The sequence below is a fragment of the Cellulomonas marina genome, from assembly GCF_900111925.1.
GTDB lineage: Bacteria > Actinomycetota > Actinomycetes > Actinomycetales > Cellulomonadaceae > Cellulomonas > Cellulomonas marina.
Genome location: NZ_FOKA01000001.1, coordinates 459,715 through 566,039, shown reverse-complemented (window position 1 = coordinate 566,039; position 106,325 = coordinate 459,715). Strand labels below are relative to the sequence as shown.

Here is a 106,325-nt window from a genome sequence, read left to right as displayed (position 1 = left end):
GCACCAGCACAGGCAGGCGATTTGGCATCGACTACTTGACACACTGTTGAGTTCTCAAGGAACAGACGCACACCACCTCGACCACGTCACCGCGATCTCGCCTGGGGCTCGTTCTCGCCGCATCCGGACCGAAGTCCCGACGCGTCCAGCGGGCCGGACGCAAGGCGCCCGACTCAACGTGCTGGGTGTGGCCACCTCAGCGGGACCGGCCACCGGGTTGAACCCTGGTGTCCTTTCCTCCCTGGCGGGCGACGTCGTAGAACCTTACGCGGATGTTGCGGGGCGTGCAAACCCGTGTGCATCCCGGGCGTGTCGCGCGGCCGCGACCACGGTCACCAGGACCCTGACCTGCAGCGACGCCGCTCCGACGGCGGTCCGCGACGTACGCCCGTCGCGCACCCGTCGACCGGGGCGGGCCGGTGCGCCGCGCGAGGCCGACGCCCCGGCCGGCGGCAGCGCCGCCCGGGGCCGGCGACCTCACGGACGCGGCGACCTCACGGACGCGGCGACCCTGCCGGGCCGGCGTCGACCACGGCGAGGGTGCGCTTGCCCCGGCGCAGCAGCGCCCAGCGCCCGGCCAGGAGGTCGGGCTCCTGCAGGGTCGCATCTGCGTCGGTGATGCGCGCGTTGTTGAGGGAGGCCCCGCCCTCGCCGATCGCGCGGCGGGCGGCGGCCTTGCTCGCGACGACGCCCGTGGCCGCGAGGAGGTCGACGAGCGGGTCACCCGGCCGGCCCGGAGCGGTGGGCAGCCCCGCGACCGCGGCAGCGAGGACGTCGGGATCGAGGTCGGCCAGCGCGCCGCGACCGAAGAGCGCCTCGCTGGCGTCGACGACCGCCTGCGCCACCGCCGCACCGTGCACGAGCGCGGTGACGTCCCACGCGAGGGCACGCTGCGCCGCCCGGGCGGCCGGCCGGGCGCGCACGTCCTCTTCGAGCGCCTCGATCTCATCGCGACTGCGGAAGGTGAACACCTTCAGGTAGCGCACCACGTCGGCGTCGTCCGCCTGGAGCCAGAACTGGTAGAAGGCGTACGGCGTCGTCATCGTCGGGTCCAGCCAGACCGTGCCGGACTCCGTCTTGCCGAACTTCGTGCCGTCCGCCTTGGTGATGAGCGGCGTGGTGAGGGCGTGCACCGCTGCGCCCTCCGAGCGGCGCACCAGCTCCACGCCCGAGAGCAGGTTGCCCCACTGGTCGCTCCCCCCGGTCTGCAGCGTGACGCCGTGCCGGCGGTGCAGCTCGAGGAAGTCCATGCCCTGCAGGATCTGGTAGCTGAACTCGGTGAAGCTGATGCCCTGCTCGCTCTGCAGGCGGCGCGCGACCGTGTCCTTCGCGAGCATCGTGCCGAGCCGGTAGTGCCGACCGACGTCGCGCAGGAAGGCGATCGCGGACAGGTCCTGCGTCCAGTCGAGGTTGTTGACCATCGTCGCGGCGCCCTCGCCCTCGAACCGCAGCAGCGGCTCGATCTGGCGACGGATGCGGGCGACCCAGCCCGCGACGAGCTCGGGTGCGTTGAGCGTCCGCTCCCCCGTCATCTTGGGGTCGCCGATGAGGCCGGTGGCCCCGCCGACGAGCGCGAAGGGGCGGTGCCCGGCGTCCTGGAGGCGGCGCACCGTGAGGATCTGGACGAGGTTGCCGATGTGCAGGCTCGGCGCCGTCGGGTCGAAGCCGCAGTAGAACGAGACGGGTCCGGCCGCCAGCGCCTCGCGCAGGGCGTCGGTGTCCGTCGTCTGGGCGACGAGGCCGCGCCAGGCGAGCTCGTCGAGCACGGAGGGCTGCGCCTCCGCGCGTGCGGGCACGGCGTCCGGCAGGTGGCCGGGCAGATCGGCGGGCAGGTCGGCGGGCAGGTCGGCGGGCAGGGCGTCGCGCACGGCGGACGCCGCGCCGGCGTCGTCGGGCAGGGCGTCGGGAAGGGCGGGGTGGACGGGCTGGGTCATGTCGGGGCCTTCCCCGCCGCGCGGGTCGCGGGCGAGAGGGTCGGGGCGGGCGGACGCGTCAGGCCGACGCCGTCGCCCCGTCGGGGGCGTCTGCCGGCGCCGGCGAGCGATACGCCGGGCGGTACGGGGACACCGTTGGCTCGTTCTGCAGCCAGAACCGCCACGGGAAGCGCCCGGCGTCGCCGCCGGTGCCGGACACGCCGACCCGGGGGCCGGTGGCGTGCTGGGCATGGGTGGTCCCCGGGCGGTGGACGACGACCGCCCCCTCGGGCTCCGTGACGTCCGCACCGTTGTCCTGCAGGTCCAGGCCCAGGCAGACCGCGAGACGCGCCGGCCCGCGGGCGAGCTGCCGCCGGGAGTCGACCACGCCGACGCGTTCGCGGCGCTCCCACGCCAGGTCTTCGCCGTCGACGACCTCCCCTGCGCGCAGGAGGACCGCGGCGGGCGACCCCGTGGGCTGCGCGACGACGTTGACGCAGTGGTGCAGGCCGAGGTGCCGGTAGACGTAGAGCCGGCCCGGCTCGGCGAACATGACGCCGTTGCGCGCGGTGCGGCCCCGGAAGGCGTGCGACCCCGGGTCCTCGGAGCCCGCGTACGCCTCGACCTCCGTCACGCGGACCGTGACGTCGCCCTCGGGGCTGCGGCGCGTGACGTAGGCACCCAGCAGGTCCCGGGCGACGACGAGCACGTCCCGCGCGTACCAGACGCGCGCAGGGGTCGTGACCGTCGCGCCGGGGGGCAGCGCGGAGGCCACCGACCAGGGCCGCACGACCGGACCGGTGCGCGCGCCGGTGCGCGAGCGTGGGGGCTGGTCGTGCGGCACACCCGCGGGCGGCGTGCCCGTGCCCGGCTGCGTGTCCACGTGCCCATCCTGCCCCACGCCGCGCGCCTCTCCCGGACGCGTGCTCACGGGAGCACCAGCCCGTCGCGGTCCACGCGCACGTCCGCGCGGGCACGCGTGTCCTCGCGGACGAAGTGCTGGGCCTCGTCGGCCATCCACGCCTCCCACTGCGGCCGCGTGTCGGCGCCGTCGCGGGCCAGCCCGCGCTCGAGGCGGAGCGCGGCCGGTGCCTCGACCCACACCCGCAGGGTCGCGACCGGGTCGGCCGCACGCCGCGCCGACCCGCACCCCTCGAGGACCAGCACGTCAGGCACGGGGACGTCGACGTGGTCGGCGAAGGCGCCGGCGGGCCAGTCCCAGCGGCGGTACCGTCCGGGTCGCCGGGCGGCCAGCGGCCCCAGCACCTCGGCCTGCAGCCGCGGCCACAGGCTGCCCTCCAGCCCGCTCCACCCCTCGTAGAGGTCGTCCAGGTGCACGACGCCGACCGCGAGCCCCGCGGCCGTCAGCCGCTCGCGGACCCGGGCGGCGAGGGTCGTCTTGCCCGAGCCGGCCGGCCCGTCGACGCACAGCAGCCGGACGGCACCCAGGCGCGCGGGTCCTGCCGCCACGCGCTCGGCGACGAGGGGCGCGGCCGGCACCGAGCGCCCACCGGCCGGGGTACTGCCCGGGGTGCTTCCCGGGGTGCCGTCCGGCACGGCGGCCGACGACGCGCCGGGTCGGACGCCCGTCCCCGCGTCCGACGTCATGCCCGGTCGCGCAGCGCCGCCGCCCGGGCGCGCGCGGCCTCCAGCTGCTCGGCGACCCGGACGGGCGCCGTCCCGCCGACCGCGTCGCGCGAGGCCACGGAACCGGCGACGGTCAGCACCTCGCGGACCTCGGGGCGCAGGTGCGGGCTGATCGCCGCGAGCTCGTCGTCGGTGAGCTCGTGCAGCTCGACCGGCGGCGTGTGCGCCTCGCACGCCCGCACGCAGGCCCCCGCGACCTCGTGCGCCTCGCGGAACGGCACGTGCTGCCGGACGAGCCACTCGGCGACGTCGGTCGCGAGGGAGAACCCCCGGGGCGCGAGCTCGGCCATGCGCGCGGTGTCGAACGTGAGCGTCGCGACCATCCCGGCGAACGCGGGCAGCAGCACCCTGAGCTGGTCCACCTGGTCGAAGACGGGCTCCTTGTCCTCCTGCAGGTCGCGGTTGTACGCGAGGGGCAGCCCCTTGAGCGTCGTGAGCAGCCCGGTGAGGTCGCCGACGACCCGACCGGCCTTGCCGCGCGCGAGCTCGGCCACGTCCGGGTTCTTCTTCTGCGGCATGATGCTCGACCCGGTCGAGTACGCGTCGTGCAGCCGCACGAAGCCGAACTCGACGGTCGACCACAGGACGACCTCCTCGGCCAGCCGCGAGAGGTCCACGGCGGTCATCGCGGCGACGAAGGCGAACTCCGCCACCACGTCGCGGGACGCCGTGCCGTCGATGGAGTTCTCGACGGGCCCGGCGAAGCCCAGCTCGGCGGCCACGGCGGCCGGGTCCAGCCCGAGCGAGGACCCGGCGAGCGCCCCCGACCCGTACGGGGAGCGAGCGGCACGCGCGTCCCAGTCGGCCCAGCGCTCGACGTCGCGCAGCAGCGGCCACGCGTGCGCGAGCAGGTGGTGCGCGAGCAGGACGGGCTGGGCGTGCTGGAGGTGCGTGCGGCCGGGCAGCACCGCCTCGCCGGCCCGCGCCGCCTGCTCGACGAGGGCGTCGACGACGTCGAGCACCAGACCCGAGAGCACCCGCGACTGCTCGCGCAGGTACATGCGCACGAGCGTGGCGATCTGGTCGTTGCGCGAGCGGCCGGCGCGCAGGCGGCCGCCGAGCTCCGCACCGGCCCGCTCGACGAGACCCCGCTCGAGCGCGGTGTGCACGTCCTCGTCGTCCGGCGTCGGACCGAAGGCGCCCGACGCCACGTCCGCGCGCAGCCGCTCGAGCGCGGCCACCATGTCGCGGACCTCGTCGTCGGACAGCAGGCCGGCCGCGTGCAGGACGTGCGCGTGCGCCACCGAGCCCGTGATGTCGTGGTCGGCCAGCCGCCAGTCGAAGTGCGTCGAGCGCGACAGGTCCGCCAGCGCGGCCGCGGGTCCGGCGCTGAACCGACCGCCCCACAGCGCGGCGGACGACGCGGCGGCGGCGCCGGCCGGCGCGCCCGGCGACAGGGGCGTCTCAGGCACCCTCGACCGTCCCGATGCCGCCGGCCTGCCCCAGGTCGGGGGCGTTGCCGAACTTCACGTCGCGCGCGGCGGCGAGCTTGCTCGACAGCCCGTAGATCTCGATGAAGCCCTTGGCGGCGGACTGGTCGAAGGAGTCGCCCGTGTCGTACGTCGCGAGGTTGAAGTCGTAGAGGCTGGCCTCCGACCGGCGCCCCGTGACGGTCGCGCGGCCACCGTGCAGCATCAGGCGCACCTCGCCCGAGACGTAGCGCTGCGTGTCGGCGATGAAGACGTCGAGGGAGCGCTTGAGCGGGCTGAACCACTGGCCGTCGTACACGAGCTCGGTCCAGCGCTGCTCGACGCCGCGCTTGAACCGCGCCTGCTCCCGCTCGACGGTGACGTTCTCGAGCTCCTGGTGCGCGGCGATGAGGGCGATCGCACCCGGGGCCTCGTACACCTCGCGGCTCTTGATGCCGACGAGGCGGTCCTCGACGATGTCGATGCGGCCGACGCCCTGCGCCCCGGCCCGGCGGTTCATCTCCTGGATCGCCTGCAGCGGCGTCACGGCCACGCCGTCGATGGCGACGGGCACGCCGGCCTCGAAGGTGAGGACGAGCTCGTCGGCAACCGGCGGGAACGTCGGGTCGTCCGTGTAGGAGTAGACGTCCTTCGTCGGGCCGTTCCAGATGTCCTCGAGGTAGCCCGTCTCGACCGCGCGGCCCCAGACGTTCTGGTCGATGGAGAACGGGTTGTGCTTCGTCGTCGCGATGGGCAGGTTCTTGCGCTCCGCGAACTCGATGGCCTTGTCCCGCGTCAGCGCCAGGTCGCGGACGGGCGCGAGGCACGTGAGGTCGGGGGCCAGCGACGTGATGCCGACCTCGAACCGCACCTGGTCGTTGCCCTTGCCGGTGCAGCCGTGCGCCACGGTCGTCGCGCCGAACTGCCGCGCCGCCCGGACGAGGTGCTTGACGATGACCGGCCGCGACAGCGCGGAGACCAGCGGGTACCGGTCGAGGTACAGGCCGTTGGCCTGCAGCGCCGGCATGCAGTACTCCTCGGCGAACTCGTCGCGGGCGTCGGCGACGTACGCCTCCACGGCGCCGCAGTCCAGCGCGCGGCGCCGGATGACCTCGAGGTCCTCCCCGCCCTGGCCGACGTCCACGGCGACGGCGACGACCTCGGCGCCCGTCGCCTCGGCGATCCAGCCGATGCCCACGGAGGTGTCCAGGCCGCCGGAGTAGGCGAGCACGACGCGGTCGGTCATGGTGGTGGTCTCTCTCGTTCTCTCGTGCCCCTGCAGGTGGGTCCTGCCGGTGCGTGTGCGTGGTGCGGGGGTGGTGAATGAAGGGGTGCGTGGGGGGTGCGGGCGGTGCCGCGTCAGGACGACGCGAGCGCCAGGAAGCGGGCCGCGAGCGCGGGCCCGCCGGGCTCGGCCGGGTCGTCCGTCTCGCGGGCGACGACGAGCACCGTGTCGTCGCCCGCGATCGTGCCCAGCACCGCCGGCAGGACGGAGTGGTCGATCGCGGAGGCGAGGAACTGCGCGGCCCCGGGCGGGGTCCGCAGCACGACGAGGTTGCCGGACGACTCCGCGGTGACCAGCAGCTCGGCGCACAGGCGGGCCAGCCGGGCCGCGAGGACCTCCGGGGAGCCCGGTCCGCCGGCGGCCCCGGCCGGACCGCCGCGGTCCTGCCACGCGCCGCCCTCGGGCGGCAGGGCGTAGGCCAGCGCCCCGGCGGGGGTGCGGGTCTTGACGGCCCGCAGCTCGACGAGGTCGCGGGACAGGGTGGCCTGCGTGACCACGACGCCCTCGGCGGCCAGCCGCTCGGCGAGCTCGGTCTGGCTGTGCACCGTCCCGCGCGTGAGCAGCGTGGTGATGAGCGCGTGCCGGGCCGCCTTCGTCCCCGGGGCCGCGAGGGTGCCGCCGGCGGCCGGCGGGGCGCTCACGCCCGCTCCAGCAGCCAGGTCAGCAGCGCCTTCTGGGCGTGCAGCCGGTTCTCGGCCTCGTCCCACACCACCGACTGCGGCCCGTCGAGCACCTCGGCGGTGATCTCCTTGCCGCGGTAGGCCGGCAGGCAGTGCAGGACGAGCGCCCCGGGCGCGGCGAGCGCGAGGACGTCCGCGTCGACCCGGAACGGCACGAAGGGGGTCTCGCGGTCGCCCGCCTCGTCCTCCTGGCCCATGGAGACCCAGGTGTCGGTGGCCACCGCGTCGGCGCCGGCGACGGCCTCGGCCACGGCGTGCACGACGCGCACCGACCCGCCCGTCGTCGCCGCGACCTCCTGGGCCCGGGCGACCACTGCGGCGTCGGGCCGGTAGAGCGCCGGCGTGCCGATCCGGACGTGCAGCCCGGCCGTCGCACCGCCCAGCAGGTACGAGTGCGCCATGTTGTTCGAGCCGTCGCCGACGTAGGCGAGCGTCGTGCCCGCCAGGCCCGCGGTGCCCCCGCGGTGCTGCGCGAGCGTGAGCAGGTCGGCGAGCACCTGGCAGGGGTGGAAGTCGTCCGTGAGCGCGTTGACCACGGGGACGCCGGCGTGCGCCGCCATCTCGTCCAGCCGCGCCTGCGCGTGCGTGCGCCACACCACCGCCGCGACCTGCCGGCCGAGCACCCGCGCGGTGTCCGCGACCGACTCGCGCTGCCCGATCCGCGCGAGCGTGCCGTCGACCGTCAGCGGGAACCCGCCGAGCTCGGCGATGCCGGTGAGGAAGGAGACCTGCGTGCGCAGGGTGGGCTTGTCGAAGATGACCGCGACCGCCCGCGGCCCGGCCAGCGGCGTCCGCGCCTGCCGGTCGTCCCGGAACGCGAGGGCCAGGTCGAGGACCTCGCGCTGCTCGGCGGGCGACAGGTCGTCGTCGCGCAGGAGGTGGCGGGTCATGCCGGGTCCCCCACGTCGGCGCCGAGGTCGGCCGGCAGGCCCGCCAGGAAGGCCAGGAGGTCCCCGGCCTGGTCGCGCGTCAGCACGTACGGGGGGGCGAGCCGCAGGACCTCGGGCGTGCAGGGGTTGACGATGAGCCCGGCCTCCAGCGCCCGCGCGGCGACGAGGGCCGCGACCGGCCGCGTCAGCACGACCCCCAGGAGCAGGCCCTCCCCGCGGACGCCGGCGACGAGCGGGTGGCCCAGGCCCTGCACCTCCGCCCGCAGCCAGGCGCCGAGGTCCGTGACGTGCGCCAGGAGCCCGTCGCGCTCGACGACGCCCATGACCGCCAGGGCGGCCGCGGCCGCGACGGGGTTCCCGCCGAAGGTCGTCCCGTGCTGGCCGCGGCCGAGCAGCGTGGCCGCGTGCTCCCCCAGCGCGACGAGCGCCCCGACGGGGAAGCCGCCGCCGAGCCCCTTGGCGAGCGTGACGACGTCGGGGACGACCCCGCCGCCGAGGTGCGGGTGCTGGTGCGCGAACCAGCGGCCGGTGCGGCCCATGCCCGACTGCACCTCGTCGAGCACGAGCAGCGCGCCGTGCTCCGCGGTGAGGCGGCGGGCGGCGGCGAGCCAGCCGGCGGGCAGCGGGCGCACGCCCGCCTCCCCCTGCACGGGCTCGACGACGAGGCCCGCGACCTGCGCGCCGCCCGTGGCGAAGGCCGCCTCGAGCGCGTCGAGGTCGCCGAAGGGCAGGAACTCCACGCCGCCGGGCAGCGGCTCGAACGGCTCGCGGTACGCGGCCTTGTGCGTCAGCGCGAGCGCGCCCATCGTCCGGCCGTGGAACGCGCCCTCGAGCGCGAGGACGCGCGGGCGCTCCGGGCCGCCGTGCCGGCGCAGCAGCTTGAACGCCGCCTCGTTGGCCTCCGCGCCGGAGTTCGTGAGGAACACGCGCGAGCCGGCGGGCGCGCCGAGCAGGCCCAGCAGGCGTTCGGCGAGCGTGATCTGCGTCGGCGTGCCGAAGAAGTTCGACACGTGCCCGAGCGTGCCCAGCTGCGCGCTGATCGCGGCCGTGAGGGTCGGGTGGGCGTGGCCGAGGCTGTTGACGGCGATGCCGCCGAGCAGGTCGAGGTAGCGCCGGCCGTCGGCGTCCCAGACGTACGGGCCCTCGCCGCGGACGAGGACGCGCTGCGGCGGGCCGAAGGTGTCCATGACCGCGTGCGTGTAGCGGTCCGTCCACCCGGCGACGTCGACGTCGCCGGCGGTGGTGGTCGTCATGCCGGTGGTGAGCGCGGCGGGGGTCACGGGTGGTCCTCTCCGACGACGGGGACGGGCGTGGTGCGGGGCAGCGGGGCCGGCTCCTCGTCGGGCAGGACCATGGTGCCGACGCCGTCGGAGGTGAAGACCTCCACGAGGATGGAGTGCGGCTGGCGGCCGTCGATGACGTGGGCGCGGCCGACGCCGCCCCGGACCGCCCGCAGGCACGCCTCCATCTTGGGCTTCATGCCGCTGTCGAGGCCGGGCAGCATCTCGGCCAGCTCCGTGGCGCGCAGGCGCCGGACCAGCGAGGAGCGGTCGGGCCACGCCGCGTAGAGCCCCTCCACGTCCGTCAGCACGACGAGCTTGCGCGCCCCGAGGGCGACCGCGAGCGCGGCCGCCGCGGTGTCCGCGTTGACGTTGAGCACCTGGGTCGGGTCCTCGAGGTCCGGCGCGACCGTCGAGACCACGGGGATCCGGCCGGCGTCGAGCAGGTCGAGGACCGCGCCGGGGTTCACCTGCACGACGTCCCCGACGAGGCCGACGTCCACGCGCTCGCCGTCGACGACGACGGTGCGCCGCCGCGCCTGCAGCAGCCCCCCGTCCTCGCCGGACAGGCCCACGGCGTGCGGCCCGTGCGCGTTGAGCAGCCCGACGAGCTCGCGCGAGACCTGGCCGGTGAGGACCATGCGCACGACGTCCATGGCCTCGGGCGTCGTGACGCGCAGCCCGGCGCGGAACTCGCTGGCGATGCCGAGCCGGTCGAGCATCGCGTTGATCTGCGGCCCGCCGCCGTGCACGACCACCGGCCGCAGGCCGACCTGCCGCAGGAAGACCATGTCCTGCGCGAAGGCGCGCTTGAGCTCGTCGTCGACCATGGCGTTGCCGCCGTACTTGACGACGACGAGGGCGCCCGCGAACTGCTGCAGCCACGGCAGCGCCTCGACGAGGACCTCGGCCTTCTGGTCCGCGCGCAGGTCCGTGCGCGTGTTGAAGACGAAGTCGGGGTCGAGCGCCGGGGCGGCGTCCGCGGTGCCGGGCTCGTCGTGCGTCGTCGTGCCGTCCGTCGTGGTGCCGCTCATGTGGAGTACGCGCTGTTCTCGTGGACGTAGTCGTGGGTGAGGTCGTTCGTCCAGACCGTCGCCGCATGGGTGCCGGCGTGCAGGTCCACCTCGACGCGCACCTCGCGCGCGGCGGCGAGGTCGACGAGCTCGCGCGGGTCGCCGACGCCGCCCGCCCGGCACACCTGCACGCCGTTGATCCGCACGTCGAGGGCGGCGGGGTCGAACGGCGCGACGATCTCCGGGACTGTCCCCACGGCGGCCAGCACGCGGCCCCAGTTCGGGTCGTTGCCGAACACCGCGGCCTTGAACAGGTTCGACCGCGTCACCGCGCGGGCCACGGACACGGCGGCCTCGTCGTCGGAGGCGTTGACGACCGTCACGGCGATGTCGTGGGACGCGCCCTCCGCGTCGGCGACGAGCATGCGCGCGAGGTCGGCGCAGACCCTGCGGACGGCGACGGCGAGCTCGTCGTCGCGCGGGGCCTGGCCGCTCGCGCCCGAGGCGAGCAGCAGGACCGTGTCGTTGGTGGACATGCAGCCGTCCGAGTCCACGCGGTCGAAGGTCGTGCGCGTCGCCGCGCGCAGGACGGCGTCCGCCTGCGCCGCGGTCAGCACCGCGTCGGTGGTGAGCACGACGAGCATCGTCGCCAGCCCCGGCGCGAGCATGCCCGCGCCCTTGGCCATGCCCCCGACCGACCAGCCGTCGGGGGTCGTCACGTGCGTCTGCTTCGCGACGGTGTCCGTCGTCATGATGGCCGCCGCCGCCGCGTCGCCGCCGTCGACCGCGAGCGCCGTGGCGGCGTCCCCGATGCCCGGCAGGAGCAGGTCCATCGGCAGCCGCTCGCCGATGAGGCCCGTGGAGCACACGAGGACGTCGGCCGCGCCCACGCCGAGCAGGTCGGCCACGTGCTCGGCGGTGCGGTGGGTGTCCGCGAAGCCCTCGGGCCCCGTGCACGCGTTGGCACCGCCCGAGTTGAGGACGACCGCCGACGCGACGCCGTCGGACACGGCCTGCCGGGACCACAGCACCGGCGCGGCCTGCACACGGTTGGAGGTGAACACGCCGGCCGCCACCTGCAGCGGGCCGTCGTTGACGACGAGCGCCACGTCCGGCCGCCCGGAGGCCTTGAGCCCGGCGGTCACGCCCGCCGCGCGGAACCCGGCCGGGACGGTGACGCTCACGGCGCGACCCCCTCGAGCGGCAGACCGAGGGTCTCGGGCAGCCCGAGGGCGAGGTTGAGGGACTGCACGGCGCCTCCTGCGGTGCCCTTGACGAGGTTGTCGATGGCGGTGACGGTGACGACCCGGCCGGCGCGCTCGTCGACCGCGACGCCGACGAGGGCGGTGCTGGCCCCCGCCACGGCGGCGGTGCTCGGCCAGGTCCCCTCGGGGAGCAGGTGGACGAACGGCTCGTCGGCGTAGGCGCTCTCCCAGGCCTCCCGCACCGCGGCCGGGCTCGTGCCGGGCACGAGGCGGGCGGTGGCGGTGGCGAGGATGCCGCGGGACATCGGCACGAGCGTGGGCGTGAAGGAGATGCTCACGCGCGCGGCGCCGGCGCTGCGCAGGTTCTGCGCGATCTCCGGGATGTGCCGGTGCGTGCCGCCCACGGCGTAGGGCGCCGCGGCGCCGAGCGCCTCGGACGCGAGCAGGTGCGTCTTGGGCGAGCGCCCGGCGCCGGAGTACCCGTTGGCGAGGACCGCGACGAGGTCCTCCGGCTCGACGACGCCCGCGGCGATGCCCGGCTGCAGGCCGAGCGTGACGGCGGTGACGTTGCAGCCCGGGACCGCGATACGGGTGGCACCGGCGAGGGCGGCGCGCTGCGCGGCGGCCACCCGCTCGCCCGGGTGCAGCAGCTCGGGCAGCCCGTACGGCCAGGTGCCCGCGTGCTCGCCGCCGTAGTAGGCGGCCCACTCCGCGGCGTCGACGAGGCGGTGGTCGGCGCCGAGGTCGACGACGACGGGGTCGGCGCCCGTGGCCGCCAGCGCGGCGGCGACGGCACCGGACGCGCCGTGCGGCAGCGCGAGCACGACGACGTCGTGCCCCGCTAGGTGCTCGACCTCGGTCGGCAGCAGCCGGACCTCCGCCAGCCGGCGCAGGTGCGGCTGGTGCTCGCCGAGCGTCGTGCCGGCACTGGCGTTCGCCGTGAGGGCGCCGATGCGGGCCTCGGGGTGGTTCAGCAGCAGACGCAGCGTCTCGCCGCCGGCGTAGCCGCTGGCGCCGGCGACGGCCACGGAGAAGGACATGTGCATGACCATACACAGGAGCGAGTGACGATACGAAAACGGGACGCGGCGCGTCGCTCCCTGTGCGAGGGTGAGGCGCATGCGCGCCGTCGTCGCCACCGCCGCGGGCGGTCCCGAGGTCCTCGAGCTCCGCGAGCTGCCCGACCCCTCCCCCGACGCGGGTGAGGTGGTCGTCGCCGTCCGGGCGGCCGGCGTGAACTTCATCGACACCTACCGCCGCAGCGGCACGTACGCGATGGACTTCCCACACGTCGTCGGGAGCGAGGGTGCGGGCGAGGTCGTCGCCGTGGGCGCGGACGTCGACGGCGTGGTCGTCGGGGACCGGGTGGCGTGGGCGTCGTCGCCGGGGTCCTACGCCGAGCTGCAGCGCGTCCCCGCCCGGGAGCTGCTGCCCGTGCCCGACGGCGTCGACGACCGGGTGGCGGCGGCGCTGCCGCTGCAGGGGATGACGGCGCACTACCTCGTGCGCAGCACGGTGCAGCTCGGTCCGGGGGACGAGGTCCTCGTGCACGCGGCGGCCGGCGGCGTGGGGCTGCTCCTCACCCAGCTCGCGACGGCGGCCGGCGCGCGCGTCGTCGCCACGGTCGGGTCGGCGGAGAAGGAGGCGCTGGCACGCGGTGCCGGCGCCGCCGAGGTCATCCGCTACCGCGAGCTCGACGACCTCGGCCGAGACCTGCCCGCAGCGGTCCGCGAGCTCACGGGCGGGCGGGGCGTGCGCGCCGTCTACGACGGCGTCGGCCGCGACACGTTCGACGCGTCCCTGGCCAGCCTGCGCCCGCGGGGCGTGCTCGTGCTGTTCGGCGCGTCGTCGGGACCCGTCCCGCCCGTGGACCCGCAGCGCCTCAACACCGGCGGGTCCCTGTTCCTCACCCGCCCGACGCTCGGCTCCTACACCGCCACGCGGGAGGAGCTGACCTGGCGCGCGGGCGAGCTGTTCGACGCCGTCGTCGCCGGTCACCTCGACGTCCGCATCGGGGCCACCTACCCGCTCGACGAGGCCGCCGAGGCCCACCGCGCGCTGGAGGGCCGTGCCACGACCGGCAAGGTCCTCGTGCTCCCCTGAGGGACGGTCCGCCCCCCGCACCCGCACCGCCGCGAGAGGACCACCGTGCCCGAGCCGCTCCCCCTGCCCGCCCACCCGCCCCTGCTCGACCTGCGCCCCGTCGTCGAGGCCGACCTGCCCGCACTGGCCCGGCTCAACGACGGCGCCGTCCCGGCGGTCAACGGCATCGGGACCGACGGGCTCGCGCGCCTCGTCGCGATGTCGGCCCTCGCGCTGACCGCCGGTCCGGCCGACGACCCCGCCGCGCTCCTGCTGGCCCTCGCGCCCGGCGCGGACTACGCCTCCGAGAACTACCGCTGGTTCTCCCGGCACCGGCCGGGGTCCCTGTACGTCGACCGCGTGGTCGTCGCGGACGCGGTGCGCGGCTCGGGCCTCGGCTCCGCGCTGCACGCCGTCGTCCTGGCCGAGGCCGTGCGGCGCGGGCTGGGCGAGGTCACGTGCGAGGTCAACCTCGAGCCGCCGAACCCCGGGTCCCTGCGGTTCCACACGCGGCTCGGCTTCGTGCCCGTCGGCGAGCAGGACACCGACGGCGGCGCCAAGCGCGTGGTCATGCTCGCCCGGGGCGTCCAGGGCTGACCGCCTCCCTCGACGACTCCCGCCCCGACGACGACGGCCCGGCCCACCGCGAGGTGGACCGGGCCGTCGGTCGTCCGGCCACCCGCGCAGACGTCGGCGTGACGTCAGCGCGGGTGCCGAGGTGACGTCAGCGCGACGTCACCACCAGCCGCACCGGCGCCGACTGCGACGGCGCCGAGGTCGACGTCCCGGCGTACCGGGCGACGAGCTCGTACGTCCCGGGCGCGAGCCGCGCCGGGAGCGCGAGGGTGGCGGACCCGTTGGTGCCGATCGACGCGGAGCCCAGCACGGTGCCGCCCGACACGAGCTCGACCGTGCCGGTGAGCTTCTTCGTCGCACCCTTGACCGTTGCGCTGACCTTCACCGTGCCGACCTTGGCCTGCGCCACGGTCGTCCTCGTGACCGACAGCGTGGTGGTCGTCGCCGCGCGGGCGGCGGTGACCGTCAGGGGCAGCGTGACGACGGTGCCGGACGGCGCCGCCGTGAGCGTCAGCGTGCGCGTCCCGGCGGTCGTCGCCCGGGGCACCGCCACCGTGACCGTGGCAGTGCCGCCGGAGACGGTCGCCGTGCCGATCGCGGTGCCGTCCAGCCGGACGGCGAGCGACGTGTTGTGCGGCGCGCCGAGGCTGGTCAGGTCGAGCCCGGTGACCGGCACGGTGAACGACGTGCCGGCCTCGACCGACGCGGGCAGCGACGGCACGCCGACGGCCCGCTCTGCGAAGCTCGGCGCGAGGCCGGGGCGGCCCTGCAGGTAGGACACCCAGGCGTCCCGGTCGATGAGCCCCGAGTCGGCCGTCCCGGTCCCCTGGGTGAAGACGCGGAAGTTGTCCCCGCCCTGCGCCAGGAAGCTGAACGTGCCGATGCGGTAGGCGGCGGCCGGGTCGAGCGGCTTGCCGTCGACCGTGACCGACGTGATGCGGTCGCCCGCCGGGCGGCCCTCGTCGTACGTGTAGGTCACGTTGTCGGAGAGGCCGAGCTGCAGGTACGGCCGCGTCGGGATGGTCCCGTCGGCGTTGGTCTGCCACTGCTGCTCGAGCATCGTCGTGACCTGGGCGCCCGTGAGCGTGGTCGTCCAGAGGTTGTTGACGAAGGGCAGGACCGCGTTGGCCTCGGCGTAGGTGATGGTGCCGTCGGGCGCGAAGAGGAGCTCGTTGCGCAGGCCGCCGGGGTTGACGACGCCGATCTGCGCCCCGCCCCGCTCGGGCGCCGCGAGGCTCTCCTTCAGCGACTGGGCGACGAGGTCGCCCAGCGTGGACTCCTTGCTGCGGTCGTCGCGGGTGCCGCCGGCGTAGCCGCCGGTGCCGTAGGCGCCGCCGGCGAAGGCCGTCGTGATGTCCGCCGTGACGGACCCGACCTTCTGGTTGCCCACCGCGGTGGCGTTGGCGAGCGCCGCGTCGACGATCGTCTTCACGGCGGCGACCTTCGGGTACGCCTTCACGAGGTCCGCGTCGGCCGTCGTCGTGCGGGCCACGTTCGTCGCCGTGGAGCCCGTGACCTCGCCGGAGGCGCGGTCGTAGGTCAGGACGACCTTGCCGAGGAACTCGCCGTAGGAGCCCGTCTGCAGGACCGGGCGCGTGGCACCGGGCTCACCCGGCACCGGCGCCTGCCACGCGTACTGCTTGTGCGTGTGACCCGTGAAGATCACGTCGACCGACGCCGAGGTGCCGGTGACGATGTCCGCGAACGCGCCGCCCGCGGCGACCTCCTGCTCGAGGGTCGCGCCATCCGGCGTGCCGGCCCCCGCGCCCTCGTGGTACTCGGCGACGAGGACGTCGGCCTCGCCGTTGGCCGGGTCGCCGTCGGTGAGCCGGGCCGCGACGCGGTTGACGGCCTCGACCGGATCGCCGAAGTCGATCGTCGCCACGCCACCGGGCGAGACGAGGGTCGGGGTCTCCTGCGTGATCGCCCCGATGACGGCGACGTCGACACCACCCATGTCGAGCAGCTCGTACTCGGGCAGCGCCGGGGTCGTCGTGCCCTTCGCGTACACGTTGGCGCCCAGGTACGGGAACGCCGCGGTCTCGTCCACCCGCCCGACGAGGTCCGCGAGGCCCTGGTCGAACTCGTGGTTGCCGACGGCCGAGGCCGCGAGGCCCAGCGCGTTCAGCACCTCGAGGGTCGGCGTGTCCTGCGCGACGGCGGACGCGAACAGCGACGCGCCGATGTTGTCGCCCGCCGACAGGAGGGCCGTCGGGCCCGTCGCCTTCGCGCGCTGCTCCTCGACCGTGCCCGCGACCTTCACCGTGTTGGCGTCGATGCGGCCGTGGAAGTCGTTGAGGTTGAGCAGCGTGAGCTGGACCGGCGGGGTCGTCGCCCGCAGCCCGACGAGCACCGGGTCGTGGTCGGAGGACCGGTACACGTCCGGCGCGTAGAACGTCGTGCCGTGGTACCCGTAGCGGCTGTACTCGAGCGCCAGGGCCTCCTCGGCGTTGATCTCCCACACGTCGGCACCGGTCGCCCGGGCACCTGCCGCCTCGTTGAGCAGCACGTGGTCCAGGGAGCCCGACAGGCCGGAGAAGGAGTACGACCACTGGTCGTCCGCCAGCGTGGAGGCCGCGTCGACGTAGCCCGCGGCGTAGAGGACCTGGAGCGGGTCCTCCTGCGTGTAGGCGTTGAAGTCGCCGACGAGCGCGACGGCCTCACCGGCCCAGGTCTTCCCGACCCAGTCCCGCAGGGCGGTGGCCTGCGCAACGCGGGACGCGTTGGACGCGCCCTGGCCGTCGCCGGCGTCGGCGTCGCCCGGGAGCGGGCCCGCCGAGCCCTTGGACTTGAAGTGGTTGACGACGACGACGAACGGCTCGCCGCCGCCGACCGGCGCGAACTCCTGCGCGATCGGCTCACGGGCGTTGACGAACGCGTCGGGAGTCGCCGTGCTGGTGTCGAGGGCGCGCGAGCGCCCGACCGTCGTCACGGCCGCCGGACGGTAGATGAGCGCGCTGGTGATGACGTCCTGCGTCGACGCGGCCGGCAGGTCCGTCGACGAGGGCACGAACGCCCACGTACCGGCACCGGCGGCGGCGTTGAGCGCCGCGGTCAGGGTCGCCAGGGCCTCGTCCGTCGCCTCGCCCAGCGCCGCGGAGTTCTCGATCTCGAGGAGCCCGACGACGTCCGCGTCCAGCGCGTTGATCGCCGCGACGATCTTGGCCTGCTGGCGCGCGAGATCCTCGCCGTCCCAGGCACCGCGCTGCGCGCAGCCGCCGTTGACCGTGACCCCGTCCTTCTGGAAGCCGGACGTGGAGGGCGTGCAGGTGGTCGTCTGCGTGCCCAGCGTCGTGAAGTAGTTGAGGACGTTGAACGACGCGACGGTCAGGTCGCCGCCCACGGCCTCGGGAGCCTTCGTGCGGGTGTTCGCGAACGTCACCGGGGCCTGCCCGCCCGCGACCACGGGGGCCGCCGGGTTGAGCTTCCATGCGCTGTTGCGATAGTCCACGACGACCGGCGCGGTGAACGTCACCCCGGCGCCGACGCGGATCGGGTTCTGCAGCGAGATGTAGGGAGGCGTCAGCGCCGCGTTGGCGGCCGTGAGGAAGTTCGTCGACGCCCCGTCGTCAAGCACCACCGCGCGGGCGGCGTTGTCCGCGGCCACCGCGGCGGCCTCCGCCGAGCCGGCGTCCGCGATGTCCGTGGGCTGGATCAGGGGCCTCGTGCCGGAGGCCAGGCCGACCTCGCCGTACTGGTTCGTCGAGTACGTGTTCGTGATGGTGAACGCCGACGTCGGCTGGTACAGCATCGACTCGAGGACCTCGCGGGCCTCGGCCGACGCGGGCCACGGCGAGTCCACCGGCGTCACCGGCGCGAGGGCGTCGGCGCGCACGGCGACGTCCGCCGCCGCGCCCACGACGACCTGGGTCAGCCCGTTGAACTCCGCGACCTGCCCGGTGACGTCGACGGACGCCCCGACGGCCGGCACGGTGAGCCCGGGCGCGTACACGAACACCGCGTCGGACGCGGTGCGTGTCCCGGACCCGCCGGTTCCTGCGGTCTGCACGACGAACCCGTTCAGCCCGCCGGTGGGGTAGGACGCGGTGACGACGCCCGTGGTGGTGACGCTCTGCCCGACGAGCGGGCTCGCCGTCCCGGTGCCCTGGATCTGCGCGATCGTCGCCGCGACGGGAGCGGGCGTCGGCTCGGGCTCGGGGTCCGGCTCGGGCTCGGGGTCGGGGGTGACGGCCGAGCGCTGGGGCGTGGGCGCGCCGGCGACGAAGTCCGCGGCGTTGTCGGCGGTGTTGACGTGTGCGCGCCGCGCGATCGACGTGCTGTTCGACGGGGCCGGCGCCGGCCTCGTGCCCGCGAAGCCCGTGGCGGTGCCGAAGCCGACCAGGTCGACGACCGACGGCTCGGCGGCGCACGTGGTGACACAGGTGAGGAGCGTCGTGGAGCTGACGAGGGCCACCTTGCCAGCGGTTCCGCTCATCCCGATCGTCCCGGCGACGTCGCCCTCGACCGGCACCGTTCCGCCGGCACCCTTCGCCTGCGCGACGAGGTAGCTGCCCCCGGGAGCGATGCTGCCCGTCAGCGCGGTGTGCGCCCAGCTGCTGCCCGTCGCGGAGGCGTACTGGACGCTCCAACCGGACAGGTCCACCGGGGACGTGCCCGGGTTGTACAGCTCGATGAAGTCGTTCTGGAGCGTGGCGCCGCTGTTGCCGCCGCCGCCGTAGACCTCGTCGATCACCACCGGTGCGGTGGGGCTGACCGCCGCGGTGGCGGCCGGCACACCGACCGCCACCGTCCCCGCCATCACCAGGCCGAGGGCGAGACCGCCCCCGACCGCTCGTCTTGACGCTCTGCGCACGTCCACTCTTCTCGTCGACTCTCTGGGGCGCCTGCGGGCGCCGCGGGTCACCCTCACCCGGGTGTTACCGGTCAGTCAACGGTCCGGACGTTGCGATCACGTGAACTTCCTGGCGGCCCCTCAGGCCCGTAGCGTGCCGCCGAACCGGCGACCCACCTCGGCGACGACCGCGTCGCGCACGCCCGCCGTGTCGGCCGCGGTGAGCGTCCGGTCCGCCGCCCGCAGCCGGAGCGCGAACGCGAGGGACCGCGTCCCCGTCGGCACCTGGTCCCCGGTGTAGACGTCGAACAGGCGCACGTCCTCGAGCACGTCACCGGCGGGACCCGCGGCGGCTCCCGCCCGTACGGCGTCCGTCACCTCGGCGGCGGGCACCGCGGCGTCGACGACGAGCGCGACGTCCTCCTTGGCGACGGGGTACGTCGCCACGGGTGCCGCCTGCACGGGCTCGGCCGGGAGACGCGCCACGAGCGCGTCGAGGTCCAGCTCGAACGCCACCGCCCGCGCGGGAAGGCCGAGCGCCGCGACGACCTGCGGGTGCAGCTCGCCGACGTGGCCCACGACCGCGCCGTCCGCCGTCTCCACCCGCGCGCAGCGCCCCGGGTGCCACGGCGCCCGGGTGTCGGCGACGAGCCGCACGGGCACCCCGAGGGTCCCGGCGACGGTCTGCACCGCCGCGACGGCGTCCGTGTGGTCGACGCGGCGACCGGGCCCCCACGGACCGGTCCGCTCGCGCGCACCCGCGAGCACCCCGGCCACCTGGCGGGGCTGGTCGGGCACGGCGGCCCGGACCGCGGCGAGCACCTCGTCGGAGGGGCGCGTCCCGCCCGGGGGGGTCGGTGCGGGGGCCGCCGCCGGCTGCGGGTGCGTGGCGAGGCCGATCTCGAACGCCGCCAGGTCCGTCGTCCCGCGGCCGACGTTGCGCCGCGCGGTGTCGAGCAGCGTGACGAGGACGGACGTGCGCAGGTAGGGCTGCTGCTCGGCGATCGGGTTGACCAGGCGCAGGCCCAGCCGACGCGGGTCCTCGTCGTCCAGGCCGAGCTCGTCGAGCTGCGCCGCCCCGACGAACGGGTAGGAGAGCACCTCGACGAGGCCCTCGCCGACGAGCGCGTCCGCGACCGCCCGGCGTGCGCGCTGGCCCGGGGTCAGGCCGCGCCCGCCCGTGGCCCGCGGCAGCACGGACGGCACCGCGTCGTAGCCGCGCAGGCGGGCGACCTCCTCCACGAGGTCGACGTCGGCCGTGAGGTCGGGGCGCCAGGTCGGCACCTGCACCTCGACCGTCCCACCTGTCGTCCCGTCGGTCGTGCCGTCGGTCGTGCCCGACGCGTCGTCGGGCAGCACGCAGCCGATCGCGCGCAGCGTCGTGACGACCTCGTCCCGCGTGTACGGCACCCCGACGAGCCGTCCCGGCAGACCGAGGTCGAGCCGGACGGGCGCCGGCGGCGTGGTCCGGTCGACGTCGGCGAGGTCCGCGTCCGGGGTCCCGCCGCCGTGCTCGACGAGCAGCGCCACCACCCGCGCGACCGCCACCCGCGGCAACCGCGGGTCCACGCCGCGCTCGAAGCGCTTGGCCGCCTCGCTGCTGAGCCGGTGCCGGCGCGCGGTCCGCGCGACGGAGACCGGGTCGAAGTGCGCGGCCTCGACGAGCAGGTCCCGCGTGCTCGGCCCGACCTCGCTCTCCCCGCCGCCCATGACGCCGGCCAGGCCGAGGACGCGCGACGCCCGCGCGCCGCCGGGGCTGTCGGTGACGAGGAGGTCCTCCGGGTCCAGCGCACGGTCGACACCGTCGAGCGTCGTCAGGCGCTCCCCCGCCGCGGCCCGCCGCACGACCACCGGCTCCGCGACGCGGGCCAGGTCGTAGGCGTGCAGGGGCTGCCCGAGGTCGAGCATGACGTAGTTCGTCACGTCGACGGCCAGGTTGATCGGCCGCATGCCGGCCTGGGTCAGACGCGCCTGCATCCACGCCGGCGAGGGGGCGGTCGCGTCGACCCCCCGGACGACCTGGGCGACGAACCGGTCGCAGCCCGGCACGCCGTGCACGGGCGCGACGTCGTCGAGCTCGACGGCCGGCCCGGCTCCCGTCGGCGTGTCGTCGCCCACCGCCTCGTCGTCCGCCTGGTCGCCCGCCGGCAGCCCGCGGTCGGTGAAGGCCGCCCCCGTCGACAGGGCGTACTCCCGGGCGATCCCGCGCATCGAGAAGCAGTAGCCGCGGTCGGGCGTCACGTTGACCTCGAGCACCTCCTCGCCGAGGCCGAGGAGCCGCAGCGCGTCCGTGCCGGGCGCCGTCTGCGCGTCGTCGAACCCGAGGCGCGACAGCACGATGATGCCGTCGTGGTCCTCACCGAGGCCGAGCTCGCGTGCGGAGCAGATCATCCCGTCGCTCACGTGGCCGTACGTCTTGCGGCTCGCGATGGGGAACGGTCCGGGCAGCACCGCGCCGGGCAGCGCGACGACCACGCGGTCGCCGACGTCGAAGTTGTGCGCGCCGCACACGATGCCGCGTGGGCCGACGCCGCCGTCCTCGCGGACCTCGCCGTGCTCTGGGCCGACGTCGACGCGGCACCAGTTGATGGTCTTGCCGTTCTTCTGCGGCTCGGGCGTGCGCTCGACGACCTGCCCGACGACGAGGGGCCCGGTCACGCCCGAGGTGTGCACCGCCTCCTCCTCGAGCCCGACGCGCACCAGGTCGGCCGCCAGCGCCTCGGCGGTCAGGCCCTCGGGCAGCGCGACGTGCTCACCCAGCCACGACAGCGGGACGCGCGGCATCAGAGCACCCCCCGCAGCCCGAGCGAGAAGCGGACGTCGCCCTCGACCATGTCGTGCATGTCCGCGATGCCGTGGCGCAGCATGAGCGTGCGCTCGATGCCCATCCCGAACGCGAAGCCGGAGTACTCCCCCGGGTCGATCCCGGCTGACCGCAGCACGTCCGGGTTGACCATCCCGCACCCTCCCCACTCGATCCAGCCCGGCCCGCCCTTCTTCTGCGGGAACCACAGGTCCATCTCCGCCGACGGCTCCGTGAACGGGAAGTACGACGGGCGCAGGCGCGTGCGCGCCTCCGGCCCGAACATCGCGCGCGCGAAGTGGTCGAGGGTGCCCTTGAGGTGCGCCATCGTCAGCCCCCGGTCCACCGCCAGGCCCTCGACCTGGTGGAAGACCGGCGTGTGCGTCGCGTCGAGGGCGTCCGTGCGGAACACCTTGCCCGGGCAGGCGATGTAGACCGGCAGCTCCCGGTCGAGCAGCGTGCGCGCCTGCACCGGCGACGTGTGGGTCCGCAGCACCAGGCCCGATCCCGAGGTGGCCTCCGCGGCGGCGCCGGAGCCCGCGGCCCCCGCGCGCTCCGCGCCCGCGACGAAGAAGGTGTCCTGCATCTGGCGCGCAGGGTGGTCGGGGCCGAAGTTGAGGGCGTCGAAGTTGAACCACTCCGCCTCGACCTCGGGGCCCTCCGCGATCTCCCAGCCCATGGCGACGAACACGTCCGCGACGCGCTGCTGCAGCACCTCCAGCGGGTGGCGGGCCCCGGGCGCGCGGCGGTCGGCCGGCAGCGTCATGTCGACGCGCTCCTCGACGAGCACGCGCGCGTCGCGCTCGGCCTCGAGCGCCGCCTCCCGCTCCGCCAGCGCCCGGCCGAGGCGCCCGCGTGCACCGCCGAGCAGCTTGCCCGCCGCGGCCTTGTCCGGGCCGGGCAGCGTCCCGATGGCCCGGTTGGCGAGGGCCAGGGGGCTGCGCTCCCCGAGGTGGGCGGTCCGCGCGGCGCGCAGGGCCTCCAGGTCGCCGGCCGTCGCGACCGCGGCCAGCGCCGCGTCGACGGCCGCCGCGACGCCGGCCTCGTCGAGCGGCGAGAGCGCGGCGGCGTCGCCGGCCGGTGCGTCGGGACGGTCGGCCACCGGCGCGGCGACGGGTGCGGAGGCCGGTTCGGAGGCCGGTGCGGAGGCCGGCACGGCGGCCGGCACGGCGGCGGGATCGGTGTCGGGCATGGGGCCTCTCCGGACGACGGGCGGCCGACGCCCCCGGCGCCGGCCCGGACGGCGCGCACGCAGGCGGCCGCGACCAGCGCAGGAGTCTAGTCGTGCGGGCCGCCCGGCCCCTCGTCGCCGGCGACGGGGAAGGACGCGACGTCCTCGTAGAGCGGGCCCCCGCTGCGCCCCTCGCCCGGGCGCGAGCGGACGAGGAGGACCGTGTCCACGGTCCACGCCGGCCCGGCGTACACGGCGAGCGCACGCACCACGTCGGTCGTCGGGTCCGCATCGGCCCGCGCCCGGCCACGGCGCGGGCCACCGGCGGGCCCTCCGAGTGCACCACCGGACCCACCGCCGTGCCCACCTCGGCTCCCGGAGGGGCCACCGCGACCCGTGGGCCTCGGTCCCGGCCGCACCCGACCCACCGTGAGATGCGGACGGTGCCGCTCGCGCGCGTCGGACCAGGTGCCCAGCCCCTCGCCGAGCTCGACGGCCTCCGCGGACAGGGCCGCCTGGGTCTCGACGTCCCCGCCCACCCCCACCCACACCGTCCGGTGCGCGAACACCCCGGCGCCCCGCAGGTGCAGCGACCACGGCGCCCGGCGTGCGACGAGCTCCGCGAGGCCGTCGGCCAGCGCGGGGACCGTGCCCTCGGGCACCTCGCCGTAGAACGCGGCGGTCAGGTGCCAGTTCTCCCGCACGGTCCAGCGCAGCGAGGCCGAGGGGCCGGCGCCGCCGCGCAGGCCCGACAACGCCAGCTCGAGGTGGTCGAGCACCTCGGCGGGCGGCCGGACGGCGACGAACAGACGCATGCGCCCACTGTGCCAGCCCGTCGGCGGGGACGGCTCAGCGCTGGGCGCGCACGCTGGCGTGCAGGCACAGCGCGGCCGCCGTCGCGAGGTTGAGCGACTCCGCGCGGCCCCGCAGGTCCACCCGTACGACGGCGTCGGCCAGCTCGGCCAGGTCCGCGAGCCGTTCGTCCCCGTCGGCCCCGTCGGCCCGGTCGGCCCCGGCGGGTCGCAGCCCCCACGCCTCGTTGCCGAACACCCACGCGGTCGGGCGCCGCAGGTCCGGCCCGGCCGGGGCCTCCCGCTCCCGCATCGCTCCGTCCCCGGCCTCGCCCGCGCGGGCGACGGCGGCCTCGTCGAGCAGGGTGTCGACGTCGTGCGTCCCGCGGCCGTCGGCGGCCAGCACCGCCAGCCCGGCCGCCCGCAGCGCCGCAACGGCCACGTCCGGCGCGACCCCGGTGACCACGGGGAGGTGGAACAGCGAACCGGCGGTCGAGCGGACGACCTTGGGGTTGTGCACGTCCACGCTCGCGGAGGTCAGCACGACGGCGTCGGCCCCGAGCGCGTCCGCGGTGCGCAGCACGGTCCCGGCGTTGCCGGGGTCGCGGACGTGGGCCAGCACGGCGATGAGTCGCGGCCGTGCGGCCAGCACGTCCTCCAGCCGGTGGTCCAGGAGGTCGGCGACCGCGACCACGCCCTGCGCGTCGGGGCTCATCGCGGCCAGCACCTCCTCGGTGCCCAGCCGCACGGCCAGCCCGCGCGCGGCCGCCGCGGCGACGACCTCGCGGTAGCGCCCGGCCGCGGCGGGCGTGAGGTACAGCTCGCGGACGACGACCGCCGGCACCGCCACGGCCTCGCGCACCGCCTGCGGCCCCTCGACGAGGAACCGGCCCGCCCGCACACGCGCCGGACGCCCGGCCAGGGCCCGGACCGACCGCACCCGCTCGGCGCGGGGGTTGGTCAGCTCGGGCCCGGACCGGGCGTCCGGAGGGGTGCCGGCGGGGCCGACGGAGGTGCTGCGGGAGGTCACGCAGCCGCGCGGGGCGCGTTCACGTCCGCGGGCAGCGCACCCTTGGCGAGCTCGACGAGCGCCGTGAAGGCCGCGGCGTCGGTGACGGCGAGGTCCGCCAGGACGCGACGGTCCACCTCGACACCCGCGAGCTTGAGGCCCTGGATGAGGCGGTTGTACGTCATGCCCTGCTCGCGGGCCGCCGCGTTGATGCGCTGGATCCACAGCTTGCGGAAGTCGCCCTTGCGCGCCTTGCGGTCGCGGTACGCGTAGACGAGGGAGTGGGTGACCTGCTCCTTCGCCTTGCGGTACAGGCGCGAGCGCTGGCCGCGGTAGCCGCTGGCGAGCTCGAGGGTCGTACGGCGCTTCTTCTGGGCGTTGACCGCCCGCTTCACGCGTGCCACGTGATGCTCCTTGCTGGTCTAGGGCCGGCTGGTGCGTCCGGGGCCGTCAGGCCCGCGGGCTCACTTGCCGAGCAGCTTCTTGATCTTGGTGGAGTCGGCGGGGGAGACGACGACGTCGCCGGCGATGCGGCGGGTCCGGCGGCTCGACTTGTGCTCGAGCAGGTGGCGGCCGTTGGCCTGCTCGCGCATGACCTTGCCCGTCCCCGTCACGCGGAAGCGCTTCTTGGCACCGGAGTGCGTCTTGTTCTTCGGCATGGCTGCCGTTCTCCTTGTCGTCAGGCATCGCGCGCCGGGGCGTGCGACTCGTTCGGGCGGGACGGCCGTGCGGCCCTCCCGCGGATCAGCCGGCGTCGGACGTCGTGCTGCGGGGCTGGGACGGACGGGGTCCGGGCACCGGGGCCGCACCGCGCGGACCGGGCCGGGGCGCCGGACGCGGCGTGGGGGCCGCGCCGTCGCTCGTGCGGGGGGTGGCGGCCGGGGCCGCGGGACGCGGCGCGGGAGCCGCCGAGGGGCGCGGGGCCGCGGAGGGCCGGGGCGCCGACGTCCCGTCCGCCGCGGGCCGCGGCGCGGAGGCCGGACGCGGCGACGAGGCGGGGCGGGGCGTGGACGACGGCCGCGGGGCGGACCCGCCGGACGCCGGGCGCGGGGCCGAGCCCGGCCGCGGGGCCGACGGCGACGAGGACGCCGGCCGCGGGGCGGACGGCGACACCGCGGCCGGACGCGGGGCCGACGAGGCCGGGCGCGGCGCGGCGGTCGCCGGGCGCGGGGCCGACGCCGGGCGCGGGGCGGCCGGCCGCTCCGAGGCCGCCGCGGGCGCGGGCGCCGCGGCGGGGACGGAGACCGGGGCCGACGCAGCCGCGGGGGCGGCGGCCGGCACGGGCGCCGCGGCGGGCGCCTCGGTCGCACCGGTCGACGCGTCGACCGTCACGTCCTCGTCCGCCTCGTCCTGCGGCAGCGGCGGGCGCTCCGACCGGCGCGGACGCTCGGCCTGCTCGGCCCGGCGCTGCTCGGCCTTCTTCTTCGTCGGGCCGAGCACCATGATCATGTTGCGGCCGTCCTGCTTCGGCATGCTCTCGATGAAGCCGAGCTCCGACACGTCGTCGGCCAGGCGCTGCAGGAGGCGTACGCCGGCGTCCGGGCGCGACTGCTCGCGGCCGCGGAACATGATCATGACCTTGACCTTGTCCCCGGCGGACAGGAAGCGCTCGACGTGGCCCTTCTTCGTGCCGTAGTCGTGCGGGTCGATCTTGAGCCGGAAACGGATCTCCTTCAGGACCGTGTTGGCCTGGTTCCGTCGCGCCTCACGGGCCTTCATGTCGGCCTCGTACTTGAACTTCCCGTAGTCCATGATCTTGCACACGGGCGGGCGGGCCGTCGGCGCGACCTCGACGAGGTCGAGGTCCGCGTCCTGGGCCAGGCGCAGCGCGTCCTCCACGCGGACGATGCCGACCTGCTCGCCGTTCGGGCCGACCAGGCGGACCTCGGCGACGCGGATCCGATCGTTGATGCGAGGCTCGCTGATGGGGGTGCTCCTCAAGTCGTGGTGGGCGACCGCCAGGACGAGGAAAGGGCCCCCGTCCTGAGCGCAGACGAGGACCCCACAGCACCGGCCGCCGGGGCCGGCGACGCCGGCACGGCGGGCGCACGGCACCCCGGGGAGCGCCGTGCTGGACCGGACCTGGTCCCTGTCGGCGACCCGGAGGCCGCCCGTCGGAGCGCAGGTGGGAGAGGGATCTCCGCTTGCACGCCTGCCCGCTCCCCCGGACCCGTCACCGAGGGCGGTGCCGGACGAGCGCACGGACAGGTCAGTCGATGGACCAGCGTAGCAGACGCGTCCCCGAACCCCTCGGGACGGAGGTGCGCACCGGGAGGGTGCGACGATCGTCGCATGCACAGCGAGCCCGGCCAGCCCGACGGCGACCCCGTCGAGCCCATCGACCCCGTCCTGCCCGTCCCGTCCGCCGATCCGACGGCCGCGGCCGACCCGAGCGCCGGGACCGGCGGGGTCGACCCCTCCGTGTCGGCGACGCGCGACATCGCCGACGTCGCGGCGGTCGAGGTCATCACGACCGCCGCCGTCCACCTCATGAGCGCGGCCGCGGTCAAGTGCGGGCTCGCGGAGGACGGTCCGCAGGGGCGGGGGGCGGACTACCTCGACCTCGACGAGGCCCGCAAGCTCATCACCGCGCTCGCCGCGCTGGTCACCGCGGCCGCGCCCGACATCGGCAACCAGCACGCCCGGTCCCTGCGCGACGGGCTGCGGTCCCTGCAGCTCGCCTTCCGGGAGGCCTCGGCCTTCCCGGACGCCCCGGGCGAGGGCCCCGGGGAGCGGTTCACGGGCTCCGTGGTCTGACGCGTTCCTCCTAGCCGCGGCAACGGTCGCGGAGGACTGGCGGAGGACCTGGCGGCGCCGGGAGCCCGGCGGCGCTCAGGCCGCCGCGCGGACCCGCAGCTCGAGGGAGTCGACCCGTCCGGCGACGAGCTCGTCGGCCGCGAGGGCGGCGTTCACGCGCGCCAGCGTCGCGTCGAGGCCGGCGCGATCGAGGCCCGGGGCGAGCGCCAGGTGCACCGCGACCTCGGCGCGGGCGCCCGGCGCCGTCGCGACGGCCACGACGGCCGGCAGCCCGGCGAGCGCGGTGCGCACCGCCGTGTCCACCTCGGGCGCGACGACCCCGGCGACGACCGCCGGCGCCCAGGACCGTCCCTGGGCCAGCGCCCAGACGGCCGGCCGCGGCACGACCGCGGCCACGGGACCGGCGGGGTCGACGACGAGCACCTCCCAGCCCTCGTGCACCGCCGACAGCGCGGCCTTCGGGCCGTGCGTGGGGACGGGGCGAGCGCTCGCGCGCCAGGCCGTCATGGCCGCCGTGCCGGAGAAGACGGGCAGGGCCGTCCGCCCGTCGGGCACGCGGAGGGCGACCACGCCCGCGGACGCCTCCTTGTCGACGGCCAGCTCGACGGCCGCCCCCCCGACGTCGTGTCCGACGGCCCCCGCCACCTCCACCTGCGCCAGGACGGGCACGAGCACGCGGGCGCCGGCCAGGGCGGCGACGACCGCGGCGAGATCACCGTGCTCGGCGGCCGCGTGGGCGGCGAGCGCCGCCGCCAGCGCCGGGTCGGGCGACCCGTCGTCGCCGGCGAAGGGGCTCGTCGGCGGCAGCGCCCGCCCGCCGCTCACGGGCGGCCGGCGACGTCGAGCGCCTCGGGCAGCGTGAAGGCCCCGGCGTACAGCGCCTTGCCGACGATCGCGCCCTCGAGCCCCTCGTCGACGAGCCCGCGCAGCGCGACGAGGTCGTCGAGCGAGGAGATGCCGCCCGACGCCACCACGGGCGCGTCCGTGCGGGCGCACACCTGCCGCAGCAGGTCGACGTTGGGCCCGCGCAGCGTGCCGTCCTTCGTCACGTCGGTCACGACGTACCGGGCGCACCCGGCGTCCTCCAGGCGCGCGAGGACCTCCCACAGGTCGCCGCCCTCCTGCGTCCAGCCACGAGCGGCCAGCGTGGTGCCCCGCACGTCGAGCCCCACGGCGACCTGCGCCCGGTGCCGCGCGATGACGTCGGCGGTCCAGGCGGGGTCCTCGAGCGCCGCCGTGCCGAGGTTGACGCGGGTCGCGCCCGTCGCCAGCGCGCGCTCGAGGGACGCGTCGTCGCGGATGCCCCCGGACAGCTCGACGCGCACGCCGCGCCGGACCAGCTCCGCGGTCACCTCGGCGAGCTGCGCCGCGTTCGAGCCGCGGCCGAAGGCGGCGTCGAGGTCGACCAGGTGCACCCACTCCGCCCCGCCGGCCTGCCAGTCGAGCGCGGCCGCGAGGGGGTCGCCGTAGGAGGTCTCGGACCCCGCCTCGCCCTGGACGAGGCGCACCGCCTGCCCGTCGGCGACGTCGACGGCGGGCAGCAGCTCGAGACGGGTCATGCGGGTGGTCCTCCGGGGCTCGTGCCCGCGCGGTCGCGAGGGCGAGATGGTCGGGCTGGGGTGGTCGGGCTGGGTGGGCCGAGGGTGCACGGCGGGCGGGCACCGCGGGGCGCCGGTGTCAGCGCAGGCCGTCGACCCAGCGCTCGAGCAGCGCGGCACCCGCGTCGCCCGACTTCTCGGGGTGGAACTGCGTGGCGGACAGCGGTCCGTTCTCGACGGCGGCGACGAAGGGCTCGCCGTGCTCGGACCACGTGACCAGCGGCGGCGCCAGCGGCGTGTCGCGCGGCTCGTCGTGCAGGGGAAAGCGGCGCGCGGCGTAGGAGTGCACGAAGTAGAAGCGCTGGTCCTCGAGGCCGGCGAAGAGCGTCGACCCCTCGGGCGCCCGGACCTCCGCCCAGCCCATGTGCGGGACGACGGGCGCCTCGAGCCGCTCGACGACGCCGGGCCACTCCCCCAGGCCCGGCGTGCGGACGCCGTGCTCGACCCCCTCGTCGAACATGACCTGCATGCCGACGCAGATGCCGAGGACGGGCCGGCCGCCCGCGAGGCGGCGGTCGACGACCTGGTCCCCGCCGACCTGCCGCAGCCCGGCCATGACCGCCGCGAACGCGCCGACCCCGGGGACGACGAGCCCGTCGGCCTCCTGGGCCGCGGCCTTGTCCGCGGTCAGCTCGACCTCGGCACCCACGCGCTCCAGCGCGCGGACCGCCGAGCGGACGTTGCCGAAGCCGTAGTCCAGGACGACGACGGAAGGGGCTGCGCTCACGCCCCCAGGCTACCCGCGGGGCCGGCGCCGGCCGGCACGGGCGAGGACCGCCATGGCCTTGAACCGCGACATCCCGACGCTGCTCACGACGCCGTCGAAGCCCGAGACGTCGGCCTCGGCGACGAGCAGGTCCTCGAGCTGCGAGGGTGCGTAGGCCAGCAGGAGGCCGGGCTCCTCGACGTCCTTCTGCACGGCGCCGCCCACCCACTGCTGGGCGCTGATCTGCGAGGCGCGGCGCTCGAACAGCACCACCGGGGCCGTGCGCAGCAGCTGGGAGATCGCGGCGGCACCGGCGCCGCCGGCGGTCGGGTCGCGCAGCACGGCGAGCGCGCCCTCCGGCGTGGGCACCACGTCGGCGTCGACCTGCGCCAGCGCGCACGCCGCCGCCAGCGGCGCGGCCGCGGCGACCTGCGTGAGCACCAGCGCACGGGTCGGCCGCGGCTGCGCCGACGCCAGCGTCAGGGGCTCCTCGTCGGCGGGGGCGTCGTCATCACCGGGAGCGTCCGCGTCGCCGGAGGCGTGCCCGTCGTCCGGGCTGCCGGCGTCCGCGGCGAACTGGGCCTCGAGGGCAGCCAGCACGTCGTCGTCGGGGCGGTCCTCGTCGGGACGGCCCTCGTCGGGGGCCGTGCCGGGGGCGCTCACAGCGCGCCCTTCGTCGACGGGACGCCCTCGACGCGCGGGTCGAGGGCGACCGCGGCGCGCAGGGCCCGCGCCAGCGCCTTGAACTGCGCCTCGACGACGTGGTGCGGGTCGCGGCCGGCCAGGACGCGCACGTGGACGGTGAAGGCGGCGTGGTGGGCGATCGACTCGAGCACGTGCCGGGTGAGCGAGCCCGTGAAGTGCCCGCCGATGAGGTGCAGCTCCTGGCCGGCGGGCTCGCCCGAGTGGACGAGGTACGGCCGTCCCGAGACGTCGACCACGGCGTGCGCGAGGGCCTCGTCGAGCGGGACCGTGGCGTCCCCGTAGCGGGAGATGCCCACCTTGTCCCCCAGGGCGATCCGCAGCGCCTGGCCGAGGGTGATCGCGACGTCCTCCACGGTGTGGTGGGCGTCGATGTGGGTGTCCCCCGTCGCACGGACGGTGAGGTCGATGAGCGAGTGCTTGCCGAGCGCCGTGAGCATGTGGTCGTAGAACGGTATGGACGTGGCGATGTCGGTGCGCCCCCGCCCGTCCAGGTCCAGCTCGACGACGACGCTCGACTCGCTCGTCGTCCGCTCGACGCGGGCCGTGCGCCCGCCGGTCGTGCCGCTCACAGGCCGCCCACCTCGCTCAGGGCGGCCCGGAAGGCCGCCGTCTCCTGCGGCGTGCCGACCGACACCCGCAGCCACCCCTCGGGCCCGGTCTCCCGGACGAGGACGCCCCGGTCCAGCAGCCCCTGCCAGACCGCGTGGCGGTCCGGGAACGTACCGAACAGGACGAAGTTCGCGTCGGAGTCCGCGGCGCGCAGCCCGCGGGCGCGCAGCCAGGCGACGAGGTCGTCGCGCTCCTGCCGCAGGCTGCCCACCTGCGCCATGAGGGCGGGCGCGTGCCGCAGCGCCGCGCGGGCCGTCGCCTGCGTCACCGCGGACAGGTGGTACGGCAGGCGCACGACGCGCAGCGCGTCGACGAGCGCGGTGCTCGCGGCCAGGTAGCCCACCCGGGCGCCCGCCAGGCCGAACGCCTTGGACATCGTGCGGCTCACGGCCAGGTGCGGGTGCTCGGCCAGGAGCGCCAGCGCCGACGGGGTGCCGCGCCGGCGGAACTCCCCGTAGGCCTCGTCGACGACGACGACGCAGCCGCCCGGCACGTCCGCCGCCGCCCCGAGCACCGCCTCCAGCGTGGCGGGCGGCAGGGCGGTGCCCGTCGGGTTGTTCGGGCTGGCCAGCAGCACCACGGACGGCGCGACCTCGGCGACGAGGTCGCACGCGGCCGCGGCGTCGACGGAGAAGTCCTCCGCGCGGCGCCCGACCTGCCACGCCGTACCCGTGTCACGCGCGTACTCGGGGTACATGGAGTACGTCGGCGCGAAGGACAGCGCCGTGCGGCCCGGCCCGCCGAAGGCCTGCAGCAGGTGCAGCATCACCTCGTTGGACCCGTTCGCGGCCCACACCTGCTCCGGCGCGACGCGCACGCCGGACTCGACGGCGAGGTAGTCGGCCAGGTCCGCGCGCAGCCCGAGCGCCTCCCGGTCCGGGTAGCGGTTGAGGCCGCGGGCCGCCTCCGCCACGGCGGCCGCGATGTCGGCGACCACCTCGTCGGAGGGGGCGTAGGGGTTCTCGTTGACGTTGAGCAGCACCGGGACGTCCAGCTGCGGTGCGCCGTACGGCTCGAGGCCGGCGAGCTCCGGCCGCAGCGGGAGCGTCGCCCGCTGCGGGCGGGCGGGGGCGTCGGTCACGGGGGCGAGTCTAGGGCGGGGCGTTAGAACCGGGCGCGCACGGCCTCGCCGTGGGCGGGCAGCCCCTCGGCGTCCGCCAGCGCCACGACGCGGTCCGCGACCGCGGCCAGCGCGTCGTGGTCGTACTCGACCACCTGCACCGCGCGCAGGAAGGAGTGCACGCCGAGGCCCGACGAGAAGTGCGCGCAGCCGCCGGTGGGCAGCACGTGGTTGGAGCCCGCCATGTAGTCCCCGAGCGACACCGGCGACCACGCCCCGACGAACACCGCGCCCGCGCTGGTGACGCGGTCGGCGACGGCGGAGGCGTCGGCGGTCTGGATCTCCAGGTGCTCGGCGCCGTAGGCGTTGACGACCTCCAGGCCGGCGTCGAGGTCGTCGACGAGCACGATCGCGCTCTGCGGCCCCGACAGCGCCACCTGCACCCGCGCCGCGTTGCGCGTGCCCTCGACGCGGTCCGCGAGCCGCGCCTCGACAGCGCCGGCCAGCTCCACGCTGGTCGTCACGAGGACGGCGGCGGCCAGCGGGTCGTGCTCGGCCTGCGAGACGAGGTCGGCGGCGACGTGGGTGGCGTCGGCGGTGCCGTCCGCGAGGATCGCGATCTCGGTGGGGCCGGCCTCGGAGTCGATGCCCACCACGCCGCGGACGAGGCGCTTGGCGGCGGCGACGTAGACGTTGCCGGGACCCGTGATGACGTCGACGGGCTCGCACAGGACCTCGCCGTCGACGTCGTCGGAGCCGGCGGCGCCGTACGCGAGCAGGGCGACGGCCTGCGCCCCGCCGGCCGCGTAGACCTCGTCGACGCCGAGCAGCGCGCAGGTGGCGAGCACGACCGGGTCCGGCAGGCCGTCGCGGTCCTTCTGCGGGGGCGACACGACGGCCAGCGACCCGACGCCCGCCTCCTGCGCGGCGACCACGTTCATGACGACGGACGAGGGGTACACGGCCAGGCCGCCGGGCACGTAGAGCCCCACGCGGCGGACCGGCAGCCAGCGCTGGCGCACCTGCGCCCCGGGCGCCACGTCGACCCTGAGGTCCGCCGGCCGCTGGGCGGCGTGGACCCGCCGGACGCGCGCGATGGTCTCCTCCAGCGCGGCACGCACCGCCGGGTCGAGCGCCTCCGACGCCGCGGCGAAGGCCTCGGCCGGCACCCGCAGGTGCGTCGGCCGGACGCCGTCGAAGCGCGCTGCGAGGTCGCGCAGCGCCGCGGCCCCCCGCTCCCGTACGTCCGCGACCAGCGGGGCGACCTGCTGGGCCGCCTGCTCGACGTCCACCTTCGCCCGCGGGAGCGTCTCGAGCAGGGCTCGACGGGACAGGGTGCGGCCGCGCAGGTCGATCCGGGAGATCACGGCCCCAGGGTACTGACCGGGGCAGGACCGGAGCGCGATCGGGGCCGGTCCCGCCCGGGCCCGGCCTCAGGCGCCCGACGCGGCCCGGTACAGCGGCAGCAGCGCCGTGAAGCGCTCGTCCCACGTGAGGCCCCCTCCGGTGCCGCCCGGGCCGTCCTCGGTCGCCTGGTGCGCGGGTGCGTCCACCGTGGCGTCGGCGAGCGAGCCGGCGAGCACGTCGAGGTACGCGTGCCACCCGGCGCCGTACCCGACGGCGGACACCGACGGCAGCCGGTGGTGGGTGAGCACGAGGCGGGCGCCACTCGGGTCGGCGGTCACGCGCAGCTCGACCTGGGAGAGGTCCTCCCCGGGCCACGTCCAGCCCACGAGGAGGTGCTCCGGCGCGCGGCACGTGCGGATCTCCCCCGCCGCGTGGTCGTCGGGGTCCGGGCCGAGCACGACGTGGTACCGCCCGCCCTCGCGCAGGTCCCCGGTCACCGGGCCGAGCCAGCGCGCGAGGCGGGCCGGCGTCGTCAGCGCCTCCCACAGTCCCCCGGGTCGGTGGCGTGGGTGCGCTCGAAGCGGACGTCCGTCCGGTCCCCGTCGGGGCGCAGCACCCCGAGCGGGCCGTCGTCGGTGGTGGTCATGGCGGTCCTCCCCCTGCCCGGCGCGCGCGGCGTCCTCGGGCGATCTCGGTGGCGAGCGCGTCCAGCCGCGGCGCCCAGTGCCCGCGCACCCGCTCGACCCAGGCCCCGACCTCGTCGAGCGCCTCGGCCCGCACCGCGTAGAGGCGGACGGGTCCCGCCGCCGTGGCGCTGACCAGGCCGGCCTCGCGCAGGACGCGCAGGTGCCGGGAGGTGGCGGGCTGGGAGATGCCGAACTCGGCCCCGACCGCGGCCGCCAGGTCGCCCGCCGGCCGCTCGCCGGAGGCGAGCAGCTCCAGCAGGCGACGGCGGACGGGGTCGCCGAGCGCGTCCAGCGGGTGCACGTCCCCAGCCTGCCCGCCCCTTTCCTATAACGCAAGGGTTATACGACGCGCGGCCGTGCCCCTGCCGAGGGCGTCAGCGGGCGAGGCAGCTCGGACCCAGGAGGGCCTTGAGGTCGCCGTACAGGGACGGGTCGCGGGCGACGCGGTAGGTGTCGTCGAGGCGCATGACCGTCGCCCGGCCCGGCTGCGTGAGGCGGACGTGGACCTCGGTGACGCCCGGGTGCGTGGACAGCACCTCGCGCAGGCGCTCGACGACGGGCTGCGTGCACCGGGCGACGGGCATCGAGACCACCACCGGCGAGTCGGGGGTGGCCGAGACGTCGGGCAGCGTCACCTCCATGGCCTGCAGCTGCATGGTGTCGTCGCGCCGGCGGACGCGTCCGCGCACCACGACGACCGCGTCCTCGGCCAAGACGGTCGAGTAGGCGAGGTACGTCTCCCCGAAGAACATGATCTCGACGGCGCCCTCGAGGTCCTCGAGCGTCACGGCCGCCCACGGGTTGCCCTGCTTGGACATCTTGCGCTGCAGCGACGTGATGAGCCCGGCGACGACGACCGTCGACCCGTCGGGACGCTGCTCGTCGGCCATGAGCGAGGCGACCGAGACGTCCGCCGCCGAGGCCAGCACGTGCTCCAGCCCGGAGAGCGGGTGGTCGGACACGTACAGGCCGAGCATCTCCCGCTCGAAGGCGAGACGCTGCTTCTTGTCCCAGTCGGGCACGTCGGGCACGGTGACGGAGAAGCCGCCCGCGTCGTCGTCGCCGCCGAAGACGTCGGCGAACAGGTCGAACTGCCCCTCCGCCTCCTTGCGCTTGACCACGATGACGGAGTCGACCGCCTGCTCGTGCACGAGCAGCAGCGCGCGCCGGCTGTGCCCGAGCGAGTCGAAGGCCCCGGCCTTGATGAGCGACTCGATCGTGCGCTTGTTGCACACGACGGCGGGCACCTTGTCGAGGAAGTCCGTGAACGAGGTGTAGGCGCCCTTGGCCTCCCGCGTCGCGACGACCGCGTCGACGACGTTCGCGCCGACGTTGCGCACCGCGGTCAGCCCGAACCGGATGTCGTGCCCGACGGCCGTGAACAGCGCCGAGGAGTCGTTGACGTCCGGCGGCAGGACGGTGATGCCCATGCGACGGCACTCGCCGAGGTACAGCGCCGACTTGTCCTTGTCGTCGCGGACGCTGGTCAGCAGCGCCGCCATGTACTCGGTCGGGTAGTTCGCCTTGAGGTAGGCCGTCCAGTAGGAGACGACGCCGTACGCGGCCGAGTGCGCCTTGTTGAACGCGTACCCGGCGAAGGGGACGAGCACGTCCCACACCGCCTGGATGGCGCCGTCGGAGTAGCCCCGCTCGCGCATGCCCGCCTGGAAGGGCACGAACTCCTTGTCGAGGATCTCCTTCTTCTTCTTGCCCATCGCGCGCCGCAGCAGGTCGGCCTGGCCCAGGCTGTAGCCCGCCAGGACCTGGGCGGCCTTCTGCACCTGCTCCTGGTAGACGATCAGGCCGTGGGTGATCCCCACGACCTCCTCGAGCGGCTCGGCGAGCTCGGGGTGGATCGGCTCGACCTCCTGCAGGCCGTTCTTGCGCAGGGCGTAGTTCGTGTGGGAGTTCATGCCCATCGGTCCCGGGCGGTACAGGGCGATGACCGCGGAGATGTCCTCGAAGTTGTCGGGGCGCATCTGGCGCAGCAGGGCACGCATGGGCCCGCCGTCGAGCTGGAACACCCCCAGGGTGTCCCCGCGCTGCAGCAGCTCGTACGTCGGCCCGTCCTCGAGCCCGATGGTCTCGAGGTCCAGCGGCGGCTTGCCGTTGGCGACGATGTTGTCCAGCGCGTCGTCGAGGATCGTCAGGTTGCGCAGGCCGAGGAAGTCCATCTTGATCAGGCCCAGCGCCTCGGACCCCGGCTGGTCGAACTGCGTGATGATCGCGCCGTCCTGCGGGCGCTTCATGATGGGCAGGATGTCCAGCAGCGGCTCGCTCGACATGATGACGCCGGCGGCGTGCACGCCCCACTGGCGCTTGAGGTTCTCCAGGCCGCGGGCGGTCTCCACGACGCGGGCCACGTCCGGGTCCGTGGCGACGAGCTGGCGGAACTCCTCGGCCTCGGCGTACCGCTCGTGCCCCGTGTCGAAGATCCCCGACAGCGGGATGTCCTTGCCCATGACGGCCGGGGGCATGGCCTTCGTCAGCCGCTCGCCCATCGCGAAGGGGAAGCCCAGCACCCGGGATGCGTCCTTGAGGGCCTGCTTGGCCTTGATGGATCCGTAGGTGACGATCTGGGCGACGCGGTCCTCGCCGTACTTGTCCGTCACGTAGCGGATGACCTCGCCGCGCCGGCGCTCGTCGAAGTCGACGTCGACGTCGGGCCAGGACACGCGCTCGGGATTGAGGAAGCGCTCGAAGATGAGCCCGTGGCGCAGCGGGTCGAGCTCCGTGATGCCCATGGCGTACGAGGCCATGGAGCCGGCGGCCGAGCCACGGCCCGGGCCGACGCGGATGCCCTGCGCCTTGGCCCAGTTGATGAAGTCCGCGACGACGAGGAAGTAGCCGGAGAAGCCGAGGCTGGTGATGACGCCCGTCTCGTACTCCGCCTGGCGGCGCACGTCGTCGGGCACGGCCCCCGCGTACCGGCGCTGCAGGCCCCGCTCGACCTCCTTGACGAACCAGGAGTCCTCGCCCTCCCCCTCGGGCGTGGGGAACCGCGGCATGAAGTTGGCCTCGGTGTTGAACGAGATGTCGCACTGCTCGGCGATGAGCAGCGTGTTGTCGCACGCCTCCGGCACCTCGGACCACACCCGCCGCATCTCCGCGGCGGACTTCAGGTAGAACTGGTCCGCGTCGAACTTGAAGCGGTCGGGGTCGGCCAGCGTCGAGCCGGACTGCACGCACAGCAGCACCTCGTGGGCGTGGCTGTCCTCGTGCTTCGTGTAGTGCAGGTCGTTCGTCGCCACGACGGGGGCGCCGATCGCCTCGGCCAGGCGGCGCAGGTCCTTGACCACCCGGCGCTCGATCTCCAGCCCGTGGTCCATGAGCTCGACGTACAGGTTCTCCTTGCCGAAGAGGTCCTGCAGCTCCCCCGCGGCCCGCACGGCCTCGTCCCACTGGCCCAGGCGCAGGCGGGTCTGCACCTCGCCCGAGGGGCAGCCCGTCGTCGCGATCAGGCCGTCGGCGTAGGTGCTCAGCAGCTCGCGGTCCATGCGCGGCCACTTGCCCATCTGGCCCTCGAGCGAGGCCAGGGAGGACATGCGGAAGAGGTTGTGCATGCCGGCGGTGGTGCGCGCCAGCAGCGTCATGTGCGTGTACGCGCCACGCGCCGACACGTCGTCCGACGCCTGGTGCTGCTCGCCCCAGCGCACGCGCGTCTGGTCGAAGCGGCTGGTCCCCGGGGTCACGTACGCCTCGACGCCGATGATCGGCTTGATGCCGTAGGCCTTGCTCTTCTTCCAGAAGTCGAAGGCCCCGAACAGGTAGCCGTGGTCGGTGATGGCGACGGCCCGCTGTCCCAGCCGCTGCGCCTCCGCGAACAGGTCGTCGACCCGCGCCGCGCCGTCCAGCATGGAGAACTCGGTGTGGACGTGGAGGTGGACGAAGTCGTCGGTCGAGCTCCCCGCGGACACCATGGCGGTCATCCTAGGCGGCGCCCCCGACACCCCCGGCGGGCCCCGCGACACCCCGGCGGGCGTGTCGCGCCGGCCCGGCGCGTCGTCGGCACGTCGCTCAGCGCCAGCCGGCCGCGAGCACCTCGAGGGCGTGCTCGAGGTCGTCGGGGTACGTGCTCTCCAGCTCGAGCCACGTCCCGGTCCCGGGGTGCTCGAACCCGAGGCGGACCGCGTGCAGCCACTGCCGGGCCAGGCCCGTCCGGGCCGCGAGGGCCGGGTCCGCGCCGTACGTCGTGTCCCCGACGAGCGGGTGCCGCAGCGCCGCGAGGTGCACGCGGATCTGGTGCGTGCGGCCCGTCTCGAGGTGCACCTCGAGGAGGGAGGCGGCCGGCAGCATCTCGAGCAGGGCGTAGTGCGTCACCGACGGCTTGCCGTCGGCCACGACCGCGAACCGCCAGTCCGCGCTCGGGTGCCTGCCGATGGGCGCGTCGATGGTGCCGCTCGTCGGCTCCGGGTGGCCCTGGGCGAGCGCGTGGTACACCTTCTCGACCGTGCGCTCCTTGAAGGCGCGCTTGAGGGCGGTGTAGGCGTGCTCGCTCTTGGCGACGACCATGAGGCCCGAGGTGCCCGCGTCGAGCCGGTGCACCACGCCCTGGCGCTCCGCCGCACCGGACGTGGCGATGCGGTAGCCCGCGGCCGCCAGCGCCCCGACGACCGTCGGCCCGGTCCAGCCCGGGGACGGGTGCGCGGCCACGCCGACGGGCTTGTCCACGACCACGAGGTCGTCGTCGTCGTGGACCACGCGCATGCCCGGCACCGGTGTCTCGACCACCGCGGCCGCCACCGGTGCCACCGGCGGCAGCTCCACCTCCAGCCAGGCGCCGCCCGGCAACCGGTCCGACTTGCCGACCGCGCGCCCGTCGACGAGCACGGAGCCCGCCTCCGCGAGCTCCGCCGCCCGCGTCCGTGACAGGCCCAGCAGGCGCGAGAGGGCGGCGTCGACCCGCTCGCCCGCGAGCCCGTCCGGGACGGGCAGGGCGCGGACCTCGCCGCCGGCGCCGCTCACGCCCCGGCCCGCCGGCCGTCCAGCCCCGTGCCCCGCACCGCGAGCAGCACGACGAGCACCGCGGCGGCGACGATCGCGATGTCGGCGACGTTGCCGACGAAGAAGTCGCCGTAGGCGAGGAAGTCCACGACGTGCCCGCGCGCGAAGCCCGGCGGACGGAAGAGCCGGTCCCCGAGGTTGCCCAGCGCGCCCCCGAGCAGCAGACCCAGGGCGACGGCCCACGCGCCCGAGCCGATCCGGCGCGCCGCCCGCGCCACGACGAGCACCACGACCACCGCCACGAGGGTCAGCACCCACGTCAGCCCCGTCGCGATGGACAGCGCCGCACCCGGGTTGAAGACGAGCTGCAGCCCCAGCAGGTCGCCCAGCACGGGCCGCCGCTGCGAGGTCGACAGGGCGTCCAGCGCCCACGCCTTCGACAGCTGGTCGGCCGCGAGGACCGCGGCGGCCAGGACGACGAGGCCGGCGAGCAGCCGCCGCCGCCGGGCCGGGGGCACCGTCGCCGCGTCGGCCGTGGCGCCGTCCGCGTCGACCGGGTCCGTGGCGCCCCCGTCCACCCCCGCGGACGGGGTGGTGGCGCGGGCGTCGTCGGCGGCGTCGGGAGCGTCGGGCACCGCAGGAGTCTAGGTGAGACGCACGACGACCCCGCCGCGGTCCTCGCCGGGACCGGGACGGGGCCGTCCGGTGCTCGTGCGCGCGACCTGTGCGGACGCGCGCCGCGCTCAGGTCAGCGGCGCTCCTCGCGCTGCTTGTCCTCGACGCAGAGCGTCGCGCGCGGGAACGCCTCGAGGCGTGCCTTGCCGATCGCACGGCCGCACTGCTCGCACGTGCCGTAGGTGCCCCTGGCCATCCGGCCGAGGGCGTGCTGGGTCTGGGCGAGCAGGTCGCGCGTGTTGTTGACCAGGGTCAGCTCGTGCTCGCGCTCCAGGGCGCTCGAACCGGAGTCGGCCTGGTCGTCGCCCGCGCCGTCGCCGGAGTTGCGCAGCAGCTCCGACAGCCCCTGGTCGGCGGCGGCGAGCTCCTCGGTGAGGCGCTCGACGTCGGACGTCAGCCCGGCGGCGACGGCGCGCAGCTCCTCGGGGGTCCACGGCTCCTCGCCGTCACGGACCAGCAGCTCCCCCGCCAGCCGGTCGAGGTCCAGCTCCAGGTCCGTCACGGTCGCGCTGCTCAGCGCGTTGTCGGGCATCCACGTCCCCTTGTCGTCGAAGTCCCGTGACCGTACTGCCGCGGTGCCGGACGCACAACACGGCACGCCCGCGGTGCGGGCGTGCCGTGCTGGTGGCCGTGCTGGTGGTGCTGCGCGCGCGGCAGGAGCCGCGACGGACGCGGTCCGTCAGATGCCGGCGTTCTCGCTGACGCCCTGGCCGCCGCGGGGCGGCAGCGCGCTGGCCCGGTTGTCGAGGTCCCCGAGCAGGTTCTCGAGGTAGCTCTTCAGGCGCGTGCGGTAGTCCCGCTCGAACACCCGCAGCTCGTCGATCTTGCGCTCGAGGAGCGAGCGCTCCTGCTCGAGCTGGCCGAGCGTGCGCTGCGACGTCTCCTCGGCCTCGCGGACGATGCGCGTGGCCTGGGCCTTCGCGTCGCCGACGAGCCGCTCGGACTCCTCCTGGCCGTTGCGCACGTACTCGTCGTGCAGCTTCTGGGCCAGCGCGAGCATGCCGGTGGCCGACTCCGTGTCGTTGCGGCCGCCGGCGGCCTGCACCGGGGCGGGCACGGAGGCGGGCACGGAGGCGGGCACGGACGCGGTCGCCGTGGCACCGGTCGCCGGGGCGACGGCGGGGACCGCCGGGGCCGTCTGGGGCACGGGCGCCGAGACGGGCGCGGGCTCGGGCTCCGGCTCGGGCGCCGCCTCGGCGGCGGGCTCCGGGGCCGGCGCCGCGACGGGGGCCGGTGCCGAGGACGCCACGCCGTCGTGGTCCTCGCCGGCGGCCGCGAGGCGCGCCTTCAGCGACTCGTTCTCGGCCTGCAGCTCCCGCAGGGTCGAGACGACCTCGTCCAGGAAGTCGTCGACCTCGTCCTGGTCGTACCCCTCACGGAACTTGGTCGCCTGGAACTTCTTGTTCAGGACGTCGTCTGCGGTCAGCAGTGCCATCGTCGTCACCTCTGTCGGTCGAACGGTCTGACCGGCGGCTATGGATTCCACCGACCGCCTCGGGCCACGGTAGCGGAGTTTGTCCCGGCCGGACGCCACAGGGGCGTCCCGCCGGCCGTGGACGGGCGCTCCGGACGTGCCGGACCACCCGGGCGGGGACCGGCACGTCCCCACCGCCGTCTGCTGCTGGTGGCGCCCGGCCCTGGACGGGCCGGCACCACCCCTACGAGAACGCGAGGCCGCGCAGGACCCCCATGAGGACCACGCAGGCGATGAACAGCACCGTGAAGGCGAGGTCGAGGCGGATGCCCCCGAACCCGATCGGCGGCAGGACCCGCCGCAGCGCACGCAGCGGCGGGTCCGTCACGGAGTACGTCAGCTCCGCCACGACCAGGGCGAACCCCGAGGGCCGCCACTGCCGCGCGAGCATCTGGACCCAGTCCAGCACGAGCCGGACCAGCAGCAGGAGGAAGTAGACGAGGACGACCAGGTAGAGCAGGCCGAAGAGGAGGCGCACGGTCAGCTCTGGTTGAAGAACCCGGTCCGCGGCGCGGGGTCGGCGGCCGCGGCCACCTCGCCGGCGATCTCGACCGTGGCGGGGCTGAGCAGGAAGACCTTGCTGGTCACGCGCTCGATCGCGCCGTGCAGGCCGAAGATGAGGCCCGCGGAGAAGTCGACGAGGCGCTTGGCGTCCGCGTCGTCCATGTCGGTGAGGTTCATGATGACGGGGGTGCCGCCGCGGAACGCCTCGCCGATGGTGCGGGCGTCGTTGTAGGAGCGCGGGTGGATCGTCGTGATCCGCCGCAGCTCGTGGGAGGGCGCCTCGGGCGTGGCGACGGCCGCCACCGGCGTCGCACGCCGCAGCGGGGTGACCTGGGCCTCGTGCTCGTGAGCCACGTCCGTCTCCGTCTCGTCGGTGGTGGTGCCGTCGTAGCCGTCCGCCTCGGCGCGGTCGTCCGCCAGCCCCAGGTACAGCATCGTCTTGCGCAGCGTTCCGGCCATGGCCAGCCTCTCCTGTCGAGTCCCCGCGTCGTCTCCGCGTCGTGCACCGCACGGCCGGCGCGCGGCTGCTGCCCCGCACGTCCTGCCGGGCCCGACGCTAGCAACGGGCGGCCGCACCGCCCCGGACGACACGCCCGGGCGTCACACGAGCCCGACGACCCCGGCGCTGCGCCCGGTCGCGCCGCCGCCGGCCCGGCGGTACGAGAACTGGTCGGCGTCGGCGAAGGTGTCGACCCCGACGTCCACCACGGACGTGACCCCGAGGCCCGCCAGGACGCCCCGCACGCCCGCGGGCAGGTCGAGCGCCGGCGTGCCCCACGCGGTGGTGGCGGCGGCCGCGGGCACGAGGTCGGCGACCTCCTCGCGCAGGGTGGCCGGCACCTCGTAGGAGCGCCCCGCGACGGCCGGCCCGAGGGCGGCCCGCACCCGGTCGGCCCGGGCGCCGCGCGCCGTCATGGCACCGAGCGCTGCCGCCAGCACCCCGGCCACGAGCCCGCGGCGCCCGACGTGCACCGCCGCGGCGACCCCCGCCGCCGCGTCCGCCAGCAGGACCGGTACGCAGTCCGCCACGAGCACCGCCCCGGCCGTCCCCGGGTGCGCGACGAGGAGCGCGTCGGCCTCCCCGAGGTCGTCCGGCCCGTCCCCCTGCCCGTGGTCCTGGCCGGGGCCCTGCTCGTGGTCCTGCCCGTCGCCGTCCGCGCCGGCGCCCGTCGCGGCGCCGGCGGGCGGCACGACGAGCACCGCCGTGCCGTGCACCTGCCGGGCCCACGAGACGGGCAGCCCCAGCACGCCCTCGAGCCGCCGCCGGTTCTCGCGCACGGCCGCGGGGTCGTCGCCCACGTGCAGGCCGAGGTCGAGGGCGTCCCACGGGGGACGGCTCACGCCACCATGACGCGTCGTGAACGCGGCGACGACGCCCGGCCCGAGGTCGACCCGCCGCAGCGGGACCGGCGCACCCGTCCCGTCCGGCCGGCGCGACGTGAGGGGTGCCACCGGCTACTTGAGGAAGTCCGGCACGTCCAGGTCGTCGCCGCGCTGGCGGCGCGGCTCGTCCGTGAACGTGCGCGGCACCTCGAGGGCGCCCGTCACCGGCACCGGCTCGCGCTCGGGCGAGAGGAAGCCGGGGACGTCCGACGGCGCGGGGCTCACCGGGACGGGCCGCGTGGTGGGCGCACCCGTCGGGGCGGCGAGCGGCGCGGCCGTGCGCGCGATGTCCTCGCGGTCCTCCAGCACCGGGCGCGGCGGCACCGGCGGCGGCGACGGCAGGGCCCGCGCGGCCGACGACCCGCTGACCTGCCCGAGCGCGCGGGCGTCGCCGCGGACCGAGGGGCTGCCGCTGTCGAAGCCGGCGGCGATGACGGTCACGCGCACCTCGTCGCCGAGGGAGTCGTCGATGACCGCGCCGAAGATGATGTTGGCCTCGGGGTGCGCCGCCTCGTGCACGAGACGCGCGGCCTCGTTGATCTCGAAGAGGCCGAGGTCGGAGCCGCCCTGGATGGACAGCAGCACGCCGTGGGCGCCGTCGATGCTCGCCTCGAGCAGCGGGGAGCTGATCGCCATCTCCGCGGCCTGCACCGCGCGGTCGTCGCCCCGGGCGAAGCCGATGCCCATGAGCGCCGAGCCAGCGTCCTGCATGACCGACTTCACGTCGGCGAAGTCGAGGTTGATCAGACCCGGCGTGGTGATGAGGTCCGTGATGCCCTGGACGCCGGACAGCAGCACCTGGTCGGCGGAGTGGAAGGCGTCGAGCACCGAGACCGAGCGGTCGGAGATCGACAGCAGGCGGTCGTTGGGGATGACGATGAGCGTGTCGACCTCGGCGCGCAGGGCGTCGATGCCCGTGTCGGCCTGCACGCCCCGGCGGCGCCCCTCGAACGTGAACGGCCGCGTGACGACACCGATGGTGAGGGCGCCGAGCGAGCGGGCGATCCGGGCGACGACGGGGGCGCCGCCCGTGCCGGTGCCGCCGCCCTCCCCCGCGGTGACGAAGACCATGTCCGCCCCGCGCAGGACGTCCTCGATCTCCTCCATGTGGTCCTCGGCGGCCTTGCGCCCCACCTCGGGGTCGGCACCGGCGCCGAGACCGCGGGTCAGCTCGCGACCGACGTCGAGCTTGACGTCCGCGTCGGACATGAGCAGGGCCTGGGCGTCGGTGTTGATCGCGATGAACTCGACCCCCTTGAGGCCGACCTCGATCATGCGGTTGACGGCGTTGACGCCGCCGCCGCCGATGCCGACGACCTTGATGACCGCCAGGTAGTTCTGCGGAGCTGCCACGGGGGGTGCCTCTCGTCCGGGTCCGGTGAACCCTCACCTTCAGGTGGAGGGTTAGAGTTATGTCAGGTGCGCTGCTGCCCGTGACGCTAGGTGCGGCCCCCGCCGGGTTCAACGACCGCCGCGCGCGTGTCGGCGATCGGTCGCGCGTCAGCGCGTGATGGGCATCGTGGGCGCCGACACGTCGTAGACGGTCACGCCCGCCGCGTCCGCCGACGCCCGCAGCGTGGCGAGCACCGCCGCCTTCAGCGCCGTGCCGTCCGCGCTCCCCCACTCCACCGCGACGCCGTCCCGCAGGCCCAGGCGGACGGTGTCCTCCGTCCCGGCGCTGACGTCGGCGACCTGGGCCAGCAGGTCCGCGGGCAGCCCCTCGAGGACGCGCAGGACCGCGGCCAGGACGCGCGGCCGGCCCACGGGGACGTCGACGACCGGCAGGCCGTCGGGCACGTCGTCCACGCGCCCGACCTGGACCCCGTCGGTGTCGAGCAGGACGAACCCGCCGTCGGCCTCGGGCACGGCGGCCGCCGGCTGCCGCGCCACGAGCTCCACGGCCAGGCCGTGCGGCCACAGCCGCAGCACGCGCACCTCGCGCACGCCGGGCACGTCGAGGAGCTCGTCGCGCAGCGCGACCGTGTCGAGCCGCGGGAGGGGGACCCCGCTGCGCGCGGCGACGACGGCGTCCACCTGGTCGACGGCCACGACCGTGCTCGCGCCCGTGACCCGCACCCGGGCCGGGTCGAGCGCGAGCACGGGCGACCAGAGCAGCACCCATGCCACCGCCGCCAGCGCGACGACGCCGCCGACCAGCGCGGCGACCTTCCGCCGCGCGAGGGTGCGGCGCAGCCGGACCCGTTCGGCGAACCTCGCGGCGGACCGCGGGGAGACGACGGGCGGTTGGCGCGGGCCGCGCGCCGGGGGCGGCGGGACCACCACCTGCGGCGCCGGGGGCTGCGGCCGGACCGTGGCCGGCCCGCCCGGCCGCTCTCCCGCCGGAGCCCGGGTCGCGGCGGACGCGGGCGACGGGGCCGGGGGCGCCTCGGGCCGGGCGGCTGCCGGCGCCGGCGGCCGGACCGGCGGGGCGGGCAGGATCGGCGGGCCGGTCGCGACCGGCGGGGCGGGCGGGACCGGCGGGGCGGGAGCACGAGGGGCCGTCCGCACGGGCACCGGCCGCGGGCGTGGCGGCCGGGCCGGGCTCACGCCGTCCCCCGCCCGTGCGTCGTGCCCCCGTCGGCGGCAGCGGTGCCCTCGGCGAGCGCCGCGAGCACGACGGGAGCGAGCTCGGTGACGTCCCCCGCACCGACGGTCAGCAGCAGGTCTCCCGGCCGCGCGGCGGCGGCCACGGCGAACGCGGCGGCGGTCCGGTCGGCGACGAAGGCGGCGCGTCCGGGCGTCGGCACCGCGTCGGCGACGAGGGCACCGGTCACCGTCGGGTCGGGCGCCTCGCGGGCCGCGTAGACGTCGGTGACCACGACGACGTCGGCCAGGTCGAAGGCCTGCCCGAACTCCTCCGCGAAGGTCCGCGTGCGGGAGAACAGGTGCGGCTGGAAGAGCGCGAGGACGCGCCCGTCCCCCGCCTCGGCGCGGGCCGCCCGCAGGAGCGCCGCGACCTCGGTGGGGTGGTGGGCGTAGTCGTCGACGACGCGCACGCCGCCGGCGCTGCCGCGGTCCTCGAAGCGGCGGCCCGTCCCGCGGAAGGACCCGAGACCGGCCGCCGCCGCCTCCGGGGCGACGCCGACGCGGCGCAGCGCGCACCACGCGGCGGCCGCGTCCAGCGCGTTGTGGACCCCGGGCACCGCCAGGAGGAGCTCCACCACCGTGCCGTCGCGCCGGTCGGTGAGCCGCACCGGCCAGCGGCGTGCGCCGTCGACCGTGCGTGCCGCGCCGGGCTGCACGGCGACGTCCGGCTCCCCGGTGGCTGCGCCGTCGGTGGCCGCGCCGTCGGTGGCCGCGCCGCCCTCGTCGATGCCGTACGTGGCGACCTCGGCGCCGCGGGTCGCGAGGGCTTCGCGCGTGCGGGCGACGAGCGCGGCGGACCCCGGGTCGTCGGCGCACGCGACGAGCAGCCCGCCGTCGCGGACCCTGCCCGCGAACGCGACGAAGGCGTCCTCGAACGCCTCCCGCGTCCCGTAGTGGTCGAGGTGGTCCGGCTCGACGTTGGTGACGACCGCGACGAGGGGGGCGTAGGCGAGGAAGGACCCGTCGGACTCGTCCGCCTCTGCGACGAACACCGGTCCGGCGCCCTCGCGGCTGCCGCCGAGGGGGCCGTCGGCCGCCAGCACCGTGCCCCCGATGGCGAACGACGGGTCCGCACCGGCGGCCACCAGCGCGGCGGCGACCATCGCCGACGTCGTGGTCTTGCCGTGCGCGCCGGCGACGGCCACGGCGTCCCGGTCCGCCATGAGGGCGGCCAGGGCCTCCGACCGGTGCAGGACGCGCCGGCCGAGCGCCCGCGCCCGCGCGAGCTCCGGGTGGTCGGCGCGCACGGCGGAGGTGACGACGAGCGTGTCCGCGTCGTCGGCGTGCGCGGCCGCGTGCCCGACGTGCACGGCGACCCCGGCGTCCCGCAGGACTGCCAGGGCGGGCCCCTCCTTCGCGTCGCAGCCCGAGGTCGGCACCCCGCGCGCGGCGAGCAGGCCCGCGACCGCCGACATGCCGACCCCGCCGACGCCGACGAGGTGCGTGCGGCCCAGCGCGCGCAGGTCGACGGGCGCCCCGCCGACCCCGCTCACGACCGGCCCCCGGCGGCCCGGACGGGCGGCAGGTGCCGCTCGACGAGGTCCGCCACGCGCGCGGCGGCGTCCGGGACGCCCACGCCGACCGCCGCGGCGCCCATGCGGGTGCGCGCCGCGACGGCGTCGGGCCCGTCGAGCAGGGGCAGCAGGTGCGCGCGCAGCCATGCCGCGTCGAGGCTCTCGTCGGGCACGAGCAGGCCCCCCCCGGCCGCGACCACCGGGGCCGCGTTGAGGCGCTGCTCGCCGTTGCCGACGGGCAGCGGCACGTAGACCGCCGGGATCCCGAGGGCGGCCAGCTCGCAGACGGTCCCGGCGCCGGCGCGCCCGAGCACGAGATCCGCGCAGGCGAGCGCGAGCTCCATCGCGTCGAGGTACTCGCGCACGACGTACCGCTCCGACCCGGGCAGGCCGGACACCGCCGCCAGGACGGGCGCGGACTTGCCGGCCCCGGTGAGGTGCACCACCTGCGCACCGGTCGCCAGGAGATCGGCGGCGGCCCCGGCGACAGCGGCGTTCACGCTCTGCGCGCCGAGGGACCCGCCGGTGACGAGCAGGGTGGGGCGGGCCGGGTCGAGCCCCAGCGCCGCGGCGGCGCGGGCGCGCGTGCCCGCCGCGTCGGCGGACCGGTCCGCCAGGAGCCGCGCGACCGCCGTCCGCAGCGGGAGCCCCGTGACGACCGCCCCCGGCAGCGCCGTGCCGGGGAAGGTCGTGGCGACCGCGGCGGCGCCCCGGGCGCCCACGCGGTTGGCCAGGCCGGGCCGGGCGTTCTGCTCGTGCACGACGACGGGCAGGCGCAGGCGCCGGGCGGCGAGGTAGGCCGGCGTCGCGACGTACCCGCCGAAGCCGACGACGACCTCGGCGCGGCTCCCGCGGGCGGCGTCCTCCGCCGCGCGCACCGCCGCGACCAGCCGCGCGGGCAGGCGCAGCAGGTCGACGGAGGGCCGGCGCGGCAGCGGCACGCGCGGCACGGGGACGAGCGGCAGCCCGTGCGCCGGCACGAGCCGCGCCTCGAGGCCCGCCGTCGTGCCGAGGACCGTCAGCACCACGCCCGGGTCGCGGCGGCGCAGCTCCTCGGCGACCGCCAGGAGCGGGTTGACGTGGCCGGCGGTCCCGCCGCCCGCCAGGAGGACGGACCGTGCGCGTGCCGCCGCGGGGGCCTCAGCCACGGACCCGGCCCACGACCGCGAGGCTGCGGCGCACGACGGAGGGACGGGCTGCCAGGGCCTCGGCGGCCCCGGGCTCGGTCCGCGCGAAGGCCAGCACGACCCCGATCGCCGCCATCGTCATGATGAGGGCGGAGCCGCCCGCCGACACGAGCGGCAGCGGCACGCCGATGACCGGCGCCAGTCCGACGACCACCGCGATGTTGACCAGGGCCTGCCCGACGATCCAGGCCATGACCGCGCCCGTCACCACCTGGGCGAACGGGTCGGGGTGCCGCCGCACGACGCGCAGCATGGCGACCGCCATCAGGCCGATGAGCACGAGGACGAGCACCGTCCCGACGAGCCCGAGCTCCTCGCCGAGGATCGCGAAGATGAAGTCGTTGTGCGCCTCGGGCAGGTAGGACCACTTCTCCCGGCTGCTGCCGAGGCCCACCCCGAGCAGCCCGCCCGTCGCGAGCCCGTAGCCGCCGTGCAGCGTCTGGTAGCAGGCGCCCGAGGTGTCGCAGGTGTCCGAGAGCCAGCTCGTGATCCGCTCGACGCGGTTGGCCGACGTCAGCGCCAGGGCCGCGGCGAGCCCGGCGCCGGCCAGCCCCGCGACCGCGAAGAACCGCAGCGGCAGCCCGGCGACGAAGAGCGCCCCTGCGACCAGCAGCAGCATGACGAGCGCCGTGCCCAGGTCGTGCCCGACGAGCACGACCCCGACCGCGACGGCGACGACGGGCACCACCGGCACGGCGGCGTGCCGCCAGTCCCCCAGCAGGTGCTGCTTGCGGGCGAGCACCGCGCCGAGCCACAGCGCGAGCGCGAGCTTGATGGCCTCCGACGGCTGCGCCGAGAAGCCGCCGACGCACACCCAGTTGAGGTTGCCGCCGGCCCCGCAGCCCAGCCCGGGGACGAAGACGAGGAGCTGGAAGACGACCGCGCCGGCGAGCGCCGGCCAGGCCAGGCGGCGCAGCAGCCGCACGGGCGCACGGGACAGGAGCACCAGCACCGGCAGGCCGAGCAGCGCGTACTGCAGCTGGGAGAGGAACCCGGCGTAGGGCGACCGCCCCGCGTCGACCGACTCGACGCTCGAGCTCGACAGCACCATGACGAGGCCGATGACGAGCAGCAGCCCGGCGGCCCCGGCCAGGAGGTAGGACGAGGCGACGGGGCTGTTCCAGTGCCCGATCAGCCCGCGGGCCCGCACGAGCGCGGGGGCACCCGACCCGGGGGGCAGCGCGGTCGCGCCGCGCTGCGGCCGGGCGTCGGTCGGGGCGCTCACCGGGACCCGGTCGGGCCGCTCGTGGGCACCCCGTCGGGGCCGTCGCCGTGCCCGTCGCCGTGCCCGTCGCCGTGCTCGGCGACGAGGGCCCGCGCGGCACGCGCGAAGGCCTCGCCCCGCTCGGCGTAGGAGCGGAACTGGTCCATCGACGCGCACGCGGGGGCCAGCAGGACGGTCACGGGGTCGTGCGCCCCGACGGCCGGCAGGGCCAGCCGCCGCGCCACGGACACGGCTCGGGTCATCACATCCCCAGTGTCACCGGCGTCGATCTCGACGACGGGCACCTGCGGCGCGTGTCGGGCCAACGCGTCCCGCAGCGGGGCGCGGTCCACGCCGATGAGCACGGCGGCGTGCACGCGGTCGGCACGGGCGCGGACGAGCTCGTCGAACGTCGCGCCCTTGGCCAGGCCGCCGGCGACCCATACGACGCTGCCCGGCTCGAAGGCCGCGAGGGACGCCGACGCCGCGTGCGCGTTGGTGGCCTTGGAGTCGTCGACCCACGCGATCCCCTCGCCGCGCGCGACCGTCTCGATGCGGTGGGCGCCCGGCGCGTACGCGCGCAGGCCGTCCCGCACCGCGACGGGCTCCACGCCGTGCGCCAGCGCGAGGGCCGCGGCGGCGAGCGCGTTCTGCACGACGTGCGGCGGCACGAGCCCGTCGGGGCCGGCCAGGTGGCGCAGGTCGTCGACGGTGCCGAGCTCGGCCGCGCCGTGCCGGTGCCGCAGGGGGGTGAACCCGCGGTCGACGAGGATGCCCTCGACGAGCCCCACCTGCCCGACGGTGGGCGCCGCGAGCGTGAAGCCGACCGCCAGCGCGCCCTCGACGACCTCGGCCTCCCGGACGAGGGCCTCCGTGCGCGGGTCGTCGACGTTGTAGACGCAGGCGACCTGGGTCCGGGCGTAGACCCGGCCCTTGTCGGCCGCGTAGGCGTCCATGCCGCCGTGCCAGTCGAGGTGGTCGGCGGCCACGTTGAGCACGGCCGCGGCCTGCGGCGAGGTGCTGTGCGTGCTGTGCAGCTGGAAGCTCGACAGCTCGACGGCCAGCACGTCGAGGTCGGGGTCGGTCACGGCCTCGACGACCGGCGTGCCGACGTTGCCGACCGCCGCCACGCGACGGCCGCCCGCCCGCAGCACCGACTCCAGCATGCCGACCGTCGTCGTCTTGCCGTTGGTGCCGGTGACCGCGAGCCAGGGCGCGGGCCCGCCGTCGGCGGCGCGGTCGACGCGCAGCCGCCAGGCCAGCTCCACCTCGCTCCAGACCGGGACGCCGGCGGCGGCGGCCGCGACCGGCAGCGGCGAGCGCGGCGGCCAGCCCGGCGAGACGAGCAGCAGCGCGGCGCCGTCGAGCCCGCCCGCGGCGACGAAGGCCGCCTCGTCGGCGGCGTCGGCCCCCGGGGCGCGGGCGTCGACGGTGACGACGTGGTGGCCGCGCCCGCGCAGGGCGCGCGCGGCGGCCGCGCCGGAGACGCCGAGACCGGCGACGACGACCCGGGCGCCCTCGGCCAGACCGGGGACGGGTGCGGTCGTCATCTAGGAGCTCACCACCCACTCGCCGTAGAACACGGCGACACCGGCGGCGACGAAGAGCCCCGCGATGATCCAGAACCGGATGACGATCGTGACCTCGCCCCACCCCGACAGCTCGAAGTGGTGGTGCAGCGGGGCCATCTTGAACACCCGCCGGCCCGTCATCTTGAAGAACCCGATCTGGATGACGTCGGACAGGACGACGAGGACGAAGAGCCCGCCGAGGATCGCGGCGAGGATCTCGGTGCGCGACAGGATCGAGATGCCCGCCAGCGCGCCGCCGAGCGCCAGGGACCCCGTGTCGCCCATGAAGATCCGTGCCGGGCTGGCGTTCCACCACAGGAAGCCGAAGCACGCGCCGGTGATCGCCGCGGCCACGGCGGCCAGGGCCAGCGGGTCACGGGCGTCGTAGCAGCGGGGGCCGGGCGCCAGGGTCTGGCACGTCTGGTTGAACTGCCAGATGCACACGATGACGTACGCGCCGAAGACGATGAGCGACGCCCCCGTCGCGAGCCCGTCGAGCCCGTCGGTGAGGTTGACGGCGTTGGACCACGCCGTGATGAGGAAGTTGGCCCACACGACGAAGAGCACGAGCCCGAGCGTCGCCCCGGCGAAGGCGAGGTCCAGGCCCGTGTCGCGCAGGAACGAGATCTCGGTGGAGCCGGGCGTCAGGCCCTCGGCGTTGGGGAACCGCAGGGCCAGCACCGCGAAGGAGATCCCGACGAACCCCTGCCCGACGATCTTCCACACCGCGCGCAGGCCGAGGCTGCGCTGCCGGGAGATCTTGATGTAGTCGTCGAGGAACCCGACGAGCCCGAGGCCCGTCATGAGGTACAGCAGGAGCAGCGCCGACACGGTCGGTGCCCGCCCGGTGCTCAGCACCGCCGCGAGCCACCCGACAAGGGTGGCGCCGATGATGACGACGCCGCCCATCGTCGGGGTCCCGCGCTTGGTGAAGTGGCCGGTCGGCCCGTCCTGGCGGATGAACTGGCCGTACTGCTTCTTGACGAGGAGGCGGATGAAGAGCGGCGTGCCGAGCAGCGCCACCACCATGGAGACCGCCCCGGCGATGAGGACGGCCTTCACGCGGTCTGCACCCCCTGGGTCAGGTGGTCCCCGAGCCGCCACAGGCCGGCGCCGTAGGAGGACTTCACGAGCACGACGTCACCCGGCCGCAGCTCCGCGTCGAGGAACGCGGCGGCGGCGTCGACGTCGTCGACCACCGCCACCTCCTCCCCCCACGAGCCCTCGTGCTGGGCGCCGTCGGCGATGCGGTGCGCGCCCTCCCCCACGACGACGAGGAGCTTGACGTTGAGCCGGACCGCGAGACGCCCGATGAGGTCGTGCGCCTCGCCCGCCTCGTCGCCGAGCTCGCGCATCTCCCCCAGCACGGCCACCGAGCGCCGGTCGCGGCCGGCGAGGACCGCCAGGGCCTTGAGCGCGGCGCGCATGGAGTCGGGGTTGGCGTTGTAGGAGTCGTCGACGACGGTCACGCCGTCGGGGCGCTCGACGACGTGCATGCGGTGCGGCGACAGCGCGTCCGCGAGCGACAGGCCGGTCGCGACCTCGTCGAGGTCCAGCCCGACGGCCAGCCCCGCGGCGGCCGCCGCCAGCGCGTTGTGCACGTGGTGCTCCCCGACGAGGCGCAGCCGCACGGGGGCCGAGCCGCCGCGGGCGGTGAGCGTGAACGAGGGGCGCCCCGCACGGTCGAGCTGCACGTCGACGGCCCGCACGTCGGCGGTGGGGGCGCTGCCGAACCACACGACGTCGCCCGGCGCGCGCTCGGCCATCGCCTGCACGCGCAGGTCGTCGACGTTGAGCACGGCCACCCCGCCGGGCGCCAGCCCGTCGACGATCTCCGCCTTCGCGCGCGCCACGGCCTCGATGCCGCCGAAGCCGCCGAGATGCGCCTGCCCGACGACGAGCACGACGGACACGTCCGGCGGCGCGATCCGCGTGAGGTACGTCAGGTGCCCGGGGCCGCTCGCGCCCATCTCGAGGACGAGGAACCGCGTCCGCTCGTCGGCCCGCAGCACCGTCAGCGGCAGCCCGATCTCGTTGTTGAACGACCGCACCGGCGCGACGGTCGGGCCCGCGGCGGAGCACAGCTGCGCCAGCAGGTCCTTCGTCGTCGTCTTGCCGACCGAGCCGGTCACCCCGATGACCCGCAGCCCCGCGCCGCCCGGCTCGACCGAGGCCTCGCGGAGCCGGCCGAGGACGTCACGGGCGAGCTCGCCGAGGGCCGCGACGGGGTCGTCGACCACGACGGCCGGCAGGGGCGACCCTTCGGGCCCCGCCAGCTCCCGCGCGGCCAGCACGAGGACCGCTCCCGCCGCGACGGCGGACGCCGCGTGGTCGTGCCCGTCCGCGTGCTCCCCGGCGATGGCGACGAACAGCGCCCCGGGGTCCACCTCGCGCGAGTCGCTCACCACCGGCCCGCTCACGACGGTCGCGGGGTCGACCGGCCCGGTCAGCCGCCCGCCCGTCGCGTCGGCCAGCTCGGCCGCGGTCAGCGCGATCACGCGGGCAGCCCCGCGGTCCCGGCCCGGTGGCGGCGCTGCGCCTCCAGGTACACGTCACGGTCGTTGTAGCGGTGGAACACCCCGGCGATCTCCTGGGTCGGTTCGTGGCCCTTGCCCGTCACGATGACGGTGTCGGGCTCGTGCGCCGCGGCGACGGCGTCGAGCAGGCCCTGGCGGCGGTCGGTGGCCTCGACCACGTCGTGCAGGTCGGGGCGCACGGACCGCACGCCCTCGAGGATGGCGGCCCGGATGGACGCGGGGTCCTCCGAGCGCGGGTTCTCGTCCGTGACGACGACGACGTCGGCCAGGCGGGCGGCGATCTCCCCCATGATCGGCCGCTTGCCCCGGTCGCGGTCGCCGTCGGAGCCGAGGACGAGCACGAGCCGCCCCGGCGTGATCGGCCGCACGGCCTCCAGCGCCAGCACCAGCGCGTCCGGGGTGTGGGCGTAGTCGACGAGGCACAGCGGCAGCCCGTCGCCGCGCTCGACGACGCGCTCCATCCGTCCGGGCACGGCGTGCGCGGCGCCGACGGCGGCGATCGCGGTGCCCAGCGGCACCCCGGCGGCGTGCGCGACGACGACGGCGAGGGCCGCGTTGGAGACGTTCACGAGCCCCGGCAGCGGGCTGGCCGCCTCGTGCGTCGTCCCGTCCGGGCCCCGCAGGGTGAACCGTGAGCCGACGCCGTCCAGCCCGACGTCGGCCGCGACCACGGCCCAGTCGGCCTCGTCGGCCCCCGGCGCCCCGACGTGCGTGGCGACGGTCTCGACCGGCACGGTCGCCTCCGTCGCCAGCCGCCGGCCCCAGTCGTCGTCGACGACGACCACCGCGCGGCGCGCGTGCGCCGGGGTGAACAGGGCCGCCTTGGCGGCGAAGTAGCCCTCCATGTCGCCGTGGAAGTCGAGGTGGTCGCGCTGGAGGTTGGTGAAGGCCGCCACGTCGGCGACGAACCCCTCGACGCGGCCCAGGGCCAGCGCGTGCGACGACACCTCCGTGGTGAGGGCGCCCGCGCCGCGCTCGAGCGCCAGCGCGCAGATCGCCTGCAGCACCGGCGCCTCGACCGTCGTGCGCGGGCTCTCGATGGACTCCTCGCCGATCCGCAGCTCCACCGTGCCGAGCACGGCGGTCACCGGGTGGACGGCCCGCAGGGCCGCGTCGACGAAGTAGCTCGTCGTCGTCTTGCCGTTCGTGCCCGTGACGCCGACGGTCACGAGCCGGTCCGCCGGGTGCCCGTGCAGCCAGGCGGCCACGGGCCCGGCCAGCGCGCGCGGGTCCGCCGCGAGCAGCACGGGCACCCGGTCCGCCAGCCCGGCGTCGGCCAGGTGGGACAGGCCCTCGTCGTCGGTGAGGACGGCGGCCGCACCGAGGTCGAGGGCCTGGGCGGCGAAGCGGGCCGCGTGCACGGTCAGGCCGCGGACGGCGACGAAGAGGTCGCCGGGAGCCACGTCGCCGGAGGCGACCGTCACGCCGCTGACCTGCACGTCCGCCGCCGGGGCTCCCGCCGCGGCGAGGCCGTGGGCGGCGGCGAGGTCGGTCACCCGGCGGGCCGTCGGGGCGTGCGGGCGCAGCCGACCCTGGGGGGACGTCATGGGGCGAGGCTACCCCGCGCCCGGCGGCCGGCCCGGTCCGCCGTGCCCGGGGACCCGGCCGCGGCCGCGGCCGTCGGCGTGGCGTCCACCACGTCGCGCACCACGTCGCTCACCACGCCGCTCACCACGCTGCTCACCACGTCGTCGGGTACAGCGTCGGGGCCGTGCCGGAGGGCGCGACGCCGAGCTCCCCGAGGGCGTACCGCGTGACGTCCTGGAACACCGGCGCCGCCACCGTGCCACCCCACTCGGACGTGCGCGGGTTGTGCAGGATGACGCTCACGACGAGCCGCGGGTCGTCGACGGGAGCCACGCCGATGAAGGAGGCCGTGATGCCCTGCACGCCGTCGACCCAGTTCTGGGCGGTGCCGGTCTTGCCGGCGACGCGGTAGCCCTCGATGGCCGCGCTGCCGCCCGTGCCGTCGTCGACGACGCTCTCGAGCATGCTGAGCACGGTCCCGGCCGTCTCCGCGGAGACGACCTGCGTGGAGGCCGCGGGGGCGGCCGGCGTGAAGGTCCCGTCCTCGTCCGTCGTGCCGGCGACGAGGTGCGGCGCCACCCGGACGCCGCCGTTGGCGATCGTCGCGAAGACGCTCGTCGCCTGCACCGCCGTGACGGAGAGCGCCTGGCCGAACAGGACCGCGTACTGGGAGCGGCCGTCCCACTCCTCGGCGGGCAGCAGCCGCCCGGCCGACTCCCCCGGCAGCTCGATCCCGGTGCGGGCGCCGAAGCCGAAGCGGCGCAGGTACTCTTCGCGCGTCGGCTCGCTCAGCCGCTGGCCGATCATGACGGTTCCGGTGTTCGACGACTCCGCGAGCACGCCCGTCGTCGTCAGTCGCTGCAGCTCGTGCTCGTGGGAGTCCTTGAAGGTCTGCCCGTTCTCCGTCGTGTACGTGTACGGGACCTCGTACTGGTCCGTCGGCGTCGTGATGCCCTGCTCGAGCGCGGCGGCCATCGTGACGACCTTGCCGGTCGACCCGGGCTCGAAGACGTCCGAGACCGACGGGGTCAGCGACCCCGTGCTGCCGCCGGGGCTGTTCGGGTCGATGCTGCCCGAGTCGGCGAGCGCCAGGACCGCGCCGGTCCGCGGGTCCATGACGACGACCGTGCCGCTGTCGGAGCCCGTCGCGGCCACCTGCGCGTCGAGGGCCGCCTGGGCCTTCCACTGGATGTCGGAGACGATCGTCGTGCGCACCGACAGCCCGTCGCGCGCCGGGTCGCCCTCGCTGTAGCCGCCCGGGATGGCCTGCCCCATGCGGCCGCGCTCGTACTGCTCCCAGCCCGCCTCGCCCGTGAGCGTGCCGTCGAGCGCCGCCTCGAGGCCCGCCACGCCCTGGTCGGACGAGTTGACGAAGCCCACGACGTTCCCGGCCAGCGTGCCGTTGGGGTACACGCGGTCGGGCACCATGTCGACGCCGATGCCCGGCAGCCCCAGGGACCGGATCTCGCGGGCGATCTCGGGCAGCACGTCCTTCTGCAGCACCTTGTAGCCCGCCTCGCCGACGAGCCGCCCGCCGAGCTCGGCCACGTCGGCGTCGAGCAGCGGCGCGAGGAGCTGCGCCACGCCCGCCGCGCCCTCGGGCGCCTCGTCGGAGCCGCGGAACTCGGCGACCTGGTGCTGGTTGACCCACACGACGTAGCGCTCGACGGAGGTCGCCAGCGCGACGCCGTCCGCGTCGGTGATCTGGCCGCGGGTGCCGAGCACCTCGGTCCGCGTCGTCAGCCGCGAGGCCAGCGCCTCCTCCGCACGCGCCGGCCCGACGACGACCTGCACCCACACGAGGCGGCCCGCGAAGACGGCCAGGAGCGCCAGGACGAGGACCGTGAGGAACGCGGTGCGTCCCCGGGCGTCGGCGGCGACCGGGCCCAGCGCGCCGGGACGGCGGCCGCCGCGCCCGCCCGCGCCGCCACCTCCTCCGCCGGCGCCGGCGCGGGCGGGACGGGCGTTGCCGGCGCCGGACGCCGGACGGCGGTTGGTGCCGACGACGCCGGGCCGGACGGCCGTGGACGTCGTGGCGCCCCTGGTGGCGGTGGCGCTGGTCGTGGTGGCGCTGGTGGTGGTGGCGCGGGCGGCGCCGCCAGGGGTGGCGGTCGCCCCCGGGGCGCGCCGAGCCGGACGCGGCGTCGTCGTCGTCATCCCGCTGCCCCCGGCCGGCCCTGGACGGTGCCGTCGGACAGGCGGATCCACCCCGTGCCGTCGGCGGGGACCATGCCGAGCGCCGTCGCCGCCCGTGCGAGCGAGCCCGGCGCCGAGCGCTCGTCGAGCTCGGCCTGCAGGTCCTTGCGGTCCTGCTCGAGCTGGCCGAGCGTGCTGGAGAGCTCGTACTTCGCGTACGCGCCGCCGGCCATGGTGGTGTTGAGCAGCAGCGCGGTCAGCAGGGCGGCGCCCAGCACGGCCATGCAGAGCAGCACGAAGGGGACCCGCGTGCGGGCCTGCAGCGGGGCGCGCACCAGGCGCAGCCGCGGCGCGGGCGCGGTCGACGGCGCGCCCGCGCGACGGGGGGACGGGGCTGCCCCGGGTGCGGCTGAGGCTGCGGATGACGGTGCGGATGACGGCACGGGGGCCGTGCGGTGACGGTCGGGGCCGACGGCCCGGGCGGCGCTCGCGCTCATGCCACGCTCCTCGATCGCTGCTGGGGGGACGGTGCCGGTCGGACGGGTCCGGGGGTGGACGTGGGTGTGTCGGCGGGGCTCCGCAGGCGGGCCGGGCGGCCCGGTCCCCCGCGACGCGCCGGGCGCGACCCGCGGGGCGCCGCGTCGCCCGCCGCGGCGGGGCGCCGGTGCGCGGGCGTCGGGCGCGTCCGCTCCGCCGCGCGCAGCCGCACGGACTGCGCGCGCGGGTTGCGGGCGAGCTCGGCCTCGTCGGCCTCCTCCGCGCCGCGGGTGAGCAGGCGCAGGTAGGGCGCGTCGTCGGCGGTCTCGACCGGCATTCCCGGTGGGGCCGACGACGTGGCGCCGGCGGCCAGCGCGCGCTTGACGATGCGGTCCTCGAGGGACTGGTACGCCTCCACGACGATGCGGCCGCCGACCGCCAGGACGTCCACGGCGGCCGGGACGGCCCGTCCGAGCACCTCGAGCTCGCCGTTCACCTCGATGCGCAGCGCCTGGAAGGTCCGCTTGGCCGGGTGGCCGCCCGTCGCGCGCGCCGCGGCCGGGATGGCGGCCCGGACGATCTCCACCAGCTCCTCCGTGCGCTCCAGCGGCCGGCGCGCCCGCGCGGCGACGACCGACCGAGCGATCCGCGGCGCGAAGCGCTCCTCGCCCCAGTCGCGCAGCACGCGCACGAGCTCGCGCTCGTCGTAGGTGTTGAGCACGTCGGCGGCGGTCGGGCCCGTCGTGGGGTCCATCCGCATGTCGAGCGGGGCGTCTCGGGCGTAGGAGAAGCCGCGGTCGACCTCGTCGAGCTGCAGCGAGGACACGCCGAGGTCCATGAGCACGCCGTCGACGGCCGGCAGGCCGAGGTCGTCGAGGACCGCGCGCATCTCGTCGTACACCGCGTGGACGCCGACGAACCGGTCGCCGAACGGCGCGAGCCGCCGGCCCGCGAGCGCGAGCGCCTGCGGGTCGCGGTCGAGGCCGACGACGCGCACGTGCGGCAGCGCCCGCAGCACGCCCTCCGTGTGGCCGCCCATCCCGAGCGTCGCGTCGACGAGGACCGCGCCCGGCGCGGCCAGCGCGGGGGCGAGCAGCTCCACGCACCGGTCGAGCAGCACCGGGACGTGCCGCGCCGCGGCGTCGTCCACGGGCTCGGTCATCGGTCCTCCTGGCCGGTCGCTCGCGGTCGTGGGGCGGGTGGTGCTCGGTACGGGGTCGTGCGTCATGGCGATGTGTCGAGCTCGTCGTGCGTCGTGCTCGGTCGTGCCCGTCGTGCGGGTGGGCCTGCCGGGGTGGCAGGCCGGACGGCCCTCCACCGTCCGGCCAGATCCCCCTCCGAACCCCCTGCCGCCGGGGAAGTGCGGCAGCGGGATCGGGGGGAGGTCTCGTCGGACGACGGCGTCGCCGGTCGTGCGGGTGGTGCTGGTCGTACCGGTCGTGCTGGTCGTGCGGGTCAGGGCACCTCGCCCGGGAAGCCCTCCTCGACCGCCTCGGCGTAGCCCGCCTCCTTCTCGGCCAGGTAGGCCTCCCACGAGGGGAGGTCCCAGATCTCGACGCGGTTGCCCGTGCCGATGACGGCGACCTCCCGGTCCAGCCCGGCGTAGCGTCGCAGCACCGGCGGGATCGAGAGGCGGCCCTGCTTGTCGGGCAGCTCGTCGCTGGCCCCGGAGAGGAACACCCGCAGGTAGTCCCGGCTCGAGCGGTTGAGCAACGGGTTGCGGCTCAGCGCGTCGTGGATGCGGTGGAACTCGGCCGGCGGCAGCAGGTACAGGCAGCGCTCCTGCCCCCGCGTCATGACGAGCCCCGCCGCGAGCCGGGCCCGGAACTTCGCCGGGAGGATGAGCCGGCCCTTGTCGTCGAGCCGTGGGGTGTACGTGCCGAGGAAGGGCACGACGCCGCTGAGCACGCCGCTCGACGCATCGTCCACACCCCGCCTCCCCCTCCGGACCACCGGCGACCCCACACCGCTCCCGTGCGCCCCACCGTACTCCACATCCATCCACCGCACACCCCTGCCTTCCCCGACCGTTCTCGTGCAGGGTGCGTCGTCGCAGGACAGAGCGGTGGTGCGGAGTGGAGCGACACGACGTGTCATCAGCGGACGACGGCGCCGCCGACGGTGTCCGACGACGCCACAGCGCGCGACCGGCACTGCGCGGCCCGCCTCGTGCGGCCCGCCCCAGTGCGCGGTGGAGGGACGTGGAGGGCGCCGGCGCCCCCGACCGGGACGCCGGTGGAGGGAGAGGGAGGGAGCCGGCGGGCCCCGCGCCGCGATGTCGGTGGAGGGAGAGGGAGGGGCGCGGCGGGCCCCGGCCCCGCAACCACCAGCGCCCGCGGAGCGGTCCGGGCGGCCCCGCGGGCGCCGCTCGTTCGCGCGGTCGGGTGGTCCTCCTGAGGGTCCCCGGATCGGTGCGCGAGGGGTCGGCGGCGCGTCTAGGCTCGTCGCCACCACGCCGAGGAGCCGCACATGATGTCCGTCCCGCCCGCGCCCGCCGAGATCGACCACCTGGCTGCCGTGGGCGCGCGCCTGTCCGCGGCGATGAGCTCCGTCGTCGTGGGACGGCCGGACCTCGTGCGGACGAGCCTGGCGGTGCTGCTGGCCGGCGGGCACCTCCTGCTGGAGGACGTCCCCGGCCTGGGCAAGACGACCCTCGCGAAGGCGCTGGCGCGGTCCATCGACTGCACGGTCGGTCGCGTGCAGTTCACCCCGGACCTCCTGCCGAGCGACCTCACGGGCGTCACCATCTACCGCCCGCAGACGCAGGAGTTCGAGTTCCGGCCCGGGCCCGTGTTCGCGCACGTCGTCATCGGCGACGAGATCAACCGCGCCTCCCCCAAGACGCAGGCCGCTCTGCTCGAGTGCATGCAGGAGGCGCAGACGACCGTCGACGGCACCACCTACCCCCTGCCGCGGCCGTTCTTCGTCGTCGCCACCCAGAACCCGGTCGAGATGGAGGGCACCTACCCCCTTCCCGAGGCGCAGCGCGACCGGTTCATGGCCCGCCTGTCCGTCGGCTACCCCGACGCCGCCACCGAGGTCGAGCTGCTCGACCGCAACGAGGACGGGGACCCGCTCGACGACCTCGCCCCCGTGACGGAGGCCGCGGAGGTGGAGCGGCTCGTCGCGGTGGCCCGCCGGCTGCACGCCTCCCCCGCCGTCAAGCGGTACGTCGTCGACCTCGTCGCGGCGACCCGGACGGACAACGGGCTGCGGCTGGGCGCGTCCCCCCGCGCGTCCGTGCAGCTGCTGCGCGCGGCGAAGGCGCTGGCCGCGCTCGGGGGCCGGGACCACGTGCTGCCCGACGACGTGCAGGAGCTCGCCGTCCCCGTCCTCGCCCACCGGCTGCTGCCCTCGGCGCAGGCCCGCACCTCCGGCCGGACGACGGCCGACGTGGTGCGTGCGGTGCTCGACCAGGTCCCGCTGCCCGCGGCGTCCCCGGTCCTGGCGTCGGCCGGCCGCGGGCGCCGGGCCGCCCCCTGATGCGGCTGCGGCCGACCGTCCGCGGCACCGTCCTGGCCCTCGCGGGCCTCGCGCTGCTGTGGGTCGGCGCGCTGCTCGGGTCGGACGACGTGGTGCAGCTCGGCACCGTCGCGGTGCTGCTCGTGGCGGCCTCGGTCGTGGTGACGGGCCTGCGGGACCCGGGCCGCGGCCGCCACCGGCTCCGCGTCACGCGCAGCACCTCGCCGCCCACGCTGACCGCGGGCCGCCCGGCGCAGGTCCGCACGGCCCTGCGCGCGGCGACGGCGGACGGTGCCCGGCGGCTGGCCGGCGCCCGGCTCCAGGAGGCCGCCGACGACGAGCTCACCGGCGGGCTGCCCCTGCGCGTGCGTGCCGTGCGCGTCCCGGGCGGCGCCGGCCTGAGCTACACGGTGCGCCCCACCCGGCGCGGCGTCTGGGCCCTGGGCCCCCTCACGCTCACGCGCGGCGACGTCTTCGGCGTCGTGCGCGTGCGCCGGGAGGTCGGCACGGAGACCCTGCTGCGGGTCTGGCCGGCCACCGTCGCGCTGCCCGCCCCGCGGGAGGTCCTGCCCGGCGCTCCGGAGCAGACCGTGCTCGGGGCCCTCACGCCGGCACCCGACGACGTCTCCCTGCGCGAGTACCGCGAGGGCGACGACCTGCGTCGCGTCCACTGGCGCAGCAGCGCCCGGCTGGGCGAGCTCGTCGTGCGGACCGACGAGCGAGCCGGCACCCGACCGGCGACGGTCCTCGTCGACACGCCCGCCGACCCGGACGCCCTGGAGTGGACGCTCGGCCTCGGCGCGTCGATGGCGCTGGCGCTGCTCGACGCGGGCCACGCCGTGCGCTTCGTGCCCGCGGACCCCGACGGGGACCCCGCGGAGACCTTCGTGCACGTGACGGGCGGCGCGGACGCACGCGCCGCCGTCCTCGACAGCACCGTGGAGCTCGTCCCGGCCGCCTCCGGGGCCGCGGCCGCCGCGGGTGTCCGGCGCGCGGCCCGGGCGCTGGGGCACGCCTCCGGCGAGCGGGAGGTCCTCCTCGCCGTGGTGGGGACCGAGCCCGTGCCCGCCGACGACCCCCTCCTGCCCCTCGGGGCCGGAGCCGACGCGTACGCGGTGGTGCGCCACGAGGGCAGCGACACGACGCGCGAACGGGCGCACGACGTGGCCGAGCTGCTCGGCCGGCACGGCTGGCACGTCGCGCTCGCCGCCGTCGGCGAGCACCCGGCCCGGGTCTGGGAGCGGCTGCTCGTCGGGGTGCCCGCATGAGCGCGGCCACCGTCACCGGGGCGCGTCCGTCGCCGGCCCCGGCCGGAGGCCCCGCCCCCGGACGGGGCGCGCCGGCCGGCGGCGGTCGCGGGCGTCCCGCCCCGGCCCCGCGCGCCTGGGTCGACGCCGTCGGCACCGCGCTCGTGGCCCTCGCGACGGCGGGTGCCGTCCTGGCGCTGGGCCACCTCCTGCTGCCCGGGTCCTGGCGGACCGTCACGTGGCTGGTCCTGCTGCTGGCGGCGGGCGCGGTGGCCGCGACGCGGGCGGCCGCGGGGCGCCGCGCACGGTGGCTGCCGACCGTGGTCGGCGCCGCCGTCCTCCTGGTGACCCTCGTCGTGCGCTACGGGGGGTCCCCCACGCTCGGGGCGGCGGGCACGGCACGGGAGGTGGCACGCGAGGGCACGAGGGCGATCCAGGTCGGCGTCGTGCCGCTGGAGAGCGTTCCCGGCACGGAGCTGCTCGTCGTCGCGGGCGCCGCCGCGGTCCTGCTGCTGGCCGACACCCTCGCCGTGGCCCTGCGGCTGCCCGCCATGGCGGCGCTGCCCCTCGTGACGCTGTGGGTGCCCACGGTCGTGCTGGCCGTCCCGGCACCGGGCTCCGCGCTGTGGGCCGCGGGGATGCCCTGGCTCCTGCTCCTGGCGTGGGACCGCGGGCGTGAGGACCGCCGCGCGGGCCTCGCGCGCGGGCAGGACCTCGGGCGGCGCGCCCAGGGCGCCGCGGTCTCGGCGCTGGTCGTCGTCGCGCTCGCCGCCCTGGCGACACCCCTGGCCGCGGGCGGGCTCTCGGCGCTGCCGGGCTGGGCGCGGCTGGACGTGCCCGACCTCGGGACGCAGCCGGTGGGTCCGCTCACGCTGAGCGACGACCTCGACCTCCGGGAGAGCCTGGGCGCCCGCTCGCAGCAGGAGGTGCTGCGCTACACGCTCACGGCCACGGAGGGCGCCGAGGACGGCACCGCCGCCCCGCCGGACCTGGCGGCGGCGGTGGGTCCGCTCCGGGCCTTCACGCTCGCGGAGTACGACGGGCGCTCCTGGGAGCGCACGGATGCCCAGGCCCTGCAGGAGGTGCCGGCCGAGCCGTTCGGCAGCAGCGGCGGCGACGTGCCGCAGCGCGCCGTGGTCGAGGTCGCGGTGACGGTCAACCTGCTCGACGAGCGGCGCCTGCCCATCACCACGACGCCCCGGCTGCTCGACGTCCCCGCCGGCTGGGAGTACGACGTCGCGCGCGACGAGGTCGTCAACGACCGCCCGACGCGGGACGGCATGCGCTACCGGATGGTCGCGGTCGTCCCGGAGCTGTCGCCCGACGACCTCGCCCGCGCGGAGGCCGTCGTGCCGCCGGACGCCACCGAGGACTACCTCCAGCTGCCGCAGACCGAGCACCTCGAGGACGTGCGGGCCCTCGCGGCCGAGCTCACCGCGGAGGCGGGCACGCCGTACGCCCGCGCCGCCGCCCTGCAGACGTTCTTCCGCTCGGCCGCGGAGTTCACCTACGACACCCGGGTGTCGGACGCGACGAGCGAGGACGCCGTCTGGGACTTCCTGCGGTCGCGGCGCGGCTACTGCGTGCAGTTCGCCACCGCGATGACCGTCATGGCCCGCACGCTCGGGATCCCGGCACGCATGGGGGTCGGCTTCCTGCCGGGGCAGGCGGTGGGCGAGTCCACGCGGCGCGTGACGGGCCAGCAGGCGCACACGTGGCCGGAGCTGTATTTCGAGGGCTACGGCTGGGTGCGCTTCGAGCCGACGCCCGCCGTGCAGACGGGCAGCGCGCCCTCCTGGACGACGCCCGCGAGCAGCGGTGGCGCCGAGCCGCAGCCCGACCAGGCGGAGCCGTCGGCGGCGGCGCCGGGCACGCAGCCCTCGGCCTCCGCGTCCGCCTCGACGGGTGCCTCGGCGACGGCCTCCGCCGGGCCGGGCGCGGGTCCGGGCGGCGCGCAGGGCTGGCTGCTCCCGGCAGGCGTCCTGGCCGTCCTCGGACTCCTCGCGGGGACGGTCGCGCTCGTCGGCCGACGTCGTCGCCCCGTCATGGACTCACCCGACGCCGTCTGGGCCGCCCTCGTCGACGACCTGCGCCGTGCCGGGGTGAGCGTGCCGGTGGCGACGACGCCGCGGGCGGCCCCCGGAGCAGTGGGCGGCGCGTTGGCCGAGCGCGGGTGGGACCCGCTGGACGCGCCGGCCGCGGCGGCGCTCGGGGATCTCGCCGCCGCCGTCGAGCGGCACCGGTACGCCCCAGGGGAGCAGGTCGGCGTCCCCCCCGACCGGCTCCGGGAGCAGGCGGCGCTCGTCGTCGCCGGGGTCCGGGCGTCGGCCGCCGCGGCCCGGACCTCGCGCCCCGCCCGCACCTGACCGGTCAGGGCGGCGAGCGCCCGGAGGATCGTCCGGGGCCTCGCCGGCGACGTCGTCGAGGGGGCTGCGACCTGCCTCCGGGCACCGATCGGTCGCGGCTCGGTGCGGGGCTGCCCGCTCCGGCAGCAGGCTGTCACCCGGGCGCGCGCGACAGGCTCCTCTGGTCAGCGCGCACCACGCGCATTCCGCACGACCCTCCCCCGCACGACGAGAGCCCCGCACGGCGAGGCGTGCGGGGCTCTCGTCGACTGGGGGACGGCCGGGACGTCAGACCGTCGCAGAGTCAGCGGTCGCCGGGCTCCCGGCGACGGTCCCAGCGCTGCTCCATGCGGGACATGAACCCGGGCTTCGACGACCGGGCCGGGGCGGGGCGTCCGGCGTTGGGCGCCGCGGTCGGCACCTGCCCACGCCGACGTGGTTCGGCGAACGCGTACGCCACCGACGCGAACATCAGCACGAAGCCGACGACGCCGAGGAGGACGAGACCGTCGCCCGCCGCACCGAGGACGAGCAGGAGGAGGCCGACGGCGGTCCCCACGCCGGCCAGGACCCACCGCCCCACGGACCGGCGGGATCGCTGGGTGAGCGTGTTGGCGAGCCGCGGGTCGTCAGTCGTGAGCTGACGCTCCATCTGCTCGAGCACGCGCTGCTCGTACTCAGAGAGGGGCATGGCGACTCCTGTGTGCGCGCCACCGTCGTTCGGACGTGGTCACGATAGATCGCGGTGGGGCGCACCGGTAGTCGAGCGACCGGGTGCTTCTCAGTCTCACAGCGCTGCCGTCCGGGTGTCCGAGGACACGCCGAGGACACGCCGGGAGCGCGCCACGAGCGCACCCCGGGCGGCACCGGACGACGGCCGGCGGCAGCGCGTCACGAGACCCGCAGCCCCGTGACCGCGGTCCCGGTCTCGACCACGTACCCCCGCTCGACGCGGTCGCGTGCCGCCTCGACGAAGCGCTCGGCGGCCTCCAGCGCCGCCTGCGCCCGGGCGGGCGGGACGGCGCCGAAGCTGCCCGCGTCGACGGCCGCCCGCAGCGGCGCCGCGGCCGCGAAGTAGTGGGCCCAGGACGCGAGGCCGGGCTCCGCCGTCTCGAGGAGGTCCCACACCGTCCGCACGGCACGCCGTCCCGTGAGCGGACCCACGTGCTCGACCACCGCGCCGGCGGCCCGCAGGGCGGCGAGATGGGCGTGGCTGAACACCTCCCAGGCCTCGGCGGACAGGCGCGCGGCGACGAGCTCCCCGTCCGCGCGCGCGAGCAGCGTCAGCACCTTGTGCCCGACGGGCGCCGGCGGCACCGCCGCACCCGTGGTCCCCGCCACCGTCCCGCTCGTCGCCCGCACCGGACGTGCCACCCGCACCGCCGCCACCATCTGCTCACCCTCCGCCTCGTCGAACCCCCGGCACCCGACGCGCCGCCGCACGTCCCGCCCCGTCCAGCCCTGCCGCTCCGCACGTGCCCGGGCGTCCCGCCCGGACCCCGCGCCGCACACCCTGTGTAACGTCACGACGTGCCCCGACAGTCCCGTCCCGGACGCCGATCAGCCAACCACGGGGCACCGACACGCCCCCTCGCGCCGTGGCCCGACGGGCCCGTGACGGTGCCGACGGGGACGGTCCGCGTCGTCAGCGACCCCGACCGGCCGCGACTGGTCACCCTCCTCGTCAACGAGGTGCCCAGCTCGGCGCTCGACCTCGACGACCCCGCCTGGCTCGACTTCGAGTACATGCAGCAGATGGCCCTCGTCGTGGACGCCGCGGCGCCCGGGGGCACGTCCGTGGACGTCGTCCACCTGGGGGCCGGCGGCTGCGCGCTGGCCCGCGCCCTCGACGCCCGGCACCCGGGCTCCCGGCAGCTCGCGGTGGAGCTGGACACGGCGCTGCCCGACCTCGCCCGCGCCTGGTTCGGGCTGCCACGGGCCCCACGCCTGCGGATCCGCGCCGGTGACGCGCGGGCCGTGCTGGCGGCGCTGCCGACGGCCTCGGCCGACGTGGTGGTGCGGGACGTCTTCGCCGGCGCCACCACCCCTCCGCACGTGCGGACGCACGGCTTCACGGCCGAGGCGGTGCGGGTGCTGCGGCCCGGCGGCGTCTACCTCGCCAACGCGGCCGATCGGCCGCCGCTGGCCGCCGCCCGGTCGGAGGCGGCCACGCTGCGCCGGCTGTTCGCGCACGTGGCCGTCGTCGCCGAGCCCGGCCTCCTGCGCGGCCGGGGGTACGGCAACGTCGTGCTCGTGGGCACGGACCGCGACGGGCTCCTCGACGACCCCGTGCTCGCCCGCGCGGTGCGCAGCCTGCCCGCGCCGGCCCGGCTGCTCGTCGGGCCCGACCTCGACGCCTTCGTCGGCACCGCGCCGCCGCTCGTGGACGCGGCCGCACCGCCGGACGTCGACGCGGCCGCACCGCTGGACGACGACGGGCCGCAGCCATAGCGGCTGCGGCCCGTCGATCGGTCCCCCGGCCACGGCCGGAGGGCGCTCAGCGCGAGGTCAGAGCGGGCGGACCTGCTCCGCCTGGGGGCCCTTCGGGCCCTGGGTGATCTCGAACTCGACGCGCTGGCCCTCGTCGAGGCTGCGGTAGCCCTGCGAGTCGATGGCGGAGTAGTGGACGAAGACGTCAGCGCCGCCGCCGTCCTGGGCGATGAACCCGTAGCCCTTCTCCGCGTTGAACCACTTGACAGCACCCTGTGCCATGTCCCTGTCCTTCTCGTCCTGCCGGTGACGCCGCGGACCCCACGTCCACGGCGTGCCGCAATGCCTCACGTCCTGCACCGGTGGGACCAGCAGAGCTGCGGGTGCCGGCCCGTACGGGTCGGCGCCGGTCAAGCGTCAGTACGTCACTGCAACAGCGCCGATCATGGCACGTCAGGGCCGGGGACCGCCACGGTTCCGCGGCACGGACCACACGTCCGTCGTCAGGGCCACCTGCGCCTGGACGTGCAAGGCAGCAGTGCAGGCCAGCAGTGCAGGCCAGCAGTGCAGGCCAGCAGTGCGGGCCAGCCGTGCACGCATACGGTGCGGGCCAGCGCTGCCGGTCGGCCCTGCCGGTCAGCGGTGCCCGTCGTCCTGCTGGGCCAGGAACCGCTCGAACTCGGCGCCGAGCTCGTCGGCCGTCGGCAGCTCGGTCGTCGTCCCCAGGAGGTTCGAACGGCCCAGGTTGCGGGTGAAGGCGTCGTACTGCTCCTCCAGCGCGCGCACGACGTCCGCGACCTCGTCGGAGCCGCGCACCTGCCGCTCGATCTCGAGCATGGTGTCCTCGGCGGCCGCGGACAGCCCGCCGACCTCGAGGTCCAGCCCCGTGCGCCGCTGCACGCACTCCAGCGCCGTGATCGACGCCTGGGGGAACGGAGACTGGGCGAGGTAGTGCGGCACGTGCACGGCGTACCCCACCGCGTCGTGGCCCGCCTGCCCGAGCCGCAGCTCGAGCAGCGCCGACGCCGACGCGGGCACCTGCACGGTCCCGAACCACGGCGTGTGCGAGGTCACGAGGTCAGGGCGCGTGGCGTGCGCGGTGACGGTGAGGGGTCGCGTGTGCGGGATGCCCATGGGGATCCCGTGCAGGCCCACCGTGAGGGGCACCGCGAACCGCTCGACGACCTGCTGCACCGCCGCGACCCACCGCTCCCACTGCACGTCCGGCTCGACGCCGTGCAGGAGCAGGAACGGCACGCCCTCGGCGTCCTCGACGACGTCGACGGCGAGCTCCGGCGTGTCGTACGCCGTCCAGGTCGTGGCGTCGAAGGTCATCGTCGGGCGGCGGGACCGGTAGTCGACGAGCTGGTCCGCGTCGAACGTCACCAGCCGCTGCGTGCGCAGGGTCGTCGTCAGGTGCGCGGCGGCCGTACCGCCGGCCTGGCCCGCGTCGACGAAACCCTTGAGCACGTGCACCAGCACGGGCCCGCGCCCGTCCACCACGCGCTCGCGCACGCGGTCCGCCACGCCCTCGTCCACCGTGTACAGCTCTGCGGGGTCCAGCACGTCGTCCTCCTCGCCTCGTCCTGCCGCACGCAACGCCGGTACCCGCCGGATCCTTCCCGCCGCTGCGCCGGGTGTCGCGGCCCGCGCACCGGCCCGTCCGGCCAGGTCGTCCGCCGGACGCGTCGCCGGTCAGCGGGAGGGCAGGCGCACGACCTCCACGAAGAACTCGTCGATCTGCCGGACCACCTCGATGAACCGGTCGAAGTCCACGGGCTTCGTGACGTACGCGTTGGCGTGCAGCGCGTAGGAGCTGCGCACGTCCTCCTCCGCCTCGGACGTGGTGAGCACGACGACGGGGATGGAGCGCAGGGTCTCGTCGCGCTTCATCTCGTCGAGGACCTCGCGCCCGCTCTTGCGGGGCAGGTTGAGGTCGAGCAGGACGAGGTCCGGCGTCGGCGCGTCCGCGTGCGGCCCCTCCTTGCGCAGGTACTCCAGGGCGCTGACGCCGTCGGGCACGACCGTGAGGCGGTTGCGCAGCTTGTTGTCCTCGAACGCCTCGCGGGTCATGAGGACGTCGCCGGAGTCGTCCTCGACGAGGAGGACCTCCACCGGGCGCGACCCCTGCGTGCTCTGCGTGCTCATCGTGCTCCGTCCTGCCCCTGCGGGCCGTGCTCGGGGTCGGGGGCCGGGTCGGCGGCCGGGTCCGGTGCCGTGTCCGTTGCCGTGTCCGGTGCCGTGTCCGGTGCCGTGTCCGTTGCCATGTCCGGTGCCGTGTGCGGCGCCAGGTCGTCTGCCGGACCGGTGGTCAGGTCGTGGGCCGGCTCGAGAGCCGGCTCGAGAGCCGGGTCGGGGGCCGGGTCGGGGTGCGTCCAGCGGATGCTCGTGCCCACCTCCCCCGGCGGCAGGGGCTCGACGTGGATCTGCCCGCCGTGGTGCTCGACGATCTTCTTGCACAGCGCGAGCCCGATGCCGGTGCCGGCGTACACGTCCTTGGGGTGCAGGCGCTGGAAGATGACGAAGACGCGGTCCGCGTACTCGGGGTCGATGCCGATGCCGTTGTCGCGGCACTCGAGCTCCCAGCCGCCCTCGACGCGCCGCGCGCCGACGTGCACGTGCGGCGTCCGGTCGGGCGCGGCGAACTTCACCGCGTTGCCGACGAGGTTGAGCAGGAGCTGCACGAGCAGCGCCCGCTCCCCCCGCACCGTCGGCAGCGGGCCGTGCGTCACCCGCGCGCCCGTCTCGGCGATGCGGTGCTCCAGGTCGCCGACGGCCTCGTCGAGCGCCTCCGCCAGCGGCACGTCCGTCGCCTGCCCGCCGAGCCGGCCGACGCGGGAGAACTCGAGCAGGTCGGTGATGAGCCGCTGCATGCGCTTCGCGCCGTCGACGGCGAAGGCGATGTACTGGTCGGCGCGCTCGTCGAGCTCCCCGCCGTAGCGCTTCTGCAGGAGCTGGGTGAAGCTCGCGACCTTGCGCAGCGGCTCCTGGAGGTCGTGCGACGCGACGTAGGCGAACTGCTCGAGGTCGCGGTTGGACCGCTGCAGCTCGGCCGCCTGGTCCGTCAGGAGGGCGTGCGCGCGCGCCACCTCCTGCTGGGACCGCTGGGCGGCCTGCATCTGCTCGACGAGGGTCTGGCGCATGTGCTCGACGTCCCGGGCCAGCGCCGCGATCTCACCCGGCCCCGCCGAGCGCACGCGGTGCCCGAGCGCGCCGGCCGACACGATCCGGGTGTCCGCCGCGAGCGCGTCGAGCGGCCCGGTGACCCACCGCCGCAGCTGCGTCCACAGCAGCACCCCCACGACGGCGGCCGCGACGAGGAGCAGCCCCGAGATGGCCTGGGCGGCGAAGGTCCAGCCGCGCAGCGCGTCGGCGGCGGCGAGCCGTTCCTCGCGGACGAGCGCGGTGAACGCCCCGATCTCGGACCGCACCTCGTCGAACCGCGTCCGCCCCTCGTCCACCTGCTCGGGTCGGACGGAGGCGAGACCCTCCGCGTCCACCTGCGCGACGAGCGGCTCGGCGAAGCCCTCCCGCCACGCCTCGACGGCGCCGTCCACGTCCGCCGCCGCCGCCCGCAGCGCCGGCGTCACCTCCGTGCGGCGCGCGAGCTCGGAGGCGATGGCCGTGAACCCGCCCTCGGTCCCGGGGGCGTCGCCGTAGGGCGCGAGGGCGTCCGGGTCCCCCGTGAGGGCGTAGCCGCGCACCGCGGTCTCGTCGTCGACGAGCGCGAGGTAGGCCTCGTCGACGTCGAGCACCGCGGAGAAGTAGACCTCCGTCACCACGCGCTGCCGGTCCGCGAGCTGCACGTAGACGAGGACGGTGGCGACGATCGCCGCGCCGAGCACGAGCGCCGCGGCCAGCAGCAGCGCCTCGACCCGTCGGCGCAGGGTGAAGGGCGTCACGCGGGGGCCCCGTCCGCTGGTTCCCGCGGCGCCGCGTCCGCGTGCGCCGCGGAGCCGGGGACGCAGCCGAGGAGGACGAGCGCCGAGTCGTCGACGAGCGGCCCGCCGTGCAGCGCCTGCACCGCGTCCAGCACCGCCTCGACGACCCCCGAGCCGTCGCCGCGCGCGTCGGCCGCCCGCGCGACGCCCTCGACGACCGCGACGAGCCGCTCCTTGCCCAGCCGGTCGCCCTCGTCGTCGATCGTCGCCTCGAGCAGCCCGTCCGTGTAGACGAGCAGCCGCCAGTCGCCCTCGAGCGGCACGTGCTGCGGCTCCCACCCGCCGTCGAGCGGGAGGCCCAGCGCCCGTCCGCGGCGCACCGGCGGGACGACCGCGGTCGGCGGCCCGACGAGCAGCGCGGCGGGGTGCCCGGCCAGGTACAGCTCCGCCGACCGCCGGTCCGGCGCGACGACCACCATCGCGGCCGTCGTGAAGACCCAGTCGGCCGCGCGCTCGGCGCGCAGCACGCGCTCGAGCAGCGCGAGGATGCACGCGGGCGAGTGCTCGGCCAGCACGAGCGTGCGCCACGCGGTCCGCAGGGTGGCGCCCAGCGCGGCCTCGTCGGGGCCGTGCCCGCAGACGTCGCCGACCACCGCCAGCACGGTCCCGTCCGGCCGCTCGACCACGTCGTAGAAGTCGCCGCCCAGCACGCCGTCCCGGCCCGAGCGGTAGGCCACCTCGACCACGAGCCGCGGGTCGTGGACGACGGGCCGCGGCAGCAGGGCGCGCTCGAGGCGCAGCGTCTCCTGGGCGCGGACCCCGCTGCGGAACAGCTCGCGCTCCGCCGACTCCCACCGGGTGCGCTGCACCGCGTAGCGCACGGCACGGCCGAGCGTCTCGGGCTCGACGTCCTGCTTGACGAGGTAGTCCTGCGCGCCGGCGGCCACGGCGGCCAGCCCGGTGCGCGTGTCGGCCAGCCCGGTCAGCACCACCACGGGCGGCGCGCCGCCGGCGAGGAGCCGCTCGAGCGCCGGCAGCCCGCGGGCGTCGGGCAGGCCGAGGTCGAGCAGGACGCAGTCGGCGTCGAGCCGCTGCAGCGCCTCGTCGAGCGTCCGGGCCTGCACGAGCTCGACCTGCAGCCCGGCGTCCTGGAGGTGCTCGCGGACGAGCAGGGCGTCGGCGTCGTCGTCCTCGACGAGCAGGACGCGCAGGACGTCCTCGCGCGCCTCGTGCTCGCGCCCCGTGTCCGCGTGCGACGCGCCGGCCGCGGTCGCCGGCTCGTGGACCGACACCCTTACCTCCCGCCGTACGGACGGCGGCCGTGCAGGCCGCGTCGTGCCGAGCGCCGGGGGTCGCTGCCCGTGCTCCGGGCGGTGCGCCCGCGTCCCGGCGCGGCCCGGCAGCCGGGACGGACGGGACGCACGGTGCACCGCGTCCGCGTCGGATAATAGACGGCCCCCGCGGCCCGGACGGGTCCGGGCGGCGTGTCCGTGCTGCTCCACGGCCCGCGGTCGGTCGCGGGACGTGGTGCTGGAGGGGCGGCGGGAGTGGCGGCGGGCGTGGCGGCAGGAGGCGGGCAGAGGGTGACGGGTAGCGAGGACGCGCTGACGCAGCAGGTGCGGCACGAGCAGCGGACGGTCGACGTCCTCTACGCACGCCTCGACGCGCTGCGGGCGCACACGCGCGACCGGCTGGCGCGCGTGCGCCGGGAGGGCCCGTCGGGCTCCCCGCAGAACCGGTCGGAGCGCGACGCCTTCGCCACGCTGCACGAGGACCGCCTGCGGCAGCTCGAGGCCGTGGAGGACCGGCTCGCCTTCGGCCGCCTCGACCTGCGCGAGGCCCCGCACCGCTACATCGGGCGCCTCGGCCTGACGGACGACGACCAGACCCAGCTCCTCGTGGACTGGCGGGCCCCGGCGGCGCAGGCCTTCTACCGCGCGACCGCGGCGCGTCCGGACGGCGTCGTGCGCCGCCGGCACCTCGTCACCCGTGGCCGCGAGGTCACCGGGCTCGAGGACGAGGTGCTCGACCTCGACGCGCTCGAGGCGGAGGGCGGGGCGGGCCTGTCCACCCTGTCCGGCGAGGGCGCGCTCGTCGCGGCGCTCGCCGCGGGCCGGACCGGCCGCATGAACGACATCGTCGCGACGATCCAGGCCGAGCAGGACGCGATCATCCGCTCCGAGCTGGCCGGCGCGCTCGTCGTCCAGGGCGGTCCGGGCACCGGCAAGACGGCCGTCGCCCTGCACCGCGCGGCGTACCTGCTCTACGCGCACCGCAGGACGCTCGAGCGCTCGGGCGTCCTGCTGGTGGGGCCCTCGCGCACCTTCCTGCGGTACATCGACCAGGTGCTGCCCAGCCTCGGCGAGACGGGGGTCGTGACGACGACCGTGGCCGAGCTCCTGCCCGGCCTCGTCGCCACGGGGACCGAGGACGACGCGGTCGCCGCGCTCAAGGGCCGGGTCGTGATGGCGGAGGTCGTCGCGCGGGCCGTGCGGGCGCGGCAGCGGGTGCCGCAGGAGAGCACGACGATCCGGGTCGAGGGGCGCACCGTCGTCGTGCGGCCCGGGGACGTGGCGGCGGCGATCGCCCGCGCGCGCCGCAACCACCGGCCGCACAACGAGGCGCGCGTGACGTTCGTGCGCGACATGCTCGCCCGGCTGGCCGACCAGTACGTCGCCCAGCTGGGGCAGAAGGTCGACCCCGAGGACCGGGCCGAGGTCGTGGAGGAGCTGCGCACGACGCGGGAGGTGCGCATCGCGCTCAACCTCGCGTGGATGCCCCTGACGCCGCAGGGCCTCGTCGCCGACCTGTGGTCGCGGCCGTGGCGGCTCGAGCAGGCGGCGCCCATGCTGACCGCCCGGGACCGGGCGCTGCTGCGCCGCGACGCCGACGCGCCGTGGACCCCCGCGGACGTGCCGCTGCTCGACGAGGCCGCCGAGCTGCTCGGCGAGGACGACCAGGCCCAGCGCGCGCAGGCCCGCGCGGACGCCGAGCGGCGTGCCGCCGAGGTGGCCTACGCCCGCCAGGTGCTCGCCCAGACGGGTGCCGGCGGCATGGTGTCGGCGGAGATGCTCGCCGACCGCTTCACCGCCGGCGGGCCGGCGCTCACCACGGCCGAGCGGGCCGCGGCGGACCGGTCCTGGACGTACGGGCACGTCGTCGTCGACGAGGCGCAGGAGCTGTCGGCGATGGCGTGGCGGGTGCTGCTGCGGCGGGTGCCGACGCGGTCGCTGACGATCGTCGGTGACGTCGCGCAGACCTCAGCGCCCGGCGGCGCCCGGCGGTGGGCGACGGCGCTCGACCCGGTGCTGCGCGGGTCGTGGCGGCTGGCGGAGCTCACGGTGAACTACCGGACGCCCGCCGCCGTGACGGAGGCCGCGCGTCGGGTCGCGGTCGCCCAGGGCCTGCCCGTGAGCCCGCAGACCGCGGCCCGGGACCTGCCCGACGCGCTGCGCGTGGCGCGGGTGCCCGCGGGCGACCTGACCGACCGCGCGGCGGACGCCGCGGTGGCCGGGCTGGCCGAGGTGCGCGACGCCGCCGGAGCGGGCCGCGTGGCGGTGCTGGCCGCTGCCCCCGCCGTGGCGGCGCTGCGGGCGGGCGTGGCGGCGGCGCTCGTCGCGGCGGGCCGGGACGACGAGGGCCGGCGGACGGCCGTCGCCGACCCTGACGCGGCCGTCGTCGTGCTCGGTGCCCGCGAGGCCAAGGGCCTGGAGTTCGACCTGGTGGTGCTCGTCGAGCCGACCGAGGTGCTGGCCGAGGGGGCCGGCGACCTGTACGTGGCCATGACGCGGCCGACGCGGGCCCTGCAGGTGCTGCACGCGCGCGGCCTGCCGCCCGGCCTCACGGACGGGTAGCCGCGGGCTGTCCGTCAGCCGGACGGCGGCCGTCCCAGCGCGCGGGACGGGGGCACGATGGGGGCGTGCCCAAGGCCCTGCTGCTCGAGAACCTCCACCCCCAGGCGCGGACCATCCTCGAATCCGCCGGCTTCGAGGTGACCACCCGCACCGGCGCGCTCGACGAGGACGAGCTGGCCGATGCCCTCGAGGGGGTCCACCTCCTCGGCATCCGGTCCAAGACACAGGTCACCGCCGCCGTGCTCGAGCGCGCCGACAGCCTCGTCGCCCTGGGGGCGTACTGCATCGGCACCAACCAGGTCGACCTGCGCGCGGCGGCCGCACGCGGCGTGGCGGTGTTCAACGCCCCGTTCTCCAACACGCGCTCCGTCGTGGAGATCGCCCTGGCCGACATCATCGCCCTCACGCGGCGCCTCACCGTCCTCGACCGGAAGATGCACGACGGCATCTGGGACAAGTCGGCGACCGGCGCCCACGAGGTCCGCGGCCGCACCCTCGGGATCGTCGGGTACGGCAACATCGGCACCCAGCTGTCCGTCCTGGCGGAGGCGCTGGGCATGTCCGTCGTCTTCTACGACACGGCGGAGAAGCTCGCGCTGGGCAACGCCCGGCGGCTGGGGTCGCTCGACGAGCTGCTCGACGTCGCGGACGTCGTGACCCTGCACGTGGACGGGCGCTCCGGCAACGCCGGGCTGTTCGGCGCGGAGCAGTTCGGCCGGATGCGGCCCGGGTCGGTGTTCCTCAACCTCTCGCGCGGGTTCGTCGTCGACTACGGCGCCCTCAAGGCCGCCATCGAGGAGGGCCGCGTCGTCGGGGCCGCGGTGGACGTCTTCCCGGAGGAGCCCAAGCGCAAGGGCGACCCGTTCGAGTCCGAGCTGCGGGGCCTGCCGAACGTCATCCTCACGCCGCACACCGGTGGGTCCACGGAGGAGGCGCAGGAGGCCATCGGCCAGTTCGTCTCGCACAAGCTGCGCGACTACCTGGCCACGGGGTCGACGACGCTGTCGGTCAACGTGCCGAACCTGGCGCTCGACGCCCAGCCGGAGCAGCACCGCATCGCCTACCTGCACCGCAACGTGCCGGGCGTGCTCGCCGCCGTCAACAACCTGCTCGCGGAGCACGGCGTGAACATCGAGGGGCAGCTCCTGGCCACGCGCGGCGACCTCGGGTACGTGGTCACGGACGTCGGCTCCCTCGTCGACGAGGCGGCGCTGGCCGCGCTCCGCGGCCGGCCCGAGTCGGTGCGGCTGCGCCTCCTGAGCTAGCACGAGCGACGGCCGCCGACCCCCCGGAGGGGTCGGCGGCCGTCGCTGTGGCTGCGCCCGGGCGCGGAGGGGTCGGTCAGCCGGACTTGCGGCGGAAGCGCCGCTGCGTCGGCCCGGCCGTCTCCGACCCGTGCACGGCGCTCCCGCCGCCGGGACCGGCGGCCGTGCGGTGCTGCTGGGCCTTCTTGCGCTCGAGCGCCTCGCGGAAGCGGGCCTTGGCGTCCGTGGGCGCGTCGGCCGGCGCGCCCGCGGGGCCCGTCGTCGTCCCGCCAGCTGCCGGGGCGTCAGGTGCGTCGGCCATGGGGCCTCCTCGTCGTGTCGGTGCTGCAGGGTGCCACACCGCACGCGGTGCGCCCGACCACCCTCGTCCACCGACGGTGGCCGTCGCCAGCCGAATACCCGACCGGTCCGTCCCCGGCGCCGGACGGGGCCCCGCTCGGGGCGCTACGGTCGCGGCGTGCCCGACCCCGCCGCCGCGTCGCCCGCCGCACCCGTGCGGACGCCCGTGCCGATGTCCGTGCCGCCTGTTCCAGGACCGGCCGCACCGGTACCCGTGCGCCGCGCCGGGGGTCTCGCGCTCCCGGCGGTCTCCCTGGGCCTGTGGCAGAACTTCGGCGACGGGACCCCGTTCGCCGACCAGCGTCGCGTGGTGCTGCACGCGGTGGACCGCGGCGTGTTCCACCTCGACCTCGCCAACAACTACGGCCCGCCACCCGGCGCCGCCGAGACGACGGTCGGCCGGCTGCTGGCCACCGACCTGCGGGCGCACCGCGACACGCTGGTGGTCACGACGAAGGCCGGCTACCGCGGGTGGCCGGGGCCCTACGGCGAGCACGGGTCCCGCAAGGGCCTGCTCGCCTCGCTCGACGCGAGCCTGGGCCGGCTCGGCACGGACCACGTCGACGTGTTCTGGTCCCACCGCTTCGACCCGCGGACGCCGCTGGAGGAGACGATCGGGGCGCTGGCGGACGCGGTGCGCCGGGGGAAGGCACGCCACGCCGGCATCTCGTCCTACTCCGCGCGGCGGACGACGGAGGCCCTGGCCGTCGCGGACGGGCTGGGTCTCCCGCTCGCGCTGCACCAGCCGTCGTACTCCCTGCTGAACCGCTGGGTGGAGCGCCCCGGGCCCGACGGACGCAGCCTGCTGGACGTCTGCGGCGACGCCGGGCTGGGCGTCGTGGCCTTCTCGCCGCTGGCCCAGGGGATGCTCACCGACCGCTACCTCGACGGCGTGCCGGCCGGGTCGCGCGCGGCGCGGGGCGGCCCGCTGCAGCGCGCGTGGCTCACGCCGGAGACGCTCGCGCACGTCCGCGCGCTCGACGCGCTCGCCCGCGGCGCCGGCCTCACGCTGCCGCAGCTCGCCGTGGCCTGGGTGCTGCGCGACGCGCGGGTCACCTCCGTGCTGGTCGGCGCCCGGACGACGGACCAGCTCGACGGCACCCTCGCCGCCGCGGCCCTGCCGCCCCTCGACGACGACCTGCTGGTCGCCGTCGAGAGGCACGCCGTCGACGCCGGGATCAACCTGTGGGGCTCGCGCTCGAGCGACCTGTGACGGGCAAGCGCTCGTCGAACCACCGCAGCAGGTGCTCGAACCGGGCGACGCGGTGGCGAGGCCGGCCGGACCGGCTCAGCTCGTGGCCCTCGCCGGGGAACAGGAGCAGCCGGGTGGGCACGCCGCGTCGCCTCAGCTCGACGAACCACCGCTGCCCCTGCTCGACCGGGCAGCGCCAGTCCTGCTCGGAGTGCACGACGAGGGTCGGGGTCCGGACCGCGCCGACGTGCGCCATCGGCGACTGGGCCGCCACCTGCGCGGCCCCCTCGGGCGTGGCGTCGTCGCCCACGTACTCCAGGCCGAAGAACCAGCCGATGTCGCTGGACCCGACGAAGCTCACGGGGTCGAGGAAGCCGCGCTCGACGACGGCCGCCGCGAACCGGTCCGTGCGCGTGGTCAACCACGCGGTGAGGTAGCCGCCGTAGGAGCCGCCGAGCACGCCCGTGCGCCCGGCGTCGAGGTCGTCCGCGCGCAGCGCCTCGTCCAGCAGCGCGAGCACGTCGTCGGTGTCCACCGTGCCCATCGCCCGGTGGATGGCCGTCGCGTGTGCCCGGCCGTACCCCGCCGACCCGCGCGGGTTCCCCATCACGACCGCGTACCCCGCCCGCGCCAGCACCTGCGCCTCGTCGAACACCGCGCCGGTGTACTGCGCGTGCGGCCCGCCGTGGATCATCAGCAGCGTCGGGTGCGGCGCCGGGTGCGCTCCCGGGTCGGGCCGGACCACCCAGCCGTGCACGTCCGTGCCGTCCGGGGCGGTCGCGTGCAGCTCCACGGCCGGCCGCAGACCCGCCGCGCGGAGCGGGGCCGACAGGTCGGTCAGCCGGTGCAGCGTGCCGTCCGCCCGGAGCCGGTGCAGGTCTCCCGCGGAATCGGGCGCGGCCGCCGTGACGACGGCACCGCCGTCCGGCGCCGGGGCGGCGGCGGTCACGACGAGCGGCCCCTCGACGAGGGTGCGCGCGGTGCCGTCCGGGGCGACGGCGAGCAGCGGCTGCGCCCCGCGGTGCACGCGCGCGACGAGCACCTCGTCGCCCACCGGGACGAGCACGTCCGCGTCGAGGTCCACGTCCTCGTCGGTGAGGGCGCGCGGTTCGCCCGCCGGGCGCGGCCCGTCCCCGTCGCCGTCCCCGTCACCGTCCCCGTGCCCGTCGGTCGCGAGCGCGAGGTGGTGCAGGGTCGTCGGGCGCCCGACGAAGTCCCGTCCGCCCTCGCCCAGCCGCTGCGCGAGCAGCCAGACGGCCGACCCGTCCGGTGACGCCGCCGCGGCGACGACGCCGAGGGTGCTGCCGGCGTCGGCGTCGGTGAGGCGGGTGGCCCGCGTGGGCCACGGGGCGTCGTCCCCCGTCCCGGCGGTGGTCGCGGGCACGGGCAGCAGGAGTGCGTCTGCCCGGAGGTCCGTCCCGCGTCCGGCGTGCACGCCGGCGACGACGAGCACCGCATCACCCGCGAGCCCCGCCGGCCACCACTCGGCGGCCGCGACGTCGTGCTCGCCCGGGGTCACGTCCTGCAGGTGCGGCAGCAGGCCGTCCTCGCCGGGCCCGCGGCCGTCGCCGCCGGCGTGCCCGTCGGGGGGCCCGTCGGCGTGCCCGTCGATCCCATCGCGCGGCGCCGCGGGCCAGGCCTCGAGCGCGGCCGGGGTCGGCACGTCGAGCACGTGGGCGTGCCGCGGCCGGTCGTGCACGAAGCCGACCCCGTCCGCGCGGTAGCGGAACGTGTCGACGAGCCGCGGCGCCTCCGCGGCCGGGTCGCCGCCGCGGACGTAGCGACCCTCCTCCGGCACGCGCGCCAGCACCAGGAGCCGACGGCCGTCCGGCGAGAAGCGCGGGCGCTGGACGCCGAGCGGGGCGTCCGTCAGCGCCACGGGCTCCCCGCCCTGCAGGTCGAGCAGGTGCAGCTGGCCGGGCGAGCCGGGAGCGGCACGGACGAACGCGAGCAGCTGACCGTCCGGCGACACGACCGGTTCGGTGTCCCGGTGCCCGCGCGTGAGGCGGTGCGGCGCCCGGGCACGGGTGCTGAACCCGGTGGCGAGGTCGGTGCCGAGGTCGGCGTCCGTGTCGGTGCGGGTGGCGAGCGGCACCCGCCACAGGGAGCCGGTGGTCTCGTCGGCCGCGAGGTCGGGGGTCAGGACGGCCACGACCGCGGCGGACCCGTCGGGCAGGACGGCGGCGCGGCCAGGCGTGCGGAGCAGGGCGATGTCATCGGGGAGCACCCGCCGACGCTAGCCCGCCCCCTGGGCGACCGCGCGTGCCGGGGGCACGGCCCCGCCGGAGACCGGCGTCGGCGTCGGCGTCGACGCGGTGTCCCGGTCCGGACGCCCCTCCCGCTCGGCGCGCAGCACGGTGATGGCGGCCTCGAAGTCCTCGAGGGAGTCGAAGGCCTGGTACACGGAGGCGAACCGCAGGTAGGCCACCTCGTCGAGCTCCCGGAGCGGACCGAGGATGGCCAGCCCGATCTCGTACGCGTCGATCTCCGCCGAGCCCGACGAGCGCAGCGTCTCCTCGACCTTCTGCGCGAGCAGCGCGAGGTCGTCCTCGCTGACCGGACGCCCCTGGCAGGCCTTGCGCACGCCGTTGACGATCTTCTCGCGCCGGAACGGCTCGCTGGCACCCGACCGCTTGACCACCGCGAGGCTCGTCGTCTCCACCGTCGTGAAGCGGCGGTTGCAGTGCGGGCACTGGCGGCGGCGCCGGATGGACGAGCCGTCGTCCGACGTCCGCGAGTCGACGACGCGCGAGTCCGGGTGGCGGCAGAACGGGCAGTGCACGGGAGTCCCCCTCGCGTCCGCAGGGGCACGGCCCCCGGGCGCACGGGGCGCCGGGCCCGACGCTAGGTGCGGGCCGACGGCAGGTGCAAGCGTGTCCGCCGACGGCGCAGTGCCGACGGACGCAGTGCCGACGGACGCAGTGCCGACGGACGCAGTGCCGACGGACGCAGTGCCGACGGACGCAGTGCCGGCCCCCACGCTCACCCCCGGACGGGGACGACGATCGTCTGGCCGGCCGACAGCTGCGAGGACGGCAGCCGGTTGAGCTGGACGAGCTCGAGGACGACGTCCCGCACGTCCTCCCCCGGACGCACGACGCCCTCCGCGATCTCCCAGAGCGTGTCCCCCGGGGCCACGAGGTGCCGCGCGACCTCGGTCCCGCCGGCGGGCCGCCCCGCCTCGGCCCGGTCCGCGGACCACAGCCCCGTGGCGGCGACACCGGCGACGACGAGGAGCGCCGCCCAGCGGCCGCGCGCGGTGAGGCGGAGAGGGACCGCGGCGGCGGCCGGACGGGCGGTGCTGCTGCTGCGCATGGTGACCTCCGACGGGCGGGCGTACGGGTGTTCGACGAACGCGTGTACGAGTTCTACCACGGGTGCGTCCGACACGTCGAGACACGCTCGAACAGGTGTTTGGTCCGCGCGACCCGCGCTCCTAGGCTGGCTCATGCCCGACAGCCCAACACCGACCACTGACACGCCCGCCGTGGGCCACCGCCCGGGCACCGCACGACAGGGAGGACGACCGTGACGGACAGGACCCAGCGGCCCGGGGACGACCCCGCGGCCACGGACGCACCGCTCACCGGGCGCGGCCCGCGGGCCCGCGCCCGCACCGGCGGCACGGCCGTGCTGACGGCCGTCCCCACGGAGCAGGAGCAGGAGCAGGAGCCACCCGCGGACGACCTCTCCGCGCTCGCCACGGTGACCGCGCTGCCCGACGCGTCCGAGGCACCGGCGCTCACCCGCCGCCAGCGCATGGTGCTGGACTGCATCCGCGCGTCCGTGGAGCAGCGGGGCTACCCGCCGAGCATGCGCGAGATCGGGGAGGTCGTCGGCCTCGTCAGCCCGTCGAGCGTCAAGTACCAGCTGACGTCGCTCGAGCGGAAGGGCTACCTGCGCCGCGACCCGCACCGGCCGCGCGCCATGGAGGTCGTCCTCACCGACGACGCACGCCCGGTCCGCGGCTGGACCGCCCCGGACGGGACCCCCGGCGCGCTGACCGACGCGGACGCGGCCGACGGGGACGCCGCGCCGACGCCGGCCTACGTGCCCGTCGTCGGGCGGATCGCGGCCGGCGGACCCATCACGGCGGAGCAGGTCGTCGAGGACGTGTTCCCGCTCCCGCGCCAGCTCGTCGGCGACGGGGAGCTCTTCCTGCTCGCCGTGCGGGGCGACTCGATGGTCGACGCCGCCATCTGCGACGGGGACTGGGTCGTCGTGCGGCGTCAGCCCGTGGCGGAGAACGGCCAGATCGTCGCCGCGATGATCGACGGCGAGGCGACGGTCAAGACGCTGCGCCACGCCGACGGGCACGTGTGGCTCATGCCGCACAACAGCGCGTACGAGCCGATCCCGGGCGACGACGCCACCGTCCTGGGACGCGTCGTGAGCGTGCTGCGCTCGCTGTGACGACGAGGGGGGCGGGTCCCGGCACCGGTGCCGGGACCCGCCCCCCTCGGTCGATGCCCGGCCGCTCCGCCGGGCATCTCCCCTAGAGCCCGAACCGCCGTGCGACGGCCTTGATCGCCTCGGCGGACCGCCGGAGCCCGGCCAGCTCGTCGGCCGACATCGGCACCTGGAGCCGGTCGCCCACGCCCGCGCGTCCGACGAGCGCGGGCACCGAGAGGCACACGCCGCTGATGCCGTGGTAGTCCTCGAGGAGCGAGGAGACGGGCAGCACGCGCTGCTCGTCCTTCAGCACCGCCTCGATGATCCGGGAGCCGGCGAGCGCGACGGCGTAGTTCGTCGCGCCCTTGCCGGCGATGATCCGGTACGCGGACTCGACGACCTCGCGGGCGATCTGCTCGCGAACCTCGTGCGTCAGCGCGCCCCGGCCGCCGATGCCGTTCCACTCGAGCAGCGGCACCGCGCCGATGCTCGCCGAGCTCCACAGCGGCAGCTCGCTGTCGCCGTGCTCCCCCGCCACGTACGCGTGCACGTTCTGCACGGCGACCCCCGTGTGCCGCGCGATGAGGTAGCGCAGGCGCGAGGAGTCAAGCACCGTCCCGGAGCCGAAGAGCTGCGAGGAGGGCAGGCCGGACATCTTCAGCGCGGCGTAGGTCACGACGTCGACCGGGTTGGTCACCATGACGTAGACGGCGTCGGGAGCCACCTCGACCAGGGGCGGCAGGATCTTGCCGATGAGCGAGACCGTGGCCTCGGCCAGGTCGAGCCGGGTCTGCCCCGGCTTCTGCTTCGCGCCCGCGGTGATGACGACGACGTCGGAGTCGGCGCACACCGCGATGTCGTCGCTGCCCTCGATCTCGGCCATCGGCATGAACTGGATGCCGTGCCCGAGGTCCAGCGCCTCGGCCTCGACCTTCGCCCGGTTGATGTCGTACAGCGCGACGGTCCGCGCCGCGCCGCGCATGAGCGCCGCGTAGGCCATCGTCGCGCCGACCGCGCCCGCCCCGACGATGGACAGCTTCGACGTGCGGCGCGTCGGCGACGGCGCGGCCAGCACCTCCTCGTCCGTCTCGACGGTGCTGATGCCCTCGCTCATGCGTCCTCCCGGTGCCCCGTGACCCCGCCGCACGGCTCGCGTCGGGGCGAGCGACCGCGCACGGCCGCCGCTGACGAGGTTAGCGGGCCTGCGACGACGCGGCCGGGGCGGGCCGCGCGAGCCGCCGCAGCGCGTCCCGGACGAGCGCCGGGTCGCTCGTCGGCCACAGGTCGGGGAGCGTGCGGCGCAGGACGTCGCCGTACCGGGCCGTGACCAGGCGCGGATCGAGCACCGCGACGACGCCGCGGTCGTCGACGGACCGGATGAGCCGCCCGGCGCCCTGCGCGAGCAGGAGCGCGGCGTGCGCGGCCGACACCGACATGAAGCCGTTGCCGCCGGCGCGGTCCACCGCCTGCGCCCGCGCCGCGCGCACGGGGTCGTCGGGCCGCGGGAAGGGGATGCGGTCGATGACGACGAGCCGGCACGTCGGCCCCGGCACGTCGACGCCCTGCCACAGCGACAGGGTGCCGAACAGGCACGTCGGCTCGTCGGCGGCGAACCGGGCCACGAGCGAGGGCAGCACGTCGTCGCCCTGCAGCAGGACCGGCACGTCCAGCCGTTCGCGCAGCGCGAGGGCCGCGGCCTCGGCCGCGCGCCGCGAGGAGAAGAGCCCGAGCGTGCGACCCCCGGCCGCCTCGACGAGACCGGCCAGCTCGTCGAGCTGGGCCTCCGTCGCCGGCTCGCGCCCGGGCGGCGGCAGGTGCCGGGCGACGTAGAGGATCCCCTGCCGTCGGTAGTCGAACGGGCTGCCGACGTCGAGCGCCCGCCACGGCAGCCGCTCGTCGCCCGACCCCTCGGCGGGGCCGGCCGTGGGACCTCCGGTCGGATCGTCGGCCGCGCCGACGGCCGTGCTGCTCGTCGCCGCGCCGCTCGTCGTCGTGCCGCCCGCCGTCGTGCCGCTCGTCGTGCCGGCCGCCGTCGTGCCACCCGCCGGCGCGGTCTCGTCGGCCCGCCGACGGGGCCCCTCGAGGCCGACCGACCGCGCCACGGGCTCGAACGCGCCGCCCAGCGACAGCGTGGCCGACGTCAGCACGCTGGCCCGGCCGGCCAGCAGGTGGGTGCGGACGAGGCCGCTGACGACGAGCGGCGCGGCGTGCAGCCGGGTCAGCGTGCTGCCCCGCCGGTCCTCCCCGCGGGCGCACCACAGCACGGTCCGCGACCGGTCGGCCGGGTCCGCGGCCATCTGCTCCGCCACCTCGAACAGGGCCAGCAGGGCACCCGTGGCCATCTTGCGCCCGCCGTCCGGCGGCCCCTTCGTCGCCCCCGCCTCGGGCCGGGTGGCGGTCATGAGCGTGCGCACGGCGTCGCGGACCGCGGCCACCGCGTCCCGCAGGCCCTCCGGCAGCCCGTCCGGGAAGCGGCCCTCGGGCAGGGTCACGAGCGCCGCGGCCAACGCCTGGCCGGCGGCGTCGAGGTCCGTCGTGGGCACCGCGAGGTGCCGGCGCACCAGCCGCGCGGCGTGCTCGACGGTCGCCAGCGACAGCTCCGCGGTCGCCTGGGCGGTGACGCGCTCGGCCAGCTCGTGCGCCTCGTCGACGACGAGCACGTGGTGCTCCGGCAGGACGCCCGGGGAGCCGGAGGCCGCGATCCCCAGCATCGCGTGGTTGGTCACGACGACGTCCGCCTCGCGCGCACGCGTCCGCGCCGCCTCGGGGAAGCACTCGGCCACGAGGGGGCACTGCTGCCCGAGGCACTCCATGGCCGTGACGGACACCTGCCGCCACGCGCGGTCGGTCACGCCGGGCACGAGGTCGTCGCGGTCACCCGTCGTCGTCTCGTCGGCCCACTCGCGCAGGCGGACCACCTGCTGGCCGAGCGTCTCGCCGCCACCACCGCCGCCGCCACCCGCGCGCCGCACGCCCGGGTCCGCGTCCACGGGCGGAGGGTGCTCCGCCGCGCCGGCCGCCTCGCCCAGCGCGAAGAGCGCCCCGGGCTCGTCCGCCGGGTACCCGCCCTGCACCTTGTGCAGGCAGAGGTAGTTGTGCCAGCCCTTGAGCAGCGCGACCTGCGGCGGGCGCGGCAGCCGTGGTGCCAGCGCCCGGGCGACGAGCGGCAGGTCACGCGTGACCACCTGCCGCTGCAGCGCCAGGGTCGCGGTGGAGACGACCACGCGCTCGTCCTCGAGCACCGCGTGCCGGACGGCGGGGACGAGGTAGGCGAGCGACTTGCCCGTGCCGGTCCCGGCCTGCACGAGGACGTGCTCCCCGGCCTCGACGGCGGCGGCCACCGCCTCCGCCATGGCCCGCTGCCCCTCGCGCGGCGCCCCGCCGAGCGCACCGACCGCCGCGTCCAGCAGCTCGCCGACCGCGGGGACGGTCCTGTCGGTCTGCGGCACCGCGACAGCCTAGTGCGGTGCACCGCCGCCCCGTCCGCGCGCCCGGTCCGGGCTGGGGACGGGGCCGTCGGTCACACCGTGCTCAGACCGCGCTCACACCGCGACGGAGCGCAGCTCGGCGGCCAGCGTCTCGTCGACGCGCGCCCGCAGCAGCGTCCCCTCGGGGCGGTGCTCCTCCGCGTCGATCTCGCCGTGCTCGTGCACCCGGTTGACCAGGTCGCCGCGCTCGTACGGCACGACGACCTCGACCGGGACGCCCGGGCGCGGCAGCTGGTCGGCGATCAGCTGCCCCAGCGCCTCGATCCCCTCACCCGTGTGCGCCGAGACGACGACGGAGTGCAGCTCCCGCGACCGCAGCCGGGCCACCACGGCCGGGTCGGCACGGTCGACCTTGTTGAGCACGACGACCTCGGGCACGTCCATCGCACCGGGGATGTCCGCGAACACGTGCCGGACGGCCGCGATCTGCCCCTCCGGGTCGGGGTGCGACGCGTCGACGACGTGGAGGATGAGGTCCGCGTCCGCCACCTCCTCCAGCGTCGAGCGGAACGCCTCGACGAGCTGGTGGGGCAGGTCGCGCACGAACCCCACGGTGTCGGCCAGCGTGTAGGTGCGGCCGTCGGGGGTCTGCGCGCGCCGGACCGTCGGGTCCAGCGTGGCGAACAGCGCGTTCTCGACGAGCACGCCGGCGCCGGTCAGGCGGTTGAGCAGCGAGGACTTGCCGGCGTTGGTGTAGCCGGCGATGGCGACGGACGGGATCGCGTTGCGGCGGCGCGAGGCGCGCTTGGTCGCGCGCGCCGGCTCCATGGCCGCGATCTCCCGCCGCAGCCGCGCCATGCGGTTGCGGATCCGGCGGCGGTCGAGCTCGATCTTCGTCTCGCCGGGGCCGCGGGAGCCCATGCCGGCGCCCGCGCCGCCCACCTGGCCACCGGCCTGGCGGGACATGGACTCGCCCCAGCCGCGCAGGCGCGGGAGCAGGTACTCCAGCTGCGCCAGCTCGACCTGGGCCTTGCCCTCCCGCGACTTGGCGTGCTGGGCGAAGATGTCGAGGATCAGCGCGGTCCGGTCGACGACCTTCACGCGGACGACGTCCTCCAGCGAGCGGCGCTGGGAGGGCGCGAGCTCCCCGTCGACGACGACCGTGTCGGCCCCGACGGCGGCGACGACGGTCGCCAGCTCGGCGGCCTTGCCCGACCCGAGGTAGGTGCTGGGGTCGGGCGTCGCGCGGCGCTGCAGGAGCCCGTCGAGCACCTGCGAGCCGGCGGTCTCGGCGAGGGCGGCCAGCTCGCGCAGCGAGACCTCCGCCTCGGCCGCGCTGCTGCCGGACCAGAGGCCGACGAGCACGACGCGCTCGAGGCGCAGCTGGCGGTACTCGACCTCGGAGACGTCCTCGAGCTCGGTCGACAGACCGGCGACGCGCCGCAGGGAGGTGCGCTCCTCGAGGTCGAGCTGCTCGCCGTCGTAGGTGGAGTGGACGGTGCCGCCGGCCTGCACGGCCGTCCCGGCGCGTGCGAGCACGCGCGCCACCACGTCGTCGGCCACCTCCTGCGGCGTCCGCTCGGCGGACGGCTGGGTCGGGCGGATGGTGGGGCGGGCGTCGTTCACGCAGGTCCTCCGGGTCGGTGCTGCCGGGCGGTCCCGCCGCGGCCCGTCCAGGGTGGCACGCGTCCCCCCTCCCACGCACGCGTTTTCGCCCTGGGCCGAGCGCCGGAGCCGGGTGGGGCGAGCCCGCCGACGCGCGGCGTCGGGCGACCGCGCCGGTAGCCTGCGCGGGTGGACGGGCCCGAGCACTACTTCACCGCCGCGCCGGCCTCCGACGGCGAGCTGCGCACGCGCCGGGTGGACCTCGCCGGGCGGGCGCTGACCGTCCGGACGGCCGGCGGGGTCTTCTCCCCCGACCACGTGGACCACGCCACGCGGGTCCTGCTCGACCACGTCCCCGACCCGCCGGCCGACGGGGACCTGCTCGACCTCGGGTGCGGGTGGGGTCCGCTGGCGCTGACGATGGCGCTGCTGTCCCCCGCCGCCCGCGTGTGGGCGGTGGACGTCAACGCCCGCGCGCTGGACCTCGTCCGGCGCAACGCCCCGCTCGTCGCCCCGGGGACCGTGCTGCCGGCGCTGCCCGACGAGGTGCCCGCCACCACGACCTTCACCGCCCTGTGGTCCAACCCGCCCGTGCGCGTGGGCAAGCCGGCGCTGCACGCGCTGCTGCTGCGCTGGCTGCCGCGGCTGGCGCCCGGGGCCTCGGCGCACCTCGTCGTCGGGAGGAACCTGGGCGCGGACCCGCTGCAGCGATGGCTCGTGGAGCAGGGCTGGGACTGCACGCGCACCGCGTCGTCCAAGGGCTTCCGCGTGCTCGAGGTCCGCGCGACGTCCCGCCAGCGGTCCAGCCAGCCGTCCAGCTAGCCGTCCAGCTAGCCGTCCAGCGCGGCGACGAGGGCCCGGGCCCGCGCCAGCCCGGGGACGCCCTCCAGCCGCGCGACGGGCCGGCCGCCGGCGTCGAGCACGACGACCGTCGGCGTGCGCACGACCTCGAACCGGGCCGCGAGCGCGGCGTCGTGGGCGACGTCGACCTCGACGTGCGCCACCCCGTCCGTCGTCGCCACCACGCGCTCCAGGACGCGCCGGGCCGCCCGGCACGGGGCGCAGAACCCGGTGGAGAGCTGCAGGAACGTGGCCCGGGAGCCGAGCCGGTCCGCCGGCAGGACGGGTGCGGCCCCGGGCGCGTCCTCAGGCGAGGAGGGCGTCACGGTCCAGCACCGCGTCCGCGACGAGCACCGCCGGCCCCGCGAGCTCGACGTGCCCGCCGGCGAGCACCCGGACGCGCACGGTCCCGCCCGGCACGTCGACGAACCAGGTGTCGGGCGCCCCGGCCCCCGCCCACACCCGCACGGCGAGCGCGGCGGCGCACGCCCCGGTGCCGCAGGAGCGCGTCTCCCCCACCCCGCGCTCGTGCACCCGCATGCGGGCGCGCCCGACGAGCCGGCCGTCCGCGCCCGTCTCCTCGCCCGTCGGCAGCACGAGCTCGACGTTCGTCCCGGCGGGCGGCGCGGGCTCGACCAGGGGCACGGCCGTCAGGTCCGCGGCGACGAGCGCGCCCTCGTCGGGCAGCACGACGACCGTGTGCGGGTTGCCGAGGTCGACGTCGAGCCCGGGCAGCCCCGGCGGCAGACCGGGCACCGTGACGGACGACCGGGCGTCCGGCAGCCCGGCCGGTGCCGCCGCGGGCCCCGCGCCGGGCCGGTCCCCGTCCCCGCCGCCCGTGCCGCCCGGCAGGCGCCACGGGCCCATGTCGACCGCGTACCAGTCGGGCTCCGGCGTGCCGTCGGCGCGGACGCCGGGCGCCGGCTCGTGCCGTACCACGCGCACGCCCGCACGCGTGCCGAGGACGAGGTCGCCGGTCGTGGGGTCCCACAGCCCGAGGCGCCGGGCCAGCAGGGCGGTGACGCGCACGCCGTTGCCGCACATCTCGGCCACGGACCCGTCCGCGTTGCGGTAGTCCATAAACTGGGTCGCGCGTGGGTCGTCGGCGAGCAGGGCCCGGCCCTCGGGCAGCGCCTCGCTCGCGACCAGGCGGATGACGCCGTCGCCGCCGAGGCCCGACCGCCGGTCCGCCAGCGCCCTTACGAGCGGCGCGTCGAGCTCCGTCCCGGGCTCGCGCCCGTCGAGCAGCACGAAGTCGTTCTGCGTGCCGTGCCCCTTGTGCACGTGCAGCGTGCGGGCGTGCGCGGGGGCGGCGGTCGTCGTCACGCGTCCAGCGTACGGGCGGCCCCCGGGCCGGAGCCGAGCGGCCGGCGCACGGGGCCGCGGTCGCCGGCCCCGGGCCCGTCCGTGGGCCCGTCCGTGGGCCCGTCCGTGGGCCCGTCCGTGGGCCCGTCCGGCCGCAGGTCGTCCGCGGACGCCCCGGCGGCGACGAGGCCGTCGGCGCGCGCGACCGCCGCCAGCGCGGCGCCGAGCAGGTCGCCCTCCTGCGCGTCGAGCCAGTGCACGCGCGGGTCCCGCCCGAACCACCCCATCTGCTTGCGGGCCAGCCGCCGGGTTCCGGCGACGACGTCCGCCCGGGCGGCGTCCTCGTCGCGCTCCCCGCGCAGGTGCGCCAGGACCTCCGCGTACCCGACCGCCCGCGAGGCCGTCCGGCCCAGCCCGCGTGCCGCGAGCCCCCGCACCTCGTCGACGAGGCCGTCGGCCCACATCCGCGCGACGCGCCGCTCGACCCGGGCGTCGAGGACCGCCCGGTCGCAGTCGAGCCCGAGCTGGAGGGCGGGCACCGCGTAGGCGTGGCGCGGGAGGTGGGCGCTGTAGGGGCGGCCGGTGAGGGCGACGACCTCGAGGGCGCGCACGACGCGCCGGGCGTTGCGCGGGCCGATCGACGCCGCCGCGACCGGGTCGACCCGCTCGAGCTCCGCGTGCAGCGCCCGCGCGCCCTCCCGCTCCACCCGCTCCTCGAGGCGGGCGCGGACCGCCGCGTCGGTCCCCGGGAAGTCGAGGTGGTCGAGCAGCGCCCGCACGTACAGGCCCGAACCGCCGACGACGACCGGCCGCCGCCCGCGCGCCACCACGTCCGCCACCGCCGCACGGGCGAGCGCCTGGTAGTCGGCCACCGACGCCTCCTCGGCGGGGTCGAGCACGTCGAGCACGTGGTGCGGCACGCCCCGGCGCGCCGCGGGCGGGACCTTGGCGGTGCCGACGTCCATCCCGCGGTACAGCTGCAGGGCGTCGGCGTTGACGACCTCGCCGTCGAGGGCCAGCGCGAGGGCGATCGCGAGGTCGGACTTGCCGGTCGCCGTCGGGCCGACGACGGCGACCACCAGCCCGGGGGCGGTCGGGACGGGAGGCAGCACCCGGGGCGCGGACGCGCTCATGCCCCGTCCGCCGCGGCCGGCAGCAGGAGCCCGACGGCATGGAGCACGCCGAGGGACGCATCCACGGCCGGCGGCGTCCCGACGTGGCCGGCCGCCGTCCGGGCGGCGAGGGCGCCCGCGAGGACCTGCCAGGGCGCCCAGGCGCTCACCGCGAGCGCGGCCGCCGTCGCCTCGTCGAGCCCGGCGGGCGGCGGCCCGTCCGGGGCCGCCCACGCGCCGGGGTCGCCCAGGGCGGCGACGAGGGCCTCGTCGACGGCCGGCGCACGGGGGTCGTCGGCCAGCGGGCCGTCGGGTCCGTGGCGCGCGCTGCCGGAGCCGACGACGAGCAGCAGCAGCGGCCCCGGCTCCGCCACGAGTGCCGCACCCCACCGGCGCAGCACCGCGGCCCTGCCGGCCGTGCGTCCGTCGGGTCCGGCGCCGCCCGCACCAGCCGCACCCGCCCCCGCGACCTCGAGGACCGCCGACACGGGCGCGGCGTCGAGGCCGGCCGCGACCAGGACGTGCAGGGCGACGGCCACGCCGGTGCCCGGCGCGCCGATCGCCGGGCGCGCCGCGGCGACCCCGGGCACGGGCGTCGCGTCCCGCACGTCGACCTCCGGCACGTCGACAACCGGCACGACCGCGCCGAGGGCGGCGTCCGGCACCCCGGCCGCGGCGAAGGAGCCCCGCAGCCGCCCGACGAGCGCGCGGTCCGCGGGACCCGGGGCGACGACCGCCACCCGGAGGTCGGTCGCCCGGGCGACGACGCCGTCGTCGGCCGGGGTCCCCGGCCGCTCCCCGAGCGCGGCAGCGCCACGCCGGACGGCCGCGACGGCAGCCGTGCGCAGGTCGGCGAGCGGGTCGGAGCGCCCGGCCACGCCGGGCACCAGCAGCGCGGTGTCCGGCAGGGCGACGACGGCGAGGGGCACGGTGCGCACGGTAGTCGCGCGCGACGACGTGCACGGGTGGCGCTCACCACGACGTGCACGAGGCGGGCACGACGACGTGCACGGTCGACCGCGTCGCGGGAGCGCCCGGTAGGGTCGGCCCATGGGCGTGTTCGACCGCGGACGGCGGTGGCTGGGCCGCAGGACCGCGCCGGCCGCGGAGGTGCCGCCGGTCGAGGACCTGACGGACGCGGAGCTGCAGGACCGGGTGGCCGCGCTGCTGGCCGCCGAGCTCGGGCCGGCCGAGCCGGGCGAGGAGCACCCGACCTCGGTGACGCCGGCGCGGATCGCCGCCTGGATGACGGACCACGACTTCAGCTACTTCGTCGACAACGACGGCGACCTCGGCGGGCTGTGGCGGGGCCGGCTGTTCTACTTCTTCCTCTTCGGGGAGCGCTCGGAGATCCTCCAGGTGCGCGGCCAGTGGCACCGCGAGGCGTCGATCGAGCGCCTGGAGGAGGTCCTCGACCTCTGCAACGAGTGGAACGCCGAGCGGATCTGGCCGAAGGCCTACGTGCGGGTGCGGGACAACGGCCGCGTCCACGTCGTCTCCGAGGTCGCCGTCGACCTCGAGCACGGGGCGACCGACGCCCAGCTCGGCCAGCTCCTGTACTGCGGCCTTTCGACGGGCAGCATGCTCTTCGACGCCCTCGACGAGCGGTACCCGGACCCGGCGGGGGTGGCCCCGTGACGAGCCCCGAGTGGCTGCTGCGCGTCCTGGGCGGGCGCCCGAAGCCCGTCAAGCGGCCAGTGCGCCGCGACCCGCCCACCCCGCTGACGCGCGAGCGCATCGCCGACCACCTGCGGGCGCGCGGCTACAAGTTCGCCGTGGACGACGACGGCGACCTCACCGGCACCTGGGACGGCTCGCGTTTCTGGTTCCTCACCCTCGGCGACGAGGCGGAGATCCTCCAGGTGCGGGGCCGCTGGCACCGCACGCTGCCGGTCGACCAGCGCGCGGCGGTCGGGCTGGCGCTGAACGACTGGAACCGCGAGCGCATCTGGCCCAAGGCCTACGTGCGCGAGGAGGAGGGCACGCTCGCGCTCTACAGCGAGGTGTCCGCCGACCTGGAGGCCGGTGTCACCGACCGGCAGCTCGCCCAGCTGCTCGCGTGCGGGCTCGGCACCGGCGTGCACATGTTCACCGCGCTGGACGCGCTCCTGCCGGCCGGCGACGGCGCGGCGGACGAGGACATCCCCGACAACTGACCGGCGGGGACGACCGACCGGCGCTCTCAGCGCAGCGGGCGGCCGAGCGTCGGCAGCCCGAGGACGACGGGGCCGGCCGGGGCCGGGGTGCCGCAGGCGTCCCCGCCGTGCGCGTGCTCGTCGCCCCCCGACTGCCGCGCCGCCCACGCGTCCCCCGCGCGGGTGCGGCGGACGGCGAACGTCCCGCCCGCGAGCGCGGAGTCGGCCACGAGGTGGTGCGGCGCCGCCCGGGTGACCGTGACGCGCACGAGGTCGCCCGGGCGCGGAGCGTCGTCGGGCGCCGCCTCCGGCGGGAGGGACAGGTGGACGAGCCGGCTGTCCTCGGCGCGGCCGGTGGTGCGGCGGCTGGCGCCGTCCTTGCGCCCCTCCCCCTCGGCGACCAGCACCTCGACCGTGCGCCCGACCTGGGCCTGGTTCTCCTCGAGCGAGATGCGCTCCTGCAGCGCGACGAGCCGCTCGTAGCGCTCCTGCACCACCGCCTTGGGCAGCTGGTCGGGCAGGTCGGCGGCGGGCGTGCCGGGGCGGGGCGAGTACTGGAAGGTGAAGGCGGAGGCGAAGCGCGACGCCTCGACGACCTCCAGGGTGCGGGCGAAGTCCTCCTCCGTCTCGCCCGGGAACCCGACGATGACGTCGGTCGTGATCGCGGCGTGCGGGATGGCCGCGCGGACCCGGTCGAGGATGCCGAGGAAGCGGTCGGCGCGGTAGGACCGGCGCATGGCGCGCAGCACGCGGTCGGAGCCCGACTGCAGCGGCATGTGCAGCTGCGGCATGACCGTGGGCGTCTCCGCCATCGCGGCGATCACGTCGTCGGAGAAGGACGCGGGGTGCGGGGAGGTGAACCGCACGCGCTCGAGCCCCGGCACCGCCCCGACCGCGCGCAGGAGCTGCGCGAACGCCGTCCGGTCGCCGAAGCCGACGCCGTAGGAGTTGACGTTCTGCCCGAGCAGGGTCACCTCCACGGCGCCCTGGGCGACGAGGGCCTCGACCTCGGCCAGCACGTCGCCGGGGCGGCGGTCGCGCTCCTTGCCGCGCAGGTGCGGCACGATGCAGAACGTGCAGGTGTTGTTGCAGCCGACGGAGATGGACACCCAGCCGGCGTAGACGGACTCGCGGCGCGTGGGCAGCGTCGAGGGGAAGACCTGCAGGGACTCGGCGATCTCCACCTGCGCGGCGGCGTTGTGCCGGGCGCGCTCGAGCAGCGCGGGCAGCACGTCGAGGTTGTGCGTGCCGAAGACGACGTCCACCCAGGGCGCGCGATCGACGATCGTCGAGCGGTCCTTCTGCGCCAGGCACCCGCCCACGGCGATCTGCATGCCGGGGCGCTCGCGCTTGCGGCCCGCCAGCCGGCCGAGGTTGCCGTACAGCTTGTCGGCCGCGTTCTCCCGGACCGCGCACGTGTTGATGACGATGACGTCGGCGTCCTCCGCCGCGGCCGACGCGGGGTCCGCGGGCACGTAGCCGGCCTGCTCGAGCATGCCCGCCATGTGCTCGGAGTCGTGCACGTTCATCTGGCACCCGAGGGTGCGCACGAGGTAGGTGCGCGCGTCCGGCCGGCCGGTGGTCGGGCCGTCGTGCACGGCGGCCTCGGCGCGCCCGTCGGCACCGGAGGCCGGGGCGCGCGTCGCGGGAGGGGCGGGGACGGTGAGCGTGGTGGACATCACCGCCCAGCGTACGGCGGGCGTCGGGCACTCCCGGCACACGCGCGGGCTGCCCGTCGCACGCCGACCGCCGGGCGCACCGGGCCGTCGAGGTCCGTGCGCCCGCGTCGGTGCTGGTCAGGGCCCGCCCGGCGCGCCGGCAGCCCGCGCTGCCGTGGCGTCCGGCGCCCGGGCGACGGCGTGCGCGGGCGACGGCCGGACGGGAGCCGCTCGACCGGACGAGGACGTCCCCGCGGCCGGACTGTGGCCCGTTCGTGACCATCGGTGCTGGTCACGACGCCCGATACGACCTAGTTTCACGGCATGGCCAGCCCTCCACCGGGTCCTCCCCCGCCCGACACCACGGTCGGCGGGACCGTCCCGAGCGCCCCGACGACCGCCGACGACGTGCCGCGACCGGCCGCCGCTCCCGCGAGCCGCTCCCCCGTCGGCGCGCCGCTCGTCGTGCTGCGCGGCGTGCAGAAGCACTTCGGCGCCCTCCACGTGCTCAAGGACGTGGACCTGAGCATCGGGCGCGGCGAGGTCGTCGTCCTCGTCGGGCCGTCCGGCAGCGGCAAGTCCACGCTGTGCCGCACGATCAACCGGCTGGAGACGATCGACGAGGGCACCATCACGATCGACGGCGCGCCGCTCCCGGAGGAGGGCCGCGCGCTCGCCCGCCTGCGCGCCGACGTCGGCATGGTGTTCCAGTCCTTCAACCTCTTCGCGCACCGGACCGTGCTGGAGAACGTCACGCTCGGGCCGACGAAGGCCAAGGGCGTCAAGCCGGCCGCGGCGAAGGCCCGCGCGCAGGAGCTGCTGGCGCGCGTCGGCGTCGCGGACCAGGCGGGCAAGCTGCCCGGGCAGCTGTCGGGCGGTCAGCAGCAGCGCGTGGCCATCGCGCGGGCGCTGGCCATGGACCCGAAGGTCATGCTGTTCGACGAGCCGACGTCGGCGCTCGACCCCGAGATGATCAACGAGGTCCTCGACGTCATGACCGCCCTGGCGGCGGACGGCATGACGATGCTCGTCGTCACGCACGAGATGGGCTTCGCCCGCCGGGCCGCGCACCGGGTGGTGTTCATGGACCGCGGGCAGGTCGTCGAGCAGGCGGAGCCGGAGCAGTTCTTCGCCGCCCCGCGCAGCGACCGCGCCCGCGACTTCCTGTCGAAGATCCTCACCCACTGACCGCACCGACAGCACCGACCGCACCGACCGAACGACGGCCGGGCCCACACCGCCCGGCCGGGAGCACCACCCACACGAAGGGGACCGACATGCGCGCACGACGACTCGCGGTGGCCATGGCCGCCGCGGCCACCCTCACGCTCGCCGGCTGTTCCGGCGGCGACGGCGGCGGAGGCACCGAGCCCGCGGCGAGCGGCAGCGCCGTCGCCGGAGAGGGCTCCTCGGAGACCCTCCGCATCGGCATCAAGTTCGACCAGCCGGGCCTGGGCTACCAGGACGGCTCCGAGTACACGGGCTTCGACGTCGACGTCGCCCGGTACGTCGCCGAGGCGCTCGGCTACTCCGAGGACCAGATCGAGTGGGTGCAGGCGCCGTCCGCGCAGCGCGAGAACCTGCTGCAGACCGGCCAGGTCGACATGATCTTCGCGACCTACTCGATCACGGACACCCGCAAGGAGGTCATCTCCTTCGCGGGCCCGTACTTCGTCGCGGGGCAGGACCTGCTCGTCGCGGCGGACGACGACTCCATCACCGGGCCGGAGGACCTCGAGGGCAAGAACCTGTGCTCCGTCACCGGCTCGACCTCCGCGCAGCGGATCAAGGACGAGTACGCGACCGGCACCAACCTGCTCGAGCAGCCCGGCTACGCCGAGTGCGTCACGGCCCTGACGTCCGGCGCGGTGGACGCGGTCACCACCGACGACATCATCCTCGCGGGCCTGGCAGCCCAGCCCGCCAACGAGGGTCAGGTGAAGGTCGTCGGCAACCCGTTCTCGGAGGAGAACTACGGCGTCGGGCTCCCGTTGGACTCCGACCGCTGCGAGGCCGTGACCGAGGCCATCACGGCGATGATCGAGGACGGCTCGTGGGAGCAGATCCTGCAGGACAACGTCGGCGCGTCGGGGTACGAGGCGAACGCCGACCTCAACCCGCCCACGCCCGAGGCCTGCGCCTGACCGGCACCGACCACTGACGCGGGTCCGCCGCGCCGCGCCCCCGGGCACGGCGGCGCGGCGGACCTGCGTCGCACGCACGACCGAGGGAGTGGAGGGCAGGCGTGGACGAGGGCTACCTCGCACGGCTGGGCACGCTGCTGGAGCAGTACGACGTGCCGGCGGCGTTCTGGGTCAACATCCAGCTCACCTTCTGGGCCGGCCTGCTCGCGCTCGCGCTGGGGACCGTGCTGGCCGTCATGCGCATCTCGCCCGTGGCGAGCCTGCGGGCGCTCGGCGCCGGCTACGTCACCGTGCTGCGCAACACGCCGCTGACGATCATCCTCGTGTTCTGCACCCTGGGGCTGTGGGGGCAGCTCGGCGTGACGCTGTCTTCCGACTTCACCAGCAACTTCTTCCGGCTCGCCGTGCTCGGCCTCGCGGTGTACCACGCGGCCTTCGTGTGCGAGGCCCTGCGCTCCGGCGTCAACACCGTGCCGGTCGGCCAGGCCGAGGCGGCGCGGGCGCTCGGCCTCCGCTTCAGCCAGTCGGCGCGGCTCGTGATCCTCCCGCAGGCCTTCCGGGGCGCGGTCGCCCCCTTGGGCAACGTCCTCATCGCGCTCATCAAGAACTCCACCGTCGCGGCCGTGGCGTCGGTGGCGGAGACCTCGGGGCTCATGCGCCAGATGATCGAGTTCCGGCCCGACGTCGTGCTGGGCATCTTCCTCGTGTTCGCGCTCGGGTACGTCGTGGTCGTCGTGCCCGTCGGGCTCGCGACGACCGCGCTGTCGCGCCGGCTGGCGGTGGCCCGGTGAGCGGGCGGTCGGTCCTGTTCGACGCGCCCGGGCCGGTGACGCGGCGCCGGGTGCTCGTCGCCAACGTGGTCGGTGGCGTGCTCGTCGCGGCCCTGGTCGCGGTGGTGCTGCTGCGGCTCGCTGAGAAGGGCCAGCTCGACGCGGCGCGGTGGTCGCCGTTCCTCACCGCAGGTCCGTGGACGAACTTCCTGCTGCCGGGCCTGGTGGAGACCCTGCGGGCGGCCGCGATCGCGATGGTCACGTCCGGGGTGTTCGGCCTCGTGTTCGGCCTCGGGCGCCTGTCGCCCTCGCGGGTCGTACGGGCGGTGTGCGGCACGGTCGTCGAGTTCTTCCGGGCGGTGCCCGTGCTGCTCATGATGATCTTCTTCTGGCTGGGCCTCGCCCAGCTCGACCTGTTCGCGCCGCAGGACCTCCCGCTCGTCGGCGTGGTGCTCGGGCTGACGCTCTACAACGGGTCCGTCGTTGCCGAGCTGGTCCGCTCCGGCGTGCACAGCCTGCCGAAGGGGCAGCGGGAGGCGGCGCTCGCCGTCGGGCTGCGGCCCGGGCAGTCGCTGCGGCTCGTCGAGGTCCCGCAGGCGCTCATCGCGATGCTGCCGGCCCTGGCCAGCCAGCTCGTCGTCATCCTCAAGGACACGGCGCTCGGCGTCATCATCACGTACCCCGAGCTGCTCGACAGCGCCCGTCGGCTCGGGTCGGGGCAGGGGAACATCCTGCAGTCCCTCGTGGTGGCGGCCGTCGTCTTCATCGTCATCAACGACCTGCTCACCCGCCTCGCCCAGTGGCTGGCCGGGCGTGCGGGCCGCCGCACCGCCGGGACCGCCAGCGCGGAGGCACCGGCCCTCACCGTCACCACGCGCTGAGCACCGCCGCGGCGACCTCCCGCGCGACCCATCTCGCCGGCCATGTCCAGGCGACGCCGGGAAGCCCCCGGCTCAGCCCGCCGTGGCGCTCGCGCGCAGCTCGCGCACGACCGTCACGCGGATCTCCCCCGGATAGCTGAGGTCCTGCTCGATGTGCCGGGCGATCGCGTCCGCCAGCCGCGGCAGGTCCTCGTCCCGCACCTCCTCGGGCTCGACGACGACGCGCACCTCGCGCCCGGCCGACATGGCCAGCGCCCGGCGGACGCCGCCGTGCTCGGCGACGAGGCTCTCCAGGCGCCCCATGCGCTCGACGAACTGGTCCAGCTCGTCGTGCCGGGCGCCCGGCCGGGCGGCGGAGATCGCGTCGGCGACCTGCACGAGCACCGCCTCCACGGTCTCGGGACGGACCTCGTCGTGGTGCGCGGCGATGGCGTTGACGACCGCCGCGCTCTCGCCGCACCGGCGGGCCAGGGCCGCGCCGACCTCGGCGTGCGTGCCCGGAAGCTCGGCCGTCAGCGCCTTGCCGACGTCGTGCAGGAACGCCCCGCGCCGCGCCAGCGCGACGTCCGCCCCCACCTCGGCCGCCAGGGCCGCCGCGAGCAGCGCGCACTCGACGAGGTGCTCGAGCACGTCCTGCCCGTAGGACGTCCGCAGCCGCAGCCGGCCCAGCGTGCGCACGAGCTCGGGGTGCAGGTCGGCCACCCCGGCGCGCGCCGCCGCCGCGTGGCCGGCCGCCTCCGTGCGGTCGTCGGCACCCGCGAGCGCGTCGGCGTACGCGCTCTCGATCCGCGGCGGGCTGATCCGGCCGTCGAGGAGGAGGGACTCCATGGCGACCCGGGCGACCTCCCGTCGCTCCGCGTCGAAGCCGGACAGCACCACGGTCCCCGGCACCTCGTCGACGAGGACGTCCACGCCGGTCAGGGCCTCGAAGGCACGGATGTTGCGCCCCTCCTTGCCGATCACCCGTCCCTTGAGCTCGGGCGCGGGCAGACGGACGCTGACGACCGAGACCGCCGAGCTCGACGGGCCCGCCAGCCGCTGCACCGCCGTGGTGACGGCGCGGGTCGCCCTCGCCTGGGCGGACCGGCGGGCGGCCGCCTCCAGCCGGCGCACCTGCGCCTCGGCGTCGCGCTCGGCGTCGGCCACGAGTCGGCGCCGCAGCTCCTCCCGCGCCTCCTCCACGTTCAGGCCCGCCGTCGCCTCGACCGTCCGCAGCGCCTCCGCCTGCGCCGCCGCGACGACGGCCTCCGCGTCCTGCCGGGCCTGCTCGCGCGTGCCGGCCACCTGCCGCCGCACGTCGGCCAGCAGGTCGCCCGCCTCGCGGCGAGCCGCTGCGAGCACGTCGTCGGCCTCGCGGCGAGCGCCCGTCAGCACCTCCCCCGCCTCTCGACGGGCGCCGGCCAGCACACCGTCCGCCGCACGGCGGGCACCCTCGACCGTCTCGTCGGCGAGCCGGCGCGCCGCCGCCACCCGCTCCTGGTCCTCGGCGAGGCGTACGGCACCGGCCTCCGTCCGCGCCGCGAGGGCGCCCACCGCCGCCTCCCGCACCGCGAGGGCGGCCTCCGCCTGCCGCAGGTCGGACGAGCGCTGCTCGACCGCTCCCTCGCGGGACGCCACCGCGCGCTCCCGGTCGCCGAGCGCCTCCTCGCGCCGCCGCACCGCCTCCTCGCGGCCGTGCAGCGCCTCCTCGCGCCCGTCCTGCGCCGGGGCACGACCGCCCGCCGCCCGACGGGCGCCGAGCACCAGGACGGCCGCGAGCACGAGCACGACCAGCACCACCACCGTGGCGACGACCGGGGCTGACGGCACGTCCACCTCCTCGACGTCGACGGGGCCGCGGCGCGGCCGGAGGGCTCATCCTCGCCCACGCAGCCCTGCCGTCGTCGCCGACCGCGCCGCGCCCGCCCCGCCCGCACAGGACGGGTGAGTCCGACAACCGCTCGCGACAACCGCTCGGGACGACCGGCTCGCGACGACCGGCTCGCGACGAGCCGAAAAGGCCGCGCCCCTTTCCTGACCGTGCTTGGCAGTACAGCTAGTCCATGCCCAGCTCGTCGGTGTCGGGCAGGCTCACACCGTCGGTCCCGGCCGCCAGCTCCTCGCGGACGAGCCGCAGCACCAGTCCGGGCGCGTACCCCTTGCGACCGAGGGCCGCCACGGTCCGCCGGACGCGGACCTGCGCGTCCAGACCGGCGGTGGCGGCCAGCCGCCGGCGCACGAGGCCGCGCGCGGCCCGCTCCTCGTCGTCGGCGTCCACCGTCGCCAGGGCCTCGGCCGCCGTCTCCTCGTCGATGCCCCGACGACGCAGCTCGGCGCCGATGGCACGCCGTGCGAGCCCGCGCTCGGCCTGGCGCGTGCGCACGAGGACCCGGGCGAACTCCGCGTCGTCGACGAGCCCGACCTCGGTGAAGCGGTCGAGCACGCGCTCGGCCACGTCCTCGGGCACGTCCTTGCGGGCCATCGCCTCGGCCAGCTGGTGCCGGCTGCGCGCGGCACCCGTGAGCAGCCGTAGCGCGACCGCGCGCGCGACGGCCTCGGCGTCGGGTTCCCGGTCCTGCAGGGCGGAGCCGGTCGGGGGCGGCTCGTCCGTCGGCCGCCCCCGGCCCCGCCTCGTCCCTGTCACCATCAGAGGGCGGGCACGGTCAGAAGTCGACCGGGACCGCGTCGTCCGCCGGGGCGTCGACGCGGGCGCCGACCCCCAGCTTCTCCTTGATCTTCTTGTCCAGCTCGTCCGCCAGCTCGGGGTTGTCGCGCAGGAACGACCGCGCGTTCTCCTTGCCCTGGCCGAGCTGGTCGCCCTCGTACGTGTACCAGGCACCCGACTTGCGGACGAAGCCGTGCTCCACCCCCATGTCGATGAGGCTCCCCTCCCGGGAGATCCCGACGCCGTAGAGGATGTCGAACTCGGCCTGCTTGAAGGGCGGCGCCAACTTGTTCTTGACGACCTTGACCCGGGTCCGGTTGCCGACCGCGTCGGTGCCCTCCTTGAGGGTCTCGATGCGGCGGATGTCCATCCGCACGGAGGCGTAGAACTTCAGCGCCTTGCCGCCGGTGGTGGTCTCGGGGGAGCCGAAGAAGACCCCGATCTTCTCCCGCAGCTGGTTGATGAAGATCGCCGTGGTGCCGGAGGAGTTGAGCGCACCGGTGATCTTGCGCAGCGCCTGCGACATGAGCCGCGCCTGGAGGCCGACGTGGCTGTCGCCCATCTCCCCCTCGATCTCGGCCTTGGGCACGAGGGCGGCGACCGAGTCGATGACGACGATGTCGATCGCGCCGGAGCGGATCAGCATGTCCATGATCTCGAGCGCCTGCTCACCCGTGTCCGGCTGCGAGACGAGCAGCGCGTCGGTGTCGACGCCCAGCTTCTTCGCGTACTCCGGGTCCAGCGCGTGCTCCGCGTCGATGAAGGCGGCGATCCCGCCGGCGCGCTGGGCGTTGGCCACCGCGTGCAGGGCCACCGTCGTCTTGCCGGACGACTCCGGGCCGTAGATCTCGATGACGCGGCCGCGGGGCAGGCCGCCGATCCCGAGCGCCACGTCCAGGGCGATGGAGCCCGTGGGGATGACCTCGACGGGGGCGCGCCCCTCGTCGCCGAGGCGCATCACCGACCCCTTGCCGAACTGGCGGTCGATCTGGCTGAGGGCGACCTCGAGAGCCTTCTCGCGGTCCTTGGGTGCTACGGGCATGGCGTCCACCTGTCGTCCTGGGCAGCGGGTGCGCTGCGGCCTGCGGGGGCTGGTCTCTGACGCGGCTGACGGTATGCCCGACCACCGACACGCCGGCCGGGACGCGGCGCCGGGCGTCCGGGTGCCCCCGCGACGGGGGCTGGGGACGGCTCGACGCGGCACCGACCGGTGTCAGCCGTGCACGACTCTAGCCGTACGCATGTTCGACGACGTGCGACACGCCGTGGCGGCGTCCGCGCCTCCGCACGCCGGCCCTCCCGCCCCCGCAGCGCCCGGACCGCCCCTTCGCCTCGTCGCCGACGCGCGCCCTCAGCGGGACGGAGGAGCGGGCCGGCGGTCGTCCTGCCCCCACCGGCGCGCGTCGGGCACCTCGAGGGCGTCGCACAGGGCGTGCCACACGTCGCGGGGCGGGACCCCGGCGTCGAGCGCCTCCTGCGCGGAGCGCCCGCCGACCGCCCCGAGCACGAGCTCCTGGGCGAGCACCCGCCCCTGCGCGCGGCCGAGCACCTCGTCGACCAGGGCCCAGAACTCGCGGTACGTCACGGCACCAGCCTGCCACCCGACCCGCGGCCCGCGCCCGCCGTCACCCGCCGCGCGGCGCGGGGCACCACGCCCGTGCGGCCTCCGGTGCAGCCTCCCGTGCAGCCTCCCGTGCAGCCACGCCCGTGCAGCTGCGACGCGCGCCTGTGCGTCCGCCGGGGGCGTCGCGCGCGTGTCGGTGGTGGCTGCGACGATGACGCCGTGCTGAGCGAGGGCTTCTCCGAGCCGACCCGGAGCTGGTTCGCCGGGGCCTTCCACGCGCCCACGGCGGCCCAGACGGGCGCCTGGGAGGCCGTGCAGGGCGGGGCGCACGCGCTGGTCGTCGCCCCCACCGGCTCGGGCAAGACGCTCGCCGCGTTCCTGTGGGCGCTCGACGGGCTGCTCACCGGTCCGCCGGTCGAGGAGGCGGTCCGCCGCTGCCGCGTGCTGTACGTCTCGCCGCTCAAGGCCCTGGCCACGGACGTGGAGCGCAACCTGCGCTCGCCGCTCGTCGGCATCCGCCAGGCCGCCACCCGGCTGGGCCGGTCGCTGCCCGACGTGACGGTGGGCATCCGCACCGGGGACACGCCGCCCGCGGAGCGCCGGTCCTTCGCCACCCAGCCGCCCGACATCCTCATCACGACGCCCGAGTCGCTGTACCTCGTGCTGACCTCCGCCGCGCGCGCCGGCCTGAGCGGCGTGCGCACGGTCATCCTCGACGAGATCCACGCGGTGGCGGGCACGAAGCGGGGCGCCCACCTCGCGCTGTCGCTCGAACGCCTCGACGCGCTGCTCGAGGCTCCCGGCGGCCCCGGGCCGGCGCAGCGGGTGGGCCTGTCCGCGACCGTCCGGCCCGTCGACGCGGTGGCCGCCTTCCTCGGCGGCGCCCGCGCGATCGAGGACGGCGGGCGTCCCGTCCGGGTCGTCCAGCCCCCGTCGACGAAGACGATCGAGGTCGACGTCGTCGTACCCGTGCCCGACCTGGGCGACATCGCGTCGGCGGGTCCGGCGCACGACCGGCCCACGCCGGAGGGGGCGGTCCCGGCCGGGGAGCTCGACCTCACCGGGCAGGGCGGCGGAGGCACGCCGCGCGCGTCGATATGGCCCCACGTCGAGGAACGCGTCGTGGACCTCGTCGGCGGTCACCGCTCCACGCTGGTCTTCACGAACTCCCGGCGCGGCGCCGAGCGCCTCACGGCGCGCATGAACGAGATCTGGGCCGAACGCCACGGCGTCGACGTGCCGGACCGCGGCACGCTGCACGCCGCCGCCGTGCAGGCGCAGTCCGGCGCCTCCGCGGGGATCGACACGACGGACGCCGCGCAGGTCCTCGCCCGTGCGCACCACGGCTCCATGAGCCGCGCCGAGCGCACCCGCACGGAGTCCGAGCTCAAGGCGGGGCGCCTGCCCGCGGTCGTCGCGACGAGCTCGCTCGAGCTCGGCATCGACATGGGCGCGGTCGACCTCGTGGTCCAGGTCGGGTCGCCCCCGTCGGTGGCGAGCGGCCTGCAGCGCGTGGGACGGGCGGGGCACCAGGTGGGCGCGGTGTCGCGCGGCGTCGTCTTCCCCACCTTCCGGGGCGAGCTCGTGCCCGCGGCGGTGACGGCCGAGCGCATGCGGCGCGGGGAGCTGGAGCCCCTCGGCGTGCCGGCCAACCCCCTCGACGTGCTGGCACAGCAGGTCGTCGCGATGGTGGCGGTCGAGGACTGGCCGGTCGAGGACCTGGCACGCGTCGTCCGCCGGGCGGCCCCCTACGTCACGCTCGGGGACGCGACCCTGCGCGCGGTGCTCGACATGCTGGCGGGGCGCTACCCGAGCGAGGAGTTCGCCGAGCTGCGCCCGCGCGTCGTCTGGGACCGGGTCACCGACGTGCTGACGGCCCGGCCGGGGGCGCTGCGCCTGGCGGTGACCAGCGGCGGCACCATCCCCGACCGGGGGCTGTACGGCGTCTTCCTCGCCGCGGGCGCGACGACGACGGACGTCCCGGCGGACGCGGAGACCGGCGCGGGCCGGCAGCGCGGCGGCCGGCGCGTCGGGGAGCTCGACGAGGAGATGGTGTACGAGTCCCGCGTGGGCGACACCTTCACCCTCGGGTCGAGCACCTGGCGCATCGAGGAGATCACGCCCGACCGCGTGCTCGTCAGCCCCGCACCCGGCGTCCCCGGCCGGCTGCCCTTCTGGAAGGGCGACTCCCCGGGCCGGCCCGTCGAGCTCGGCCGCGCGATGGGCGGCTGGGTGCGCGAGCTCGTCGCGCTGGACGACGCGGACGCCCGGGCCCGGGCCGAGGCCGCCGGCCTCGACGGCTGGGCCGCCGACAACCTGCTGACGTACGTGCGCGAGCAGGCGGAGGCCACGGGCCAGGTGCCCACCGACCGCACGCTCGTGCTCGAGCGCTTCCGCGACGAGCTCGGCGACTGGCGGGTGGTCCTGCACTCGCCCTTCGGCGCGCGCGTGCACGCCCCCTGGGCCCTCGTCATCGGCGCCCGCCTGCGCGAGCGGTTCGGCGTGGACGCGGCCGCCCTGCACTCCGACGACGGGATCGTCCTGCGCCTGCCCGACGTGCTCGACGCCGAGACCTGGGACCCCGGCGCCGCCGACCCGGACGGGTCGGGACCGGCCATCACCGTCGCGGACCTCCTCGTCGAGCCCGAGGAGGTGCTGGATCTGGTCCGCTCGGAGCTCGGCGGGTCGGCCATGTTCGGCGCCCGGTTCCGGGAGGCCGCCAGCCGGGCGCTGCTGCTCCCCCGCCGGCGGCCGGACCGGCGGCAGCCCCTGTGGCAGCAGCGTCAGCGGTCGGCCCAGCTGCTGCAGGTGGCGGCCGGGCACCCGGGGTTCCCCATCCTGCTCGAGGCGGTGCGGGAGTGCCTCCAGGACGACTTCGACACCGCCGCCCTCGCCGACCTCATGCGGGACGTCGCGGCCCGGCGCATCCGCGTCGTCGAGGTCACGACCCCGCACCCGTCCCCCTTCGCCCAGACGCTGCTCTTCGGCTACACCGCGCAGTTCCTGTACGACGGCGACGCACCGCTCGCCGAGCGCCGGGCGGCGGCCCTCACCCTCGACCCGACGCTGCTGGCCGAGCTCCTCGGCCAGGGCGGGGAGTCCCAGCTCGCCGACCTGCTCGACCCGCAGGCCGTCGAGCAGACGGAGGCCGAGGTGACGGGCACCGCCCCGGACCGGCGGGCGGGGACCCTCGAGCAGGTGGCGGACGTCCTGCGCCGGCACGGTCCGCTGACCTCGGCCGCCGTGCTCGAGCGCACGCGCGCCGAGGTCGCGGACGAGGTGCGCGGGTGGCTCGAGGAGCTCGAGCGCACCCGGCGGGCCATCCGCGTGCGCCTCGGCGGGGTCGCGCCCGACGACGCCGAGCAGTGGGCGGCCGTCGAGGACGCCGGCCGCCTGCGCGACGCGCTCGGCGTCGCCCTGCCCGTCGGGGTGCCGGAGGTGTTCACGGAGGTCCTGCCGGACCCGCTCGGCGACCTGGTGCGACGCCACGCCCGCACGCACGGCCCGTTCACCGCGCACGCGCTCGCCGCCCGCTTCGGGCTGGGGGTGGCGGTGGTCCAGGACGTGCTGCGGCGGCTGGAGTCTGCACGCGTCGTCGCCCAGGGCCGGCTCCGGCCGGAGGTGCTGGGCGGCACGGGCGACGAGTACTGCGACGCCGAGGTCCTGCGCACGCTGCGGCGGCGCAGCCTGGCGGTCCTGCGGGCCCAGGTCGAGCCCGTCGAGCCTGCCGCGCTGGGCGTGTTCCTGCCCCGGTGGCACGGCGTCCGGCCCGCGGTGGGGCCCGCCCGCAGCGCCGGTGCGGCGGTGCACCGCGGGGTCGACGGCGTCGCCCGGGTCGTCGAGCAGCTCGCCGGGGCGGTCCTGCCGGCTTCCGCGCTCGAGACGCACGTGCTGCCCGCGCGCGTGGCCGACTACGTCCCGGCCATGCTCGACGAGCTGACGGCCGCGGGTGAGGTCGTGTGGGCGGGGCACGGGGCGCTCAGCGGGCACGACGGGCTGGTCTCGCTGCACCCGACCGCCGTCGCCGACCTCACGCTCCCGCTGCCCGACGCCGAGGCGGAGCTGACCGACCTGCACCGCGCGGTCCTGGCGGCGCTGG

General features: G+C 76.5%; 92 protein-coding genes (1 of these 92 running past the window's edge). 19 read left to right on the top strand and 73 right to left on the bottom strand.

Going from position 1 to position 106,325, the window contains the following annotated elements; genetic code table 11:
* Positions 1–494 precede the first annotated feature (494 nt).
* The 11 genes from tyrS to argC all read right to left on the bottom strand — a co-directional run bounded on the left by tyrS (position 495) and on the right by argC (position 12,362).
* Positions 495–1,934, bottom strand: a complete 1,440-nt coding sequence (tyrS, locus tag BM048_RS02505; RefSeq protein WP_090030337.1) for a tyrosine--tRNA ligase — start codon at positions 1,932–1,934, stop codon at positions 495–497.
* 58 nt (positions 1,935–1,992) lie between these two features.
* Positions 1,993–2,688 carry a DNA-3-methyladenine glycosylase gene (locus tag BM048_RS02500; protein ID WP_175499219.1) on the bottom strand — a complete coding sequence of 232 codons (696 nt, stop codon included), beginning with the start codon at positions 2,686–2,688 and terminating at the stop codon, positions 1,993–1,995.
* 152 nt (positions 2,689–2,840) lie between these two features.
* Entirely contained in the window at positions 2,841–3,413 is a 573-nt protein-coding gene (locus BM048_RS02495) for a nucleoside/nucleotide kinase family protein (RefSeq protein ID WP_090030556.1), read from the bottom strand.
* 104 nt (positions 3,414–3,517) lie between these two features.
* The gene (gene argH, locus BM048_RS02490; protein ID WP_175499184.1) at positions 3,518–4,972 is read right to left on the bottom strand and encodes an argininosuccinate lyase; all 1,455 of its coding nucleotides are present in this window, start codon (positions 4,970–4,972) and stop codon (positions 3,518–3,520) included.
* Positions 4,965–6,215, bottom strand: a complete 1,251-nt coding sequence (locus tag BM048_RS02485) for an argininosuccinate synthase (protein ID WP_090030336.1) — start codon at positions 6,213–6,215, stop codon at positions 4,965–4,967. Before BM048_RS02485 ends, argH begins: the two co-directional genes overlap by 8 nt.
* A 113-nt stretch (positions 6,216–6,328) precedes the next feature.
* The gene (locus tag BM048_RS02480; protein WP_090030334.1) at positions 6,329–6,895 is read right to left on the bottom strand and encodes an arginine repressor; all 567 of its coding nucleotides are present in this window, start codon (positions 6,893–6,895) and stop codon (positions 6,329–6,331) included.
* Complete coding sequence (gene argF / locus BM048_RS02475) at positions 6,892–7,824, bottom strand: ornithine carbamoyltransferase (protein WP_090030332.1); 933 nt, start codon at positions 7,822–7,824, stop codon at positions 6,892–6,894. The genes BM048_RS02480 and argF overlap by 4 nt, the downstream gene beginning before the upstream one ends.
* Positions 7,821–9,077: an acetylornithine transaminase gene (locus BM048_RS02470; protein WP_090030552.1), complete on the bottom strand. Its 1,257-nt coding sequence runs from the start codon at positions 9,075–9,077 to the stop codon at positions 7,821–7,823. Before BM048_RS02470 ends, argF begins: the two co-directional genes overlap by 4 nt.
* A gap of 23 nt (positions 9,078–9,100) precedes the next feature.
* On the bottom strand, positions 9,101–10,138 hold the full coding sequence (argB, locus tag BM048_RS02465) for an acetylglutamate kinase (protein ID WP_090030331.1): 1,038 nt from the start codon (positions 10,136–10,138) through the stop codon (positions 9,101–9,103).
* On the bottom strand, positions 10,135–11,301 hold the full coding sequence (gene argJ / locus BM048_RS02460) for a bifunctional glutamate N-acetyltransferase/amino-acid acetyltransferase ArgJ (protein WP_090030329.1): 1,167 nt from the start codon (positions 11,299–11,301) through the stop codon (positions 10,135–10,137). Before argJ ends, argB begins: the two co-directional genes overlap by 4 nt.
* Entirely contained in the window at positions 11,298–12,362 is a 1,065-nt protein-coding gene (gene argC, locus BM048_RS02455) for an N-acetyl-gamma-glutamyl-phosphate reductase (RefSeq protein ID WP_203708703.1), read from the bottom strand. The genes argJ and argC overlap by 4 nt, the downstream gene beginning before the upstream one ends.
* Before the next feature lie 79 nt (positions 12,363–12,441).
* On the opposite strand from argC, the gene BM048_RS02450 reads away from it, so the two are divergent.
* On the top strand, positions 12,442–13,425 hold the full coding sequence (locus BM048_RS02450) for a quinone oxidoreductase family protein (protein ID WP_090030326.1): 984 nt from the start codon (positions 12,442–12,444) through the stop codon (positions 13,423–13,425).
* A 45-nt stretch (positions 13,426–13,470) separates the two neighbouring features.
* Positions 13,471–14,001 carry a GNAT family N-acetyltransferase gene (locus tag BM048_RS02445; RefSeq protein WP_090030324.1) on the top strand — a complete coding sequence of 177 codons (531 nt, stop codon included), beginning with the start codon at positions 13,471–13,473 and terminating at the stop codon, positions 13,999–14,001.
* 127 nt (positions 14,002–14,128) lie between these two features.
* On the opposite strand, the gene BM048_RS02440 is transcribed toward BM048_RS02445, so the two are convergent.
* The 8 genes from BM048_RS02440 to infC form a co-directional block, all read right to left on the bottom strand.
* Positions 14,129–18,739 carry an ExeM/NucH family extracellular endonuclease gene (locus BM048_RS02440; RefSeq protein WP_090030322.1) on the bottom strand — a complete coding sequence of 1,537 codons (4,611 nt, stop codon included), beginning with the start codon at positions 18,737–18,739 and terminating at the stop codon, positions 14,129–14,131.
* 174 nt (positions 18,740–18,913) lie between these two features.
* Positions 18,914–21,556 carry a phenylalanine--tRNA ligase subunit beta gene (gene pheT, locus BM048_RS02435; protein ID WP_090030320.1) on the bottom strand — a complete coding sequence of 881 codons (2,643 nt, stop codon included), beginning with the start codon at positions 21,554–21,556 and terminating at the stop codon, positions 18,914–18,916.
* Complete coding sequence (gene pheS / locus BM048_RS02430) at positions 21,556–22,767, bottom strand: phenylalanine--tRNA ligase subunit alpha (protein WP_090030319.1); 1,212 nt, start codon at positions 22,765–22,767, stop codon at positions 21,556–21,558. The genes pheT and pheS overlap by 1 nt, the downstream gene beginning before the upstream one ends.
* An 86-nt stretch (positions 22,768–22,853) precedes the next feature.
* Positions 22,854–23,561, bottom strand: coding sequence for an RNA 2',3'-cyclic phosphodiesterase (gene thpR, locus BM048_RS02425; protein ID WP_090030316.1), 708 nt, complete (start codon positions 23,559–23,561; stop codon positions 22,854–22,856).
* A 34-nt stretch (positions 23,562–23,595) separates the two neighbouring features.
* On the bottom strand, positions 23,596–24,501 hold the full coding sequence (locus BM048_RS02420) for a TrmH family RNA methyltransferase (protein ID WP_090030550.1): 906 nt from the start codon (positions 24,499–24,501) through the stop codon (positions 23,596–23,598).
* Between the two features lie 62 nt (positions 24,502–24,563).
* Positions 24,564–24,950, bottom strand: a complete 387-nt coding sequence (rplT, locus tag BM048_RS02415) for a 50S ribosomal protein L20 (RefSeq protein ID WP_090030314.1) — start codon at positions 24,948–24,950, stop codon at positions 24,564–24,566.
* 60 nt (positions 24,951–25,010) lie between these two features.
* Entirely contained in the window at positions 25,011–25,205 is a 195-nt protein-coding gene (gene rpmI, locus BM048_RS02410) for a 50S ribosomal protein L35 (RefSeq protein WP_090030311.1), read from the bottom strand.
* An 85-nt stretch (positions 25,206–25,290) separates the two neighbouring features.
* The gene (gene infC, locus BM048_RS18915; RefSeq protein WP_217644258.1) at positions 25,291–26,487 is read right to left on the bottom strand and encodes a translation initiation factor IF-3; all 1,197 of its coding nucleotides are present in this window, start codon (positions 26,485–26,487) and stop codon (positions 25,291–25,293) included.
* 351 nt (positions 26,488–26,838) lie between these two features.
* Here infC and BM048_RS02400 point away from each other — a divergent pair, with 351 nt between their 5' ends.
* A complete protein-coding gene (locus BM048_RS02400; protein ID WP_239078633.1) occupies positions 26,839–27,303 on the top strand; it encodes a DUF1844 domain-containing protein in 465 nt (154 codons plus the stop codon).
* 75 nt (positions 27,304–27,378) lie between these two features.
* Here the strand turns inward: BM048_RS02400 and BM048_RS02395 are convergent, their stop codons facing one another.
* The 31 genes from BM048_RS02395 to mraZ all read right to left on the bottom strand — a co-directional run bounded on the left by BM048_RS02395 (position 27,379) and on the right by mraZ (position 59,626).
* Positions 27,379–28,128, bottom strand: coding sequence for an SseB family protein (locus BM048_RS02395; RefSeq protein WP_090030309.1), 750 nt, complete (start codon positions 28,126–28,128; stop codon positions 27,379–27,381).
* Complete coding sequence (priA, locus tag BM048_RS02390; RefSeq protein ID WP_090030307.1) at positions 28,125–28,862, bottom strand: bifunctional 1-(5-phosphoribosyl)-5-((5-phosphoribosylamino)methylideneamino)imidazole-4-carboxamide isomerase/phosphoribosylanthranilate isomerase PriA; 738 nt, start codon at positions 28,860–28,862, stop codon at positions 28,125–28,127. Before priA ends, BM048_RS02395 begins: the two co-directional genes overlap by 4 nt.
* Before the next feature lie 118 nt (positions 28,863–28,980).
* Positions 28,981–29,628, bottom strand: a complete 648-nt coding sequence (gene hisH / locus BM048_RS02385; RefSeq protein ID WP_090030305.1) for an imidazole glycerol phosphate synthase subunit HisH — start codon at positions 29,626–29,628, stop codon at positions 28,981–28,983.
* Positions 29,629–29,637: 9 nt separating this feature from the next.
* Positions 29,638–30,270: a hypothetical protein gene (locus tag BM048_RS02380; RefSeq protein ID WP_090030303.1), complete on the bottom strand. Its 633-nt coding sequence runs from the start codon at positions 30,268–30,270 to the stop codon at positions 29,638–29,640.
* A complete protein-coding gene (gene hisB / locus BM048_RS02375; RefSeq protein WP_090030301.1) occupies positions 30,267–30,881 on the bottom strand; it encodes an imidazoleglycerol-phosphate dehydratase HisB in 615 nt (204 codons plus the stop codon). Before hisB ends, BM048_RS02380 begins: the two co-directional genes overlap by 4 nt.
* Entirely contained in the window at positions 30,878–32,002 is a 1,125-nt protein-coding gene (locus BM048_RS02370) for a histidinol-phosphate transaminase (protein ID WP_090030299.1), read from the bottom strand. Before BM048_RS02370 ends, hisB begins: the two co-directional genes overlap by 4 nt.
* Before the next feature lie 23 nt (positions 32,003–32,025).
* The gene (gene hisD, locus BM048_RS02365; protein WP_090030297.1) at positions 32,026–33,348 is read right to left on the bottom strand and encodes a histidinol dehydrogenase; all 1,323 of its coding nucleotides are present in this window, start codon (positions 33,346–33,348) and stop codon (positions 32,026–32,028) included.
* A 66-nt stretch (positions 33,349–33,414) separates the two neighbouring features.
* Positions 33,415–33,825, bottom strand: coding sequence for an SRPBCC domain-containing protein (locus BM048_RS02360; RefSeq protein ID WP_239078634.1), 411 nt, complete (start codon positions 33,823–33,825; stop codon positions 33,415–33,417).
* Between the two features lie 145 nt (positions 33,826–33,970).
* The gene (locus BM048_RS02355; protein ID WP_090030295.1) at positions 33,971–34,315 is read right to left on the bottom strand and encodes an ArsR/SmtB family transcription factor; all 345 of its coding nucleotides are present in this window, start codon (positions 34,313–34,315) and stop codon (positions 33,971–33,973) included.
* A 73-nt stretch (positions 34,316–34,388) separates the two neighbouring features.
* A complete protein-coding gene (dnaE, locus tag BM048_RS02350; RefSeq protein ID WP_090030293.1) occupies positions 34,389–37,934 on the bottom strand; it encodes a DNA polymerase III subunit alpha in 3,546 nt (1,181 codons plus the stop codon).
* A gap of 97 nt (positions 37,935–38,031) precedes the next feature.
* Positions 38,032–38,979 (bottom strand): RluA family pseudouridine synthase, encoded by a 948-nt coding sequence (locus BM048_RS02345; protein WP_090030291.1) that lies wholly within the window; start codon positions 38,977–38,979, stop codon positions 38,032–38,034.
* On the bottom strand, positions 38,976–39,593 hold the full coding sequence (locus BM048_RS02340; protein WP_373308387.1) for a signal peptidase II: 618 nt from the start codon (positions 39,591–39,593) through the stop codon (positions 38,976–38,978). Before BM048_RS02340 ends, BM048_RS02345 begins: the two co-directional genes overlap by 4 nt.
* 113 nt (positions 39,594–39,706) lie before the next feature.
* Entirely contained in the window at positions 39,707–40,165 is a 459-nt protein-coding gene (locus BM048_RS02335; RefSeq protein WP_090030289.1) for a TraR/DksA family transcriptional regulator, read from the bottom strand.
* A gap of 147 nt (positions 40,166–40,312) precedes the next feature.
* Complete coding sequence (locus tag BM048_RS02330; RefSeq protein ID WP_090030539.1) at positions 40,313–41,068, bottom strand: DivIVA domain-containing protein; 756 nt, start codon at positions 41,066–41,068, stop codon at positions 40,313–40,315.
* A 223-nt stretch (positions 41,069–41,291) separates the two neighbouring features.
* Entirely contained in the window at positions 41,292–41,585 is a 294-nt protein-coding gene (locus tag BM048_RS02325; RefSeq protein WP_090030287.1) for a YggT family protein, read from the bottom strand.
* A gap of 2 nt (positions 41,586–41,587) precedes the next feature.
* Positions 41,588–42,070 (bottom strand): cell division protein SepF, encoded by a 483-nt coding sequence (locus BM048_RS02320; protein WP_090030285.1) that lies wholly within the window; start codon positions 42,068–42,070, stop codon positions 41,588–41,590.
* A gap of 141 nt (positions 42,071–42,211) precedes the next feature.
* On the bottom strand, positions 42,212–42,952 hold the full coding sequence (locus BM048_RS02315; RefSeq protein ID WP_239078635.1) for a purine nucleoside phosphorylase YfiH/LACC1 family protein: 741 nt from the start codon (positions 42,950–42,952) through the stop codon (positions 42,212–42,214).
* Positions 42,953–43,066: 114 nt separating this feature from the next.
* On the bottom strand, positions 43,067–44,347 hold the full coding sequence (gene ftsZ, locus BM048_RS02310; RefSeq protein WP_090030281.1) for a cell division protein FtsZ: 1,281 nt from the start codon (positions 44,345–44,347) through the stop codon (positions 43,067–43,069).
* 147 nt (positions 44,348–44,494) lie between these two features.
* Positions 44,495–45,277 carry a cell division protein FtsQ/DivIB gene (locus tag BM048_RS02305; protein ID WP_090030538.1) on the bottom strand — a complete coding sequence of 261 codons (783 nt, stop codon included), beginning with the start codon at positions 45,275–45,277 and terminating at the stop codon, positions 44,495–44,497.
* Between the two features lie 260 nt (positions 45,278–45,537).
* Entirely contained in the window at positions 45,538–47,073 is a 1,536-nt protein-coding gene (gene murC, locus BM048_RS02300; RefSeq protein ID WP_308439471.1) for a UDP-N-acetylmuramate--L-alanine ligase, read from the bottom strand.
* Entirely contained in the window at positions 47,070–48,242 is a 1,173-nt protein-coding gene (gene murG / locus BM048_RS02295) for an undecaprenyldiphospho-muramoylpentapeptide beta-N-acetylglucosaminyltransferase (protein ID WP_090030279.1), read from the bottom strand. The genes murC and murG overlap by 4 nt, the downstream gene beginning before the upstream one ends.
* Entirely contained in the window at positions 48,235–49,506 is a 1,272-nt protein-coding gene (gene ftsW / locus BM048_RS02290) for a putative lipid II flippase FtsW (RefSeq protein ID WP_090030277.1), read from the bottom strand. Before ftsW ends, murG begins: the two co-directional genes overlap by 8 nt.
* Positions 49,503–51,035: a UDP-N-acetylmuramoyl-L-alanine--D-glutamate ligase gene (murD, locus tag BM048_RS02285; protein ID WP_090030275.1), complete on the bottom strand. Its 1,533-nt coding sequence runs from the start codon at positions 51,033–51,035 to the stop codon at positions 49,503–49,505. Before murD ends, ftsW begins: the two co-directional genes overlap by 4 nt.
* Positions 51,036–52,118, bottom strand: a complete 1,083-nt coding sequence (mraY, locus tag BM048_RS02280; RefSeq protein ID WP_090030273.1) for a phospho-N-acetylmuramoyl-pentapeptide-transferase — start codon at positions 52,116–52,118, stop codon at positions 51,036–51,038. It abuts the gene before it with no gap.
* Complete coding sequence (locus BM048_RS02275) at positions 52,115–53,554, bottom strand: UDP-N-acetylmuramoyl-tripeptide--D-alanyl-D-alanine ligase (RefSeq protein ID WP_090030271.1); 1,440 nt, start codon at positions 53,552–53,554, stop codon at positions 52,115–52,117. Before BM048_RS02275 ends, mraY begins: the two co-directional genes overlap by 4 nt.
* Complete coding sequence (locus tag BM048_RS02270; RefSeq protein ID WP_090030269.1) at positions 53,551–55,140, bottom strand: UDP-N-acetylmuramoyl-L-alanyl-D-glutamate--2,6-diaminopimelate ligase; 1,590 nt, start codon at positions 55,138–55,140, stop codon at positions 53,551–53,553. Before BM048_RS02270 ends, BM048_RS02275 begins: the two co-directional genes overlap by 4 nt.
* Positions 55,137–55,277, bottom strand: a complete 141-nt coding sequence (locus BM048_RS18020) for a hypothetical protein (protein ID WP_175499182.1) — start codon at positions 55,275–55,277, stop codon at positions 55,137–55,139. The genes BM048_RS02270 and BM048_RS18020 overlap by 4 nt, the downstream gene beginning before the upstream one ends.
* Complete coding sequence (locus tag BM048_RS02265; protein ID WP_090030267.1) at positions 55,274–57,277, bottom strand: peptidoglycan D,D-transpeptidase FtsI family protein; 2,004 nt, start codon at positions 57,275–57,277, stop codon at positions 55,274–55,276. Before BM048_RS02265 ends, BM048_RS18020 begins: the two co-directional genes overlap by 4 nt.
* Positions 57,274–57,591, bottom strand: a complete 318-nt coding sequence (ftsL, locus tag BM048_RS02260) for a cell division protein FtsL (protein WP_239078636.1) — start codon at positions 57,589–57,591, stop codon at positions 57,274–57,276. Before ftsL ends, BM048_RS02265 begins: the two co-directional genes overlap by 4 nt.
* Before the next feature lie 158 nt (positions 57,592–57,749).
* Entirely contained in the window at positions 57,750–58,895 is a 1,146-nt protein-coding gene (rsmH, locus tag BM048_RS02255) for a 16S rRNA (cytosine(1402)-N(4))-methyltransferase RsmH (protein WP_175499180.1), read from the bottom strand.
* A gap of 293 nt (positions 58,896–59,188) precedes the next feature.
* Positions 59,189–59,626 (bottom strand): division/cell wall cluster transcriptional repressor MraZ, encoded by a 438-nt coding sequence (mraZ, locus tag BM048_RS02250; RefSeq protein ID WP_373308390.1) that lies wholly within the window; start codon positions 59,624–59,626, stop codon positions 59,189–59,191.
* Positions 59,627–60,202: 576 nt separating this feature from the next.
* Between mraZ and BM048_RS02245 the strand changes: the two genes are divergently transcribed.
* The 3 genes from BM048_RS02245 to BM048_RS02235 are packed head-to-tail and all read left to right on the top strand — an operon-like array spanning position 60,203 to position 64,808.
* Complete coding sequence (locus tag BM048_RS02245) at positions 60,203–61,216, top strand: AAA family ATPase (RefSeq protein WP_090030263.1); 1,014 nt, start codon at positions 60,203–60,205, stop codon at positions 61,214–61,216.
* Positions 61,216–62,463 carry a DUF58 domain-containing protein gene (locus BM048_RS02240; protein WP_090030261.1) on the top strand — a complete coding sequence of 416 codons (1,248 nt, stop codon included), beginning with the start codon at positions 61,216–61,218 and terminating at the stop codon, positions 62,461–62,463. Before BM048_RS02245 ends, BM048_RS02240 begins: the two co-directional genes overlap by 1 nt.
* Complete coding sequence (locus tag BM048_RS02235) at positions 62,460–64,808, top strand: transglutaminase TgpA family protein (RefSeq protein WP_090030259.1); 2,349 nt, start codon at positions 62,460–62,462, stop codon at positions 64,806–64,808. Before BM048_RS02240 ends, BM048_RS02235 begins: the two co-directional genes overlap by 4 nt.
* 283 nt (positions 64,809–65,091) lie before the next feature.
* Here BM048_RS02235 and BM048_RS02230 read toward each other — a convergent pair whose 3' ends face one another.
* On the bottom strand, positions 65,092–65,478 hold the full coding sequence (locus BM048_RS02230; protein ID WP_090030257.1) for a DUF3040 domain-containing protein: 387 nt from the start codon (positions 65,476–65,478) through the stop codon (positions 65,092–65,094).
* A gap of 200 nt (positions 65,479–65,678) precedes the next feature.
* Complete coding sequence (locus BM048_RS02225; RefSeq protein WP_239078638.1) at positions 65,679–66,314, bottom strand: SAV_6107 family HEPN domain-containing protein; 636 nt, start codon at positions 66,312–66,314, stop codon at positions 65,679–65,681.
* An 87-nt stretch (positions 66,315–66,401) separates the two neighbouring features.
* Between BM048_RS02225 and BM048_RS02220 the strand changes: the two genes are divergently transcribed.
* Entirely contained in the window at positions 66,402–67,238 is an 837-nt protein-coding gene (locus tag BM048_RS02220; protein ID WP_090030256.1) for a spermidine synthase, read from the top strand.
* A 57-nt stretch (positions 67,239–67,295) separates the two neighbouring features.
* Here the strand turns inward: BM048_RS02220 and BM048_RS02215 are convergent, their stop codons facing one another.
* The 5 genes from BM048_RS02215 to BM048_RS02195 all read right to left on the bottom strand — a co-directional run bounded on the left by BM048_RS02215 (position 67,296) and on the right by BM048_RS02195 (position 72,390).
* Positions 67,296–67,499 (bottom strand): cold-shock protein, encoded by a 204-nt coding sequence (locus tag BM048_RS02215; RefSeq protein WP_090030531.1) that lies wholly within the window; start codon positions 67,497–67,499, stop codon positions 67,296–67,298.
* 354 nt (positions 67,500–67,853) lie between these two features.
* Positions 67,854–68,783, bottom strand: a complete 930-nt coding sequence (locus BM048_RS02210; RefSeq protein ID WP_090030254.1) for a proteasome assembly chaperone family protein — start codon at positions 68,781–68,783, stop codon at positions 67,854–67,856.
* A gap of 129 nt (positions 68,784–68,912) precedes the next feature.
* Complete coding sequence (locus BM048_RS02205; protein WP_090030252.1) at positions 68,913–69,365, bottom strand: response regulator; 453 nt, start codon at positions 69,363–69,365, stop codon at positions 68,913–68,915.
* Entirely contained in the window at positions 69,362–71,119 is a 1,758-nt protein-coding gene (locus tag BM048_RS02200; RefSeq protein ID WP_090030250.1) for a sensor histidine kinase, read from the bottom strand. The genes BM048_RS02205 and BM048_RS02200 overlap by 4 nt, the downstream gene beginning before the upstream one ends.
* Positions 71,116–72,390, bottom strand: a complete 1,275-nt coding sequence (locus tag BM048_RS02195; RefSeq protein WP_090030249.1) for a PP2C family protein-serine/threonine phosphatase — start codon at positions 72,388–72,390, stop codon at positions 71,116–71,118. Before BM048_RS02195 ends, BM048_RS02200 begins: the two co-directional genes overlap by 4 nt.
* Positions 72,391–72,681: 291 nt before the next feature.
* Between BM048_RS02195 and BM048_RS02190 the strand changes: the two genes are divergently transcribed.
* Together BM048_RS02190 and serA are read left to right on the top strand one after the other, a co-directional pair.
* Positions 72,682–74,952 carry a HelD family protein gene (locus BM048_RS02190; RefSeq protein ID WP_239078639.1) on the top strand — a complete coding sequence of 757 codons (2,271 nt, stop codon included), beginning with the start codon at positions 72,682–72,684 and terminating at the stop codon, positions 74,950–74,952.
* Positions 74,953–75,017: 65 nt separating this feature from the next.
* Positions 75,018–76,217, top strand: coding sequence for a phosphoglycerate dehydrogenase (serA, locus tag BM048_RS02185; RefSeq protein WP_090030248.1), 1,200 nt, complete (start codon positions 75,018–75,020; stop codon positions 76,215–76,217).
* A 76-nt stretch (positions 76,218–76,293) separates the two neighbouring features.
* Here serA and BM048_RS02180 read toward each other — a convergent pair whose 3' ends face one another.
* The gene (locus tag BM048_RS02180) at positions 76,294–76,518 is read right to left on the bottom strand and encodes a DUF5302 domain-containing protein (protein ID WP_090030246.1); all 225 of its coding nucleotides are present in this window, start codon (positions 76,516–76,518) and stop codon (positions 76,294–76,296) included.
* A gap of 210 nt (positions 76,519–76,728) precedes the next feature.
* Between BM048_RS02180 and BM048_RS02175 the strand changes: the two genes are divergently transcribed.
* Positions 76,729–77,769, top strand: a complete 1,041-nt coding sequence (locus tag BM048_RS02175; RefSeq protein WP_090030527.1) for an aldo/keto reductase — start codon at positions 76,729–76,731, stop codon at positions 77,767–77,769.
* Here the strand turns inward: BM048_RS02175 and BM048_RS02170 are convergent.
* The 3 genes from BM048_RS02170 to BM048_RS02160 all read right to left on the bottom strand — a co-directional run bounded on the left by BM048_RS02170 (position 77,735) and on the right by BM048_RS02160 (position 81,063).
* Positions 77,735–79,975, bottom strand: a complete 2,241-nt coding sequence (locus BM048_RS02170) for an alpha/beta hydrolase family protein (RefSeq protein WP_090030244.1) — start codon at positions 79,973–79,975, stop codon at positions 77,735–77,737. The genes BM048_RS02175 and BM048_RS02170 overlap by 35 nt on opposite strands.
* Before the next feature lie 9 nt (positions 79,976–79,984).
* On the bottom strand, positions 79,985–80,530 hold the full coding sequence (gene nrdR, locus BM048_RS02165) for a transcriptional regulator NrdR (protein ID WP_239078640.1): 546 nt from the start codon (positions 80,528–80,530) through the stop codon (positions 79,985–79,987).
* A gap of 200 nt (positions 80,531–80,730) precedes the next feature.
* A complete protein-coding gene (locus BM048_RS02160; RefSeq protein WP_175499178.1) occupies positions 80,731–81,063 on the bottom strand; it encodes a LysM peptidoglycan-binding domain-containing protein in 333 nt (110 codons plus the stop codon).
* 444 nt (positions 81,064–81,507) lie between these two features.
* Between BM048_RS02160 and lexA the strand changes: the two genes are divergently transcribed.
* Complete coding sequence (gene lexA / locus BM048_RS02155; RefSeq protein WP_239078655.1) at positions 81,508–82,161, top strand: transcriptional repressor LexA; 654 nt, start codon at positions 81,508–81,510, stop codon at positions 82,159–82,161.
* A gap of 82 nt (positions 82,162–82,243) precedes the next feature.
* On the opposite strand, the gene BM048_RS02150 is transcribed toward lexA, so the two are convergent.
* The 3 genes from BM048_RS02150 to hflX all read right to left on the bottom strand — a co-directional run bounded on the left by BM048_RS02150 (position 82,244) and on the right by hflX (position 87,194).
* Positions 82,244–83,254, bottom strand: coding sequence for an L-lactate dehydrogenase (locus BM048_RS02150; protein WP_090030240.1), 1,011 nt, complete (start codon positions 83,252–83,254; stop codon positions 82,244–82,246).
* Between the two features lie 79 nt (positions 83,255–83,333).
* Positions 83,334–85,589 carry an ATP-dependent DNA helicase gene (locus BM048_RS02145; RefSeq protein ID WP_090030238.1) on the bottom strand — a complete coding sequence of 752 codons (2,256 nt, stop codon included), beginning with the start codon at positions 85,587–85,589 and terminating at the stop codon, positions 83,334–83,336.
* 93 nt (positions 85,590–85,682) lie between these two features.
* Positions 85,683–87,194, bottom strand: coding sequence for a GTPase HflX (hflX, locus tag BM048_RS02140; RefSeq protein WP_090030236.1), 1,512 nt, complete (start codon positions 87,192–87,194; stop codon positions 85,683–85,685).
* Between the two features lie 168 nt (positions 87,195–87,362).
* Between hflX and BM048_RS02135 the strand changes: the two genes are divergently transcribed.
* Complete coding sequence (locus BM048_RS02135; RefSeq protein WP_090030234.1) at positions 87,363–87,995, top strand: class I SAM-dependent methyltransferase; 633 nt, start codon at positions 87,363–87,365, stop codon at positions 87,993–87,995.
* Between the two features lie 8 nt (positions 87,996–88,003).
* Here BM048_RS02135 and BM048_RS02130 read toward each other — a convergent pair whose 3' ends face one another.
* The 4 genes from BM048_RS02130 to BM048_RS02115 are packed head-to-tail and all read right to left on the bottom strand — an operon-like array spanning position 88,004 to position 91,359.
* Positions 88,004–88,339 (bottom strand): thioredoxin family protein, encoded by a 336-nt coding sequence (locus tag BM048_RS02130; protein WP_090030232.1) that lies wholly within the window; start codon positions 88,337–88,339, stop codon positions 88,004–88,006.
* The gene (locus BM048_RS02125) at positions 88,320–89,339 is read right to left on the bottom strand and encodes a diaminopimelate epimerase (protein ID WP_090030231.1); all 1,020 of its coding nucleotides are present in this window, start codon (positions 89,337–89,339) and stop codon (positions 88,320–88,322) included. The genes BM048_RS02130 and BM048_RS02125 overlap by 20 nt, the downstream gene beginning before the upstream one ends.
* Positions 89,336–90,451, bottom strand: a complete 1,116-nt coding sequence (miaA, locus tag BM048_RS02120; protein WP_090030229.1) for a tRNA (adenosine(37)-N6)-dimethylallyltransferase MiaA — start codon at positions 90,449–90,451, stop codon at positions 89,336–89,338. Before miaA ends, BM048_RS02125 begins: the two co-directional genes overlap by 4 nt.
* Positions 90,448–91,359: a hypothetical protein gene (locus BM048_RS02115; protein WP_139224269.1), complete on the bottom strand. Its 912-nt coding sequence runs from the start codon at positions 91,357–91,359 to the stop codon at positions 90,448–90,450. Before BM048_RS02115 ends, miaA begins: the two co-directional genes overlap by 4 nt.
* Positions 91,360–91,480: 121 nt before the next feature.
* Between BM048_RS02115 and BM048_RS02110 the strand changes: the two genes are divergently transcribed.
* Both BM048_RS02110 and BM048_RS02105 read left to right on the top strand, forming a co-directional pair.
* Positions 91,481–92,068, top strand: a complete 588-nt coding sequence (locus BM048_RS02110; protein WP_090030225.1) for a type III secretion system chaperone family protein — start codon at positions 91,481–91,483, stop codon at positions 92,066–92,068.
* Positions 92,065–92,586, top strand: coding sequence for a type III secretion system chaperone family protein (locus BM048_RS02105; RefSeq protein WP_090030223.1), 522 nt, complete (start codon positions 92,065–92,067; stop codon positions 92,584–92,586). The genes BM048_RS02110 and BM048_RS02105 overlap by 4 nt, the downstream gene beginning before the upstream one ends.
* 26 nt (positions 92,587–92,612) lie before the next feature.
* Here the strand turns inward: BM048_RS02105 and miaB are convergent, their stop codons facing one another.
* The gene (miaB, locus tag BM048_RS02100) at positions 92,613–94,244 is read right to left on the bottom strand and encodes a tRNA (N6-isopentenyl adenosine(37)-C2)-methylthiotransferase MiaB (RefSeq protein ID WP_090030523.1); all 1,632 of its coding nucleotides are present in this window, start codon (positions 94,242–94,244) and stop codon (positions 92,613–92,615) included.
* Positions 94,245–94,547: 303 nt separating this feature from the next.
* Between miaB and BM048_RS02095 the strand changes: the two genes are divergently transcribed.
* From BM048_RS02095 to BM048_RS02080, 4 genes are all read left to right on the top strand, one after another.
* Entirely contained in the window at positions 94,548–95,411 is an 864-nt protein-coding gene (locus BM048_RS02095) for an amino acid ABC transporter ATP-binding protein (protein ID WP_090030221.1), read from the top strand.
* 89 nt (positions 95,412–95,500) lie between these two features.
* Positions 95,501–96,367: a glutamate ABC transporter substrate-binding protein gene (locus tag BM048_RS02090; RefSeq protein WP_090030219.1), complete on the top strand. Its 867-nt coding sequence runs from the start codon at positions 95,501–95,503 to the stop codon at positions 96,365–96,367.
* A 101-nt stretch (positions 96,368–96,468) separates the two neighbouring features.
* Entirely contained in the window at positions 96,469–97,158 is a 690-nt protein-coding gene (locus BM048_RS02085) for an amino acid ABC transporter permease (RefSeq protein ID WP_090030217.1), read from the top strand.
* Positions 97,155–98,018 carry an amino acid ABC transporter permease gene (locus BM048_RS02080; protein ID WP_090030215.1) on the top strand — a complete coding sequence of 288 codons (864 nt, stop codon included), beginning with the start codon at positions 97,155–97,157 and terminating at the stop codon, positions 98,016–98,018. Before BM048_RS02085 ends, BM048_RS02080 begins: the two co-directional genes overlap by 4 nt.
* 72 nt (positions 98,019–98,090) lie before the next feature.
* Here BM048_RS02080 and rny read toward each other — a convergent pair whose 3' ends face one another.
* The 4 genes from rny to BM048_RS02060 form a co-directional block, all read right to left on the bottom strand.
* A complete protein-coding gene (rny, locus tag BM048_RS02075) occupies positions 98,091–99,827 on the bottom strand; it encodes a ribonuclease Y (RefSeq protein ID WP_239078641.1) in 1,737 nt (578 codons plus the stop codon).
* A gap of 226 nt (positions 99,828–100,053) precedes the next feature.
* Entirely contained in the window at positions 100,054–100,644 is a 591-nt protein-coding gene (locus tag BM048_RS02070; RefSeq protein WP_090030211.1) for a regulatory protein RecX, read from the bottom strand.
* Between the two features lie 16 nt (positions 100,645–100,660).
* A complete protein-coding gene (gene recA, locus BM048_RS02065) occupies positions 100,661–101,704 on the bottom strand; it encodes a recombinase RecA (protein ID WP_090030519.1) in 1,044 nt (347 codons plus the stop codon).
* A gap of 309 nt (positions 101,705–102,013) precedes the next feature.
* Positions 102,014–102,247: a DUF3046 domain-containing protein gene (locus BM048_RS02060; RefSeq protein ID WP_090030209.1), complete on the bottom strand. Its 234-nt coding sequence runs from the start codon at positions 102,245–102,247 to the stop codon at positions 102,014–102,016.
* A 198-nt stretch (positions 102,248–102,445) separates the two neighbouring features.
* Here BM048_RS02060 and BM048_RS02055 point away from each other — a divergent pair, with 198 nt between their 5' ends.
* Positions 102,446–106,325, top strand: the 5' portion of a protein-coding gene (locus BM048_RS02055; protein ID WP_090030207.1) for an Lhr family ATP-dependent helicase. Its footprint extends 1,175 nt past the window's final position; only the first 3,880 of its 5,055 coding nucleotides appear in the window; its start codon is at positions 102,446–102,448; the stop codon falls past the right edge of the window.

Excerpts from the sequence above, each read along its gene's own strand:
- priA (WP_090030307.1), bottom strand. The coding sequence starts at position 28,862 with ATGACCCGTCTCGAGCTGCTGCCCGCCGTCGACGTCGCCGACGGGCAG.
- BM048_RS02110 (WP_090030225.1), top strand. The coding sequence starts at position 91,481 with ATGGGCGTGTTCGACCGCGGACGGCGGTGGCTGGGCCGCAGGACCGCG.
- BM048_RS02205 (WP_090030252.1), bottom strand. The coding sequence starts at position 69,365 with ATGAGCACGCAGAGCACGCAGGGGTCGCGCCCGGTGGAGGTCCTCCTC.
- argC (WP_203708703.1), bottom strand. The coding sequence starts at position 12,362 with ATGTCCTTCTCCGTGGCCGTCGCCGGCGCCAGCGGCTACGCCGGCGGC.
- BM048_RS02180 (WP_090030246.1), bottom strand. The coding sequence starts at position 76,518 with ATGGCCGACGCACCTGACGCCCCGGCAGCTGGCGGGACGACGACGGGC.
- BM048_RS02245 (WP_090030263.1), top strand. The coding sequence starts at position 60,203 with ATGATGTCCGTCCCGCCCGCGCCCGCCGAGATCGACCACCTGGCTGCC.
- miaA (WP_090030229.1), bottom strand. The coding sequence starts at position 90,451 with ATGAGCGCGTCCGCGCCCCGGGTGCTGCCTCCCGTCCCGACCGCCCCC.
- BM048_RS02150 (WP_090030240.1), bottom strand. The coding sequence starts at position 83,254 with ATGAGCGAGGGCATCAGCACCGTCGAGACGGACGAGGAGGTGCTGGCC.
- BM048_RS02215 (WP_090030531.1), bottom strand. The coding sequence starts at position 67,499 with ATGGCACAGGGTGCTGTCAAGTGGTTCAACGCGGAGAAGGGCTACGGG.
- BM048_RS02230 (WP_090030257.1), bottom strand. The coding sequence starts at position 65,478 with ATGCCCCTCTCTGAGTACGAGCAGCGCGTGCTCGAGCAGATGGAGCGT.
- BM048_RS02400 (WP_239078633.1), top strand. The coding sequence starts at position 26,839 with ATGCACAGCGAGCCCGGCCAGCCCGACGGCGACCCCGTCGAGCCCATC.
- miaB (WP_090030523.1), bottom strand. The coding sequence starts at position 94,244 with ATGTCCACCACGCTCACCGTCCCCGCCCCTCCCGCGACGCGCGCCCCG.
- BM048_RS02320 (WP_090030285.1), bottom strand. The coding sequence starts at position 42,070 with ATGGCCGGAACGCTGCGCAAGACGATGCTGTACCTGGGGCTGGCGGAC.
- BM048_RS02235 (WP_090030259.1), top strand. The coding sequence starts at position 62,460 with ATGAGCGCGGCCACCGTCACCGGGGCGCGTCCGTCGCCGGCCCCGGCC.
- BM048_RS02450 (WP_090030326.1), top strand. The coding sequence starts at position 12,442 with ATGCGCGCCGTCGTCGCCACCGCCGCGGGCGGTCCCGAGGTCCTCGAG.
- pheT (WP_090030320.1), bottom strand. The coding sequence starts at position 21,556 with ATGCCGCGCGTCCCGCTGTCGTGGCTGGGTGAGCACGTCGCGCTGCCC.
- murD (WP_090030275.1), bottom strand. The coding sequence starts at position 51,035 with ATGACGACCGCACCCGTCCCCGGTCTGGCCGAGGGCGCCCGGGTCGTC.
- recA (WP_090030519.1), bottom strand. The coding sequence starts at position 101,704 with ATGCCCGTAGCACCCAAGGACCGCGAGAAGGCTCTCGAGGTCGCCCTC.
- lexA (WP_239078655.1), top strand. The coding sequence starts at position 81,508 with ATGGTGCTGGACTGCATCCGCGCGTCCGTGGAGCAGCGGGGCTACCCG.
- pheS (WP_090030319.1), bottom strand. The coding sequence starts at position 22,767 with ATGCCCGACACCGATCCCGCCGCCGTGCCGGCCGCCGTGCCGGCCTCC.
- BM048_RS02330 (WP_090030539.1), bottom strand. The coding sequence starts at position 41,068 with ATGGCACTGCTGACCGCAGACGACGTCCTGAACAAGAAGTTCCAGGCG.
- BM048_RS02265 (WP_090030267.1), bottom strand. The coding sequence starts at position 57,277 with ATGACGACGACGACGCCGCGTCCGGCTCGGCGCGCCCCGGGGGCGACC.
- BM048_RS02470 (WP_090030552.1), bottom strand. The coding sequence starts at position 9,077 with ATGACGACCACCACCGCCGGCGACGTCGACGTCGCCGGGTGGACGGAC.
- BM048_RS02175 (WP_090030527.1), top strand. The coding sequence starts at position 76,729 with ATGTCCGTGCCGCCTGTTCCAGGACCGGCCGCACCGGTACCCGTGCGC.
- rpmI (WP_090030311.1), bottom strand. The coding sequence starts at position 25,205 with ATGCCGAAGAACAAGACGCACTCCGGTGCCAAGAAGCGCTTCCGCGTG.
- rsmH (WP_175499180.1), bottom strand. The coding sequence starts at position 58,895 with ATGACCGAGCCCGTGGACGACGCCGCGGCGCGGCACGTCCCGGTGCTG.
- BM048_RS02270 (WP_090030269.1), bottom strand. The coding sequence starts at position 55,140 with ATGACGTCCCCCCAGGGTCGGCTGCGCCCGCACGCCCCGACGGCCCGC.
- thpR (WP_090030316.1), bottom strand. The coding sequence starts at position 23,561 with ATGCGTCTGTTCGTCGCCGTCCGGCCGCCCGCCGAGGTGCTCGACCAC.
- BM048_RS02090 (WP_090030219.1), top strand. The coding sequence starts at position 95,501 with ATGCGCGCACGACGACTCGCGGTGGCCATGGCCGCCGCGGCCACCCTC.
- BM048_RS02440 (WP_090030322.1), bottom strand. The coding sequence starts at position 18,739 with ATGGCGGGGACGGTGGCGGTCGGTGTGCCGGCCGCCACCGCGGCGGTC.
- argF (WP_090030332.1), bottom strand. The coding sequence starts at position 7,824 with ATGACCCGCCACCTCCTGCGCGACGACGACCTGTCGCCCGCCGAGCAG.
- argB (WP_090030331.1), bottom strand. The coding sequence starts at position 10,138 with ATGAGCGGCACCACGACGGACGGCACGACGACGCACGACGAGCCCGGC.
- tyrS (WP_090030337.1), bottom strand. The coding sequence starts at position 1,934 with ATGACCCAGCCCGTCCACCCCGCCCTTCCCGACGCCCTGCCCGACGAC.
- BM048_RS02095 (WP_090030221.1), top strand. The coding sequence starts at position 94,548 with ATGGCCAGCCCTCCACCGGGTCCTCCCCCGCCCGACACCACGGTCGGC.
- BM048_RS02485 (WP_090030336.1), bottom strand. The coding sequence starts at position 6,215 with ATGACCGACCGCGTCGTGCTCGCCTACTCCGGCGGCCTGGACACCTCC.
- dnaE (WP_090030293.1), bottom strand. The coding sequence starts at position 37,934 with ATGGTGTCCGCGGGGAGCTCGACCGACGACTTCGTCCACCTCCACGTC.
- BM048_RS02070 (WP_090030211.1), bottom strand. The coding sequence starts at position 100,644 with ATGGTGACAGGGACGAGGCGGGGCCGGGGGCGGCCGACGGACGAGCCG.
- BM048_RS02160 (WP_175499178.1), bottom strand. The coding sequence starts at position 81,063 with ATGCGCAGCAGCAGCACCGCCCGTCCGGCCGCCGCCGCGGTCCCTCTC.
- BM048_RS02240 (WP_090030261.1), top strand. The coding sequence starts at position 61,216 with ATGCGGCTGCGGCCGACCGTCCGCGGCACCGTCCTGGCCCTCGCGGGC.
- BM048_RS02335 (WP_090030289.1), bottom strand. The coding sequence starts at position 40,165 with ATGCCCGACAACGCGCTGAGCAGCGCGACCGTGACGGACCTGGAGCTG.